Annotated in this window: 95 protein-coding genes, 1 tRNA gene and 4 pseudogenes (1 of these 100 cut by a window edge); 70 read left to right on the top strand and 30 right to left on the bottom strand. The window is 33.6% G+C overall.

Annotation, left to right across the window (positions count from 1 at the left end; translation table 11 throughout):
• The 47 genes and pseudogenes from E0H99_RS08115 to E0H99_RS07885 form a co-directional block, all read left to right on the top strand.
• Positions 1 to 901 (top strand): annotated as a pseudogene (locus tag E0H99_RS08115) (hypothetical protein); the annotation flags it as partial.
• A gap of 164 nt (positions 902 to 1,065) precedes the next feature.
• On the top strand, positions 1,066 to 1,428 hold the full coding sequence (locus tag E0H99_RS08110) for a hypothetical protein (RefSeq protein WP_131993565.1): 363 nt from the start codon (positions 1,066 to 1,068) through the stop codon (positions 1,426 to 1,428).
• 37 nt (positions 1,429 to 1,465) lie between these two features.
• Positions 1,466 to 1,813 (top strand): DUF4160 domain-containing protein, encoded by a 348-nt coding sequence (locus tag E0H99_RS08105; RefSeq protein ID WP_131993562.1) that lies wholly within the window; start codon positions 1,466 to 1,468, stop codon positions 1,811 to 1,813.
• A 10-nt stretch (positions 1,814 to 1,823) separates the two neighbouring features.
• A complete protein-coding gene (locus E0H99_RS08100; RefSeq protein WP_240723459.1) occupies positions 1,824 to 2,006 on the top strand; it encodes a hypothetical protein in 183 nt (60 codons plus the stop codon).
• Positions 2,007 to 2,266: 260 nt separating this feature from the next.
• Positions 2,267 to 3,232: an NAD(P)-dependent alcohol dehydrogenase gene (locus tag E0H99_RS08095; protein WP_131993559.1), complete on the top strand. Its 966-nt coding sequence runs from the start codon at positions 2,267 to 2,269 to the stop codon at positions 3,230 to 3,232.
• Positions 3,229 to 3,678 (top strand): DUF1801 domain-containing protein, encoded by a 450-nt coding sequence (locus E0H99_RS08090; protein ID WP_131993556.1) that lies wholly within the window; start codon positions 3,229 to 3,231, stop codon positions 3,676 to 3,678. The genes E0H99_RS08095 and E0H99_RS08090 overlap by 4 nt, the downstream gene beginning before the upstream one ends.
• Before the next feature lie 134 nt (positions 3,679 to 3,812).
• Entirely contained in the window at positions 3,813 to 4,406 is a 594-nt protein-coding gene (locus E0H99_RS08085; RefSeq protein ID WP_131993553.1) for a Crp/Fnr family transcriptional regulator, read from the top strand.
• 52 nt (positions 4,407 to 4,458) lie between these two features.
• Positions 4,459 to 4,878: a hypothetical protein gene (locus tag E0H99_RS08080; RefSeq protein ID WP_205728675.1), complete on the top strand. Its 420-nt coding sequence runs from the start codon at positions 4,459 to 4,461 to the stop codon at positions 4,876 to 4,878.
• On the top strand, positions 4,871 to 5,290 hold the full coding sequence (locus E0H99_RS08075) for a hypothetical protein (protein ID WP_131993550.1): 420 nt from the start codon (positions 4,871 to 4,873) through the stop codon (positions 5,288 to 5,290). The genes E0H99_RS08080 and E0H99_RS08075 overlap by 8 nt, the downstream gene beginning before the upstream one ends.
• Positions 5,291 to 5,809: 519 nt before the next feature.
• Positions 5,810 to 6,472, top strand: a complete 663-nt coding sequence (locus E0H99_RS08070; RefSeq protein ID WP_205728674.1) for a DUF2461 domain-containing protein — start codon at positions 5,810 to 5,812, stop codon at positions 6,470 to 6,472.
• A 456-nt stretch (positions 6,473 to 6,928) separates the two neighbouring features.
• Positions 6,929 to 7,132 carry a YqaE/Pmp3 family membrane protein gene (locus E0H99_RS08065; protein WP_131993547.1) on the top strand — a complete coding sequence of 68 codons (204 nt, stop codon included), beginning with the start codon at positions 6,929 to 6,931 and terminating at the stop codon, positions 7,130 to 7,132.
• A 288-nt stretch (positions 7,133 to 7,420) separates the two neighbouring features.
• Positions 7,421 to 7,930, top strand: a complete 510-nt coding sequence (locus E0H99_RS08060) for a hypothetical protein (protein WP_131993544.1) — start codon at positions 7,421 to 7,423, stop codon at positions 7,928 to 7,930.
• A gap of 399 nt (positions 7,931 to 8,329) precedes the next feature.
• Positions 8,330 to 8,722, top strand: coding sequence for a hypothetical protein (locus tag E0H99_RS08055; RefSeq protein WP_131993541.1), 393 nt, complete (start codon positions 8,330 to 8,332; stop codon positions 8,720 to 8,722).
• Positions 8,723 to 9,767: 1,045 nt separating this feature from the next.
• Complete coding sequence (locus E0H99_RS08050; protein WP_131993538.1) at positions 9,768 to 10,637, top strand: ABC transporter permease; 870 nt, start codon at positions 9,768 to 9,770, stop codon at positions 10,635 to 10,637.
• Positions 10,638 to 10,809: 172 nt separating this feature from the next.
• Positions 10,810 to 11,157: a four helix bundle protein gene (locus E0H99_RS08045; RefSeq protein ID WP_131993535.1), complete on the top strand. Its 348-nt coding sequence runs from the start codon at positions 10,810 to 10,812 to the stop codon at positions 11,155 to 11,157.
• A 122-nt stretch (positions 11,158 to 11,279) separates the two neighbouring features.
• Positions 11,280 to 12,542, top strand: a complete 1,263-nt coding sequence (locus E0H99_RS08040; protein ID WP_131993532.1) for an ABC transporter ATP-binding protein — start codon at positions 11,280 to 11,282, stop codon at positions 12,540 to 12,542.
• 84 nt (positions 12,543 to 12,626) lie between these two features.
• The gene (locus E0H99_RS08035; protein ID WP_131993528.1) at positions 12,627 to 13,226 is read left to right on the top strand and encodes a TylF/MycF/NovP-related O-methyltransferase; all 600 of its coding nucleotides are present in this window, start codon (positions 12,627 to 12,629) and stop codon (positions 13,224 to 13,226) included.
• Positions 13,227 to 13,230: 4 nt separating this feature from the next.
• Complete coding sequence (locus E0H99_RS08030; protein ID WP_131993525.1) at positions 13,231 to 13,971, top strand: class I SAM-dependent methyltransferase; 741 nt, start codon at positions 13,231 to 13,233, stop codon at positions 13,969 to 13,971.
• The gene (locus E0H99_RS08025) at positions 13,972 to 14,688 is read left to right on the top strand and encodes a class I SAM-dependent methyltransferase (RefSeq protein ID WP_131993522.1); all 717 of its coding nucleotides are present in this window, start codon (positions 13,972 to 13,974) and stop codon (positions 14,686 to 14,688) included. It abuts the gene before it with no gap.
• 3 nt (positions 14,689 to 14,691) lie between these two features.
• Complete coding sequence (locus E0H99_RS08020; RefSeq protein ID WP_131993520.1) at positions 14,692 to 15,504, top strand: glycosyltransferase family 2 protein; 813 nt, start codon at positions 14,692 to 14,694, stop codon at positions 15,502 to 15,504.
• Between the two features lie 102 nt (positions 15,505 to 15,606).
• Positions 15,607 to 16,503 (top strand): glycosyltransferase family 2 protein, encoded by an 897-nt coding sequence (locus E0H99_RS08015; RefSeq protein WP_131993517.1) that lies wholly within the window; start codon positions 15,607 to 15,609, stop codon positions 16,501 to 16,503.
• A complete protein-coding gene (locus E0H99_RS08010) occupies positions 16,496 to 17,329 on the top strand; it encodes a glycosyltransferase family 2 protein (RefSeq protein WP_131993514.1) in 834 nt (277 codons plus the stop codon). Before E0H99_RS08015 ends, E0H99_RS08010 begins: the two co-directional genes overlap by 8 nt.
• 136 nt (positions 17,330 to 17,465) lie before the next feature.
• Complete coding sequence (locus tag E0H99_RS08005) at positions 17,466 to 18,599, top strand: glycoside hydrolase family 99-like domain-containing protein (RefSeq protein ID WP_131993511.1); 1,134 nt, start codon at positions 17,466 to 17,468, stop codon at positions 18,597 to 18,599.
• Positions 18,599 to 19,432 (top strand): glycosyltransferase, encoded by an 834-nt coding sequence (locus tag E0H99_RS08000; RefSeq protein ID WP_131993508.1) that lies wholly within the window; start codon positions 18,599 to 18,601, stop codon positions 19,430 to 19,432. Before E0H99_RS08005 ends, E0H99_RS08000 begins: the two co-directional genes overlap by 1 nt.
• Entirely contained in the window at positions 19,429 to 20,370 is a 942-nt protein-coding gene (locus E0H99_RS07995) for a glycosyltransferase family 2 protein (RefSeq protein ID WP_131993505.1), read from the top strand. The genes E0H99_RS08000 and E0H99_RS07995 overlap by 4 nt, the downstream gene beginning before the upstream one ends.
• A gap of 1 nt (position 20,371) precedes the next feature.
• Positions 20,372 to 21,577: a hypothetical protein gene (locus E0H99_RS07990; RefSeq protein WP_131993502.1), complete on the top strand. Its 1,206-nt coding sequence runs from the start codon at positions 20,372 to 20,374 to the stop codon at positions 21,575 to 21,577.
• On the top strand, positions 21,571 to 22,461 hold the full coding sequence (locus E0H99_RS07985; RefSeq protein ID WP_131993499.1) for a glycosyltransferase family A protein: 891 nt from the start codon (positions 21,571 to 21,573) through the stop codon (positions 22,459 to 22,461). Before E0H99_RS07990 ends, E0H99_RS07985 begins: the two co-directional genes overlap by 7 nt.
• Entirely contained in the window at positions 22,461 to 23,486 is a 1,026-nt protein-coding gene (locus E0H99_RS07980) for a glycosyltransferase (RefSeq protein ID WP_131993496.1), read from the top strand. The genes E0H99_RS07985 and E0H99_RS07980 overlap by 1 nt, the downstream gene beginning before the upstream one ends.
• On the top strand, positions 23,483 to 24,370 hold the full coding sequence (locus E0H99_RS07975; RefSeq protein WP_131993493.1) for a glycosyltransferase family 2 protein: 888 nt from the start codon (positions 23,483 to 23,485) through the stop codon (positions 24,368 to 24,370). Before E0H99_RS07980 ends, E0H99_RS07975 begins: the two co-directional genes overlap by 4 nt.
• Before the next feature lie 22 nt (positions 24,371 to 24,392).
• On the top strand, positions 24,393 to 25,085 hold the full coding sequence (locus E0H99_RS07970) for a cytidylyltransferase domain-containing protein (RefSeq protein WP_131993490.1): 693 nt from the start codon (positions 24,393 to 24,395) through the stop codon (positions 25,083 to 25,085).
• Between the two features lie 76 nt (positions 25,086 to 25,161).
• Positions 25,162 to 26,202, top strand: coding sequence for an N-acetylneuraminate synthase family protein (locus tag E0H99_RS07965; RefSeq protein WP_131993487.1), 1,041 nt, complete (start codon positions 25,162 to 25,164; stop codon positions 26,200 to 26,202).
• Entirely contained in the window at positions 26,195 to 26,983 is a 789-nt protein-coding gene (locus E0H99_RS07960) for a glycosyltransferase (RefSeq protein ID WP_131993484.1), read from the top strand. The genes E0H99_RS07965 and E0H99_RS07960 overlap by 8 nt, the downstream gene beginning before the upstream one ends.
• 50 nt (positions 26,984 to 27,033) lie before the next feature.
• On the top strand, positions 27,034 to 28,155 hold the full coding sequence (neuC, locus tag E0H99_RS07955; protein WP_131993481.1) for a UDP-N-acetylglucosamine 2-epimerase: 1,122 nt from the start codon (positions 27,034 to 27,036) through the stop codon (positions 28,153 to 28,155).
• Complete coding sequence (locus E0H99_RS07950) at positions 28,155 to 29,558, top strand: UDP-glycosyltransferase (RefSeq protein WP_131993478.1); 1,404 nt, start codon at positions 28,155 to 28,157, stop codon at positions 29,556 to 29,558. The genes neuC and E0H99_RS07950 overlap by 1 nt, the downstream gene beginning before the upstream one ends.
• A gap of 104 nt (positions 29,559 to 29,662) precedes the next feature.
• Positions 29,663 to 30,115: a serine acetyltransferase gene (locus tag E0H99_RS07945; RefSeq protein ID WP_165930274.1), complete on the top strand. Its 453-nt coding sequence runs from the start codon at positions 29,663 to 29,665 to the stop codon at positions 30,113 to 30,115.
• Position 30,116: 1 nt separating this feature from the next.
• Positions 30,117 to 31,550: pseudogene (locus tag E0H99_RS07940) on the top strand (MBOAT family O-acyltransferase).
• A gap of 377 nt (positions 31,551 to 31,927) precedes the next feature.
• On the top strand, positions 31,928 to 32,803 hold the full coding sequence (locus E0H99_RS07935; protein WP_131993472.1) for a hypothetical protein: 876 nt from the start codon (positions 31,928 to 31,930) through the stop codon (positions 32,801 to 32,803).
• 2 nt (positions 32,804 to 32,805) lie between these two features.
• A complete protein-coding gene (locus tag E0H99_RS07930; protein ID WP_131993469.1) occupies positions 32,806 to 33,948 on the top strand; it encodes a glycosyltransferase family 4 protein in 1,143 nt (380 codons plus the stop codon).
• A gap of 3 nt (positions 33,949 to 33,951) precedes the next feature.
• Positions 33,952 to 35,493: a glycosyltransferase family 2 protein gene (locus tag E0H99_RS07925; protein WP_131993466.1), complete on the top strand. Its 1,542-nt coding sequence runs from the start codon at positions 33,952 to 33,954 to the stop codon at positions 35,491 to 35,493.
• On the top strand, positions 35,490 to 36,488 hold the full coding sequence (locus E0H99_RS07920; protein ID WP_131993463.1) for a glycosyltransferase family 2 protein: 999 nt from the start codon (positions 35,490 to 35,492) through the stop codon (positions 36,486 to 36,488). Before E0H99_RS07925 ends, E0H99_RS07920 begins: the two co-directional genes overlap by 4 nt.
• Positions 36,489 to 36,563: 75 nt before the next feature.
• Entirely contained in the window at positions 36,564 to 37,400 is an 837-nt protein-coding gene (locus E0H99_RS07915; RefSeq protein WP_131993460.1) for a class I SAM-dependent methyltransferase, read from the top strand.
• Between the two features lie 17 nt (positions 37,401 to 37,417).
• Entirely contained in the window at positions 37,418 to 38,515 is a 1,098-nt protein-coding gene (locus E0H99_RS07910; RefSeq protein WP_131993457.1) for a glycosyltransferase family 4 protein, read from the top strand.
• A complete protein-coding gene (locus E0H99_RS07905; protein WP_131993454.1) occupies positions 38,512 to 39,648 on the top strand; it encodes a glycosyltransferase family 4 protein in 1,137 nt (378 codons plus the stop codon). Before E0H99_RS07910 ends, E0H99_RS07905 begins: the two co-directional genes overlap by 4 nt.
• The gene (locus E0H99_RS07900) at positions 39,645 to 40,640 is read left to right on the top strand and encodes a hypothetical protein (protein ID WP_131993451.1); all 996 of its coding nucleotides are present in this window, start codon (positions 39,645 to 39,647) and stop codon (positions 40,638 to 40,640) included. Before E0H99_RS07905 ends, E0H99_RS07900 begins: the two co-directional genes overlap by 4 nt.
• Positions 40,637 to 41,719 (top strand): glycosyltransferase, encoded by a 1,083-nt coding sequence (locus E0H99_RS07895; protein WP_131993448.1) that lies wholly within the window; start codon positions 40,637 to 40,639, stop codon positions 41,717 to 41,719. Before E0H99_RS07900 ends, E0H99_RS07895 begins: the two co-directional genes overlap by 4 nt.
• Positions 41,716 to 43,059 (top strand): O-antigen ligase family protein, encoded by a 1,344-nt coding sequence (locus tag E0H99_RS07890; RefSeq protein ID WP_131993445.1) that lies wholly within the window; start codon positions 41,716 to 41,718, stop codon positions 43,057 to 43,059. The genes E0H99_RS07895 and E0H99_RS07890 overlap by 4 nt, the downstream gene beginning before the upstream one ends.
• 317 nt (positions 43,060 to 43,376) lie before the next feature.
• The gene (locus tag E0H99_RS07885; RefSeq protein WP_131993442.1) at positions 43,377 to 44,771 is read left to right on the top strand and encodes an exopolysaccharide biosynthesis polyprenyl glycosylphosphotransferase; all 1,395 of its coding nucleotides are present in this window, start codon (positions 43,377 to 43,379) and stop codon (positions 44,769 to 44,771) included.
• 59 nt (positions 44,772 to 44,830) lie between these two features.
• Here E0H99_RS07885 and E0H99_RS07880 read toward each other — a convergent pair whose 3' ends face one another.
• Both E0H99_RS07880 and E0H99_RS07875 read right to left on the bottom strand, forming a co-directional pair.
• Positions 44,831 to 45,967 (bottom strand): DUF4105 domain-containing protein, encoded by a 1,137-nt coding sequence (locus E0H99_RS07880; protein WP_131993604.1) that lies wholly within the window; start codon positions 45,965 to 45,967, stop codon positions 44,831 to 44,833.
• A gap of 25 nt (positions 45,968 to 45,992) precedes the next feature.
• Complete coding sequence (locus tag E0H99_RS07875; RefSeq protein WP_131993601.1) at positions 45,993 to 46,979, bottom strand: PorV/PorQ family protein; 987 nt, start codon at positions 46,977 to 46,979, stop codon at positions 45,993 to 45,995.
• 276 nt (positions 46,980 to 47,255) lie between these two features.
• Here E0H99_RS07875 and E0H99_RS07870 point away from each other — a divergent pair, with 276 nt between their 5' ends.
• Positions 47,256 to 47,972, top strand: coding sequence for a CDP-alcohol phosphatidyltransferase family protein (locus tag E0H99_RS07870; RefSeq protein ID WP_131993439.1), 717 nt, complete (start codon positions 47,256 to 47,258; stop codon positions 47,970 to 47,972).
• A gap of 9 nt (positions 47,973 to 47,981) precedes the next feature.
• A complete protein-coding gene (locus tag E0H99_RS07865; protein ID WP_131993436.1) occupies positions 47,982 to 48,845 on the top strand; it encodes a glycoside hydrolase family 25 protein in 864 nt (287 codons plus the stop codon).
• 81 nt (positions 48,846 to 48,926) lie between these two features.
• On the opposite strand, the pseudogene E0H99_RS07860 reads toward E0H99_RS07865, so the two are convergent.
• From E0H99_RS07860 to E0H99_RS07840, 5 genes and pseudogenes are all read right to left on the bottom strand, one after another.
• A pseudogene (locus E0H99_RS07860) lies at positions 48,927 to 49,295 on the bottom strand (four helix bundle protein).
• Positions 49,296 to 49,346: 51 nt separating this feature from the next.
• Positions 49,347 to 50,087 carry an LPS export ABC transporter ATP-binding protein gene (gene lptB / locus E0H99_RS07855; protein WP_131993433.1) on the bottom strand — a complete coding sequence of 247 codons (741 nt, stop codon included), beginning with the start codon at positions 50,085 to 50,087 and terminating at the stop codon, positions 49,347 to 49,349.
• Positions 50,088 to 50,156: 69 nt separating this feature from the next.
• Positions 50,157 to 50,510, bottom strand: a complete 354-nt coding sequence (locus E0H99_RS07850) for a carboxymuconolactone decarboxylase family protein (protein WP_131993430.1) — start codon at positions 50,508 to 50,510, stop codon at positions 50,157 to 50,159.
• Positions 50,503 to 51,318, bottom strand: a complete 816-nt coding sequence (tatC, locus tag E0H99_RS07845) for a twin-arginine translocase subunit TatC (RefSeq protein ID WP_131993427.1) — start codon at positions 51,316 to 51,318, stop codon at positions 50,503 to 50,505. Before tatC ends, E0H99_RS07850 begins: the two co-directional genes overlap by 8 nt.
• Positions 51,318 to 52,283 carry an SIS domain-containing protein gene (locus E0H99_RS07840; RefSeq protein ID WP_165930229.1) on the bottom strand — a complete coding sequence of 322 codons (966 nt, stop codon included), beginning with the start codon at positions 52,281 to 52,283 and terminating at the stop codon, positions 51,318 to 51,320. Before E0H99_RS07840 ends, tatC begins: the two co-directional genes overlap by 1 nt.
• Before the next feature lie 85 nt (positions 52,284 to 52,368).
• Between E0H99_RS07840 and recQ the strand changes: the two genes are divergently transcribed.
• Positions 52,369 to 54,564 carry a DNA helicase RecQ gene (gene recQ / locus E0H99_RS07835; RefSeq protein WP_131993424.1) on the top strand — a complete coding sequence of 732 codons (2,196 nt, stop codon included), beginning with the start codon at positions 52,369 to 52,371 and terminating at the stop codon, positions 54,562 to 54,564.
• Positions 54,565 to 54,639: 75 nt separating this feature from the next.
• Here the strand turns inward: recQ and E0H99_RS07830 are convergent, their stop codons facing one another.
• Positions 54,640 to 54,879 carry a hypothetical protein gene (locus E0H99_RS07830; protein ID WP_131993421.1) on the bottom strand — a complete coding sequence of 80 codons (240 nt, stop codon included), beginning with the start codon at positions 54,877 to 54,879 and terminating at the stop codon, positions 54,640 to 54,642.
• A gap of 198 nt (positions 54,880 to 55,077) precedes the next feature.
• On the opposite strand from E0H99_RS07830, the gene E0H99_RS07825 reads away from it, so the two are divergent.
• A complete protein-coding gene (locus tag E0H99_RS07825) occupies positions 55,078 to 56,640 on the top strand; it encodes an NAD(P)/FAD-dependent oxidoreductase (RefSeq protein ID WP_131993418.1) in 1,563 nt (520 codons plus the stop codon).
• Positions 56,641 to 56,723: 83 nt separating this feature from the next.
• Here E0H99_RS07825 and E0H99_RS07820 read toward each other — a convergent pair whose 3' ends face one another.
• The 6 genes from E0H99_RS07820 to E0H99_RS07795 form a co-directional block, all read right to left on the bottom strand.
• On the bottom strand, positions 56,724 to 57,083 hold the full coding sequence (locus E0H99_RS07820) for a cupin domain-containing protein (protein WP_165930273.1): 360 nt from the start codon (positions 57,081 to 57,083) through the stop codon (positions 56,724 to 56,726).
• Between the two features lie 673 nt (positions 57,084 to 57,756).
• Positions 57,757 to 58,242, bottom strand: coding sequence for a nuclear transport factor 2 family protein (locus E0H99_RS07815; RefSeq protein WP_165930227.1), 486 nt, complete (start codon positions 58,240 to 58,242; stop codon positions 57,757 to 57,759).
• 79 nt (positions 58,243 to 58,321) lie between these two features.
• A complete protein-coding gene (locus tag E0H99_RS07810) occupies positions 58,322 to 59,107 on the bottom strand; it encodes a CHAD domain-containing protein (protein WP_131993409.1) in 786 nt (261 codons plus the stop codon).
• A gap of 232 nt (positions 59,108 to 59,339) precedes the next feature.
• On the bottom strand, positions 59,340 to 59,966 hold the full coding sequence (gene msrA, locus E0H99_RS07805) for a peptide-methionine (S)-S-oxide reductase MsrA (protein ID WP_131993406.1): 627 nt from the start codon (positions 59,964 to 59,966) through the stop codon (positions 59,340 to 59,342).
• A 1-nt stretch (position 59,967) separates the two neighbouring features.
• Positions 59,968 to 60,528, bottom strand: coding sequence for a peptide-methionine (R)-S-oxide reductase MsrB (gene msrB, locus E0H99_RS07800; RefSeq protein WP_131993403.1), 561 nt, complete (start codon positions 60,526 to 60,528; stop codon positions 59,968 to 59,970).
• Between the two features lie 358 nt (positions 60,529 to 60,886).
• Positions 60,887 to 61,348, bottom strand: a complete 462-nt coding sequence (locus E0H99_RS07795) for a GNAT family N-acetyltransferase (RefSeq protein WP_131993400.1) — start codon at positions 61,346 to 61,348, stop codon at positions 60,887 to 60,889.
• 167 nt (positions 61,349 to 61,515) lie between these two features.
• Between E0H99_RS07795 and idi the strand changes: the two genes are divergently transcribed.
• From idi to E0H99_RS07760, 7 genes are all read left to right on the top strand, one after another.
• Entirely contained in the window at positions 61,516 to 62,043 is a 528-nt protein-coding gene (idi, locus tag E0H99_RS07790; RefSeq protein WP_131993397.1) for an isopentenyl-diphosphate Delta-isomerase, read from the top strand.
• A 90-nt stretch (positions 62,044 to 62,133) separates the two neighbouring features.
• The gene (locus E0H99_RS07785; protein ID WP_131993394.1) at positions 62,134 to 62,544 is read left to right on the top strand and encodes a 6-pyruvoyl trahydropterin synthase family protein; all 411 of its coding nucleotides are present in this window, start codon (positions 62,134 to 62,136) and stop codon (positions 62,542 to 62,544) included.
• On the top strand, positions 62,544 to 63,002 hold the full coding sequence (locus E0H99_RS07780; protein ID WP_131993391.1) for a peroxiredoxin: 459 nt from the start codon (positions 62,544 to 62,546) through the stop codon (positions 63,000 to 63,002). Before E0H99_RS07785 ends, E0H99_RS07780 begins: the two co-directional genes overlap by 1 nt.
• 154 nt (positions 63,003 to 63,156) lie before the next feature.
• Positions 63,157 to 64,119 (top strand): type I phosphomannose isomerase catalytic subunit, encoded by a 963-nt coding sequence (locus tag E0H99_RS07775; RefSeq protein WP_131993388.1) that lies wholly within the window; start codon positions 63,157 to 63,159, stop codon positions 64,117 to 64,119.
• Positions 64,120 to 64,187: 68 nt separating this feature from the next.
• Positions 64,188 to 64,454 carry a hypothetical protein gene (locus E0H99_RS07770; protein ID WP_099713324.1) on the top strand — a complete coding sequence of 89 codons (267 nt, stop codon included), beginning with the start codon at positions 64,188 to 64,190 and terminating at the stop codon, positions 64,452 to 64,454.
• Positions 64,455 to 64,532: 78 nt separating this feature from the next.
• A tRNA-Thr gene (locus E0H99_RS07765) sits at positions 64,533 to 64,606 on the top strand.
• 128 nt (positions 64,607 to 64,734) lie between these two features.
• Positions 64,735 to 65,199 carry a DUF5362 family protein gene (locus E0H99_RS07760; RefSeq protein WP_131993385.1) on the top strand — a complete coding sequence of 155 codons (465 nt, stop codon included), beginning with the start codon at positions 64,735 to 64,737 and terminating at the stop codon, positions 65,197 to 65,199.
• A 150-nt stretch (positions 65,200 to 65,349) separates the two neighbouring features.
• On the opposite strand, the gene E0H99_RS07755 is transcribed toward E0H99_RS07760, so the two are convergent.
• From E0H99_RS07755 to E0H99_RS07710, 10 genes are all read right to left on the bottom strand, one after another.
• Positions 65,350 to 66,060 (bottom strand): DUF4369 domain-containing protein, encoded by a 711-nt coding sequence (locus E0H99_RS07755; RefSeq protein ID WP_131993382.1) that lies wholly within the window; start codon positions 66,058 to 66,060, stop codon positions 65,350 to 65,352.
• Positions 66,061 to 66,278: 218 nt separating this feature from the next.
• A complete protein-coding gene (locus E0H99_RS07750; RefSeq protein ID WP_131993379.1) occupies positions 66,279 to 68,147 on the bottom strand; it encodes a peptidase M61 in 1,869 nt (622 codons plus the stop codon).
• Positions 68,148 to 68,202: 55 nt separating this feature from the next.
• Positions 68,203 to 69,150, bottom strand: coding sequence for an alpha/beta hydrolase (locus E0H99_RS07745; protein ID WP_131993376.1), 948 nt, complete (start codon positions 69,148 to 69,150; stop codon positions 68,203 to 68,205).
• A gap of 1 nt (position 69,151) precedes the next feature.
• Positions 69,152 to 69,496, bottom strand: a complete 345-nt coding sequence (locus tag E0H99_RS07740) for a hypothetical protein (protein WP_131993373.1) — start codon at positions 69,494 to 69,496, stop codon at positions 69,152 to 69,154.
• A 64-nt stretch (positions 69,497 to 69,560) separates the two neighbouring features.
• Positions 69,561 to 69,839: a DUF2805 domain-containing protein gene (locus E0H99_RS07735; RefSeq protein ID WP_066081282.1), complete on the bottom strand. Its 279-nt coding sequence runs from the start codon at positions 69,837 to 69,839 to the stop codon at positions 69,561 to 69,563.
• A gap of 119 nt (positions 69,840 to 69,958) precedes the next feature.
• Positions 69,959 to 70,786, bottom strand: coding sequence for a sterol desaturase family protein (locus tag E0H99_RS07730; RefSeq protein ID WP_131993370.1), 828 nt, complete (start codon positions 70,784 to 70,786; stop codon positions 69,959 to 69,961).
• A 45-nt stretch (positions 70,787 to 70,831) separates the two neighbouring features.
• Positions 70,832 to 71,440, bottom strand: a complete 609-nt coding sequence (locus E0H99_RS07725; RefSeq protein WP_131993367.1) for an alpha-ketoglutarate-dependent dioxygenase AlkB family protein — start codon at positions 71,438 to 71,440, stop codon at positions 70,832 to 70,834.
• A gap of 4 nt (positions 71,441 to 71,444) precedes the next feature.
• Positions 71,445 to 71,798 carry a MauE/DoxX family redox-associated membrane protein gene (locus tag E0H99_RS07720; RefSeq protein WP_131993364.1) on the bottom strand — a complete coding sequence of 118 codons (354 nt, stop codon included), beginning with the start codon at positions 71,796 to 71,798 and terminating at the stop codon, positions 71,445 to 71,447.
• 68 nt (positions 71,799 to 71,866) lie between these two features.
• On the bottom strand, positions 71,867 to 72,763 hold the full coding sequence (locus tag E0H99_RS07715) for an EamA family transporter (RefSeq protein ID WP_131993361.1): 897 nt from the start codon (positions 72,761 to 72,763) through the stop codon (positions 71,867 to 71,869).
• Between the two features lie 83 nt (positions 72,764 to 72,846).
• Positions 72,847 to 73,248, bottom strand: coding sequence for a DUF2721 domain-containing protein (locus E0H99_RS07710; protein WP_131993358.1), 402 nt, complete (start codon positions 73,246 to 73,248; stop codon positions 72,847 to 72,849).
• Positions 73,249 to 73,510: 262 nt separating this feature from the next.
• Here E0H99_RS07710 and E0H99_RS07705 point away from each other — a divergent pair, with 262 nt between their 5' ends.
• Positions 73,511 to 73,978 (top strand): hypothetical protein, encoded by a 468-nt coding sequence (locus E0H99_RS07705; RefSeq protein ID WP_131993355.1) that lies wholly within the window; start codon positions 73,511 to 73,513, stop codon positions 73,976 to 73,978.
• Between the two features lie 155 nt (positions 73,979 to 74,133).
• Here the strand turns inward: E0H99_RS07705 and E0H99_RS07700 are convergent, their stop codons facing one another.
• From E0H99_RS07700 to E0H99_RS07685, 4 genes and pseudogenes are all read right to left on the bottom strand, one after another.
• Positions 74,134 to 74,646, bottom strand: coding sequence for a TlpA family protein disulfide reductase (locus E0H99_RS07700; protein WP_131993353.1), 513 nt, complete (start codon positions 74,644 to 74,646; stop codon positions 74,134 to 74,136).
• A gap of 109 nt (positions 74,647 to 74,755) precedes the next feature.
• Positions 74,756 to 75,271: a YybH family protein gene (locus E0H99_RS07695; RefSeq protein WP_131993350.1), complete on the bottom strand. Its 516-nt coding sequence runs from the start codon at positions 75,269 to 75,271 to the stop codon at positions 74,756 to 74,758.
• Between the two features lie 241 nt (positions 75,272 to 75,512).
• Positions 75,513 to 75,803 (bottom strand): annotated as a pseudogene (locus tag E0H99_RS07690) (molecular chaperone HtpG); the annotation flags it as partial.
• Positions 75,802 to 76,719, bottom strand: a complete 918-nt coding sequence (locus tag E0H99_RS07685; RefSeq protein ID WP_131993347.1) for a LysR family transcriptional regulator — start codon at positions 76,717 to 76,719, stop codon at positions 75,802 to 75,804. The pseudogene E0H99_RS07690 and the gene E0H99_RS07685, both read right to left, overlap by 2 nt.
• A gap of 274 nt (positions 76,720 to 76,993) precedes the next feature.
• On the opposite strand from E0H99_RS07685, the gene E0H99_RS07680 reads away from it, so the two are divergent.
• From E0H99_RS07680 to E0H99_RS07660, 5 genes are read left to right on the top strand one after another with little or no spacing between them, the layout of a single operon-like run.
• Positions 76,994 to 77,296 carry a hypothetical protein gene (locus E0H99_RS07680; RefSeq protein ID WP_131993344.1) on the top strand — a complete coding sequence of 101 codons (303 nt, stop codon included), beginning with the start codon at positions 76,994 to 76,996 and terminating at the stop codon, positions 77,294 to 77,296.
• Positions 77,289 to 78,125, top strand: a complete 837-nt coding sequence (locus E0H99_RS07675) for a DUF6671 family protein (RefSeq protein WP_131993341.1) — start codon at positions 77,289 to 77,291, stop codon at positions 78,123 to 78,125. Before E0H99_RS07680 ends, E0H99_RS07675 begins: the two co-directional genes overlap by 8 nt.
• Before the next feature lie 3 nt (positions 78,126 to 78,128).
• Positions 78,129 to 79,088 carry an L-threonylcarbamoyladenylate synthase gene (locus E0H99_RS07670; protein ID WP_131993338.1) on the top strand — a complete coding sequence of 320 codons (960 nt, stop codon included), beginning with the start codon at positions 78,129 to 78,131 and terminating at the stop codon, positions 79,086 to 79,088.
• Positions 79,089 to 79,091: 3 nt separating this feature from the next.
• Positions 79,092 to 80,444, top strand: a complete 1,353-nt coding sequence (locus E0H99_RS07665; protein ID WP_131993335.1) for a dihydroorotase — start codon at positions 79,092 to 79,094, stop codon at positions 80,442 to 80,444.
• 36 nt (positions 80,445 to 80,480) lie between these two features.
• Positions 80,481 to 81,446: a sodium-dependent bicarbonate transport family permease gene (locus E0H99_RS07660; RefSeq protein ID WP_131993332.1), complete on the top strand. Its 966-nt coding sequence runs from the start codon at positions 80,481 to 80,483 to the stop codon at positions 81,444 to 81,446.
• Between the two features lie 173 nt (positions 81,447 to 81,619).
• On the opposite strand, the gene htpG is transcribed toward E0H99_RS07660, so the two are convergent.
• Positions 81,620 to 83,521, bottom strand: coding sequence for a molecular chaperone HtpG (gene htpG, locus E0H99_RS07655; protein WP_131993329.1), 1,902 nt, complete (start codon positions 83,519 to 83,521; stop codon positions 81,620 to 81,622).
• A gap of 179 nt (positions 83,522 to 83,700) precedes the next feature.
• Here htpG and E0H99_RS07650 point away from each other — a divergent pair, with 179 nt between their 5' ends.
• The 3 genes from E0H99_RS07650 (at position 83,701) to E0H99_RS07640 (ending at position 85,942) form a co-directional block, all read left to right on the top strand.
• Positions 83,701 to 84,177 (top strand): lipocalin family protein, encoded by a 477-nt coding sequence (locus E0H99_RS07650; RefSeq protein WP_131993326.1) that lies wholly within the window; start codon positions 83,701 to 83,703, stop codon positions 84,175 to 84,177.
• 18 nt (positions 84,178 to 84,195) lie between these two features.
• The gene (locus tag E0H99_RS07645; protein WP_131993322.1) at positions 84,196 to 84,891 is read left to right on the top strand and encodes an OmpA family protein; all 696 of its coding nucleotides are present in this window, start codon (positions 84,196 to 84,198) and stop codon (positions 84,889 to 84,891) included.
• 103 nt (positions 84,892 to 84,994) lie between these two features.
• Entirely contained in the window at positions 84,995 to 85,942 is a 948-nt protein-coding gene (locus E0H99_RS07640; protein ID WP_131993319.1) for an ABC transporter ATP-binding protein, read from the top strand.
• 61 nt (positions 85,943 to 86,003) lie between these two features.
• Here E0H99_RS07640 and E0H99_RS07635 read toward each other — a convergent pair whose 3' ends face one another.
• Positions 86,004 to 88,415 (bottom strand): prolyl oligopeptidase family serine peptidase, encoded by a 2,412-nt coding sequence (locus E0H99_RS07635; RefSeq protein WP_131993316.1) that lies wholly within the window; start codon positions 88,413 to 88,415, stop codon positions 86,004 to 86,006.
• A 296-nt stretch (positions 88,416 to 88,711) separates the two neighbouring features.
• On the opposite strand from E0H99_RS07635, the gene E0H99_RS07630 reads away from it, so the two are divergent.
• From E0H99_RS07630 to E0H99_RS07620, 3 genes are all read left to right on the top strand, one after another.
• On the top strand, positions 88,712 to 89,719 hold the full coding sequence (locus E0H99_RS07630; protein ID WP_131993313.1) for a 3-oxoacyl-ACP synthase III family protein: 1,008 nt from the start codon (positions 88,712 to 88,714) through the stop codon (positions 89,717 to 89,719).
• A 413-nt stretch (positions 89,720 to 90,132) separates the two neighbouring features.
• Positions 90,133 to 91,143, top strand: a complete 1,011-nt coding sequence (locus tag E0H99_RS07625; RefSeq protein WP_131993310.1) for a LacI family DNA-binding transcriptional regulator — start codon at positions 90,133 to 90,135, stop codon at positions 91,141 to 91,143.
• 606 nt (positions 91,144 to 91,749) lie between these two features.
• Positions 91,750 to 93,892, top strand: partial view of a SusC/RagA family TonB-linked outer membrane protein gene (locus E0H99_RS07620; protein ID WP_240723457.1) — the 5' portion only. It continues 974 nt past the right edge of the window; 2,143 of the gene's 3,117 nt are visible here — the first part of the coding sequence; it begins with the start codon at positions 91,750 to 91,752; the stop codon falls past the right edge of the window.

Below are 93,892 nucleotides of genomic sequence, written 5' to 3'. Positions count from 1 at the left end.
GGCAGTAATTATACGGAATAAAAATGTACTAAAATTAAAAAATAACTTGAGAAATTTTATTTTACTAACATTCCTAGCTTCTTTACTTTTTTCATCGTGTGAAAAGAAAACAGTAATTGAAAGTGAATTAGAAAGTCTAGAAATTAAACCTACAAATTTTAGTTCTGTGGACACTATACTTTATAAAAGCAAAAAAATAAAATCGTTGCGATTAATTGTAACCAAAACAGAATATGTTGATGTTTCCTTTTACGAATCTGGAAAGAAAAAATCTATTGGTCAAGTCAAAAACAATCAATGTAATGGCAAATATATTGACTGGTTTGAAAACGGAAAACTAAAATGGACAAGAGAAAATAATTTTGGAAATCAAATTGGAAAAAGTATTGAATACCAAGAAAATGGTAATTTAAAACAAATGTATAATAATGATAATAAAGAGATAACAGAATATTGGGTAAATGGAAAACCGAAGTTTAAATTTATTGAAAAAGTTTCTCAAAGCTTTCATTATTTAAACGGAAACATAATGGTAAAATATTCTATGAAATTAAATGATGAAAACGATATAGAATATAATAATGAAAACGGAAAATTAGTTTTTAAAGGAGTTTATAAAGGTAAGTTTCTTTTCAAAGACAACTTAAAATATAGCGGGAAAATCATTTGCTATTTTAACAACGGTAAAATTTCATACTATGAAAATTTAGTAAATGGAATTCCTAATGGAAAATCTTTTGGTTTTTATGGCAATGGCAATCCAAAATTTGAAAGTGAAGTTAAAAACGACAAAGAGGTATATTCAAAATATTATTACGAAAATGGAAATATAAAATTAATTCAAGATGGAATTAAAAACACTAATACACAATGGGATATAAACGGAAAATTAATACAATAACTACTGCCAACAGCTGTTTTGATATAGCTGGAATTTAGTGGAATTATCGTTTCGCATCAAGTTTTCGTTAAGCCGAAAATTGAGCGATTACGCACTTCCATCCATCTCAAAGCAGCGACACGTTATAAGCAAGCAATAGAGCAAAAGCTAAAGAAAGAACTTTTATGGAAGAAAAATTTTGTTGGCGTTGCAATATGAAAGTAAAAATGCTTGACGATAACGAATTCAAATTATGCAGAGATGCTTGGTTTGGTGGAAAAAAAATCGTTGAAGAAGAAATAAAAAAAAGGAAAGTAAAAGATTATGTGTGGTTAGAAGAAATTGAAACGTTTGAGCAGTATAGGTATATGCTTGAAATGTATCGTTTAATCACTGGAGAATACGAATCAAATCCGAACGCAATATTACATCATCAAATAAGTCAGTTTGGGAAAGATTGCCCAAATTGTGAAAAACCATTTAGAACTCCAAAAGCAAGATATTGTCCAAATTGTGGTTATGGTAAGGAAAATTTAAGTAAAACTTAAAAGTATCCGCTTATAAACAATTATATTTAAATTACAGATGGAAACAAATAACGAATATGCAATTTTAGAAAAAATCTTGTCTGAAATAATGGGATTTTATTTTAGTAAGGATTCTATAGAAAGTTACCTTGGTTATGAAACTAGGGAACGAATCGGAACTGTACACGGAATGCAAGTAATCATCTATTCAAACGACCATAATCCGCCACATTTTCACGTAAAAACAAATGATAATCGCGTAAATGCGAAATTCAAAATTGAAAATGGCGAGTTTTTAAGCGGAGAAATAAGTTCGAAAGATTTAAAACGTATTGAATTGTTTTATAACGATTTTAAAACAAAGCTTTTGATGGAAAAAATTTGGTCTAAAAAGAATATTCAATAATAGCATTAAAATGAGCGCAGACTTTGAATATGGAATGAAAGTTTCATTGGGTGGAGAATTTGGAGTTGTCGTTAAATCCGAATTAGACAAACCCAATTTTTTTGGTAGAATTTGTTGGGATACGGAAAAGGAATTCGATTTTGAAGATTGGCACGGATTGTTTGGTTCTTTTATAAATAAAGGTGGAAAATAATTGACAAAAATTATCAGTTTAAATATATCATTGACGATGGAAGTAAGAAAGCCTGCTTATAACAGCTACTACAACGGATTTGGGCAATTGGCTTAATGGGAAGTTGGTTTTGTATTTGGGATGATTTGCTTCGCCTGTTCGCTATCGCTCGGGTGGCAAATCAGAAAATAGGGTTTAATTTAGTCCCAAACCCGCTGTAGTAGAGGGATGTTAGTGACAAATATAGGAAACAACCTAAGAAAAAACAGAATATTTAGAAAATGAGAGCAATTGTATATTCCAAATATGGAGCACCGGAAGTTGCCAAATTGTTGGAAGTTCCTAAACCATTACCGAAAGACAACGAAGTATTGGTTAAGGTTTATTCGTCAACGGTAACCCGTACTGATTCCGGTTTCCGTAGTGCTGAATATTTTATTTCACGATTTTGGACTGGACTGTTGCGACCAAAATATCAAATACTGGGTTGTGAATTTTCTGGTATAATTGAAGAAATTGGGCAGCATGTAACAACATTTAAGAAAGATGATAGAGTTTTCGGGTTTAATGATAAAACCTGTGGAGGACATGGAGAGTATTTAACAATTACTGAAACTGATGCCATTACAACTATGCCTGACGGCTTTAGCTTTGACGAAGCTGCTGCCTTTACAGAAGGCGCACATTATGCCTTAGTAGATATAAGAGCAGCAAAAGTTGAACGTGGACAAAATGTTTTAGTTTACGGAGCAACTGGTGCTATTGGTTCTGCGGCTGTGCAATTATTAAAGCATTTTGGAGCAATAGTAACAGCAGTATGTAATACAAAAAATGTAGGTCTGGTAAAATCTCTTGGTGCAGATACTGTAATTGATTATGAAACGCAGGAATTCACAAAGACAAATGATAAGTTTGAATTCATCTTTGATGCAGTTGGAAAAAGTTCATTTGGACAATGCAAGCCTTTATTAACTGCAAAGGGAATTTACATTTCAACCGAATTAGGGAAAAACGGAGAGAATCTGCTTTTTGCTTTGACCACACCGCTTTGGGGTGGCAAAAGACTTTTATTTCCAATTCCATCCATCTCTAAACAAGACGTAGTATTTTTGAAAGAACTTGCTCAAAAAGGTGAATTTAAACCAGTAATTGACAGACAATATAATTTAGACCAAATTGTAGAGGCATATAAATATGTTGAATCTGGACAAAAGACTGGGAATGTAGTAATAAAAATAGCAGAATGAGAATGACAGAAACTGCTATATGTGTGCCCATAACCTACATAGAGCAAATCTTCAAAGTACCTAATACTATGACTGAAATAGAACAATTCATAAGTGCAAAAATCAAACCTGAATTCGAGCCAATTTTCTCAAATTTTAGAGATTTGATAAAGAAAAAGTTCCCCACCTTACAAGAAGAAATGCGAGGTGGGACTGAAAAGTATTATGGTGTTCCTGTTTACAGACAGAACAAAATAGTAATTACAGTTAGCCCAACAAAAAAAGGTATAACATTCTCATTTTCGGAAGGAAAACAATTTGAAGATAAGCACGGGCTATTGGAAGGAGTAGGAAATAAAACTTTAAATCTTAGAATATCAAATATAAGCGATTACTCTGAAGAAGTTCTTGTATATTATATTAGGCAAGGAATTGAAATTGATGATAAGAAAACAACGACCCGCTAACAGCACCTACACGCAAGCAGGGGTTTGGTGCTTCGTAGGACAAAAAAGTGCTAAATTTGAAATGCAGTTCTTCGTAGGAAGTTCAGTGGTAAAAAAAACTGCGTGCGTGTAGCTGCAAACCGTCATACTTCATCATGAAAAACACTATCGACATAGAGAACGTAATCGAAACAATAAGCGAAAATTATTCGCTCTTGACAGACGATTGCAAAAACGACTTAAAGAAGTCTAGTACATTATTTAGTCTTGACAAATTATCATCGCTGGTAAAAGAAGGACAGTTTGCAGACAAAATGTATTTCATTGTTACTGGCAGTTTAAGAGCATTCTACACAAAAGACGGAAAAGAAATAACCGATTGGTTTGCATTTGAAGGAGACTTTGTAAGTTCAATCAACAGTTTTTATCAAGATTGCCCAAGTAAGCATACTATCGAATTGCTCGAACCTACGACTTTTTTAGAAATCACAAGAGAAACCATCTTTGCATTGACAGACAAACATCATTGTTTTGAAAGATTAGGACGAATTGCTGTAACCAAAACAATGCTTCAACTTCAAGAAAGGATTGTATCCATACAATTTGAAACGGCACAACAGAAATATGAGAATCTGATAAATGTCCGTCCAGATATTAATCAAAGAGTACCACTAACACATATTGCATCTCATTTAGGAATTACACTTGAAACTTTAAGCAGAATTCGGAATCCTAAAAACCGAATTTGATTTATATCAAATGGAGTCTGTTTTTTTATAAAGACATTTGCAAAAAAACAAAATGAAAAAGATAAACATTTCAATTTTATTTGCAAATATCCTAACGGGTTTAGCCTTTTTGGCACACACAATTGGTGGCGATATAGAAATAAACAGCATTCAACCTGCCATTAACATAAATAATTGGGCCGAAAAGCAACAAATTTGGACAATGGCAAGATGCGGTTGGCATTGGATTTCATTTGATTTATTATTCGCCTCCATTGCTCTTGCTCTCGTCAATTTTACTAACTTTTTTGATAACAAAAAAACTATTTTGCAATTGTTATCATGCTACTTTTTTGGATATGCCATTGTTTGGTTACTCTTAATTTTAATTTCAAATTCTTTTCCGGACAATTTCCTAAAACTAGGACAATGGATGTTGTTATTAACCATTAGCGGCCTTATTTATTATGGAACAAAAAAACAAAATGCTTAGACTTGCAGGATACATAAACTTAATCATTGGATTTGGACATATAGTTGGACTTTTATGGGCTGACCAAATGTTTCAGGTAACTGGAATTAGTCCCGAAATGAAAGCGCTTTCTCTAATCCATTTTTCTTTGCCTTACGTATTGACAATTTTTGTTGCAGTATGCTTTTTCATATTCGGATTATATGGTCTTTCGGCAGATAATAAATGCAGAAAGCTACCTTTTCAGAAAATTGTAATTTATATGATTGCAGGTGTTTATATTTTTCATGGACTGGGCGAACTCTCTTTTAATTTTGACAAACTCAACACAAACTGGTTTCTTGAAACAAGTTATTCACTCATCGCAGTACTAATTGGATTATTATTTTTAATTGGCGGTCTGAACAAATGGAAATTTGCGACTGAAAAATAACAACCTCATAACAAGTGTTTTGCAAAATTGGGATAGATGTGCTAAATTTGAGTATTAGACTTCTAATTAACATTTGTGCATTCAAAGCCCAAAAACGTTGGTGGTGATTGTAACGAACAACATCACAAGAAATGAAACGAATAATTACATTTTTGACTTTGACATTTTTAACCTTGACTTCATGTAACGAATCTGGTGCTTGATTGCATCGAGTGCCTACTTAAATTGCTTGGTAAATCGTAGCATTTGTAACGCGGTTAATGACAAGAAATTGTATTTTGCACTTGGGCAGCTATTGGTGCTTTGCTCTTGCCGCCCGCAGCTAATCGAAGGTTGCAGGAAAGAGTTTGAATTATAGTTGAAATCCCATATATTTACTTTCGGATTAATAAAATAAAGTTCGTTTGAAGGTTTTTAAACGAACTGATGTTATACCTAAGCTTAAAAAACAACCCGAAAAGACAATTAACATTTGAAACAAATGAGAAAAATATTAAAACTTTTGACCTGTATAGAATTATGAAAAGGGGATTGGAATTTCTTAGACAGATAAAAGAAAATAACAATCGGGAATGGTTTGCTATGCATAAGCCAGAATACGATTCGATTGTGAAAGAAAACAAAATTTTTTTCGATCAGATTTATTCCGAACTTCAAAAACACGATAGTTTAAAAGAAATCCACGTTTTTAGAATTTACAAAGATGTTCGTTTTTCCAAAGATAAATCTCCTTATAAAACTAATTTAGGAGCTGGATATTCTCGTAGAAAACCAATGTTAAGAGGAGGTTATTATATTCATTTAGAGCAAAATAATAGTTTTGTTGGAGGAGGTTTTTGGGCTCCAAATAGTGAAGATTTACTTCGTATCCGTAAAGAATTCGAAATGGATACAACAGAAATCGAAAGGATTACTTCCGACAATACTTTCGTAAAATATTTCGGAGAACTAAAAGGAGAAGATGGAGTGAAAACTGCTCCGAAAGGCTTCGATAAAAATCATCCTGCAATTAATTTGATTAAGAAAAAGCAATTTGTAGTGATGAGAAAATTTACAGACAAGGAAGTTTTATCTGATGATTTTCAGAAAGAAACGATTGCAACATTTTTAGCAATGAGACCTTTTTTCGATTATATGAGTGAATTACTTACTACGGATTTAAATGGAAAACCTTTATTCTGAAAGGATGCAAATAAACCAAATGTAACAGTCCCCCAGCAGGCAGCATTAAGTAACACGGGCGCTAGCGCGATGCGTCCCACTCGTGTCACAAGCTGAGTATTTACAGTACTAAAAACAAAAAAGCAACCTCTTAACTGGGTTGCTTTTGTTGTTACGGGATATCTTTTAGGGTTTTTAGTTCTCAAAAATGGTATTTAAAACTGGTTTAACCTCTTAAAAACCTAAAGATTTAAACACAGCTATTGTAAGCCTAACGGATGACATTGAAATTGTTTTTTAAAACGATACATCACTTTCAGAAATAATAAAAATAGTACCGATATTGTACTCTTGAAAAAAGACATTAAAAACTTTATGGACCTACAGAGAAAGGACCTCCCAAATTATTAATAAGGATGGGTGAGGGTTCAAATCCTCCTGCTTTTAGGAATAAATAAATAAATTAATAAATAAAATATGAGATACGTTTTAGCTTTTTTTCTGCCCTGGTTGTCCTTGTTGTTACAAGGTAAAATTGTATCGGGCATTTGTTGTTTAATTTTACAAATCACAATAATAGGCTGGATTCCTGCTTGTATATGGGCTTTTACGGCTTTGAACAGAATGTATGCCGATAGAAGAACAACAAAAATTATCATGGAAATGAGAAGAGTGAATTGAACCGTAGCTCTTAGGGGTTCGACTCCCCACTGGAGCTCGTTTGTCAGTTCTTTGGTGCTTGATTGCATCGAGCGCCTACTTAAATTGCTTGGTAAATTGTAGCGTTTGTAACGCGGTTAACAACCGCTCATTGCTAATCAAACGTTCCCGGCAGAGTTTGAATTGTAGTTTAAATCCTGTATGTTTACTTTCTAATGCATTAAATTTAGATGCGTTTGAAGGTTTATCCCGAGGCTTCGGGAGAATTGACGTTAGTAATAAACTGCGACCGAAACTTAAAAAAAAATTATGGAAAAATACGTACGACAATTAATTACAATAGAATTTGATGACAAAAAAGAAATCTTCAGCGGTTTTCTGATTGATTGGACTGAAGATTGGATTTTGCTGAAAAATAATCCGGTCGATTTTATAATTGATGGCTACACTATCTTAAAAAACAAAAATGTGAAGGCCATTATTCAAGACAAGGATCATGAATTCACGGAAAGGGTAATTAAATTGAAAGGGTTAAAAACAAGCGCCGAAGAAATAATCCCTCTTAAGGATTTGTCTTCCATTATACATTTTTTAGCAAGTAAATACGAGATTTTTCAAATTGCAACAAAGTCAGATAAAGCAGTTTATCTTGGTAAACTCATAGAACTGAATGAGGAAGAATTACTAATAGATTTTTTGGGTACCGAAGGGGAGTTTGAGGGCGAAATGAGTTTTAAGCAAAACAAAATAAGAGTGATAGAATTTGATACTGATTATATCAATTCATTGAAACTAATTGTTAACGAAGAAAAGTCATGAAGAGAGAAAACATTAATCCTAAAAAAAAGGAGGCCTTTTTAAAGGGCCTCCGATTGTAGATTCTGATTTACCATTTATCAACTCATACCGTTCAGTATGAAATGACTATTTGAATAAGCTTCTCTTTTCAGATGGTTTTACTCAAGTGATTAATCAAAACCACACTTAAAGATACAACTATATAAATAGTAAATAATTAGAAATAAACTCTTTAACTATTAATTAACCTGTTTTTTATTAGCTACAGTAAATTTCACTTCTTTAATTCAACCTTTGAATTGTAAATCATATTAAAATCTGTTTAATTTACTGATACAAAATATCTAACCCCAAATCAAACTCATTTACAATCAGAGAACTTGTAGAAAAGATGGAAGAATTATAATAAAAAATTTAACTATGAAAAGAATTTTATTACTTTTAATTTGTTTTACCGCTTTATCTTTTTCCCATAAAAATATTGAAGAATATAATTTCATTGGAAAATGGGAAGGTATCGACAAAGGTAAAACTGGATGTATTATTTTTGAAAAAGATGGAACTGCATCGATAAAAATTGGTGATGACATTTTAGGCGGTAAAGATTATTATATAAACGGAAAAAAAGCAACTATTACTTATGTTATCGATACTACAAGAAAACCGATCAATATTGATTTTATCATGCATTCAGAAGGTTATGAAGTACCTGGAAAATTATCATTTATTGCAGAAATAATTGATAATAATTCTTTTAAGATAGTAAGTGTTAAAGGAAATAATTCAATGCTATTAACAAGGATTCAAGAATAACTGCGCACAATAGCTAAATCGCAGCACGAACAATGAACTTGTGTTGAACGGAACTGGAGGTAGTTTTAAAAAGACTATTTTTTAGCTGTGGGATTTGAAAACTAGAATTATACTATGTAGGGATAGATGCTGAGAGGCATCTTTTTTTGTTTTTATAGCGATACGGAATACTTGTCAATACGGGATTAATAGTTGTCAAAAACGGAGGAATTGATTTCATGCTAAAGAATGACTTTCTGCACGTTCTCTATTTGAGGTATGGAATGGTATATGATAATAGGAATAGTTGTGGCTTGGTTTTTAGGTCTTTACCTGAAAGGGAAGGTTTATGACCATTTGAGGAATAGGCATTATAATGATAGCTGGAAGAGTAGGGGGAAGGAGTAGGAAGTGATCAGTAATCAGTGGTCAGTGAAAAAGTGAGTAGTAATTAGAGAGTCGTGAAAAGTGAAAATGTCCTTCGGCAAGCTCAGGATGACAGTTAGAAGTGAGAAGTGAAAAGTGAGAAGAAAAAATCAAGTATCAGATTTCAATATCAAACGTTTAAAAGTTCAGGATTCGATTTTCGGGTTTTGGGTTGTGAGGAGTCGGTATTATTTTCGTTCTACCCCGACCCTAAAGGAGCTGAAATTTAGAGCTTATATTCTGTATGAGAGATTGATGGATTAAACCAAAAGTATATGGATAAGCTTTCATCTATTAATATTGTCGATAGATTGTTAATTATTGTTGTTGTTATTTATAAATGAATAGTATATTCGCTGAAAACTACTCTTATTAGCAAATAGGCTTTGCCTTCATACTGTTAGTTAGAGCAGCGAAGCGTGCCCGGAAGTTGTGTTTTTTTAGAGGTTATCATTCTATTCATTAATTGAAAAAAACATAATACCTCAAAATAAATACGATCCATTTTTTAAGAAAAACTAAGTACAAATTATTTATATTTGCTTCGTAATGATACTTTTAATTAATAAAATAGGACATCTCTCGTCTCTCGACTGCGCTCGAGATAATAAAATTAACGTTACGATTTTAGCATAAACCAATGAACCAACCCGAACATACCAATACCACGTGGCTGTTTGAAATAACACCTAAAAATAAATTCTTCTCACTGAATCTTAAAGAAGTTTGGCAGTACCGTGATTTGCTGATGCTTTTTGTGAAAAGGGATGTGGTTACCGTATATAAGCAAACGGTTTTAGGGCCGCTGTGGTACTTAATTCAGCCTTTATTTACTTCAATTACCTTTACCATTATTTTTAATAATTTAGCAGGAATTGATACCGGAACGGTGCCTCCATTTTTGTTCAATTTGGCTGGAATTACCGTTTGGAATTATTTCACGTCATGTCTTACAGGGACCTCAAATACCTTTGGTGCCAATGCGGGAATTTTTGGGAAAGTCTATTTTCCCAGACTGATTGTGCCTATCTCCATAGTAATTTCTAATTTGATTAAATTTGGAATTCAATTTGTAATATTTATAGCATTTTATATTTTCTATTACCTAAAAGGAACTACAGTTGGACTAAATGGTTCTGTGGTATTCTTTCCTTTGTTAATTGTACTGATGGGCGTTTTAGGATTGGGATTGGGCATGTTGATCTCTTCCTTGGTTACTAAATACCGAGATTTCAGTAACCTGATTGGCTTTGGCGTGCAATTGCTGATGTATTTGTCTGCCGTGATGTATCCCATGGCGTTAATCAAAGAAAAATTGCCTACTTACGGATGGTTGGTTCAATATAATCCTTTAGCCTATATAATAGAAACTGCGCGGTATATGTTGCTGAATGTAGGGCAAATTTCCATTTGGGGACTGGGTTATACTTTTGTGGTTACTGTAGCAGTTTTTTTAGTGGGTGTATTGATCTTTAATAAGACAGAGAAGAGTTTTATTGATACTGTTTAGGTGTTAGTGAGAAGTGAAAAGTGAAGAGTAAAAAGTGAAAGAGTAAAAAGTGAAAGAGTGAAAAGTGAAAGAGTAAAAAGTGAAAAGTGAAAAGTGAATGGAAAAATGAGCAGTAAATAGTGAATAGATATACTAACTATTCGCCAATGACTACTCACTAAAAATAAAAAATATGGATCATAAAGATTTGGATGTTTGGAAAAAGAGTATGGATTTGGTAGTTAAAGTCTATCAGATTACACAATTGTTTCCCGATTCTGAAAAATATGGTTTAACGAGTCAAATGAGAAGGGCAGCTGTTTCAATTCCATCTAATATAGCTGAGGGAGCTGCACGAAAAGGAGATAAGGAATTAATGCAGTTTTTGTATATTGCAATTGGTTCGCTTTCAGAACTAGAAACTCAATATTTAATAGCGATCCGATTGGAGTTTATTATAAAAGAAGAGACTTTTGAGAGTCAAATGATTGAAGTCAAAAAACTTTTGATTGGATTTAAGAATTATATAAATAAGAAATAGTGAAAAGTGAGTGGTGAAAAGTTAATAGTAAAAAGTGAAAAATTAGTTTATACTAACTACTCACAACTCACGATTCACAAAAAAACCACTCACCACTCACCACTCACCATTCACTATTCACTATGAAAAACATTATATTAAAAGCCGAGAATATTTCCAAGCAATACCGCTTAGGTCAAGTGGGTACTGGGACTTTGAGCCATGACTTGAACCGTTGGTGGCATCAGGTGCGAGGGAAGGAAGACCCGTATTTGAAAATTGGCGATACCAATGATAGAAGTACTAAAGGTGAGAGTGATTATGTTTGGGCATTGCAAGACATTAATTTTGAAGTGGAACGTGGTGAAATTTTAGGCATTATCGGCAAGAATGGAGCAGGGAAATCTACGTTATTAAAAATATTATCAAGAGTTACAGCACCTACTACAGGTAGTATTAAGTTTGGTGGCCGTGTGGCTTCTTTACTTGAAGTAGGAACAGGATTCAACGGAGAAATGACAGGTCGTGAGAACATATTTCTTAATGGTGCTATTTTGGGTATGACCAAAAAAGAAATCGCCTCTAAGATTGATGAAATTATTGATTTTTCGGGATGTGAACGCTATATAGATACACCTGTAAAGCGTTACAGCAGCGGTATGTATGTGCGTTTGGCTTTTGCTGTTGCCGCATTTCTTGAACCTGATATTTTGATTGTAGATGAGGTATTAGCAGTGGGCGATGCAGAATTCCAGAAGAAAGCAATTGGTAAAATGCAGGATATTTCACAAAATGGCGGAAGAACTATATTGTTTGTAAGTCACGATTTAAGTGCAATAAGTACTCTTACTAATAAAACTATTATACTATCGAATGGAAAAATTGCTGCTTTTGAAGAAACTAATAAAGCAATTGCAATATATTCATCCATGCAAAATACGGGAAATGTTTTTATACAAGAATGTTCAGATAAGCCAACAGTAACTAAAGTTGAGATTTTAACTTCTGAGGGAGGAACTTTGCAAGGAAGTAATAAACTTTTCTCAATTAACTTTGAAATAACAATGCCAGAGGAGAATATAAAAGATATGGCACTCTCTTTTCAGATTTTGAATCATTTACAAATACCTGTTTTATATGATTACATTTTTGATATAAATGTTGCTATTTGTCGATCAGAAGGGGTGAATTATCTATCGTTTACGTATCCTAAACTATCACTTTACAAAGGGAATTATAGTGTCATTGTACACTTAGCAGAAACAAAAACAAAAACAAAATTTCAAGAATTTAATTGTTGTTCATTTGAGGTAGATATGATTGGGATGAAAGAACCTGAATGGGGCTGGCAGAAAAATGTTTGTCAATATATTGGCGAAGGGAAATGGACAACTTTTAAACTATAATAATCTAAATTTTTAAATGTGATAAATTTATTTTCGAAAAAATTTAAAGCTAAACTTGTATATAAAAAATATAAAAGTTTCAGTATGATTCCAATAGAAACCTATGTGGATAATTTATTGTTGTGCGATAGTATTGACTCTATTCATGGTTGTATCGTTGAATGTGGGGTATGGAGAGGCGGTATGATTGCGGGAATTTATAATTATGCAACAAAAAAAAGAAAATGTATTTTATTTGATAGCTTTGAAGGATTGCCAAATGTAAAAGAAAATGATGGTGAAGCAGCAAAAATATGGCAAGAAACTAATAACGGTATAGGTTTGGACAATTGCAAAGCAGAAATTTTGTTTGCAGAAAAGGCAATGAAATTAGCTAATTCGCAAAATCATACTATTGTAAAAGGATGGTTTGATATTACCATACCTAATACTATGATACCCGAACCAATTGCAATTTTGAGATTAGATGGGGATTGGTATGATTCAACTATGGTATGTTTAGAAAATTTATATCCATTAGTTGCCGAAAATGGTTTAATTATAATAGATGATTACTATGCATGGGATGGATGCTCACGGGCAGTACATGATTATTTATCAAAAAATAATTTGCCATTACGAATTTCTCAAACTGCAAATGGAGTTTGTTATATAATAAATACAAAACAAGGAAGAAAACTCTGAGAATATGACTCCAATAGATTATAATGATAATTTTCATGAAGTGCACTTTCAAAACTCTATAGATTCTGCCAATGAGATAGTTCCTCTTTTTTTATCCTATTTTAAACCAAAAACTGTTTTAGACATAGGTTGTGGACTTGGTACCTGGTTAAAAATATTTGAACAAAATCAATGTGAAGTTTTTGGAATAGATGGCGATTATGTGAAAATAAAAGATTTAGTTATTGATCAAAATAAATTTAAATCCTATGATTTAAATTTACCATACAATTTAGAAAGAAAATTTGATTTAGCAATTTCACTGGAAGTTGCCGAACATGTTTATCCAAAAAATGCCAAAGCATTTATTGATTCTATATGTTTGCATAGCGATATTGTGCTGTTTTCAGCAGCACTTCCTGGTCAAGAAGGAACAATGCATTTTAACGAACAATATAATGAATATTGGACGGATCTCTTTTCTCAGAAAGGGTATCAGTGTATAGATTTTTTAAGACACAAAATCTGGAATAATCAAAAAATTAGTTGGTGGTACAGACAAAATATTTTGATATTTATAAAAAAAACAGAAATAGATAAATCTAAATTTAATTTTATAACTCGTGAGAAAATAAATAATTTGAATTCGTATGTTCATCCTGATTTATTTGAATACAAATGTCAAAAAGCAGATAGATTAGAAAGAATATTAAATAATCCTTTAGAGATTTTGAAATATTATCTTAGAGATAAAAAAATATTTTAGATGGAAAGAGCAGAAAATCTTGCAAGACTTCAGGATATTGAAAAAATAAACATTTCAAATACAAATTATTTGGTGTATTTGTCATTTCATCGTGATTTATATAAGGCAATTGAAACTTATGCTACCGGTAAATTACTAGACATAGGCTGTGGTAATAAACCCTATGAATCTTGGATTAAAGGGCGAGTTTCTGAATATATTGGATGTGATATAGTACAATCTAGCTCTAATAGAGTAGATGTTTTATGCCAAGCGAATAATATACCTCTTGAAAGTAATAGTTTCAATACTATTTTATCTACTCAAGTGATAGAACATGTTGAAGATCACCAAGGAGTGGTAAATGAGGCTCATCGATTATTAAAAAGTAATGGATATTTCATATTGTCAGGACCTCTTTATTGGAACTTACATGAAGAGCCCTATGATTTTTTCAGATTTACAAAACATGGGTTTCGATACATTTTAGAAAAGGCAGGGTTTGAAGTATGCGAGATAGTTTCTAATGGAGGTGCTTGGGCAACACTTGGACAAGTTATAAATCACACTTTTGAATTTAAAAACCCTAATGCTAATACGATCGCCAGAGGAATCAAATATTTATTTCGTAAATTGAGATTGTATATCTTAGTGAATAGAATTTTTAACTATTTAGATATTAAAGATTTCAATACGATAAACACAATGAATTATATTGTTGTAGCCAGAAAAAAATAATTTATGAAACCAATTTTATCAATAATTATTCCTTGTTTTAACTCTGAAGCTACTTTGGATACTACTTTGGAATCTGTCTTGAATCAAAAATATCAAAATTGGGAAGCCGTAATTGTAAATGATGGTTCAACAGATGAAACAGAAGACATCGCTTTGCGTTGGGTTAATAGGGATGGCAGATTTAAATATTATAGCAAGCAGAATGAGGGTTTGGGTAAAACTCGGAATTTTGCAATAAATAAATCGTGCGCAACTTTAATACTCCCATTGGATTCAGATAATCAATTAGAAGAGAATTTTGTTCAGGATGCTATTTCTGTTTTTGAAACTAATCCTAATATTGGTGTTGTATATGGTCATGCACAGTTTTTTGGAAAAAAAAGTGGATTTTGGAAAGTAGAGGAGTATAAATTAGAGCAAATCCTAATCGAAAATTACATTGATGCTTGCGCAATCTATAAAAAAGGTTTGTGGGAACAGGTAGGAGGTTATGACGAGAATATGCCATATCAAGGTCTTGAGGATTGGGAGTTATGGATAGCATTTGGGGCTATAAATGTTAATTTTTTTCACCTTAATAAAATTACTTTTAATTACTATGTTTCTGAAAATTCAATGATTAGGTCTTTTACTAATGAAATGGCTTTGTTAAGTAGAGATTATATTATAAAAAAATACAGTAAGCTATACCATTACTATTTAAATAAGTCTATTTCAGAAAACAAATTATTGCATGAGAAAATGAAAAGCGAAAAGTTTGTTGTTAATTTGTTTACAAAAATGGTTTTTGGGTTTAAAATGTTCAGATCTGTTTAATATTTATTATAATATATTCCCGAAACTAAATCATTGTATCAGCTTATCTTGAAACATTAAAATTCAATTACGTTTTTCTAGAAATATAATAAATAGAGAAGAATGCTAGCCATAATCATTCCATACTACAAACTTGCTTTTTTTGAAGAAACATTAAAATCTTTATCTAATCAGACTGATAAGCGATTCAAAGTGTATATTGGAGATGATTCGAGTACTGAAAGTCCATTGGCACTTTTAAGTAGATATCATGATAAATTTGATTTTGTTTATCATCGTTTTGAAAAAAATTTAGGGGGTCTATCGCTTACAAAGCAATGGGAACGTTGCATCAACTTGAGTGAAAATGAAGAATGGCTCATGATTCTTGGAGATGATGATTATTTAGATTCTACAGCTATTGCAACTTGGTATACTAATTACATACTTTTCTATAAAAAATCCGAAGTAATTCGGTTTGCTTCTAAAATGATAGTTGAAGAAACAAATACGGTTACGGATACTTATGTGCATCCTATTTGGGAAATGGCAACCGATTCGTTTTATAGAAAATTGGAACATTTGACCAGAAGTTCTTTATCAGAATATATTTTCTCCAGAGCTTCATTTCTTAAATTTGGATTCTATGATTACCCTTTGGCTTGGAATAGTGATGATCGTGCCTGGCTTGAATTTTCAGATAATAAACCTATTTTTACTATAAATAACAGTTTAGTCTTTGTTAGACTCTCTGCGTTAAATATTTCCGGTAAACTGGATAATGACAATATGAAGAGTTTGTCTGTACTGTCATTTTATAAGTTTGTAATTTTAGAAAAACTAAAATTTTATGCAATACCACATCGGGATAGAATATTGAGACGTTATGAAAAAGAAATCAGAAAGCAAAGAGATTTAAAGTTATCGGAATGGTTTTTTTTACTATACTTTTATTTGAAATATTTTGATTTTGATTCGGTTAAAAAGTTTAATAAAAGGTTTTCAAAAAGACATGTGTAAAAAAATTTCCATAATTGTTCCTTGCTACAATCAAGCCCAATACTTAGGGGAGGCATTACAGTCTGTTTTAGGTCAGACCTGCACAAATTGGGAATGTACTATTGTAAATGATGGAAGTTCAGATAATACCGAAGAAATAGCTAAGATTTGGATGGCTAAAGACTGTCGGTTTAGATATTTATTTCAAGAAAATTCAGGACTCTGTAGTGCACGTAATTTAGGGATAAGTCACGCAACAGGCGAGTTTGTTCTTCCATTAGATGCAGACGATATTATTGCAAAGGATTATGTAGATTTAGCTCTGCAATCTTTTGAGAAGGACGATTGTTTGAAAGTTGTGTATTGTAAAGCAGAAAAATTTGGTGATGAGTTTGGAATATGGCAATTAGCATCGTTTTCACTTTATAACCTAAGCAGAAATAACTTGATTTTTTGTTCCGCTTTTTTTAGAAAAAAAGATTGGGAATTAGTAGGTGGTTATGATACCAATATGGTTTATGGCTGGGAAGATTGGGAATTTTGGATTGCCATTTTAAAAAACGGAGGCAATGTAAAGTGTTTGGATGAGGTTGGGTTCTATTATAGAATAAAATCAAATTCAATGCTTAGGATGATTAATCAGGAGAATGAGAAAAAGATGTTAAATTATTTAAGCGTTAAACATGCTGATTTTTTCGTTAAACATTATGGCTCTTTTACAGCAATTAATCATGCATTAATAGATGAAAAAAAGAATAATGAAATAAATCTAAAAAGCGAAAAATTTGTAATTGATGTTTTCTGCAAGAGATTTTTTGGTTTTACAGTCTTTGGGAAATACAAATAGTATTGAAGTCATGATTCGGTAAATGCTTATCCTAATTAATATTTTTTGACAAATCCTTTTTAACATGTATTTTTACAAAATAGCAATCTATAAATAGCTATATCAATTGGTATTAGTTTATCTATAAAAGTTACAAATGTCTGAAAGCAAAATAAAATTCTTAGCTTATTACCTTCCTCAATATCATCCTATTCCTGAGAATGATGCTTGGTGGGGAAAAGGTTTTACAGAATGGACTAATGTGGCGAAAGCCAAACCGTTATTCAAAGGACATTACCAACCCATTTTGCCAGCAGATTTAGGATTTTATGATTTGCGTTCACCAGAAGTTCAACGACAACAAGCACAATTGGCACAACAATACGGGGTTGATGGTTTTATATATTATCAGTATTGGTTTGGCAACGGAAAAATGCTGTTGGAACAACCATCTGAACAAATGTTGAAAAATAAAGATATTACATTGCCATTTTGTTTCTGTTGGGCAAACGAGACGTGGAAAGGCATTTGGCATGGTTTGGACAATCCAGCTGTCTTGATAGAACAAACTTATCAAGGCAAACAAGGTTTTATAGCCTATTTTAATTATTTACTTCCCTTTTTTAAAGATGAAAGATACATTAAAGTGAACAACAAACCGATGTTTCATATTTATAGAATAGAAGACATTCCGGAACTCGATATGTTTTTAGAAACGTTTAACAATTTGGCCACTCAAGCTGGTTTTAATGGTGTTTGTTTCGTGGCTACAATATTAGGAAATCCTAACGTTGTTGATCTCAATAAATGGATATATGGGCATGTAGGCTTGGATGTATTCTTCAAAATGCGTTACAGTAAAAAATTTTTTTTTGTAGATAAAAGTTTTTTGGGCAAAATTGAAAATAGAATTCGCAGAAAATTAGATGGTTCATACAAAATAGGCGTGCGGACAAAACCATTAGTGTTTGATTATAAAAAAGGAGCTTCTAATTTCAATATACAATTTCCCAACACCAAATACATTTCTTGTGTTTTTCCTAATTGGGACAATTCTGCCCGAAGTGGTAAAAGATCGTTAATTTTTAAAAATTCAACGCCGAGAGCATGGCAAGAACATTTGCAAATTGCTGTAAATGAACTTTTAAAAAATCCAGAAAATCCATCTTTTATAGTGATTAAATCTTGGAACGAATGGGCAGAAGGCAACTATTTGGAACCCGATCAAAAGTTTGGATTGCAATGGTTAGAAGCCATAAAAAATGTAAAAGCAACTATAAAAGATATTTAATGCAAAACAATATTCTTGTATCCATAGTAATTCCGTGTTTTAACGATGCACAATATATTGAGCAAGCAGTGAATTCAGCATTAAATCAAAGTTACCCTTATAAAGAGATTATAGTTGTAGATGATGGTTCTAATATTGAAACGAAAGCTGTTCTGCAAAAGTTACTGCCTATAATAACAAAACTGATTACCCAAGAGAACCAAGGACAAAGTACCGCTCGGAATATGGGTATTCGGGAAGCAAAAGGAGAATACATATTGGTTTTGGATAGTGATGATTATTTTGAACCCTCTTTTTGTGAAAAAGCAGTTTTAGTTTTAAAAGATACTAACATAAAAATAGTAGCTTGTCATATAGTGCGCTTTAACAATGAAAAAAAGATAGACGAGTTCCGCCATAAAGGAGGAGATTTATCGGTATTAATTTTGAATAATCAAGCAACAGGAAGTGTAATGTTTCGTAAAAATGATTTTATTAAAATTGGGGGGTATGATCAGTTAATGCGAACAGGTTTGGAAGATTGGGAATTTTATATTCGAATATTACAAAATGGAGGATTATTTTATATTATAAAAGAGCCGTTGTTTAATTATAGAATGAGATCAGATTCTACAACATCGAAAGCTAATTTACTTAAATATGAATTATTGAATTATATTTATACCAAGCATCGAGATTTAAATATTGCATATTTTGATTTATTTGTGGGACATTTGTTGTATAGAATAGAAAGAGAGGAAATAGAAAAGATTAAAAATACGCAACGATTAGAATTTAAAATTGGTAAAGCAATTTTAAAGCCTTTCCGATGGATTAAATCATTAATTAAATGAAGCCTATACCCAAAGTAAGTATAATAATGGCTACTTATAACAGGTCAGAATATATTTTAGAATCTATACAATCAATTCAATACCAGACATTCAAGGATTGGGAGTGTATTATTATTGATGATGGAGGAACCGATAATACTCAGCAGATTTTAGAGCCTGTTTTAAAACAAGATTCTAGATTTCAATATTTTATGCGAACCCCAAATTATCAAAAAGGATTGCCGGGAAGCAGGAATTACGGTTTAGATCTTGCTAAAGGGGATTATATTATATTTTTTGATGATGATGATATTGCACATCCGCAAAACTTAGAATTATGTGTTTTGGAATTATCTAATAATGATATTTCTTTTTGTAGGTACATAAGAGATATCTTTAGAGGAGATTTTATTTATAATTATGATTATTCAAAAGAGTATACTTTTTTTTATATTGATAGTCAGGATATCAATAAAATATTAAGGAATGAACTGCAATTCAATTCTTGTGCCGTCATGTGGACAAAAGAATGTTATAGCAATCATCGGTATACAGAGCATTTAAAGTACGCAGAAGAATGGGAGGTCTATGCACGAATCCTTACTTCAGTAAATAGAGGGATATCTATTAACAAAACCCTTTATTATGGGAGAAAACATAGTGTGTCCATCACAGGCGATTTTGGAAATAAAAATTTAAGCAGTTTAGCATCTTACACCGATGCCATTCAGTTGGTAATTGCCAATTTAAAAAATAAAAAAATGTTATCTAATGAGATAATACGCTATTTTATTCAAGTTTCTTTAGAATACAAAGAATATAGCTTGTTTGGAAGGATTATAAATACCTTAGATTTACCAAAATATGAAGAGCTGAAATGGAGATTATTTTATGCTCATTTGCCGTTGCGATTGTATTTTTACGGAATTTGGAAGAGGGTTAAAAATAATATTCATTAAAATGAAATTTCTAGTAATAGCACAAAATCTTAAAGTTTCAGGGGCAAGTGAAGGGATTGTTTCTCGTTCTTTCCTTGCTAAGTTGCGAATGGCTTTTCCGGAGTCTATTATTGATGTGCTGTATTTAAAAAACCACCCGAGCGAAGATCAATTGCATTTATTGCCAGTTGATTCCATTCAATCCCATGTCATTAATTTAAAACCTGCCTTTGTAACCAAATGGCTGAATCGAATTTCATTGAGGCTTTTTCATATTTCTTTGTATGATCGGTTTGTGCATAAATCCTACGGCGCTCCTATTTCAAAAATAGACCATGAGCAATATGATCATGTTTTTATTCGAAGTTCAGGTTTGAATCATGAAACGCTATTGGGTGCGCGTGATTTACCTGTTCTTAAAAAAGCAATTATTAATTTTCATGATCCCTATCCTTTTTTTTGGTACCAAGGTTCGCATCATGCGCTATCCGGGGTAGAGTTATTTCGCTTAAAAACCATGTACAAAGTCATTCTACAGGCAAAAGGGTGTATGAGTACCGCACAATTAATGTCTAATGATTTAGAATTTCTATATGGTTCGCGTAAAAAATTCTACACTTTACCGCATCAATTTTCAAATACTGTTTTTGATTTAACGGATATCCAAAAGGTGCGGCCTAAGACTAAAAAACTTACTATCGCGTATCATGGGTCCATACAATTTGGACGAAAAACAGAAGCTCTTTTGGATGCTTATCTTGCATTAGTAAATGAGAATGCGACTATCAAAGAAGAAACGGAATTTGTATTACGTTTAGGCGGTGGCGATGTAAACGCATTGCGGGATAACTATAAGGAATGTAGTAATATTGTTATTTTAGCCACCTTAAATTTTTCAAATTCGGCTTACGAACAGACCCATCTTGCAGATATAAACGTGATATTAGAGAATGGTCCCCTGTATTGTAATATTTTAGTTGGCAAAGCTGCTTTTTTGGCGTCACTGAATAAACCTGTATTTTGTGTTTCACCAGAGCGGAGTGAATTAAGGCAAATCATCAAAGACCCTAAACTCATAGCAAATGGTGGGGATATAACAGACATTAAAATGAAACTAGAAGCGCTTATTGAGAAAAGATTGGGTTTTAATGAGGCTTTGTATTCTTTTGGAGATTACTTTAGTGATGAGAATTTTAAAGCAAGACTTAATAAAATTTTAGAATGTTAGCAATAGTAATCCCCTACTATAAAATCACTTTTTTTGAAGCAACGCTTGCTTCACTAGCTCACCAAACTGACAAAAGATTTAAAGTCTATATTGGTAATGATGCCAGTCCTGAAAGTCCAAGTAATTTGTTAGAAAAGTATAAAGGGCAATTTTATTCTGTGTATCATTATTTTGATACTAATTTAGGAGGTATTTCATTGGTGAAACAGTGGAATCGCTGTTTGGAAATGATAGATAGTGAAGAATGGGTTATGTTTTTGGGAGATGATGATTTATTAGAAGAAAATGTTGTTTCAGAATTTTACAGTAATTTGAATGAAATAGATTCTATAGCTAATGTTGTACGCTATTCGACTTGTAAAATAAATGCATTAGGCTTGTTGATTTCATCTCAATATACACACCCGAAAATTGAGCATTCAATAGATTTTTTTTTTAGAAATGTAAGATCCTCATTAAGTGAATATATTTTCAGAAAAACTAAAATGAGAGAAATAGGATTTAAAGATTTTCCTCTAGCTTGGCAATCAGATGTTTTAGCAGTTTTGGAATTTTCAGATTTTAAAAATGTATATTCAATTAATGATGCGAAGGTATATATACGCATAACAGATTTGAGTATTTCGGGTAAACAGGATAATTTAAAGTTAAAATATAAAGCAGTTTTTGATTTTTATTATTATTTGATAACTTACAGGTTAAATCATTTTAACTCAATTCAAAAGGATAAGCTATATGCACAGGTAAATAAAAGTTATCTCAACGATAAAAAAAACATTACATATTTTTTAAAATTATCTAATTTTTATTTGAGTAAATTTTTATTTGGTGATTACATTAACTTTTTAAAATCAATTATTATAAACGTACTTAAGATTAAATAATGCGAATAGGTCATAACCCTCATAAAGATGAAGTGATACTCCAGTCAAACTACCTGCATCAGGTGGTTATTCCGGTTTATATACCCCATCAAGAAGGTTATTTTAAAGACAGTCTAAGGATTCTTCAGCTATGCTTGCAATCGCTCTTGAAAACGGTTCATAATAAAACCTATATTACCGTTGTCAACAATGGAAGTTGTAAACTTGTAATAGAATATTTAGATAAAGTTTATCAGGATGGTCAAATACAGGAACTCATCCATACTGAAAACATTGGAAAAGTCAATGCAATATTAAAAGGTTTAACAGGCAATAACATAGAATTAGTAACAATTGCCGATGCCGATGTGTTATTTTTAGATTCTTGGCAAGTAGCCACTACAGATGTGTTTAGGGCATTGCCAAAAGCTGGCGTAGTGGGTATCGTTCCCCAATTTAATATGTTTAAGAATAAATCGGGTAATGTTATTTTTGATAATTTATTTAATAAAAAATTAAAATTTATTCCCATACAATCATCTGGAGGATTGATTCGTTTTTATGACAGTATCGGTTGGGACAGGAGTTATAATATAGATTATCTAGAATATGGGTTAGGGTTAGAATATAATGATGTTAAAGTATTTGTAGGTTCAGGGCACTTTGTAGCGACCTATAAAAAGCAAATGTTTCAAGAAATGAAATCGTACTTAAATTATAAATTAGGAGGGGATTCAGAAAATTACTTAGACACTTTGCCTTTGCACTATGATTATTGGAGAGTAACCACTTATGATAATTATGGGTATCACATGGGTAATGTTTTCGAAGATTGGATGTCAGAAATAGAACATGATAAAAACAGCAGGACTGAAATGGATTCTGATTTTGTCCAATATAAACAAGCTAGCTCGTTTATATTTTCATTAAAGAATGGAATATTTCCTAAGTTTTTATTTAACGACTTAATTTCAAAGTTTTTCTATAATTGGAAAAAATTACCAAAATCAATGGTGAATAATTACAATAATATTATTCCAAAATGAGAGTTTCTATACTGATTATATCAAAAAATAGAAAGGAAGAGTTGTTTTTTACTTTGAGGAAATTAAAAAGTATAGTTGATCTTTCAGTACATGAAATTTTGGTTTTACTTGATGGGTGTACCGATAGTTCAGAGGAGTTAGTACAACAATTCGATTGGATTAATTGGACAGTCTTAAACGAAAGTATTGGAGCATCTAGAGCGAGAAATTTTCTTTATAAGAAAGCTACAGGTGATATTTTTATTGGATTTGATGACGATGCACACCCATTGCAAGATGATTTTATTAAAATCGTTGAATCTATATTTGAAGAAAATAACAATTTAGGAATTATTGCTTTCCAAGAAATTAAAGGTGTTTTTAAAAATGATGGAGAGGCATTATCTCAAAAACCAAATCAAAGAGAAGAATATTTATGTAATGAATTCGTAGGTTGTGGTTTTGCTATTACTAAAGGTGTTTATTTAGCAACAAATGGATTTCCTGTATGGATAGATATTTATGGAGAAGAATCATGTGTTGCAGTTGAAGTTTTGGCAAACAAAAAAGATATACTTTATACGAATAGAGTCTCAGTAAATCATCGTGTAAACAAACAAGCCAGATTAAACAGTGGTATGAATTATTTTAGATTCGAAAAGCAATTAAAAAACACCGCTTTTTATTTTATAGTTTATCATGAAAATCCAAGTTTAGAAATAATTAAATTGCTTTGGCATAATTTTAAAAAATATGCTTTAAAAGATATTACATTTTTTAAAAGTTATTTTAAAGTAATCGGAATAGTAATAGTACAAGTGCCAAGGGTTTTAAAATACAGAAAGCCAGTTTCAAAATCAATCATTAAAGAAAAGAAGGAATTAGCATCTCCTATTTTTTATTAAAAACATGTAAATCGAGTTGTAAATGAAAAATATAGTCATAATTCCAGCGCGCGGAGGTTCGAAACGTATTCCTGAAAAAAATATACAGCTTTTTGGAGGCATTCCTTTGTTAGTCCATTCCATTCAGTATGCACAAGCAAACGCTCATTTGATAGAAGATATATTTGTTTCTACTGACGATGAAACTATAAAAAAAATAGCATTATACTATGGGGTTCAGGTGATTGACCGGCCAGGACATTTGTCAGGTGATTTAGAACCTACAATAACTGCTGTTCAACATGCTTTAGATGTTATTCCGTATGCTGTTGATACGGTGGTTTTGTTGCAGGCAACTAATCCGTTGCGGCCAGAAAATTTACTAAGGGAAGCTTTTGAAAGTTATAAAATGAGCGATTCAGATAGCTTGTTCACTGTTACAAGAAACCATCAGAAATTAGGTAAGATAACTAACAATTGTTTTGAACCTTATAATTATACCATTGGGCAACGCAGTCAGGATTTAGAACCGCTTTATTTTGAAAATGGTTTGTTGTATATTACTCAAGCAAAATTGATAAGAGAGGGCAAAATATTTTCTGAAAATAGCATCCCTTATGAAGTAAATCATATTTTTGCCAGTATTGATATTGATACTCAGGATGATTTTGATTACGCAGAATATTTATTTAAAAAAAATGTCTCGACTGGGCTTGACATGACAAAACACAAGTAAACTTTAAGCTCGAGCCCTTCGCCAAAGCTCAGTCAGGGTTGGCTAAAGTCTAGAAGGAAAATTAATAATTTTAATTATGAGCCCATACATAGAAATAGCAGGAAGAAAAATAGGTCTCGATTATCCGCCATTAGTAATCGCAGAAATAGGAATTAATCATGAAGGATCTTTGCAAGTAGCAAAAGAAATGGTTGATGCTGCCCATCGAGCTGGTGTTGAGGTAGTCAAACATCAAACGCATATCGTTGCAGATGAAATGTGCGGAGCAGCCAAAAAAGTGATTCCTGGTAATGCAGATGTGTCTATCTATGAAATTATGGAGCGTTGTTCTTTGAACGAAGCCGATGAATTAGAACTAAAAAACTATGTGGAAAGTAAAGGAATGATCTTTATTTCCACCCCGTTTTCTCGTGCAGCCGCTGATCGATTGCAACAATTTGATGTTCCTGCCTATAAAATAGGTTCGGGGGAATGCAATAATTATCCGCTTCTGGAGCATATTGCTTCTTTTGGCAAGCCGGTAATCTTAAGTACCGGGATGAATACCATTGACAGTATCACCAAAGCTGTGGCGATATTTGACAAACATAAAGTTCCTGTAGCCTTATTACATACTACGAATTTGTATCCTACACCGATACATTTAGTTCGATTTGGAGCCATGATGGAAATGCATGTTGCTTTTCCTGATAAAGTTTTTGGTTTGTCTGACCATACCTTGAATAATAATGCCTGTTTGGGTGCCGTAGCTTTGGGTGGATCCATTCTAGAACGTCATTTTACAGACCATAAGCAGCGAATGGGGCCAGATATTATATGCAGCATGGATGAGCAGGCCTGCAAAGAATTAATAATAAACAGTGCCGAAATTGCGCTTATGCGAGGTGGAATTAAGCAAGCAGCAAAAGAGGAACAAGTTACCATCGATTTTGCTTTTGCAACTGTTTGTACTATTAAGCCAATAAAAAAAGGCGAATTGTTTACTAAAGACAATATTTGGGTTAAACGGCCAGGAACCGGAGCTATATTGGCTGATAAATTCGAATTTATTATTGGTAAGATTGCAGCAAGAGATATTTGTGATGATGAACAATTAAAAGTTAATGACTATGAATGATAAAATATCAGTAGTCATTCGAAATAGAAATCAAGCTGAATCACTAGATTTCTTACTAAATAACCTAAAAAAAAGATATTTAGAAGATATTAATGAAATTATTGTATTGGATAATTTATCTACTGATAATAGTTTGTCTGTAATACAAAAACACGGCGTAAAAAAAGTTAGGATTGATAAGTTCTCTTATGGGGGAAGTGCGAATCTAGCAGCAGAAAGCGCAACCAATGATATTGTAGTCATTTTTAGCGCACATGCATTTCCCGTAAGCCATGATTTCTTTAAGCTGATACAATTAAGTTTTCAAAAAAACAGCAATTTAGCTGGTTTAAGATGTTTGCATAACAGTAATGATTATGCGCTCTTTATAAATGATGTAACAGCTAATGAAAATCCAAATGGCGCGGGTGTTATTTTTTGTGGATCTGCATTCAATAAAAAGGTGTGGAGAGAGCTGAGATTCAAGGAAGATATCCAGACCATGGAAGATAAAGAATGGACCAAAAGAGTTTTGGATAAAGGGTATGATATTGAATTTACCCCATCTATTTTTTGTTACAGCATAAAGCGGAGCAACAAAGAACTTTTTTTTAGATATAAAAATGAAGTTATAGGAGGATATCAATTATGGCATACAGAACATAATTTCATAACCGCTTTAAAAATGTTAGTAGGTTCCAAAATAAATACTTTTCGAGTTTTTAGCAGTAGCTTTTATTATGCTTTTAGAAGGTTCTTTTTTCTTTTAAAATTTATAAACAATAAACCAGAAAAATTTTAAAGTTGGGTATATTACTCCGCTCTATAATTTTAATCCATTAATTATTTTTAATGAAAAAGATCCTTTTTCTTACCGGAACACGAGCTGATTTTGGTAAAATTAAATCACTAATTTCTGTTCTTGATGATCATCAAGATTTTGAAGTTTTTGTTTTTGTCACAGGAATGCATTTGCAAAAAGAATATGGATACACCCTTTTAGAAATTGAACGATGTAATTTTGTAAATGTACACACGTTCGAAAATCATACCCATGAAACTACAATGGATTTAACACTAGCTAAAACCATAGAAGGTTTGTCAAGCTATTGCAAAAAAGTAAATCCTGATTTAATTGTAGTTCATGGGGATCGAGTAGAGACTTTGGCTGGCGCAATTGTTGGTTCTTTGAATAATATTTTGGTTGCCCATATTGAAGGAGGAGAGTTGTCCGGTACTGTGGATGAATTAATTCGGCACAGCGTCAGTAAATTAAGTCATATTCATTTTGTTTCTAATGATGATGCGGCAAAACGATTGCTGCAAATGGGAGAAATGGAGACCTCTATTTTTACTATAGGTTCGCCAGATATTGATATTATGTTTTCAGATTCGCTCCCTAGTTTAGCAATTGTAAAGCACTATTATGAGATAAATTTTGATGAATTTGCTATTGTAATGTTTCATCCTGTGACAACTGAAATTGTTGAAATGCAGCAATATGCGAAGGATTTTGTAGATAGTTTATTAAACGATTTTCACAATTATATTGTAATTTATCCTAATAATGATTTGGGTAGCCAATGTATAATAAAAGAATACGAAAGAGTAAGGAATAATCCTCGTTTCAGAGTTTTTCCTTCTCTGCGGTTTGAATATTTTTTGACATTATTAAAAAACTCCCAATTTATTATTGGTAATAGCAGTGCCGGAATTAGGGAGGCTCCCTATTATGGAATTCCAATTGTCAATATTGGAACACGTCAACAAAATAGAGTTGTCCATGCTGATATTTTAAATGTAGATTATAATGTCGAAAGTATCAACAAAGCATTACAAGTTATAGATTCCCATAAAGTACAAATAACTGCTACTGATTTTGGTCAAGGAAATAGCACGGCTTTATTTCTCAACTCCATTCAAAATAACGATATTTGGAAAATAAATCATCAGAAACAGTTTAGAGATAATTAATGTCAAATAATAAAATTTTTATTTTACTACCCGATGGTGTGGGACTGCGCAATTTTGCTTTTACAGACTTTTATAAGACAGGAATGGCGAAGGGGATGGATTTGGTTTTTTGGAATACGACACTATTTGATTTAGAAAAAATTGGTTTTGAAGAAATTAAACTTAAACAAAATCGATCTAGTCTTTTATTGGAAGTATTAAAAAATGCTCGAAAAGAAATTGAACTCAATTGCAATATAAGAAAATCTAGAGACTACGTTTATGATTCATATCGATTTCCATTTTCTTATGCTACTTTTAAATCTTCAACAAAAAGTTATATAATACGCTCTATAATTCAATTGTTTGATTCAGAAAAAGGATTGAAAATAGTTAGGGATCTCATAAAAAAAACAGAACAAAGAAGCAATTTTTATTCTGAGTCTTATGAACTTTTAAAAGTTCAAAAACCAGCTCTCGTTTTTTGTACCAATCAAAGAATCAGTTTAGTCATAGCGCCTTTATTAGCCGCTCAGGATTTAAAAATACCAACGGCAACTTTTATTTTCTCTTGGGATAATCTGCCAAAAGGCACTATGGTTGTAGAAACAGATTATTATTTTGTTTGGAGCTCTCATATGAAAAAAGAGCTTTTATACTATTATCCGTATATCAAAGAAAATCAAATCGTAGTAACAGGAACACCCCAATTTGAAAATCATTTTCAAATTGATAATATAATTGCGAAAGAAATATTTTTCAAACAAAATGGGTTGGATATTGGAAAGAAGTATATTTGTTATTCTGGAGACGACGTGACAACATCACCTTATGATCCAAATTATTTATTAGATTTAATTAAAGCTGTTAGAATTTTAAACGAAAGAGGGAATCAATTGGGGATTATTTTCCGAAGGTGTCCAGTAGATTTTTCAGCCAGATTTAATACAATATTAGAAGAGAATAAAGATATAGTTATAGCAATCATTCCTAAATGGGATAAAGTTGGAGAAGGCTGGAATACCATTCTGCCTACTAAAGAAGATTCTATTTTGCAGTTGAACATTGTTGCACACACTGAACTTGTTGTAAATTTAGGCTCTTCCATGGTTTTTGATTATGTTTCTCATAAAAAACCGTGTGCCTTTATGAACTATAATCCTGAAAAACAAAATGGTAATTGGTCCGTTGAAAAAATTTATAATTATGTTCATTTTCGTTGTATGCCTAATAATGCAGTTGTTTGGTTAAATTCCCCAGATGAAATTTCAGATAAAATTGAAATGATGTTGAGTGATGAAGCTCAAAAAGTGGTTGCCAATGCTCAAAAATGGTTTGAAAAAATTAATCAGTATCCTGCGGAAGATGCTTCTAAACGCATTTGGGAGGCCATAGATCAAATTTGTAAAAAGGGAATATGCTAAAAGAAACTATTTTATCGGATTATAAAAGATGTGGCATCAATAAGATAAGTTTTTGGATACTTGTTAAGACCTTTATTCTCATGCCTAATCCTGGGCTAAAATTTATGACTATTTTTCGTTTGACACAGTATTTTAGAAAAAGAAGCAAGTCATTATTCTATTTTTTCTTTCTTTGGTTGCGCCACTTAAAAGTGAAGTACGGATTTGATATCTCTTATAGAACTCAAATAGGAAAGGGGTTCTATATCGGACATTTTGGAAATGTAGTGATACATGGAGATACTGTTATTGGGGATAATTGTAATATTTCTCAAGGAATAACTTTTGGAGTAAGTAATGCAGGTGCTACTATTGGAGTACCGAAAATAGGAAATAATGTTTTTATAGGACCCGGAGCTTGTGTTTTTGGAAGTATAACAATTGGTAATCATGTAACTATTGGTGCCAATGCTGTGGTTACCAATGATATTCCAGATTTTCATACCGTTTTGAGTCCTAAAGTCAGCATAATAAATAAAGACTTGTCTTCTTTTTACATTCACAATAGCGATACCTAATATGTTTTTTAATTCCTTATCCTTTGCCATTTTCCTTCCCATAGTATTTGTGCTGTATTGGTTTGTTTTTAATAAAACAAAAAGTAGTCAAAATCTTTTGTTGATTATTGCCAGTTATTATTTTTATTCCTGTTGGGATTGGCGTTTTTTGTTTCTATTGGTTTTCTCCACTTTTTTGGATTATTATACCGGAATTCGAATTGAAAAAGCCAAGACTGTAATAGGCCGAAAATTTTGGTTTTGGTTGAGTATCGGTATCAATCTTGGTTTTCTGGGGATTTTTAAATATTATAATTTTTTTGCTGATTCTTTCTCTCAGTTATTGAATGGGTTTGGATTGCAAACCAGCCCCTTATTACTAAACGTGGTTTTGCCAGTAGGGATATCCTTCTATACCTTTCACGGATTATCGTATGTTATCGATATTTATTTAAAAAGAATCAAAGCTGAATATAACTTCGTGGATTATTCCTTGTTTGTCAGTTATTTTCCATTGCTGGTCGCTGGTCCTATTGAAAGAGCCACCCACTTATTGCCACAAGTAAAAGTGAAACGCAGTTTTGATTTTGAAAAAGGCAAGGAAGGAATCTATCAATTTGTATGGGGATTGGTCAAAAAAGTGGTAATAGCCGATACTTGTGCGACCTATGCCAATGCTATTTTTGATAATTATGAATCCATGAATTCACTGTCGTTGTTGCTGGGAGCCGTTTATTTTGCCTTTCAGATCTATGGAGATTTTTCCGGGTATTCGGACATGGCATTGGGAATGTCTAAATTATTTGGAATCGATTTGTTACGTAATTTTAATTATCCTTATTTCTCTCGTGATATAGCCGAGTTTTGGCGTCGTTGGCACATTTCGCTGTCGTCCTGGTTTCGGGATTATTTGTACATCCCTTTGGGAGGAAGCAGTGGTGGGATGGCGATGAAAATCCGCAATACCTTTGTGATTTTTTTGGTCAGTGGTTTTTGACATGGCGCCAATTGGACTTTTATAGCTTGGGGTTTTATCAATGCGTTGTATTTTTTACCGTTGTTGCTTCTCAAAAAAAACAGGTCTAATATGGAAACGGTTTCTTTGTATTGGAATTGGAGCTCCTTGAAAGTGATTTTAAGCATGATTAGTACGTTTGCATTAACCTGTTTGGCCTGGGTATTTTTCAGAGCAAAATCGATAGGTGAAGCTTTTGATTATATTGAACGTATTTTTACCAATCAAAGTTTTTTACCGCAGTATTTGGAAAATGAACGGTACAGTTATGAAATCATAATTCTGATAGTGGCTTTTATCTTGGTCGAATGGAATAGCCGAACGCAAGTGGAGCCAATTTCAGGAAGAAACAGTACCTTAAAATTAGCATTGTGCATTGCCGCAATTATAGCGCTGGGAACCTATTCGGATTATAAAGAATTTATTTATTTTCAGTTTTAAGGAGCAATTTTCGTTTTACCCCAGCCCTAAAAGGCAATGTCATTAAGTTGAGAGATTTTAGATTGAAGATTAACGATTGCAGATTTTTGATTCGATGTTGGTAAATATAAGATTGTCGATTTTATGGGGTCTATAATATCTGAAATCAAAAATCATTTTATCTATTTTTTCTTAACTTGATGGCATTGTCCTAAAAGGAATCGAAAATTAGGGGTAGAGTAGAAATGTTGTAACGTTGTCTTTCTTTTTCCCACCCTTTAGGGTTGGTGAAGTATAAATTTTCGTTTTCCCCAGACCCTAAAGGGAGCCGAAAATTAGGGTGAAGTATAAATAATAATTAGAATGAATTCATAAATATAAAAGAGAATAATATAACAATGAAACGTTTTTTAATTTTTACAGTCAAAACTCTCTTGCTGCTGTTTTTACTGTTATTCGTATTAGATTTTCTTTATACGACTGTTTATTTGCAGTCTTCGGATAGAGGAAAAATAGAGTATGTTTACAACTCAGAAGTCCGAAATTACGATGTAGTAATTTTAGGTTCTTCCAGAGCGAATAATCATTTTGTTGCGCCACTATTTGAAGAGAAGGGATTGAAAACCTTTAATTACGGCATGAGCGGAGGTCATTTATTTGAAGCGGCTCTCCTGTTAAAATTAATGGTAGCACATAAATACAACATAAAAAATGTAATACTCGAAGCTGATTTAAATTTGTCTAATGCCCATAGGGATGATGGTGTTTCTGCCAAATTTATGCCATTTATTCATGATTCGAAAATAATAAAAGATCATTTTTCCGGAGAAGGAGACTTTAAACCCTTGTATTATATTCCTTTTTATCGGTATGTGGCATTTGACTCTAAAATAGGGTTCAGGGAACTGTATAAAACAGCAATAAGTCAGCCTACAACCTATTTAGAGCATTTAGGCTATTATCCTTTAAAGAAGAAAAAAGGAAACATGAAAAATGATATACGTGCTTTGAAGCCACTTCAAAACAGGTATTATGAAGAAATTAAGCAAATTTGTGCAACCAATAATATCCATTTTATTGCAGTGATGACGCCCATGTGCACCAACACAAAAGGATTGAATTATTTTGAAAAAGTAAATCAAATCTATCCCGAAATTCATAATTATGAAAATGCGGTTGAAGGAGATCACTATTTCTCTTCCTGTGGGCACATGAATGATGCTGGAGCGAGACTGTTTACAGCCAGAATTTTAAAAGATTTTTTTAATAAATAAATATGAAAATAGCTTTTCTTACTCCTGAATATCCGCACCCGAAAACCGGAACCTCCGGAGGTATTGGAACGAGTATCAAAAACTTGGCTACAGGACTTTTAGCAGAAGGCTGTTCGGTTCGGGTTTTGGTGTATGGTCAGAGAGAAGAGGGTGTTTTTGATGATAACGGTATTTGTATTCAACAAATACGGAATGTGAAACTCAAAGGATTGTCATGGTATCTTACCCGAAAAAAACTCCAAAAAATAATTAATACCTTACACCAGCAAAAAGAAATTGATTTGGTTGAAGCACCGGATTGGACTGGAATTACTTCTTTTATTTGTCCAAAAAAATGCCCTGTTGTCATTCGATTGAACGGTTCGGATACTTATTTTTGTCACTTGGATCAGCGTTCTGTAAAGTGGAACAATAAATTTCATGAAAAACGAGCCTTAAAAAAAGCTGACGCATTGCTTTCTGTAAGTCAGTTTACGGCTGATAAAACGAATGAAGTGTTTGGTTTAGATAAGAAATTCACAGTAATTCCGAATTCAATTGATTTGAGCTTGTTTAGTCAAAACATCGATGACAATAATAATGGCGTTATTCTATATTTTGGAAGTTTAATCCGTAAAAAAGGATTGTTAGAATTGCCCTTCATTTTTAATGAGGTAATCAATAAATATCCTAAAGCAAAGCTTGTTCTAGTGGGAAGGGATGTTCCTGATATTATCTCAGGAAATTCATCCACTTGGCAGATGATGCGGGAACTGTTTACGGAGCAAGCATTTATCAATGTGGATTATTTAGGAGCTGTACCCTATCAGGATATAAAAAAGCAAATCAACGAAGCCACTGTTTGTGTATTTCCTACATTTGCTGAAGCTTTACCTGTTTCATGGATAGAAGCTATGGCCATGCGAAAACCAATTGTAGCTTCTAATATCGGTTGGGCCACTGAAGTGATAGATGACGGTATCGATGGTTTTTTAGTGCATCCAACCCATCATTTGGAATATGCCAATAAAATTATTCAGTTACTAGAAAATGTCAAATTGCAAAAAGAATTTGGTGTTGAAGCAAGAAAAAAGATAACCGAAAAATTTAGTATAGCAATCGTTGCACAAGAAAGTTTATCATTTTATAACTCTTTAATAGGCTAAGTTTTGATTATTGTATACCATATAAATACTAAAATTACAGCCGTAGTGGCTCTTGATAATCAGAAAATTGAATTTGATTACCAAGGGACTATCGCAGGTGGTTTACAGCAGATAGCAAAAGAATTTCCAGAAAAAAAAATACTTTGGTGTCATTCAGCTGTTAAAGAACGGTTGAATTTAGAGGCCATAAAAATGCTGTTTCATCATGATAAAATGATGTTGTCTTTTTCTTCATCACAACATAATTTTTTTGATCGGAAAATAGGTTATGTTGATGAGTCTTTATTTATTAATGTTAATAAAGAAGTATCGTATCCAACCTGGCAAATGAGCAGTATTGCAGGCGTTATTCATGCCTCTGTTTTAAATGCACTAAAGGATAAAATAGTTTGCGATGCTAATTTTGATTATTATTTGAGTTCTATAGCAAAAATAGGAATGCCTTTAGGTTTACTTTGCTATTCTGAACCTAGACTCTTAAAATCAGGAGAATTAAAAAGCAGATCCAAAGCTGGAATTTATACTCTCTTTCGATTTGTTAAGCAGCACTATAAGAAACGATGGGTGTTTTTGTTGCTGCTAAATTTTATGTTGTACGAAAGAAAATTTCCTGTATTGCCCTTTCTATTTTCTTTTTTTTACAAGTATAGAAGTAATACTAATATAAATCTGGATAATATAAAAGTTGAATCATCACTGAATGTCATTGATAAAGGCACTGTGGATGTCATTATTCCAACCATTGGAAGAAAAGACTATTTGTTTGATGTATTGAAAGATTTTTCTAAACAAACCTTATTGCCGAAAAAAATTATTGTTGTAGAGCAAAATGCTCAACAAGGAAGTGTAACAGAATTGGATTATATCCTAAATGGAAAATGGCCCTTTGTAATCAAGCACATTTTTATTCACCAAGCGGGGGTATGTAATGCAAGAAATTTAGCATTGAATTATGCAGAGAGTGAATGGGTGTTTTTGGCTGATGATGATAATCGTTTTGAACCTAATTTAATTCAGGATGTTCTTCAAAATATCAAACAATATGGGAATGAAGCAATGACAACTTCCTATCCTCAAAAAAATGAATCTAAAAAATATAGAAAAGTAATCCAATGGCCAACTTTTGGAGCGGGTAATAGTTTTGTTAAAAGAAATCTTTTAAATGGAGTTAGATTCAATACGGCTTTGGAGTTTGGTTATGGTGAAGATGCTGATTTTGGGATGCAAATACGAAATCAAAGTCATGATGTGTTGTACTTCCCTGAACCTGAAATTTTACATTTAAAAGCACCTATTGGGGGGTTTAGGACAAAGCCAATATTGTTATGGCAAAAGGACCCTATTCAACCCAAGCCATCGCCAACAGTCATGTTATACATCATTTTGCATAATTCTAAAGAACAATTTAGGGGGTATAAAACCACTTTATTTTTCAAGTTTTATAAACATCAGAATATTAAAAATCCATATAGCTATTTTAAAATGTTTCAAAAACAATGGGGTCAAAGTATATTTTGGGCTAATCAATTAAAAAAGGCATCATGAGATTTTCGTTGATTATTTGTACGTATATGCGTCCCAAACCCTTGATCCAATTGTTGCAATCAGTTCAGAAACAGACTGCATATCCTAATGAAATTTTAATCATAGATGGCTCTACAAATGAGGAAACGAAAATTATTTTAAAAGAAAATTGGTTTGAAGATTTAAACTATTTTTTGGCTCCACAGGACCACCGTGGGCTGACCAAACAAAGGAATTATGGAATAGAGCGAGTAGGAAACGAGATGGATATAGTTTGTTTCCTAGATGACGATACCGTTTTGGAAAATGATTATTTCGAGCAACTCTTACAAACCTACCAAATTTATCCAGAAGCTTTAGGTGTGGGAGGTTATATCAAAAATGAGTCTGAATGTGAATTTGTAGGCTATGATTTTATACCTAAAATGGATGAGTATTTTTTTGACGGCTGGAAGCGAAAGGATGGCAGCCGATTTGTTTTGAGAAAGAAGTTGGGATTGGATAGTGATTGTCCTCCAGGTTTTTCGTCCTTATTTTCCCACGGCAGAAGCGTTGGTTTTTTGCCCCCCAGCGGTAAAATATATGAGGTCGAGATGCTAATGGGAGGCGTTTCTTCTTTTAGAAAAAAAATTTTTGAAACCATCCGGTTTTCCACCTATTTTGAGGGCTATGGTTTATACGAAGATGCCGACTTTACGTTGCAAGTAGCCAAAACAGGAAAATTGTATTTGAACACTGCAGCCCAACTAAATCATTACCATGATGCCTCTGGAAGACCAAACCAATATCAATACGGTAAAATGGTCGTCAGAAATGGCTGGTATGTTTGGCGAACAAAGAATCCAAAACCACTTCTTGACGCAAAACTGAAGTGGCATTCCATTACGATACTTTTGACTATTATAAGATATGGTAATGCTTTTAACACGACTAAAAAAAAGGAAGCCTTTGTAGAAGCGTTAGGAAGAACAATAGGATGGTGGAGTCTGTTCTTGAATAAACCAAAGAATATATAAATAGATTTCTATATATTCTGATAATTGTGAATTCATGAAAAGATGATGATTTGAAATGAAAAACTATATTTAAAGATGAATAAATATATAACATGTAAAATTTGTGAAGGAGAAGTGAAATTAATAAACAAGAAATATAATTTGGTACAATGTAGTAATTGTGAATTTATTTTTTGTTCAATAATTTATTCACAAAGAGAGTTTATAACTGTTTATGATGGATTATATAATAAGGAGAATGCTGTTTACAGCAATCACTCTATCGTAGAGTATGAAATGCTTTTAAAAAATAAAAGCATTAATGTTGGATTTCATCGGTCAAGGCTTTTAAAAAAACATGTTCTAAATGGGAAATGTGAATCTGTTCTAGAAATAGGAAGTGGAATAGGTTTAATAGGTTGCTACATTCGTAAAGAGAATAATACGATTAAATATACAGGTATAGAAATTGATAAAGAATCGTTTGATAAATCACAATTTTTAAAACTAAATACAATACATGCTGATTTTACAGCTATAAATAAAATAGAAGAATCTTTTGACGTTATTATGTTGTGGGAAGTAATTGAGCACTTACAGGATTTAAAATTATTTTTGGAGTTGGCTTATGAAAAATTAAATGATAATGGAAAAATTATTCTATCTACTCCAAATTATAATAAAATTTATAATCATCCAAAAAGAGAGGAAGATGCTATATTTCAAGATAAACCACCCGTTCATTTGAATTTTTTTACAAAAGAAAATATCGCCACTATTTTTGAAATTAATAAGTTTGTTAAATGTATGGCTACAGTAAAGAAATTTCCCTATCTTGAAATTAAAAGCAAAAAATTTTATATTGATTTTTTAAAATCTTTATTTAATAATTATCATGGTTCAACTATTTATTTTGAAGCAACAAAAGCATAAAAAACAGATGTAAATTAATGAAAACAATACTTATAGCACATAATTACAGTGAAGTCTCGTTTTCAGCAATGAGTTATCATTTAGCGCATCATTTGGCTAACTTAGGTCATGAAGTTGTTTTTGTTTCTCATCAACCCTATTTTTTTGAAGAGCAGGTTGTAAAAAAGAAAAAAGGTAAAATCAGTATTTGTTCCTGGCCTACAACGGAAAGACCGACTTTAATAAGAGATTTTATTTGGTATGTTTTCCTTTATTTTAAGTATAAACCGGATGTTATTATTGGCCATTTTGTAGGCAGTAATATTTCAGTTAGTGTTTCAAAATTATTGTCTTTCGGGAAAGTAAAAACATTCGAATACTATCATACCTTGACCGATCAGCTTTTGGCTGACGTAAAAAAGACTTCGATACAGCAAAAGATGTTGTTTTTTAGAAAAAAAAATTTTTATAATTTATTTTGTGATGTGATTATTTGTCCCTCCGCATTAGCAAAAAAAGATTTAAAAGATTTTTATTTAATTGATAAGGGATTAGTCATGCTTAATCCTATTAAAGATAGATTTAAAAATAAAATTGCGATCGATCCAGCTACAATTACTATTTCTTACCTTGGTCGATTGGATCCTTCAAAAGGGGTGATTGATTTAATTGTCGCTTTTACAGCTTATAAAAATAAAGTTCGGAATTCAAAAATCATTTTAAATATTGCAGGGACCGGGAGTCAAGAATTAGAAATAAAAGAAATAATAAAGGATAATTTGGCTATATGTTATCTTGGAGGATTACCTTATGAAACTATTGATGCTTATTTGAATAAAAGTCATTTTGTAATAATTCCATCCAAATTTGACAACCTCCCAACTGTTGGTTTAGAATCAATGATGAATCAGACCCCTTTGTTGATTTCTAATACAATTGGTTTGGCGTCTTATTTAACTGATGGAAAGGAATGTTTTAAATTTGAACCAAATGTAGATTCAATGGTATCATTATTTGATAAAATTGAAAATAATTTTAATCTTTATGAACAGATGAGCTTAGATGCGAGAGCTACTTTTTTAGATAAATTTGGTATGGATACCTATTGTAATTCTATTTCTAATTTGATACTATGAAATTTGCAATTATTACCCATGTTCCTCATATTATTGAGTGTAATAAGTATTTCGCATATGCTCCCTATGTTAGTGAAATGAATGTTTGGGCAAAGTATGTGGAAGAATTGATACTGGTGGCTCCAATAGAAACTTCAGAGATAACTCTTGTAGATAAAGCTTATCAACATCAAAACATTCAATTTATACCTATTGAGCGCTTTGATGTTTTGAGTTTAAAAGGTGTTTTTAGTTCCGTTTTAAAAATACCAAGAATTAGCTGGAAGATTTTTAAAGCGATGAAAAATGCGGATCATATCCATTTGCGCTGCCCCGGAAACATAGGATTGTTAGGTTGTTTTATTCAAGTGCTTTTTCCTAATACTCTGAAAACTGCTAAATATGCCGGTAATTGGGATCCCAAGTCTAAACAGCCCTGGACTTACAAATTGCAAAAATGGATTCTAAGCAATACATTCCTGACCCGAAATATGCAGGTATTGGTTTATGGCCATTGGAAAAATTCCAGTACAAACATACGGTCTTTTTTTACTGCCACATACCAAGAAATTGATAAATTGGCCATTTCTAAAAAAGAAGTGAAAGGACGTATTGATTTTGTCTTTGTGGGGGCTTTAGTAAAAGGCAAATGTCCCCTATATGCGATTCAGTTAGTTGAATTCATATACAAAAAAGGATATGATGTGCGCCTTAGTTTATATGGGGAAGGAATAGAACGCACTGCATTAGAACAGTATATTATAGCCAATCAATTAGAAGCGGTAATTGAATTAGAAGGGAATCAATCCAAGGATACCGTTCAAAAAGCTTATCAAAATAGTCATTTTGTGGTCTTGCCTTCCGATAGTGAAGGCTGGCCAAAAGCGATTGCTGAGGGAATGTTTTGGGGCTGTGTTCCATTGGCAACACCTGTATCCTGCGTGCCTTTTATGCTCGATCAAGGAAAAAGAGGTGTTTTGCTAGCAATGGATTTGGAAAAAGATGTTAGAAAGACAGAAACGCTTTTAAATAATCAAACCGATTTTAATACTAAAAGTGAAAACGCTTCGAATTGGTCCAGGAACTATACTTTGGATGTTTTTGAACGAGAAATTATGGGTTTATTAAAACCCGATTCAGAAAGAATTAAATGAAAAAGCAATACTTATTTTGGGTTCTTCTTTTTGTAGTTGCATTGCTTGCTATAATCAACTATAGAACTCCTTTTTTTCAACAAGAAGGCGGTGGGTGGTCTATAGGCTATGGCCAATCAGTCCGTTATCCGGAACATATTGCTGTAGGTAAAAACTCCATTTATTCTATCGAAACGTTGAAAGCTCAAAATGACAGTACGGTATTTCTCGCGGATCCCTTTTTTGTCAAAGAAAAAGACACTTTTTACCTGTTTTTTGAACATAAAAAAAATAAACCCAATGCGGATGTTGGTTTATTAACCTCAACAGATGGAAAAAAGTATCAGTATCGGGGAACTGTTTTAACCCAAAAATTTCATTTGTCTTATCCTCAGGTTTTTAAATATAAGAATGATTTTTATATGGTACCGGAGTCCAAACAGGCAAATATGGTGTTGTTGTATAAAGCACATCGTTTTCCTTTTGACTGGAGGATTTGTGATACTTTGATTGCCAATGTTGCGCTCGTGGATCCTTCCATCTATTTGTCGGACTCTTTAAATATTTTAGTTGCCACAGATTATAATAAAAATATGTACCTCTATGAGGCAGACTCCCTGTTTGGGAAATGGAAATTGCATAAAAAACCAATCGCCTTAATAGGAACTGAGGCACGAGCGGGTGGCCGTTTTTTTGCGGATAAAAAAGGATTGGTTTTACCGGTACAAAATTGTACCAAAGGCTATGGGTATGGGCTATCTTTGTACCGTTTTTCCTTTCATGACGGAGGTTATGATGTGAAAAGAGAAAGCCCTTTTTATTTAATGGCAAATAAAAATATAGCAGCATTTAATGCGGGAATGCATCAGTTGGATATGCAGCGTTTAGACGCTACTCATTTTTATTATGTTTATGATGGGAATCGATTGGTAAGTAATTCTAAACATCTAAATATTAGAGGACCGCTGAAATGGAGTTATTTGGATTTAAAAAATTGGATATTACAAAAATGAGGATACTTCAATTAGTTGATAGTTTAGAAGCGGGTGGTGCAGAACGTATGGCGGTCAATTATGCGAATGCATTGGCTAAACAAATTGAGTTTTCCGGATTAGTGGTTAGTCGTAAAGAAGGGCCCCTTGTGAAGCAGATTGATGCGGGTGTTTCGTATTTGTTTTTGAATAGAAATAGGGTCATTGATTTTAAAGCTCTTTTTAAGTTGAGAAACTATGTAGCAATACATAAAGTTGAAGTTATTCATACGCATAGTACTTCTTTCTTTCTTGCTTTTCTTCTAAAGCTACTTTGCCCTTCTATTAAAATAATTTGGCACGACCACTATGGGGATAGTGAGTTTTTAAATAAAAGGCCCTTACTGGCTTTACGACTGATTACTCCTTTTTTTAGTGGGATTATTGCGGTCAATCAAAAGCTAAAAGTTTGGGCGAATGGAAATTTGCATTTTGAGAACTCTATTTATTTACCCAATTTTCCATCGGAAGAAAAAAATGGTAGAGCCCAAACTGTATTGAAAGGGACTAGTGGAAAACGGATTGTGTCCTTGGCCAATCTAAGGGTACAAAAAGATCATTTTTTATTGTTGGAAGTAGCTAAGAAATTAAAAGTATCTTATCCAGATTGGACTTTTCATTTGGTTGGAAAAGATTTTGAAGATGCCTATTCGAAAAAGATTAAAAATCTAATTGTTGAATTTAATTTAGGAAGAACCGTTTTTTTTTACGGAACAAAACAAGATGTAAGTAACATTCTTAACCAATCGACAATTGCAATCTTGACATCGAAGTCAGAAGGATTACCTGTGGCCTTGCTGGAATATGGAAAGCACAAAATGCCGGTAGTAGTAACCAATGTGGGAGAAATTTCTTCTTTGGTTCGGGATAGAGAAAATGGTTTTATTGTAGTTCCACAGAATGAAGAATTGTTTTACAACTCCTTGGTTCTATTAATGGAAAATGATTTTATAAGGATAAATTTCGGGGAGACATTGTATAAAACTGTACTAGAGAATAATTCTGAAGAAGTCATAATAAAGCAATATTTAAGTTGGTTACAAAATAATAAAAGAAAATGAAAAAAGAGGAACTGTCCTATCTTTATTTAATACTATTCCATGTTTTTATAGGTGTATTGGTGTATGTTGTTCCCTTTACTTCTAAAATATACGGGTATTCTATTTTTATTTTTGGCGTGTATTACATCATTAAAAAGCAAAATAGGAACAATGAAGCCCTTATGGCTGCCGCTTATGTCGTGGGTAGTGAGGTTTTCTTGAGAATGACAGGAGGGAACCCCCTTTATGAAATTTCTAAATATGGGGTAATCGTTTTTCTTTTTATGGGCATGTATTTTAGCGGATTTTCCAAAGGTGCCACACCGTATTGGTTGTTTTTATTGTTGTTGGTTCCCAGTATAGTACTTACCACTTTTGTATTGGATTTTGATACCAATATCAGAAAAGCTATCGTTTTTAATATTTCGGGTCCTGTCTGTTTAGGGATCGCGTCGCTGTATACGTACAGGCGGAAAATAGCATTGGATCAGATCAATGACATCATACTCAGTATGGGGCTGCCTATTATTGCGTGTATGGTGTACTTAACCTTATATACGCCCAATGTTCGTGATGTGATAATGAGTACCCAATCGAATTTTGAAACTTCAGGAGGCTATGGTCCTAATCAGGTGGCAACAATTTTAGGTCTGGGGATGTTTATTTTTTTTTCCAGAGTTATATTAGAGTCTCCAACTAAATTGATGTTAACAATCAATTTAATTGTTGCTCTTAATATTACTTATCGCGGCATGCTTACCTTTTCTAGAGGTGGGATGGTAACAGGGTTTTTAATGATTGTTTTATTGTTGTTGTTCCTGTATTTCAAATCCAATTACAAAGGAAGGGTAAAGCTAAATTATATTATTGTATTTATTGCTCTGGCAATGCTAGCGAGTTGGAGCTATACTTCGTTCCAGACAGGAGGGCTTATCGATAAACGCTATGCGAATCAGGATGCACAAGGGAGGGTAAAAGAAAGTCAATTAACAGGGAGAGAAGATATAGCGCGTGACGAAATTGACATGTTCTTAAAGAATCCCATTTTTGGAGTTGGTGTAGGAAAAGGAGTTGAAGTAAGAAAATCACAAACAGGTACATTTGTTTTATCTCACGATGAGATTACCCGGATGCTGGCGGAACATGGTTCATTGGGTATTATGGCCTTGCTGATTCTATTCTTTACACCGCTCGTTTTGTATTTAGAAAACAAGTTCAATATGTTCATGTTGTGTTTTGTTACTTTTTGGTTTTTTACCATCAATCATGCCGCCATGCGTACCGCTGCGCCCGCCTTTGTGTACTCTCTGTCTTTGCTGAATGTGCAGTTCGGTTTTGCTAAAAGAAAGAAAGAGGATTAATTTGTTATTCTTTATTTTATTAATGAAGTGTGTTCCTAATCTATTTTGAGTGTATTTTAGTATTTGAAAAAACACTGCCAATGACGTTTTACTATATAGGGCTTCGATCCTTCGATAAAAACTCAGGACAGGCTCTGCTCAGCCTGACATTTTGAATGTTATTTTGTATTGCTTTTTTTGTTTCATTATATTAATTAGATCTGAGTTGGTCACAGATTAATACGTTAAAAAGAAAATTTTGTTAAAAAAATTAACATATCTTAAATTTACTTCGACTCAAAAGCATTAAATTGCACCCCTAAACGTAAATGCCACTCATGTTTTCAGTAGACAAGATTCATTTTGAAATATCAGAACGAAAGATGATTCTTCGCATTTTTGATGTGTTTTTTGTTTTGGGTTCGTTATTTTTTGTTGGAAAAATATTTGATTTTGACTATTTTACTATGTCAACCAATAATTTATATTGGATGATTATCTTGGGAGTTTATGTCAATCTTTTCGGAACTATTTTCGAAATGTATAATCTTCAGGTTGCCAGCAACCAATTTCAAGTGCTAAAGAGTACGATTCTGACCGTTTCAACGACCGTTTTGGTGTATTTATTAACGCCGTTTTATTCTCCAGTATTGCCTTCTAAAAGAATTCAGATTCTATTGTTTTATCTAGTTGTGTTTTTGGCTTTGTTTTTATGGCGGATGTTTTACGTTACGTTTTTAGCCTCTAATCGGTTTCTTCAAAATGCAGTTTTAATATGTGATAAAGAACAAGTAGAAGAGTTGATTTCCGGATTAGAGCATATAGATCCCCATTATAGAATAATTGCGTTTGTCAATGCCGATGCTGCCGAAGATGCAATAGCCGAATATCCTTATGTTAAAAATATAAAAAGGGAAGAGCTGTTCTCTTTTGTAAAAGAAAATTCTATATCCGAAATTGTGATTGCTTCTCAAAAAACAGATGGAATTACTGCCGAGTTGTATCAGCAGCTGCTTCGTTTACTGGAGTCTGGGAGTATAATTAGAGAGTATACCCAAGTGTATGAAAGTAAAACGGAGCGTATTCCGGTACATTATATGTCCAGAGATTTTTACCGATTTTTTCCTTTTAGCAGAATCAATCACAATAAATTGTATCTATTAAGTGTCAGAATTTTTGAAATTGGTATTTCGATACTTGGATTATTCATAGGTCTGGTATTAATCCCATTGCTGCTAATAGGAAATGCAATAGGAAACCGAGGAAAGTTATTTTATACCCAAGAGCGTGTTGGCAAAGATGGTGTGGTCTTTGAAATTTTAAAATTCAGGACTATGGTCAGCAATGCTGAGTCTAACGGAGCTGTTTTTACCGCTACAAATGATTCGCGTGTAACAGTTTTCGGTAAATTTTTAAGAAAAACAAGAATTGATGAGTTTCCCCAATTTATAAATATTTTAAAAGGCGATATGGCCGTTATTGGTCCTCGTCCGGAACGTCCTTTTTTCGTAAAAGAAATTGCTGAAATAATGCCTTTCTACGAAACAAGACATATTATAAAACCGGGCCTTACGGGTTGGGCACAAGTAAATTATGCTTATGGAGCGACAATTGATGAAAGTTTGATAAAACTGCAATATGATTTGTATTATATCAAACACAGAAGTGTTTTTCTGGATTTGAGTATTGCTTTTAAAACAATTACCACCGTTTTGTTTTATAGGGGGCAATAGTTATTATCATCAATCTATTATTATTATTATCAATATTAATATTTCAAAAAATATATATTTTAAATGATAATTGGAATGCGTTTTTTATTTTGAATTGCCAATCTGACCAAAATAATTCCGCTTGTAATTACCAATGGCAGTACCAATACCAAATGAATTTTGTTGATTATAAAAAAGAAATAGATTCCTAACGACAGGATATTAAATAACGCCAGATTGTAAATTCCTTTTTTGTTTTTTGTCCAATAAAAATAAAGCAGCCCTAATAAGGTTGGATTAAACAGTAAAATATTATAGTTGTATCCTAATTCCAGATGTGACGAATAAAAGCTGACAAACGTAAAGAACATGCCTATTACTGCCATTATGGTGAGGTAAAATAAATCGATGCTTTTCTTTCTCAAAAAGATAATAAAGCAAAGAAACAATATATACGTGTAGGGATTATTCCACCAAGAGGTGGGAACTTCTTTTTCGAATTCTATGATAGTTTTGTTTTCCTGCGCTAGAGGTTGATTCTGAAAAGAAACTTTCTTCAGGCTTTTTTGTAATTCAAAAGGTAAAAATATTTGTGTCCCCAAACCATCTACTTTTTTACCAAAAATGATACTGGTTCCTAATTTTTCGTAAAAGTGATTGTCAAAATACGGATAAAGGATGGTTCTGTAGGTGATATCGGTATCGGTGTTTTTTACAATTGCAGTGGTGTCTACTGTTTTATTAATGATATCAACAACCATCGATGTACAGTTTTTATCAATAAATTTATACGTATAATGACTATCGCCCGAGGCCAAAGAAGTGTTGAGGTTGTCAAATAGTTTTTGTTTCAACGTAAAAGGAATATTCAATTCCTGCTCATAAACCGATCTTTTTTCATACTGGTATTGATTGATGAAATCAGGATAGGAGTGCGCTACGGCAAAATATTGCAAGTCCCCTTTTATGAATTTCATGACAAAATTAGGCGTGTTAAAATCAAAAGCGCCATAATTGTATACCACATCAATTGCGTTGACTGTATCGCGTACCCGAAGTGCAGTATGTCCAAAAAGAGAATAGGATTCGTTGCCTGTTCCGCAAGTAAGTACACTGACTTGTGTGTTTTTTGATAATTCGATGCTTTGACTAAAGCTATATAGGGATGAGAATAGTAGTGTGAAAAGAACTATTTTTTTTAAAGAAGCTATATTCATTTGCTGTGGCATTGCTGTTTTTAAATTAATTTCTAAACATCCCCAAATCTACTTTAACCGAAAAAATGTTGGAATACAAAGCGGTACTTTGGTCGCCCAAATCAGTTAGTGCATAATCAATCTGGATGCCTTTGTATTTAAAACCTAATCCGATATTAGGCTGAAAGCCCACTTTTTCGGAGTTGTCTAATTGTTGTACATTTTGAAAATTACCCACTCCGGCACGTACAAATACCAAATCAGTATAGCCAAATTCTAATCCCATAGCGGGATCGATACTGACAAAATCTGTCGAGATAAGGTCATTCGTTTTGGCAAATCGCATATTCATATTGGCCGCAGCCAAAATACTGTAATCGTATCGTATGATGAATTTTTTAGCGATTCCCAGTTGTGCTTTTGGAGCCGTAATCTCAGTACTCTCCGGTAATTCTTGATTTTCTCCGGGTATGGCGTTGGCAATTTTCTTGTATTCTTCTTCATCAATATTCCACACATTGTAGGTTGTGGTTATATCTCGAAGCATTAGCCCAAATTGCCAGTTGTTCTTTTCGAACTGCAATCCGACATCAAAACCAAAACCCCAGGAATTGGCAAATTTGCCAATAATTCGTCGGATAACTTTGGCGTTTACGCCATATTGAAACCCGCGAACAGGAAGTTTTCGAGCATAAGAAAAAGTGAAGCCATAATCAGCAGTCGAAAAAAGACTGATTCTGTTGTAATCAATATTACCTTGGCTGTCGATTAATTCCGTAGTATTTAAAATGTCATCCACACCAAAACGGATTAATGAAATTCCCCAAGCACTCCTGTCATCTATAGGGCTTGCGTAGGCCAAGTAATCGTATTGGGCAATATTGGCGAAATAATTTGCATGCATTACTGATACCTGATGATCCTCCAGATGAATCAGTCCTGCTGGGTTCCAATACCCGGAATTCACATCACCGGTAGCAGCTATAACAGTATTTGACATGCCCAATGCAGCCGCATCCACGCCGATATTCATAAACTCATTCGAGTATTTTCTAACAGCCTGACTGTAGTTTAGAGTACTAACCAAAACCGTTGCTAATAGGAAGCTTTTTTTCAATGGGGTCATTTTTACAAACGAAAAGTCTGTTTAATTTTTATCAAAAATATAATTTTTTATTGAGCTTATTTCTTCCTTTGAGTAAATATATGCAAACAAGAAACCGCTATTGAAAAAACTCTATTAAAAACGTACTTCTCCTGGACTTATTATGCTAAATTTGCCAACTGTGGTTCACTAAATTTTACAACTATGATTATTAAAAAGCATATCCCCAATATCATTACTTTATTAAATCTTTTTTGCGGTTGTATCGCTTTGGTTTTTGCTTTTAACCAAGATTTTGAAATGGCATTTTATTTTGTTTGCTTAGGTATATTCTTGGATTTTTTTGATGGTTTTTTTGCCCGCTTATTCAAAGTTTCGAGTCCGCTTGGATTGCAGTTGGATTCTTTGGCAGACATGGTTACCAGCGGTGTTGTGCCGGGTTTAGTGATGTTTCAAATGATGATCGATCATTCATCAATTGCGCCAGTTGGTCATTTACAACTGTTTCCTTATTTAGGATTTTTGATTGCCTTAGGTTCTTGTTACCGATTGGCAAATTTTAATATTGATACCCGTCAAACAGATTCTTTTATTGGTTTGCCAACGCCTGCCAATGCACTGTTTATTTTAAGTCTTCCCTTGGTTTTAAAATACACCGATTCTTTATTTATTGTCGAAATTTTGACGAATCAATGGGTTTTATTGGTAATAGCGTTATTAAGCGCTTACATCTTGAACGCTGAAATTCCTTTGTTCTCCTTAAAAATAAAAAAGTTCAATTTCAAGGATAATGTACTTCAAATTGTGTTTTTGATTTGTTCTCTTTTGTTGTTGATTTTCCTCCAGTATTTAGGAATTCCTTTAGTCATTCTCTTTTATGTTTTGCTGTCCGTGGTGCATAATAAAATGCTGAAAAAGTAGTTTTTTTGAATGAAAAGAAAAACGGTCAGAAGAAAAACTACGGTAGTCCGTAAACCTAAAAAGAAAGCAACTGTTTTCTCCGGAAAGGTTTTGCGCTATTCTATTGTTGCTATTTTTGTTGTACTGATAATTGCTGTTGGTTATCATTATCGAGATGGTTTAGCGTATTATTTTAGTTTTAAATCGGATAAGATTCTAAGAGAAGAAACAGAAGCCAAGCGCATTTCTGATGTTCGAAATTATCAGGTTTTAGAAAAACACGAGGGAAAAAGCATTGGTCTTGACGTTTCGGAATACCAAGGAAAAATCCGATGGACTTATGTAGATACTTTAGAAAAGAAATATCCCTTAGATTTTGTGTTTATTCGTGCTACTGTTGGAAAAGACAGAAAAGACCGTCAGTTTAATAAGAATTGGCTTGGCGCCAAAGAAAATAAAATGATTCGCGGGGCCTATCATTACTATCGTCCTAACGAAAATTCAATTGAGCAAGCCGAATTTTTTATTAAAACAGTAACGCTTCAAAAAGGAGATTTACCCCCGGTTTTGGATATTGAAAAACTTCCTAAAAATCAGTCGATTGAAAATCTTAAATTAGGTTTGAAAAGATGGTTAAATGCTGTGGAATCCCATTACGGTGTAAAGCCTATTATCTATACCGGCGAGCGGTATTATGACGATTTTTTGAAAGTAGAATTCAGCGATTATCTTTTTTGGATTGCCAATTATAATTTTTACAGGGAGGAAATAGACGAAGATTGGTTGTTCTGGCAATTCACAGAAAAAGCATCAGTTCCGGGGATAAAAGGGAATGTAGATGTTAATATTTATAATGGAGATTTGCAACAGTTGCGGTATATTACTGTAGAGTAGTTTTTTAGTATTCAGTGTTCAGTGAACAGTAATTTAGTGAACAGTGATTAGAGGTTTGGAAATAGATTTAATCGATATTTTTTAAATGGTTACTCCGAACTTTTGAGGATTTAAAATCATGTAATTGATTAGTTTTCCAACTTCATTGCTTTCATTTAATAATTCGTTGTAAATACTTTCGCTTATATAGTTGCATTTAAGTGAAAATTCCATCCAAACTTAAGTTTCTGAGTTTTCAGCATCGGAATCAGTTAATTTACTATGAAAATGTTTAGGATAAACTCTTTTTCTATATGCTTCCGCGATATTAGCGGGTACGCTTCTAGAAGAACGCCTAATTTGATCCGTCAAAGAATACATTTCTTCTTTTGGGAACGATTTTGTTATTTCAAAGATTTTCATGGCTAATGAAAATGATTTCTGATGCAATAATAAGTCTTGGAATTTCATATCGTCTGTTTTTTTAGAACTGATCACTGCTACTGATCACTGACCACTTTTTTAAAACTCTAATTTCTTCTTTCTCAACTCAAAATTTTGTCCAAGATAGACGCGACGTACCATCTCATCTTCTACTAATTCTTCCGGAATTCCCGCTTTTAGGATTCCACCTTCAAACATAAGATAGGTTTTATCCGTAATAGCCAAGGTTTCCTGTACGTTGTGATCCGTAATAAGAATTCCTATGTTTTTATTTTTTAACTGCGCCACAATTCTCTGAATGTCTTCAACGGCAACAGGATCGACACCGGCAAATGGTTCGTCCAATAAAATAAATTTTGGATCGGTAGCCAAGCATCTTGCAATTTCGGTACGACGGCGTTCTCCACCCGAAAGTAAATCGCCACGATTGGTACGAATATGTTCTAAGCTGAATTCTTCGATTAAACTTTCCATTTTAGCTTCTTGTTCAGCTTTGGTAAGTTTTGTCAATTGCAATACGCTTAATATGTTGTCTTCGATGCTTAATTTTCTAAAAACAGATGCTTCCTGCGCTAAATAACCAATTCCCTGCTGTGCTCTTTTGTACATAGGATAATCGGTAATATTCAAATCGTCCAGAAATATATTGCCTGAATTCGGTTTAACTAATCCCACAATCATATAAAAAGAAGTTGTTTTTCCAGCACCGTTTGGTCCCAAAAGCCCTACGATTTCGCCTTGATTCACTTCTACCGAAATGCCTTTTACAACACTACGACCTTTATAGGTTTTGATTAAATTTTCGGCTCTTAATTTCATTTTTTTAGTTTGATTGTTTAACCGTTCAAATAAACGGATAAAGAATTAAAGGATTTTGCTTCTTAACAATTATTTCACAGCGGTTTGTTCCAGTGCTTCCCAGAATTCATAGGCTCTACGTAAATGAGGAACGACAATAGTTCCGCCAACAAGTGTTGCGATTCCCATAGTTTCCATCATTTCCTCTTTGGTAACACCTTCTTTAAAGCTGGTTTCCAAATGGTATTTTACACAATCGTCACAACGTAAAACTGCCGAAGCTACTAATCCCAGTAATTCTTTGGTTTTTACATCCAGCGCTCCCGCTGCATAGGCATTGGTATCCAGATTAAAAATTCGCTTTACAATTTTATTATTGTCTGCCAATAATTTTTCGTTCATTTTAGAACGGTATTCGTTGAATTCTTGAATGATATCAGCCATTTTGTTCTTTTTTATTTTTTACTACTATTTTTGAAATTAAGATACTTGCTTCATAAATTAACAACATCGGAATCGTTACAATTATTTGACTTACCACATCAGGCGGAGTAACTATTGCGGCAACTATCAGAATGATAATTACGGCATATTTCCAGTATTTTCTTAAGAAAACTGGAGTTACTAATCCTAATTTTGTTAAGAAATAGATGATAATCGGCAATTCAAAAAACAATCCACAAGCGATAACACTCGTCTTTACTAATCCAATATACGAATCAATACTAAATTGGTTTTTTACGACATCACTGATGGTAAACGAGGCAAAAAAGTTGACTGACATGGGCACAATTACAAAGTAGCCAAACAATACGCCCAAGAAGAAAAGCAAGGAAGACGAAAAAATAAAAAGTTTGGCATGCTTTTTTTCTGTATCATACAATGCAGGACTGATAAATTTCCAGACTTCCCATAAAATAAAAGGAAACCCTAAGATAAATCCGGCTGTTATACACGTCCAAATCAAAACGTTAATTTGACCCTCCATATTCGTATTTTGAATGATGAAAGGCATTTCGGTTACGCAAATACTCTCAGCAAAACCCAAAGTGTGAGACAAATCACAAAAAAAACGGTAGGTAATAAAATTAGCATCTGTGGGGCCAAAAATGATAACATCAAAAATATAATCACTTATGAAAAAAGTGACGGTAGCCAAAATTAATATTGCAATTGTGCTTCGAACTAATAACCATCTTAATTCTTCAAGATGATCTAAAAACGACATTTCGTTTAGGTTTTTTTTTGCCATTATACTATTCCTTCTTTTAAAATATCGTGTAAATGTAATACCCCTTTGTATTCACCATTATCCACAACTACTAATTGTGTGATGGAGAAGTCTTCTAAGGTGTTCAAGGCATCTACAACCATAGCGGTAGATGATACTAATTTTGGATTTTTTGTCATAATATCTTTAGCGGTCAAATCAGCGAAAGAATCTCTGTCGTTTAACATTCTTCGAATATCACCATCGGTAATAATACCGATAACTTTATCCTGATCGACAACCGCGGTTACGCCAAGACGCTTCTCCGAGATTTCGAAAATCACCTTTTTTATCGATGCATCTGGAGCAACCATAGGTTTCAAGGTGTGTTCCAACATGTCTTTTACACGCAACAATAATTTTTTGCCCAATGCACCGCCGGGATGATAAACAGCAAAATCTTCGGCTTTGAAATCACGCATTTCCATAAGGCAAACAGCTATAGCATCGCCCATCACCAATTGTGCGGTTGTGCTGTTTGTTGGAGCAAGATTATTAGGACAAGCTTCAGCATCTACTGTGGTGTTCAAAACAAAATCAGAGCCTTTAGCAAGAAAAGAAGTTGTATTTCCGGTTATTGCAATCAAAGTATTGCCAAATCGTTTTAAGAGCGGTACTAAAACTTTTATTTCAGGACTGTTGCCGCTTTTTGAAATGCAAATGACAATATCTTCATTTTGAACCATCCCTAAATCACCGTGAATAGCCTCTGAGGCATGGAGAAACAGCGATGGTGTTCCCGTAGAATTAAAGGAAGCTACCATTTTCTGGGCAATAATTGCACTTTTTCCTATCCCTGTAACCACAAGTCTCCCTTTGGAATTATAGATATTTTGTGTTGCTTCAATGAAGTTTTCATCAAGAAAATCAGTTAGTTTGGCAATTGATTGGCTTTCCGATAAAATAGTTTTTTTGGCACTAGCCAATATATTTTCTTTAGATATCAAAACAGAATAATTAAAATTTGTATGTGTAAAAGAAATTTGTACCTTTAGGTGTTGCAAATTTATACAAAATACCACATAATAAAGAATGAATTCAAACGAAATTGACATACACAAAGAATTAAAAAAATATTTTGGCTTTAGCCAATTTAAGGGGTTGCAGGAACAAGTCATAAAAAGTATCCTAAACCAAGAGAATACATTTGTGATAATGCCCACAGGAGGAGGAAAATCACTTTGTTATCAATTACCTGCTTTGATTCAAGAGGGAACTGCTATCGTAGTTTCGCCCCTTATTGCTTTAATGAAAAATCAAGTGGATGCCATCAGAAGTTTGTCTTCTGAAAATGGTGTTGCCCATGTTTTAAACTCCTCTCTTACTAAAACGGAAATTGCTCAGGTAAAAAAAGATATTACTTCAGGATTGACAAAGTTGCTGTATGTAGCACCAGAGTCTTTGACAAAGGAAGAATATGTAAACTTTTTGAAAAATGTTACCATATCTTTTGTGGCTATCGATGAAGCGCATTGTATTTCGGAGTGGGGTCATGATTTCAGACCGGAATATAGGAATTTGAAACACATCATCAAGCAATTGGGTGATGTAGCTATTATAGGTTTGACTGCTACGGCTACGCCAAAAGTACAGGAAGATATCCTGAAAAACTTAGATATGTCTGATGCGACCACTTTTAAAGCATCATTCAACAGACCTAATCTGTATTACGAAGTACGTACTAAAACTAAAAATATAGAATCGGATATTATTCGTTTCATAAAACAACATAAAGGGAAATCAGGAATTATTTATTGCTTAAGCCGCAAAAAAGTAGAGGCTATTGCCGAAGTTTTGCAGGTTAATGGAATAAGTGCCGTTCCGTATCATGCGGGATTGGATGCTAAAACCCGTGCCAAACATCAAGATATGTTCCTTATGGAAGATGTAGATGTGGTGGTGGCTACCATCGCTTTTGGGATGGGAATTGACAAACCGGATGTGCGTTTTGTGATTCACCATGATATTCCAAAATCATTAGAAAGTTACTATCAGGAAACGGGTCGTGCCGGTCGTGATGGAGGTGAAGGACACTGTTTAGCCTATTATTCTTATAAAGATGTCGAGAAATTAGAAAAATTCATGTCGGGAAAACCCGTTGCTGAACAAGAAATCGGATTTGCTTTGTTGCAGGAAGTTGTGGCTTACGCTGAAACTTCGATGTCCAGAAGGAGATTCCTGCTTCATTATTTTGGAGAAGAATTTGACGATGTTAATGGTGAAGGCGCTGATATGGATGACAATATTCGAAATCCAAAAACAAAAGTCGAAGCCATAGATCAAGTGGTGCAACTACTGGAAGTGGTTCGCGATACGAAGCATTTATACAAATCAAAAGAAGTTGTTTTTACATTGATTGGCCGTGTCAATGCTGTCATTAAAGCACATAGAACAGATACACAGTCTTTTTTTGGATGTGGTTCAGATCATGATGAAAAATACTGGATGGCCTTATTACGACAAGTTCTTGTTGCTGGATTTTTATCGAAAGATATTGAAACCTATGGCATTGTAAAAATCACCAAGAAGGGGTTGGATTTTATTAAAAACCGAGAATCCTTTATGATGTCTGAAGATCATGAATACAACGAATCTGAGGACGAAGCCATTGTAACCGCTTCCAAATCTACTGGAACTGCCGATGAATTATTGATGGGTATGTTGCGTGATTTGCGTAAAAAAGTGGCTAAGAAATTAGGCGTTCCTCCATTTGTGGTTTTTCAAGATCCATCATTGGAAGACATGGCTTTGAAATATCCTGTTTCCCAAGAAGAATTGAATAATATTCATGGGGTTGGGGAAGGAAAAGCTAAAAAATACGGTGCGGCATTCTTAGAATTAATCAGCCGATATGTAGAAGATAACGATATCATCCGTCCGGAAGATTTAGTAGTGAAATCTACGGGAGTAAACTCTGTAAATAAACTGTATATTATCCAAAATATCGACAGGAAATTATCCCTTGATGATATTGCTTCCGCCAAAGGAATCAACATGGATGCTCTGATTAAAGAAATGGAGCAAATTGTGTATTCAGGAACTAAACTGAATATAAAATATTGGATTGATGATATGCTTGACGATGATCAGCAGGAAGAAATTCACGATTATTTTATGGAATCAGAATCGGATAATATTGAAAACGCACTCAAAGAATTTGATGGGGATTATGATATTGATGAATTGCGCTTGATGCGAATTAAATTCATCAGCGAGGTTGCTAACTAGTCATAAAGTCGAAGGTCATAAAATCATAAAGTTTTAGAAGGTTTGGTGTTTTTTGGACATTTCGACTTTATGACTTTAGACTATATATAACTCTCCACGATGCGGTTTCAAAGCATCTCGAACCTGAATCATGTTTTCATCCGTAACTACCATAAATGCGATGGCTTGCATTTCGCCATGAATTTCAAACCCGGTTATATTCAACGGTAATTTTTCAATAGCAATGTATTCTTTCAAATGAATTTCATGGTGTTCGGCAGTTTTTGCGGAAGCTGGTCCACGGAAATCCCATATTAGTTTTATTTGTCTAGACATTTTTTATGAGGTACAAAGGTTCATAGAGTTAAAGCACCAAAGTTACAAAGTCTAATTCGAAAATAAACCAATTTGTAAATTTGAAAAGGGATTTTCCATTCAATAACAAGAAGTCAGTACAAAATACTACTTTTGTACCTGGGTTATTTTAGACATTTTTAAAAGTCAAATAATCTAAAAATCGAATAACCTAAAAAAATGCCTCAAGAACTCTTATTACAAGTATCTCCAGAAATTGCAGCAAACGATTTGTTGTTGAAAAATTATTTATCGAAACAAATTAAGGTTTCTGTAAATGAAATTCAGCATGTTTCTATTTTAAAAAGATCTGTAGATGCACGTCAAAAAGCTATAAAAATCAATCTTAAGGTTGTGATTTATTTTAAAGGAGAACCTTTTCAAGAGCAAAAAATCCAACTTCCAGATTATGGTAATGTGGCTACAGCCCAAGAAGTAATCGTTGTTGGCGCAGGACCTGCCGGACTTTTTGCTGCTTTGCAATTGATAGAATTGGGTTTGAAGCCCATAGTTATCGAGCGTGGAAAAGACGTTAGAGGCAGAAGAAGAGATTTGAAAGCCATCAATGTAGATCATCTTGTGAATGAAGATTCCAATTATTGTTTTGGCGAAGGCGGAGCAGGAACCTATTCGGATGGGAAGTTGTATACACGTTCTAAAAAAAGAGGTGATGTAACGCGAGTTTTGGAATTATTTGTCGCTTTTGGAGCTTCAGCCGATATTCTGATTGAGGCGCATCCACATATTGGAACCAATAAATTACCTCAAATCATTCAGGACATCCGGGGAAAAATCATCGAATGTGGCGGACAAGTTTTGTTTGAAACCCGATTGACTGATATTTTAATAAAAAATAATGAAGTGCAAGGTATCGTTACTCAAAAAGGGGATACAATTCTTGCTAATAAGCTTATTTTGGCCACCGGGCATTCGGCTCGTGATATTTTCGAATTATTGGATAGGAAAAAGATTTTTATCGAGGCCAAACCTTTTGCCTTGGGCGTAAGGGCAGAACATCCACAATCTTTGATTGACAGTATTCAATACAGTTGTGATTATCGTGGGGATTATTTACCTCCGGCTCCATATTCTATTGTGAAGCAAGTAGGAGGAAGGGGAATGTATTCCTTTTGTATGTGTCCTGGCGGCGTGATTGCGCCTTGTGCCACTAGCCCCGGTGAAGTGGTAACGAATGGTTGGTCACCCTCCAAAAGGGATCAGGCTACTGCCAATTCAGGAATTGTAATCGAACTGCAACTGGAAGATTTTAAACCTTTTGCTAAATTTGGTGCTTTGGCTGGAATGGAATTCCAAAAAAGTATCGAGCAACGCGCCTGGCATTTGGCAGGCGAAAGTCAAAAAGTTCCTGCACAACGGATGATTGATTTTACGCAAAACAGAGTTTCTTCGGACATTCCGAAAACCTCTTATGTTCCCGGAACAACTTCAGTAGAAATGGGACAGGTTTTTCCTGGATTTTTAACGCAAATATTAAGAGAAGGCTTCACTGAATTCGGAAAATCCATGCGTGGTTATTTGACAAATGAAGCGATACTTCATGCGCCAGAATCCAGAACTTCTTCGCCTGTGCGTATTCCCAGAGATCCTTTGACTTACGAGCACGTTCAAATAAAAGGCTTGTATCCTTGTGGAGAAGGCGCGGGTTATGCCGGCGGAATTATATCTGCCGCTATTGATGGTGAGAAATGCGCGTTGATGATAAAAGAATGTATAGGAAATTAATTTTTTCAGCGATACAGTCGTCTTTTAAAGAAAGCAGCCTTATTTAGGCTGCTTCTGTAGTATTATTTTAAAATAGGATTGGATTATTTTTTCTTGGCAGGTTTTATTTCTGTCACAACAATCTTGAATGTAGTAGTTCCTGTGTTTTTTGCCATGTGCGTTACGGGTGGGAAATACAGTACGTCTCCTGCTTTGATGTTAGATTCGGTTGCCGGCATGCCTTTTTCTGTGATCTGAATTTTACCACCGGTCAAAGCATACACGGTGTGATGAGGATGGCTATGCCATGGCATAGTTGCGCCTGGGACAAATTCAGCTGACATGACCCTCACTTTATCATTGTCGAGGAGGATTTTTTTATACACTTTCGGACCCGCTTTCATAGGATCTTGTGCATAGACACTTGAGCTCAATAGTAGGAATAATCCAATGAGCAACGACATCGAAATCATTTTAATTGCTTTCATTTTATTTCATTTTTATTGATTAGACATAAGATGGACAATGTTTTATTATCCATTTAAAAAAATATTTCAGTTTCATTCCTAATGTATATTGACTTCTGCCAACATACATTTTTAATTAGTATTAAGAAATTTGGTGACACTTGTAACTAATACTTTTTTAATTTATTAGCAAGTTCTATGCGGTTTCATAGGTACAGTTCTATTAAAAAGGAAATATCAATTCTTTGGACGGTGCAAACTTTTGCATAGCAATTTATTTGAACTATCGAAGCGCAATAAATGGCTTTTGGGGAACCACTAATTTACAAAAAAAACTGGTAGAATATTAAATAGAGGGTCTTTTTTTTGAATTTAAATAGCTGACAATTAGCTATTTACTTGAGTTTTGAATTGATGGAGTAAAAATCCATTTCTAAAATTTAAAAAACGAATTTTGTATATGAATCAAAGCTAGGTAAGATGTTTTTATTTTGTTCCTGTTGGAGTAGGAATAGCTTCGGTTTGATTGCATTTCAGATTGTAAAATTCTGTTATTTCTTCAATATTATTTTTTTCATAGGTTTTGTTTTGAAATACAAACAAAGAAAATAAATGGATGAAATAAAATCTTTAATATTATAAAAAGTAAAACAAAACTTACTATTTATATTTAATGGTCGTAACTGATTACTCTAGATATTTTCCATTGATTGTCTTTTTTCTTCCAAATCATAAGAAATTTAAATGTTCCAATTTCTTCTTTTCCGTTTTCCATATGTCGAAATTCGTGTACGCCAATTTCAATTGCTCCATAGTCTTTAATAGGATGGACTTCCAGAGTTTCTTTGATCAGTTTTCGGGTTAGTTTGTTTTCGTTTTTAAACATATTCGAAAAATTGGTAAAAACGGTTTCATAGCTAAGTAATCCTCCATTGTCTTGAAACCATTCTAAATCTTCGGTAAATAAAGATTTGAATTTTTCGAAATCTTTCTTGTTGAACGCTTCAAACATAATCTCATCCATTTGTTCGATTTCCTTATATAATTCAGCGGAGGCTGGTGCTACTTTTTTTTCTTGTGCAGTTGCAGTATTAAAAAAAACTAAAGCAAGAATTAGATTTAATAAGTAATGAAATTTGAATGTGTTTTGTTTCATAATGTTCAAAATATTTTGGTGGAGTACATGATTTCTGCAATCCTTTACCATGGTCTTTATCTTTATTTTGTTCAAATATTTATAAAAGAGTCTGATAGGGTAAAGTTGCATTTATTTTGTTGAATAATACTTCTCTTTTTGAAGTTAATATTGCTTTAGTTATTTGAAGTTGTTTCGTTTCGCTTGGAATCGTTTTATTCGAATTAATTCCTTTTTTCAAATGATTGATGACAACCTCATAATCATGCCATTTCCCAAGTAAATCAGATAAAATATTTTTGTCTGGCAATGATTGGTTTTGTGATTTACAATTCATGATTTTTTCATTGTATTGGTATGTTTTTAATCGTTTGCGAAAAGTGTGCATTTGTGTTTTTTTAAAGTTGGTTTTGCATATTAATTTTTTAATAGCTCTTCTCCTTTCATCCATATAGCGAATCCTCTTTTTTTTACTTGTTTTAGCTAGCATGGGAATAATTTTACGATACTTTTTTTTTAATTTTCGAACGAAGCTTTTATTAACAATAGAGAAGAAACGTAGCAGTTCTTTGGTTTCGAGTTTTTGTAAACGATTTCTGTATGCTTTTACCAAATGGGAATTGGGTTGTTCTGCAAGCAAGCATTCTTCTATTTGAAGTTCTCTTACTTTTCCTGCTTGTTTAAAAATAAGTCTAAAAGGTTTGTAAATTCTTTTATGTTTAAATTTTTTGGAACAATAGTTTAGCAAATCAAATAAAGCGTTCATTTTCTTGATTTCTACTCGAAGGGTATGAAAAGTTTCCGGAGTAAAGGATTTTGGAGATTTTTCTAAAATAAGATTTACGGCACTTTTTCGTATTTTAAAATATGTTCTAAGTGCTTTCATCTTTTATAAAATAGTTATTTTAGAATAAAAAAAGGATGATGATTTAAAAAATCTATCAAAAAAACATTCCGCGAAAATGATGTTCGTTGTACAAAGTGTACTTTTTAAATGGGTAAAAAGAAGTATAAATATATGAATTTTAGAGTAGTAAATCTACTTATTGCATTGCGTTTTTCATGTGGATATAAAAAAAAACGCCTTGTTTGTTGTGGCAAGGCGATAGCTTAATAATTTATTTTTTCGTTTTCAATCGGCTTTTAAAAAGCTTTTCGAATTTTTCCATTTTGGGTTGAATTACCATTTGACAATAGGGTTGACTTTTATTGTTTGCATAGTAATTCTGATGGTAGTCTTCGGCTTTGTAAAATTTAGTCAACGGCTCTAATGTTGTAACTATTGGACTGTCATAAATCCTAGCTTTTTTCATTGCAGTGATAATCGTTTGCGCTGATTTTTTTTGTGCTTCATTTTTATAAAAAATAGCGGAACGATATTGTGTTCCTACATCGGCACCTTGTCGGTTTAGTGTAGTTGGGTCATGGACTGTAAAGAAAACTTTAAAAATCTCATCCAGATTTGTTGCGTTTTTGTCGTAGGTAATCTGAACTACTTCGGCATAACCGGATCTTCCGGTAGAAACATCCTCATAAGTAGGATTAGCGATTTTTCCGCCTGCGTATCCTGATACTGCCGATTTTACTCCAATTAGATTCTCATAAACGGCCTCAACGCACCAGTAACAACCGCCGGCCAATGTAATGGTTTCAAAATTGGATTGTTTTTTAGTTTTATCAGTTGTGCTGTTTTGTCCAAACATGCCCAATGAAGCCAATAGTGCAATTAAAAATATATTTTTCATCTTATTTAGTGTCAGGGATAAAGTCAAGTGCGATAGAATTCATACAGTATCTTTTTCCGGTTGGTGCAGGGCCATCATCAAAAAGATGCCCTAAATGACCGTTGCATCTTCCGCAAAGGGCTTCAATTCTTTCCATTCCAAGAGAATTGTCGGTTTTGTAAATAACACTGTTTTTGTTGTCTTGTTCGAAAAAGCTTGGCCAGCCACAGTTGCTTGAAAATTTGGCGCCAGAACGAAATAGTTTGTTGCCACAAGCTGCACAATAATAGGTTCCTTTTTCATCCGTGTCCCAATACTTTCCTGTAAAAGGTCTCTCCGTGTCAGCATTACGGGTTACTTCATAAACGTCTTCGGGTAAAACCTTTTTCCATTCGGCATTACTAACATTAAGTTTTGTCGTGTCTGTATTTGAGTAATACGGATTTCCGGGTTTATTGATGGAATTTTTCATTGTGATAGATTTTTTTGCACTGTCTTTTTTGTTTGTAGTTTGACCACAGGCAGTGAACATGAATAAAGGAAGCAAAAATAATACGTTTAAAAAACGGGTTGTTGTTTTCATGATTTTCTTTTTTATAGTACAAATGTAAAGTGCTTTTGAATCAAAAAATGTCACCTACTTTGCAAATGAATAGTTATTTAAGAACGTTTTAACTATTGTTATTTACGGGTAAAAGACATATCTGGATTTAGAATTAACAAAACCTTATTATTATAAAATAGGTCTATCCGCAATCGTAACCAATACCAGCAATAATTTTGCCACAGATTTCACAGATTTTTGTTTGTGTAAATTGGTATAATCTGTGTTTCACTTCATCAATGCGTCTGGAACTCTGCCTCGAGGTGGTTTGTTCTGTGGAAATCTTTTAAATCTGTGGCAGAAAAATAAAGTTTATCTACAAAGCGGACCGTCATATTTATAGAATCATTCGCATGTTGACGAGGTGTTTTTCGAACCCTGCTTTCTCATATGCCTTAATTGCCGAAGTATTGTCATTGTATACGTCCAGTCGAAGTTCAAATACATCCTGCAGGTTGCACCAATCTTTGAGCGCTTCAATAATTTTAGCGTTTACTCCTTTTCCTCTGTGATTTGGATCGGTGTACATGAATCCTAAATAAGCATAGTTCAGATGATTCAAATAAGGCTTAGCGGTCTCTATTCGCGCATATCCTGAGCCTATAAGCTGCGAATCAATTTCGGCTACCAATACTTCAATATGTGGTGTTGAAATCATTTTCTCTATATCATAATAATGTATTTTTGTTGCTTTTAAAGTAGGGTCAAAAGGGCGTTCGGCAGTAATAATTCCCTGTTCGAATTCAAGGAGTTTTTCTAAATCGTTACGATCTGCTTTTCGGATGGTTATCGTGTGCATGGTGCTTTTTATAATTTGTTATAAAAATACAAAAGAATCTTTGAAAGTATGATGTCACTTTTATTTGGACTGCCCTGAAAAAATTCCGCTTCAACAAATCGAAACAGAACGTTAAAGCCCCCGACCCTAATTATCTTTTTTGTATTTTTGACCTGTAATAGTTTTATATGTTAGAAGAGAACGTAATATTAGTTAATGAAAATGATGAGCAAATAGGATTGATGCCTAAGCTAGAAGCACATGAAAAAGCGGTTTTGCACCGTGCTTTTTCAGTTTTTGTTTTAAACAGTCAAAATGAAATCATGTTGCAGCAGCGAGCACATCAAAAATACCATTCTCCTTTGCTTTGGACCAATACCTGCTGCAGCCATCAGCGGGAAGGAGAAACAAATATTCAAGCAGGAAGCCGAAGGTTGTTTGAAGAAATGGGTTTTAAAACAGAACTCAAAGAGCTTTTCCATTTTATATATAAAGCTCCTTTTGATAATGGTTTGACGGAGCACGAACTCGATCATGTCATGATTGGTTATTATGATGAAGCGCCTGAAATAAACACTGAGGAAGTAGAGGACTGGAAGTGGATGAAAATTGAGGATGTGAAAAATGATATGGAAGTTCATCCTGAGCTGTATACCGTTTGGTTCAAAATTATCTTCGATGAGTTTTATCATTTCCTTGAGGAACATAAAATATAAGATTGCAAATAGCAGTTCAAAAATGTATTAACATAAAAAAGATTTTAGATTTCACAACTTTGAGAAATCTGAAATCTGAAATCTGAAATTATGAAAGTTACTATTTCACGAAAAGCCCATTTTAATGCGGCACACAGATTATACCGGAAAGATTGGACTTTCGAACAAAACGATGCTATTTTCGGGAAGTGTAACAATCCTAATTTTCACGGGCATAACTATGAATTGACAGTGAGTGTAACCGGTGAAATTGACCCGGAAACAGGTTATGTAATGGATGTGAAATTCCTCAGTGATATCATTAAAGAGGATGTTGAGGATCAGTTTGATCATAAAAATTTGAATATTGACGTGCCTGAATTTCAGGATTTGAATCCAACAGCCGAAAATATTGTTGTGGTCATTTGGAATAAAATCAGAAAAAGAATCAAACCTGAATTTGAATTAGAAGTTGTTCTTTACGAAACACCACGAAATTTTGTAACCTACAAAGGCGAGTAATGAAACTAAAAGTAGGCGATATCATCCCCGATTTTAAAGCGAAAGATGCGAACGGCAATGATTTTGACAGTCAAAAGATTGTGGGACACAAGCCTCTCGTTATTTATTTTTATCCAAAAGACAATACTCCGGGTTGTACCACTGAGGCATGCAGTTTTAGAGATCAATATGAAGACTTTACGGCCTTAGGCGCTGAAGTAATAGGGATCAGCAGTGATAGCGTCAGTTCACATCAACAGTTCAGTAAACAGTTTAAATTGCCTTTTATTCTTTTGTCAGATAATGACAATAAAATTAGAAAACTTTTTGGGGTTCCCTCCGGATTGTTTGGATTACTTCCTGGACGAGTAACGTATGTTACGGATAAAAATGGAGTCATTCAAATGATATTTGATAGTATGCGGGCTGCCAAACACATTCCTAAAGCACTTCAAGCCATCATGAAATTAGTATCATAGATTTAAAATTGTATTGTACATTTGTTTTCTATTAATTTGCATTCAGTTGCTATTTACTGCCAGAAATCTTCTCAAAGGTTTAAACAGTATAGTAGTTTGGCAAAAAAAAGAATATTGATTTTATACATTTGCAATCCGAAAAAAACATACTTAAATGAAACTTTATCCATTACAATTTGAGCCCATTTTAAAAGATAGAATTTGGGGAGGTGAAAAACTAAAAACACTACTTAATAAACCAATTACATCTACAATTACAGGAGAAAGTTGGGAGTTGTCTACCGTCGAAGGTGATGTAAGTGTTGTTGCAAACGGAGAATGGAAAGGGAAATCATTAACAGCTATTATTAATGATTCTCCGGATGAAATATTAGGCACGGAAGTTCATGCCAGATTCGGAAAACAATTTCCGTTGCTTTTCAAATATTTAGATGCTCGCGAAGACTTGTCCATACAAGTGCATCCAAATGATGAGTTAGCTAAAAAACGACATAATTCTTTTGGAAAAACCGAAATGTGGTACATCATGCAAGCTGATGATAACGCCAGAATTATTGTGGGTTTCAAAGAAAAATCGAATGCTAACGAATATTTAGAGAATCTAAAAAACAAGACTTTACTTTCTATTCTTGATACTGTAAAAGTAAAATCAGGTGATGTTTTCTTTTTAGAAACTGGAACGGTTCATGCGATTGGTGCAGGATTGGTGGTTGCCGAGATTCAACAAACTTCGGATATTACCTACCGTCTCTATGATTTTGATAGAGTAGATGCTAATGGGAACACAAGAGAATTACATGTTGATTTGGCTTTGGATGCCATTAATTATAATAAGGTAGAAACTAAGAAAGCGTATACTAAGAACATAAACGATTCAAACAAAATTGTTGACTGTCCTTATTTTACAACGAATTTTATTCCGTTAGATGGAGAAATTTCAGTTTCTAAATCTGGAAAAACCTTTACGGTATATATGTGTACAGAAGGAACATTTGAACTGGAATACAACAATTCAAAATTACAATATAAAAAAGGAGATACTGTTTTGATTCCTGCGGCAATGAATGCATTCATTCTCAATGGAAAAGCTTCAATTTTAGAAATTTACATTTCATAGTCGGTAATAGAAAGATTATGTGTACTTTTGCAGACGCAAATTAAAATTCAAATTTTAAAAAAATAAAAATGGCAAACGTTAAGAATTTAAAAAAAGACATCAACTACGTTTTAGGAGATATTATTGAAGCAGTTTACTTGTTCGAAATTTCTACAACAGGAAAACCAACAACTGAAACTAATGATTTAATTGATGAAGCTATTGCTGCTTTTGACGCTTTAATCACTAAAGTGAATGCAAAAAAAGTAGAAAATAAAAAAGCACACTTCAAACAAATCAATGTTGAATTGGAACAAACTGCAAATCAATTGATTGCTAAAATCAACGAATTGTAGTCAAAAAAAAAGCGAAAAAAGTTTGAATTTGTTTTGGAAAATAGAAATTCAGACTTATATTTGCACCCGTAATGAGTCGCCAGCGTAGCTCAGTTGGCTAGAGCAGCTGATTTGTAATCAGCAGGTCGTGGGTTCGAGTCCCTCCGCCGGCTCTTTAATAAAACCACTTAACTTTTGTTAAGTGGTTTTTTGTTTTTGGTAAAAATCAGAATTGAATTCCGTTTTAATTGAATGTCATAATTTTTTTGTTAAATTTGGTATCTAACCTAAAAATTAAATTATGGAAGAGCATTCAGTTATTGAGAATTTTGAAATGAAACTAAATGAGTCTGCGAAAGACTTTTTGAAAGAAACAGCAAAGTGGGCCTATTTTTTATCAATTCTGGGTTACATAGGAATTGGTTTTATTGTTTTTGCAGCTTTATTTGCCGGTACATTATTCTCAGCGATGGGGAAAATGAATCCAGCAATGGGAATGATGGGTTCCTCTTTTGGAATAGTGATGGCTGTCGTTTATTTGCTTATTGCGGCACTTTATTTCTTTCCGGTATATTACTTGAACAAATTTGCATCTAATGCCAAAGCAGCGTTTAATAACAACGATCCCGAAACACTGACTACTTCTTTTAGATATCTAAAATCACATTACAAATTTATTGGAATTATGACTCTGGTTATTTTCTCTCTGTACCTTTTAATGTTTGTAGGGATGATCGTTGGCGGAATGGCTTTTAATAACGCTTAGACAGTTTTTATATATAGTTACGATGAGGTTTTGTTCAGTCAGGCTTCAGCGTTACTATACTTCTTCATAAAACAAAAAAATCATCTTGTTATAAAGCAAGATGATTTTTTTTATTCTAATTATGGAATAGAATGTAGCTTTTAGAACTGTTTACTTTTGGTTCTTGATGCTGGTAATATATTCCGTTAATTTTTTACCATAAAGCGATTGCGCTACTTTAGGTGACATTGATTTTTGAATTGTATCTAAATATTTGATATTGATATCATAGATTTCAGATAATGCTATATAAGGTGCAACTTCGAATTTTCTGTTGTTAAGTGCAAAATTAGTGGCAAATAAGTATTTTCTTTTTATGTTTGAATCTTGTTTTGCGCTTAAACTATCTGCTTTTTGTATGTTTTGACTTTTGATAGCATTAAACTTTTGTTCAATCAAAGTAAGATTCTCATCTGTAAAACGGGTGTTAATCTTTTTATACTCTTCAAATATTTCCTGATTTTTTGATCCTTTAATTTTGGCGTCAGACAAATAGTGATCTAAACTTGTTTCAATAGTTATGTTTCCTGGTTCAGCAAAGAATGATAAATTATTGTCTAAGGAATTGCTCACGCCTCTGTCTAAAAATAAATAAAGCATTTCAGGCGATTTTAGGTCCAGATTGCTTTCAAATGAGGAACTTCCATCGATGTTTATAGTGTCAATGGCTACCAGCGTGGTATCGACAATTCGCTGGATATACAAAGTTCCTTTTTTTAATCCTTTAATATTTCCAGTAATATGTAAATTAGTTTTTGATTCATTCTTGTTACAAGATGCTAATAGGATAAGCGTAACGAATGCAATAATAGATTTTTTCATGTGAAGTTAAAATTTGTTTTTTTGAAACATAGTATCGCCATTCTTTATCCTGATTTGTCTCGAGACTTCGGGATTGAATCAAGGCGATTTGATTGGTGTTTATATTTTGGCGCAAAATAAAGAAAATTGTTGGAATGATTTTACTAACGCATTCAAATTTCACAAAAAAAATCCCAATCTATATTTCTAAATTGGGATTTTCTGAATTATTTTTGGGATTATGATTTTAACCAAGCTTCTTTCAAAGTTGTTTTGGTTGCATCTGTAGCCTTAAGACCTCCTTTTTCTTCATAAGGAAATTTTACCTTTCCTTTGATTACTTGTTCCTTACCGTCACGTTTTATTTTTACGGTAATGGCGTCATTTTCTTTCCAGTTTTGACTCTCCGTAATCATATCATAAATATTGTCTAATGAATACGGTTTTTCATTAATAGACACCAAAATGTCTCCTCCTTTAAGCCCTAAATTTGTATAAAAAACGTTCAATTCCATGTTTGGAATCACGATGATTTCTTTAGTTTGTTGGTTCACGGTAATATATGGCGATTGTCCTTTTAAGAACACATTTCCGGGTACTTTTTCCATGGATTTAGTAACGCCAACTTTAGCCAAATAAGTCTCATAAGGAATTGGAGTTGGACCAGAAACATAAGTAGTCAAAAAAGCTCCTACTTCAGGATAGGTAAATGAAGTTATTTTGGCAAAAAGCTCATTATCATTAAATGGTTTTGAAACTCCATATTCATTAGATAATTTTTGCATTAAATCAAGAATTCCTCTTTCGCCATTACTTTTTTCTCTAATGATGATATCCAAACACATTCCAATAAGAGCTCCTTTTTCATATACGTTCAAGTATTGGGCTTTGTAAGGTTCTGCCAATACATTGGCACTCATCATAGTGAAAGGCATCGTGTCATTCATAGCATTTGCATGCTCAATTTTTTCTGCCATACGCGTATAAAACTCCTCTTCAGTAATTAACCCTTGGTTGATCTGAAAAAGATTCGCAAAATATTCTGTCACCCCTTCATACATCCATAAATGTTCTGACATTTTAGGCGTGTTGTAATCAAAATAATGAATCTCTTTAGAATGAATCGTTAAGGGTGTTACAATATGAAAAAATTCATGCGAAACCACATCTTTCATCGATTTAACCAATTCTTTCTTTGGCATCATTTCAGGTAAAACAACGGTGGTTGCAGTAGGGTGTTCTAATGCTCCGAATCCTTTAGCATCAGTAGGTGTCATACTTGATAAATACAACAATACGCTGTATTTTTTTGTAGCATTGATTTTTCCTAAAAATGTTTTTTGAGCAGTCATCATCGTTTTCATCTCAGGAGTGATGCTTTCTGCAGTCACTTTTCCAGTAGGAGAATAAACGCCAATCAGTATTTCCATGCCGTCTACCGTAAAAGTAGTATAGTCCGGTTTTGCATACATAATAGGATTTTCAACTAATTCAGCATATCGAGGTGTTGTAAACACATCGTTAGTTGCGCTTGCATCTTGATCTGTCATTGAGGTTGCTCCCCAAAGCGTTTCCGGATGTGATATACTTACATTATACGGAAGGTCTTTTTTGTCTTGAAAATAACCTGCAAAACCGTGCATGTTCAGCATAAAGTTTTTTCCTGCATCAATGTTTGTCCCGGCTGGTGAAAAAATATCATTTTGACCAAAACCGCCACCTTTTTCAGTATCAAATGTGTCGTTTACCAAATAAGTTATTTTAACTAACGTTTTTGCATTTTTAATATTCCAGGTGTTGTCATCTGTTTTAGTAACGGGCAATACACTTCCTTTGCTGTCAAATGCTTTAAAATCCTCGATGTATTTTCCGTAATCATCTACAGAATAGGTTCCGGGAACAATTTTAGGAATGCTGTAGGTTACTTCATCCGTGCTAATTTTTGGGGAAGTAATGGTGACAAGTACTTTGTCATCCTTTATGTCATTCAAATTAACAGCGACTTTTACTACATCAATAATAGATTTCGAGTCATTAGCTGAAGTACTGGCAGTTTTACAGCTCCAAAGAACAGAAGCAAATGCTAGTGCAAAAAATATTCTTTTCATTTTCGTTGATTTTTATTTTAAATATTAGTCTCTATAGTTGCACAATTGTTACATCTTAAAGTGATTTTACAAACGTTGTTATTGTGCTTGTTAATTTTGAAGTTATTGGTAAATCAGGATTGGTATAGGATTTCATGTTTTCTGAGTTATCCCCTTTGATTTCTTTAAAAACATGATTCATATTTTCAATCAAAACGAGTTCATTCCCTGGTTTTGCTTTTTTCAGTAGTTCTGCTTCTTGAACTGACACTTGTAAATCCTTGGTTCCGTTTACAATCAATACAGGCATTTGTAATTTAGTGATTTCAATTTGTGGATTGTATTTTATCCATGAAATCATATACGGTTGAACGCTTTCTCTAAAAATCGATGCCAACATGGGATTTTTTAATTCGAAAGTTTTCCCGGTTTTAAGAATGCCAAAATTCTTTTCCACTTCCTCTTTTAAAGAAGGGGCTTGTTTTGTTATCTGTTCTACAATAACGTCATCAATAGTTCTTCCGGCTCCAGCTAATGAAATGAAAGCATCTGCTTTGTCACTTGCGGCTATCATTCCTATTAATGAACCTTCGCTGTGTCCGGCAATTATTATTTTGTTGTATTTTTTTTGATTTTTAAAAAATGATAAAACTGATTTTGCATCGGTAATGAAATCATCAAAAGTTAGCGTTGCCTCATTTACAGTTCCAGTCTTCATTTGAGCAATGATTCTTTTATCATAGCTAAAAACGGCAATGTCATTTTTAGTTAATTCTTCTGATAGGTATTTTAAGGAATTATTGGTTAAACCTTTTTGATTTCCATCTCTATCTGTAGGTCCTGAACCTGCAATGAGAATAACAAGATTTGTCTTTTTGGTTTGTTTTAAAGGAGAATACAACGAACCATTTATCAATGGATTTATAGAAATTTCTTCTTTGTTAAAAGATTTAATTGCTGTTTCTGCTTGAGAATAACAAAGTGTTGAAAACAGTGTAAGAAATACAAGTAGTAGTTTTTTCATTTTATTTAGTGTTTAATAAGCTCATTGTCTCTTCCGGATTTTCAACTTCGATAATTAGTTTATTATAATAGGAATCTTTGAGTTCGACAATAACTGCATTTTTTTTATTGCAAACATCCCAAAAATTGCGTTTTCCCTTTTTTATATAAGTTCCAGCAGTAATAACCCATGTTAATTGGGTGCCTGGCATTTTCCAACCAATCCAAAAGGTAAATTCATCGTTGCTTTGATACGCTCGGATTATTTTATCTTTCGGTACTCTAATCTTATTTTCGAAAGCCCAAAATTTATGACTTCTGAGAATGTCAAAAATAAATTCGTTTTCGTTTGATGTTACTGAAACCATTATTGAGTTTGTAAAAGTGACATGGTATAAAAACAAAAACTCCTGAATATCAGGAGTTTTATTTTTAGTCTAATTTGTTTTTTATATAATATTTTCCATCCAAATCTTCATCAAAATCATCTATTTTAACGGGTTTTGGTTTTGGTTTATTTGCTGTCGCTTTCTTTTTCCACATTTCAAATTTCTCTGCTGGCATCTTCTTTTTCATGATTTCAAGAATCTCTTTTTCTGCCAGACCAAATTCTTTTTTTATGATTTCAAAAGGATTTTTTTCTTCTAAAGCCATTGTAACAAGTTTTTCTGTTTGCTCCCAGTTCAATTCTTTTCGGTTACTCTTTTTCATCACGTGAAAATTAATTCAAATAAGTTGTTAATGATTAATAAATTACATTTCTAATTTGATACCAATATTAAGAAAAAAAATAATTAGATTTTCTCAAAAGATCATTTTTTTTATACTTTTCACTTATTTTCTTTTATTGGCGGTTTTTGAAAGGGTATTTTCAATAAGTTTTTTAATTCATTGTGTTCTTCAGGCCTCGGATGTGTGTCGATTCCGTAAATGATTTCTTCTTTTGGAAGCGTCATAAAGGTTCCAAAAAGCCGGTCCCAAATAGAAAATATATTGCCGTAATTACTATCCGTATACGGTAAAACATAGTGATGATGCACTTTATGCATATCCGGAGAAACAATAAAATAACTCAAAATAGTATCTACTTTTTTTGGAAGAGAAATGTTAGCATGATTGAATTGTGTTGCCACAACAGATAACGTTTGGTAAAGGAAAACCATCCACATGGGACTTCCAATAATTAAAACTCCGATTGCCGTAAATGTAAAACGGATGACACTTTCTCCAGGATGATGTCTGTTTGCAGTTGTAGTGTCAATCCAAGTATCCGTATGATGAATCAAATGGAAACGCCATAAAAATTTAGTTTTATGTTCTACTAAATGTACCAGATAAGCGCCAATTAAATCCAGTAAAAGCAATCCGATAAGCGCGTAAAGCCATAATGGCATTTCAGGCAGCCATTGTAAAATTCCAAAATTATTGGCAATTGTCCAATCGGCTGATTTTAGCAATATAAACGCCAAACAAAAATTGATCACAATAGTAGTAAAAGTCATAAAGATATTAATACCTGCATGATGCCATTTTTTGTACGTGAAGTTAAAAAGCGGAAAAGCATTTTCTATCAGCCAAAAAAAAGTGATTCCCCCAACAAGAATTAAGCTTCTGTGTGAAGATGGAATGGTAGAAAAATAAGCAATAATATCATTCATAATTGGAGTGTTTACTTCAAATTTAATAATTTTTATTGAAAATAATTATTTGATTACTCGAAAGGTACCATTTATTCTGGGGCCAATGGGTTTTGCGGTTTTTGGAATCTGGTGTTTCCAGTAATGCTGCGTTGTTCCTTTCATCAGTAATAAACTGCCGTGTTCCAAAACGATATTTTTTTTCTGGTTATTGTCAAAATTATGTTTCAGTTGAAACGTACGTTCCGCACCAAAACTCAACGATGCAATTACAGGATTTATTCCTAATTCTTTTTCGTTGTCGGCATGCCAGCCGTTGCTGTCTTTTCCGTTGCGATAATAATTGAGTAAAACGGTTGTAAAATTGGCATCAGCAACCTTTTCGACTTTCGTTTTTAACTTTTGCAAAAGCAAATTCCAAGGATGTGGTTGCATGGTTATATTCGAATACGAATAGGGTTTCCCTTCGTTTCCAAACAAAGCTGTCAAACGAGGTTGCGGATGAGTTTTTCCATACACCCGAATTTCATCTTGCTGCCAAGGGATTTCTTGTATCAATTCGGCAAAAATAATATCAGCTGTCGGCTTGTCAAAAAACTGAGGATAATAGATAATCTCAGCATCGGGCAAGTCAAGGAATAATGGATCTGATGAGGATTCGAAGAGTGATTTCAATGGATTATGTGTATTGATAAGCCCAGTAAATTAATAGTAATTGAAAAGGCATTCGAAGCAGTAAAACCCAATTTGGCAAACCCATTCTTGCTTTTTTATCAAAATACATATAGAGATGCACAGGGAAAATAGCAATCAATAAGGCAATAACTCCCCAAGCGGCATAGTTTGAAAGTAGCGGAATACAGAGTGCAATACCCAAAAATATTTCAGATAGACCGCTGATGTAGTTTAATAATTTTGGATTCGGAAAATAAGTAGGAATGATTTTTAGGTACAGTCTCGGGTTTCTGAAATGGTTTAATCCTGCTAAAAAGTAAACAAAAGCCATCACATATAAATGCCAAGGTAGATTCATAATAAAGTTATTTATCACGAATTTATAAAAATTTTAATGAAATCAGCTTAAATGTTTTTAAATTGAAATTAAGTAGTTTTCTTAAAGTTTACATTCATAATCACAATCGCTAAGATGATTAAAACGATTCCAATCCATTGGATTAAACTCACTTTTTCACTCAAAAGAAAATACGCCATTAGTACTGATACGGGAAGTTCCAGTGCAGAAACGATGCTTCCTAACCCAATTCCTGTGAGCGGAAAACCGGCATTAAACAATAAAGGCGGAATTATAGTTCCAAATAGCGCCAGTATTATTCCCCATTTCATGAAAATCTCAAAATTAAAAGGAGTTGTTTGTGTTGCAATTGCAAATCCGGTTACAATAACAGCACCACCAAGAAGCATAAACAGACTGCGTTGCGCTGAGGAAATATGTGTTGCCACACGATTAGCAGTAAACATGGTTGTGGTAAAGGAAGCTGCCGCCAAAAGCCCTAAAACAATTCCGCGCCAGTCTAATTCTACTTTACTTTCAATAAGATTAGTAGCAAGTGCGGTTCCAATTAATACAATAACTACGGAAACTATTTTTTGAGTTGAAGGTCTTTTCTTTTCTAAAATCATTTCGAATAAAACGCCCATCCAAACCGTTTGCATCAATAAAACGATAGCAATGGAAACAGGAATGTATTTTACCGCCAAATAATAAAAAATACTCGTCATTCCCAGAGAAGTTCCTGCAAGCATTAATTGACCAATGTTTTTCTTGGAAGCTTTTACAACGTCATTTCCCTTTTTAGCTTTTTGAAACAGATTAATAAGCAACATTCCCGTAATTCCATATACAAATTGAGCAATGGTAACTTCAGGTGTGGTGAAACCTTCGCCGTAGGCTATTTTTACAAAAGTAGCCAGCATTCCGTAACTCGTTGCACCAAGACCTACTAAGAAAACTCCTTTTAATACATTATTCTTTATCATTTTTTTTAATTTTAAAAAGCGGGCAAAGGTAGGGTTTAGATATTAGTTATGAGTTAGAGTTAAGAATGTAAATTCTATTTCTTTTAATTCACCTCTTTATCCGCCAAATCACTCAAATGCAATCGTAAGGCATTCACGGAAATGCTGATTTCCCAAAACGATACTCCCAATGAAATAAGTAAACTGAGTAAACTCAATCCGAAAATATAAATACCGAATAATTGTTGTTCTATAAATAATAGCATCATGGCTAAAACCGATAGAAACAAGCTCATCACGCCAAACATTTGCATATAGCGAATAAGTGTCAAGCGCAAGTTGAGATTTTTTATTTCGAGTAAAATACTTTTGTTTTCTTTTTCGTCATAGTTTTTCTTTAAGCTTCTGACGATCTGTGCAATGGTAAGAAATCGATTGGTATAGGCCAATAAAATCAATGAGGTTGCAGAAAAAAGCAGGGCTGGAGTTTCTATGTTTAAAGTCATAATTGTGGTTGTGTTTTTATAATGAAAAATCTAAAGTACGCAATTCGATTCTTTTTTAAATAAAAAAATGGCAAGAGTGAATTTGCAGCTTAATGTATTTTCGTTGTAAGTGTTTTTTGATGCGAAGTTGGATGAATTGCCAATTTGCAGTTTCTCGGTACGTTTTTAAAATAATACAACTCTTAGTAGGGTAAAGTGCTTTACAGTTGTCTTACTATTGAAGTTAGTCAAACGATAGTAACTGTAATTAAAATTTATAATCATGAAAACAATTAAAATCCTACTTGTCCTATTTTTTTTGGGAGCAATAGCGACAGTAAATGCACAAGAAGCCAGTTTAGAAAGTGAAACAAGCATAAATACCAATGCAGATAAAATTACTTATTATCAACAAAGGGGTAGTGAAGATGCCAATTATGAGTTAACATTTAAGGCTAAAACTAAAGCCGAAGAGAAAGCTTTTTGGAAGGAGCAAAAAGAGTACGAAAAGGGGTTAAAGAAAAAGAATAGAAAAGCGTATCAGGCATATATTGCCAGCAAGCAAGATGTTTATACAATGCATCATTCTCATTGTGATGCCCATTGTCATCACAGCGATTCCTTTTATGGACACGCAGGATTTTATTATTATGAATATGATCAAAGAAATTATCAAAGAAGGCCAAGCAATACTTCGGTAAATACACAAATAGGCGTGCGCACCCCCAGCGTACGACTAGGTATTTTTTAATATATTGAAGTTTGCAAAAAGCCGTTTTTTCTTGTTTAGAAAAAACGGCTTTATTTTATTTTTATAGCAGTAATCAGATCAATTATTAAATGAATTACAAAAAATGTTTTTTTGTTTGTGGGTATGAGTGAGACGCTTGCGCTAGCTGATGGCTTTTACTTAATTATTTCGTTGATTTTTTCTTTCATTTTTTCAAATTCTTCGGGAGAGTATCCAATAGAACTATATACAATAATTCCGTTTTTATCAATAAGATAATTCCTCGGGATATATTGTGTAGCAAATAGATTATAAACGGATTTGTCTTTATCGGCATAAATAGGAAAATCAAATTTCTTTTTATCTCGAAATAGGTTTACCTCCTCCGCTGAATGTCCTCTTCCGAAACTCATTAAAACAAAATTTTTATTTTCTTTATATTTCGCCCAAACTTCCTGTTGCAAAATTGGCATTTCAACCATACAAGGACCGCACCAAGTTGCGAAAAAATTTAGTAAAACGACTTTTCCTTTTAAGCTAGAGAGATTAATTGTTTTTCCTTTTTCTAATTTTATGGTAAAGTTTGGTGCTTGCTGCCCTTCTAATACTACATTGCTTTTTTGATAATCTTGTCCATAAGTATTGGATAAACTTATAAATAAACAAACTAAAATAATTCTTTTTTTCATGTTTTTTAATTTTCATTGTAGCTAATCTACAAAAAAACCTGCAACTGTATGCTTGCAGGTTGTTTGTAACCGATCCGATTCATAGCTAATAATCCAAATACCGAAGTATCTATTTGGATGGAGGAGGAGCCATACAAGGCAAATCAGAATTAAAAATGTCACGGAAAAGTTTCCATTTTCCATCCTCCATTTTCCACAATTCCAGTGCTTTTCCACGGTCTACCTCTTTTCCGTCTTTATCGGTCATAGACCATTCTTCTTCCACGGTCAGCATATTTTCATCACCCCAAACTTCTACAGGTTTTATACTTAAACCACCTGCTCCGGCTTTAATGAATCCAGCTAATGTGGATTGAATATCTTTTCTTCCCGAAGCTGCTTTCTGATTGGGAGGCATAAATTTGGCATCAGCGGCATAACCGTTGACAGCATTTATAGTGTCGCCTTTGTTGAATGCGTCAGTAAAAATCTTGTTTTCTTTTTCTATCGCTTGCATGGCTGCGACTTTGTCAAATGTTGCTTCTTTCTCTTTTTTGGAAGAATTACAACTAACCAATACCAATAATAGCGTTGTTGCTGTGACAGACACAATTGTGGATTTAATAAAATTTAGACTTTTTCTCATGGTTGCATTTTTTTAGATTAAAAATTAATATTTCATAAAAAGCACCATAAAGATATTGATTATTTTAGCATACTTAACATGAGTATATTTATAATTATTTGAATAGCAATTCGTTAGGTTTTAAATTGACAATGTTTAATCTTAGGTTATAAGAAAATCTCAATTTTGGCAAACAAAAAACCTGCAAACTTTCGCTTGCAGGTTTAGTCTAATAATCTAACGATCTAAAAGTCTAATAATCTTATTTGATCATCTCAAAACTTCTTTTTACGAACGCCGTTAAAGCTTCGCCTTTTAATAGGTTTTGTGATAATTTTGCTAAGTCAAGCGCTTGTTTTACTAAACTTTCCTGAGCTGATTTGTCTTTGTTGTTTAGAATGCTTGTCGCCAATTCAGAATTAGTATTTACCACTAGATTGTACATTTCCGGCATATTTCCCATTCTAAACATTCCACCACCGCCAGACTGACTCATTTCTTTCATTCTACGCATGAATTCCGGTTGCGTGATGATAAATGGTGATGCATTACTATTTAATCCAGTTAAATTTTTGTTCGATAATTCTGGTTTTTTCTTCTTGAATGAATTTCAAATAAGCACTGGCTACTGGTGAAAATTTCTTGCCTTTTAACCAGATTAAATTCCAGTTGGATTGAATTGGCAGGCCTTGTACAGCAATGATTTGCAAGTCACCGTTATTGAGCTCGTTTTTTATACCGATTAATGGCATAATGGAACATCCAAGTCCAGCGAGTACAGCTTGTTTTACGGCTTCATTGCTAGTGAGTACCATTTTTTTCAGAACCGTTAGTTGATTGTTTTCTATAAATTTTTCCATTATATATCTCGTTCCTGATCCTTGTTCGCGATAAATCATCGGTAAGGTTTCTATAATTTTTTTATCTTGAATACCGTTTTCTATTTTTAGATCAATGTTAGCGACAAGGAAAAGTGCATTAGGCATAAGCTCCACCTTTTCAATTTGCAGGGTTTCTGGCAGCACGGAAACCAAGGAAAAATCAACTTCGTTCCTTTCTAGACTTTTCAACACTTTAGTCTTATTGGTCACATCCAGAATTAATTCGACACCTTGATTTTGTTTCAAAAAATCAGATAAAAAATAGGGAATGACATATTTCCCTGTGGAGACTACGGAGATCTTTAATCTTCCCGCTAGCTGCCCTTTGAATGCCATTGTTTTATAGTTAATAGCATGCACTTCATTTAAAATTTTCTCGGCAGCTAGAGAAATTTCTTTACCAAAATCGGTTACATATAGTTTTCTGCCAATAACTTCTGTTAGGGGAACATCAAATTGGTCCTGAAAATTTTTTAATTGAATGGATACTGCTGGTTGAGTAAGATGCAGTTCCATCGCCGCCTTTGTGATGCTGTTATTTTGAGTGATTTTTAAAAATACGTGCAGCTGGTGGAGTGTGTAATTCATAAATATTTTTTATGTAAATCATTACAAATATAAATAAAAACATATGAATATGCAGTTTTACCTTTGTGAAAACTAAATCAGTTGTCATGAAAAAAGAAAATAAGAACAAAAATATCAGTTTATTGTTTGCCATGGTTTGGCTAATTTGTGGGATACTATTGTCATTAATGGATCATAAAAACATGTTTTTTACAATTTTATTAGGTACAGGGATCTTTTTTAGTACCTACACGCTCCTGAAAAATAAAAAATCAAATCTATTATAAAAAGCGTCATGAAAAAAGAATATCAATTTAAGTTAATTGAAGGTCAATTTGCACCATCTGAAGCCGGGAAAGTTATCTTTTCTCTAATAAATAGTAAAATCAACTTTCATAATTTGGAAGCATTTAGCAGCCGGATACGATATAATGAAGAGGATCCTCACTCAAAAAATAGACTTGAATCTCTTTTAGATGCTTCTGAATACATCAAACAACTCATTGGTGAAGCTTCGTCAAAGGGAATGGGGCTGAGAATTGACAGTGTCATTCAAATTGTTCTAACTTCCAAAGTGAAAACAGAGCTGGATGTTTGAAGGTAGAAAATTACTCATTGCAACAAAGCATCATAAAGAAAAAGTGATTGCGCCAATACTTGAAAAAGGTTTGGGTGTTCACTGTTTTGTGCCTCAAAATTATGATTCAGATGTTTTTGGAACTTTTTCAGGAGAAGTGGAACGTGTGGCTAACGCTGTGGAAACCGTAAGAGCTAAATGTTTGTTGGCGATGGAGCAATTTGACTGTGACTTGGGTATTGCCAGTGAAGGTTCGTTTGGTTCGCATCCCACCCTTTTTTTTGCTCAGGCAGACGATGAATTTTTACTTTTTATAGATAAAAAAAATGATTTGGAAATCATTGTCAGAGAACTCAGTCTGGATACTAATTTTTACGGAGCAGCAATCAGTACTAAAGAAATGCTCCTTGATTTTGCGGATAGGATTAAATTCCCGTCTCATGCAATAATTTTGAGAACCAAGCCAGATGATCTCACTCAAATAATTAAAGGCATTACCACTAGGAGTCAGTTAGAGGAGTCTTTTGAACATTTAAGAAGTGTTTTTGGGAGTGTTTATGCCGAAACCGATATGCGAGCCCTGTATAATCCCACCCGGATGGGAGTGATAAAAATAGCAGCACAAAAATTATTGGAAACTATTAAAATGGAATGTCCGAGTTGTATGACGCCTGGTTTTAGTATTACAGAAGTAAAGACTGGCTTGCCTTGTTCTTGGTGTTCGGCACCCACTCGTTCTACGTTGAGTTTTATTTACACCTGCCAGAAGTGCGCTTTTAATTCCGAAAAAATGCATCCTCATCAAAAAACAACTGAAGAATCAGGATATTGTGATGCCTGTAATCCTTAAATTATGACTTTAATAAGTAATTCGATTCACAATGCTATAACGATTTTAAATAAGGAGCAAGTTATAGGTATTCCTACCGAAACGGTTTATGGTTTAGCCGGAAATATTTACAGCCAAAAAGCCATTCAAAGTATTTTTACAATAAAGCAAAGGCCTACTTTTAATCCCTTAATTGTTCATATTAAGTCGATTCAGGATTTGTCGCAAATCGCAAGAGATATTCCTGAAAAAGCATTGGAACTGGCAGCTGCGTTTTGGCCTGGACCTTTAACTTTGGTATTAAAAAAACAAAGTTCCATCCCTGATTTAGTCACTGGAGGTAAAGATACTGTAGCCGTGAGGGTTCCGAATCACCCGTTGACTTTAGCTCTTTTAGAGCAATTAGCGTATCCTTTGGCCGCACCCAGTGCCAATCCCTTCGGTTCCATTAGCCCGACAAAGGCAGAACATGTTGCCGCTTATTTCCACGATACTGTACCAATGGTTTTAGATGGCGGTGCATGCGAAAGGGGAATTGAATCCACCATCATAGGTTTTGAAAACGGGGAGCCTGTTGTATACCGTTTGGGATCTCTTGCAATTGAAGATATAGTAGCAATTGTGGGCACAGTTAAAATGATGACTCGTGACGATACTACACCTATAGCACCCGGGATGCTTTCCAGACATTATGCGCCATTGACTTCGACCCTTTTAACAGCAAATGTCTTTGAGTTGCTTGAAACCTTTTCAATGCAAAAAATAGGTGTGCTAGTATTCCAAAATGAGATTTACAATCAAAAAATTACAGCACAGGAAATTCTATCTCCCACGGGTGATTTAACAGAAGCCGCTTCGCAATTGTATGCCGCTTTGCACCGATTGGATAAACTAAACCTGGACCTAATTATTGCAGAACGATTTCCAGATGATGGTTTAGGAAAAACGATAAACGATCGATTGCAAAGAGCCACTAAAAAATAATATATGGATACTGTTATTAGAAATGCAAGTGTAGTTAACGAAGGTCAAATACTTATTTTAGATGTGTTGCTATCAGGGGAAAGGATTGAAAAGATAGCCCCTACTATTGTATTAAACCCAGCTAAAAAAAGCATCGAAATTGATGCTACAGGACTATATCTGCTTCCAGGAATAATTGATGATCAGGTTCATTTTAGAGAGCCCGGGCTTACCCATAAAGGTACTGTTTTTTCAGAATCAGTCGCTGCTGTGGCGGGAGGAATCACCTCCTTTATGGATATGCCCAACACGATTCCCAACACGCTAACTCAAGTCTTATTAGAAGAAAAGTACACCATGGCAACTGAGAAATCAATTGCTAATTATTCTTTTTTTATGGGAATTTCGAAGAATAACTTAGAAGAAGCTTTAAAAACAGACACCGAAAATGTATGTGGGATAACTGATGACGGGCTTTATTTTAACAATGACGAAGGTATTTTGGCTAATTATCCGGACTTTTTAGAGCAATTTTTTTCGAGAACGAATACCCTTATTGCCTTGCACAGCGAGGATGACGCAATTATAAAAAAGAATACCCAAAAATTCCGACTCCAATATGGAGACGATATTCCTTTTTTTTGCCATTCCCTGATCCGTGATGAACTCGCTTGTGTAAAAGCTACAAACAGAGTGCTGTCTATTGCTAAAAAACACAATACTCGCTTGCATCTGTTTCATATTTCAACTTTGGCGGAAGCTGAATTATTTGATAATACGGTACCCATTCGAGATAAACGAATCACCGCCGAAGCTTGTATACACCATCTTTGGTTTTCGGATGCTGATTACGGAAGATTGGGTTCAAAGATTAAATGGAATCCCTCTATTAAAACGGATCAGGATCGGAAAGGTTTAATGCAGTCACTGCTAAACAATAGGATAGATATAATTGCTACGGATCATGCTCCCCATACTATTGCGGAAAAGGCAGGGAATTATTTTCAGGCACATTCAGGCGGACCTTTAGTGCAACACGCGCTTTTGGCAATGTTAGAATTATTTCATCTTGGTGAAATTTCCCTAGTGAAAGTAGTGGAAAAAATGAGCCATAATGTGGCCGAAATATATAGAATCAAAGAAAGAGGCTATATACGAGAGGGCTATTTTGCCGATTTAGTTTTAGTCGATTTAAATAAACAACAGGAAGTAACCACAAATTCTATTTTATATAAATGCAAGTGGTCTCCTTTTTTAGGACAGGTTTTTAAAAGCAGCATCAATTCTACTTTTGTAAATGGAAATGTAGTATATGAAAAAGGACTTGTCCAAACGGATATTAAGGGGAAAAGATTAAAGTTTGAAAAAATAAGATAATCAAAATGTATAATATAATTTAAAAATAAATAGAATATGAATCTTAGTTTATTATTGGATAATTTGACTAATCCGGCTTTATTGTTTTTTGTATTGGGAATTATAGCGGTATATGTAAAAAGTGATTTAGAAATTCCAGAGAACACCTCTAAATTTATATCGCTGTACCTTCTTTTTTCAATTGGTTTTAAAGGCGGGCAGGAATTGGCTCACAGTCATTTTACTGTTGACATACTTTGGTCTATTGTTTTTGGGGTATTGATTGCGGTGTTAATTCCATTCTATACATTTTTTATTTTAAAGAAAAAGTTTAGCATTGAGAATTCGGGCGCTATTGCTGCCGCATATGGATCGGTGAGTGCAGTTACCTTTGTAACAGCCGTCTCTTTTTTAGAAATTCAAAACTACAATTTCAGCGGTCACATGGTGGCTGTAATGGCGCTAATGGAAGCTCCAGCGATTATTATTGGTGTAATCTTAATACGATTATTTAGTAAAGAACACGTTCAGAAAACCAAAATAAGTACAATTGTTAAGCACTCTTTTACCAACGGAAGCGTACTCTTGATTCTTGGAAGTTTGGTTATTGGGTTTTTGGCCAGTGAGCAACAGGCTTTAGGAATTAAGCCTTTTACCACTGATATTTTCAAAGGGTTCTTGGCTTTATTTTTATTGGATATGGGAATTGTTAGTGGCCGAAAATTAAATGATTTTTTCAAAAGTGGCTGGTTTAGCGTCTTTTTTGCTATTGTTTTTCCATTGATCAACGGATGTATTGTTGCTTTCTTAAGTCAATTCGTTACCGAAGATGTTGGGAATCGCTTTATTTTTGCTGTCCTGGCGGCGAGCGCTTCTTACATTGCCGTTCCGGCCGCAATGAAAATAGCAGTGCCAAAGGCGAATCCAGGGATCTTTTTACCAATGGCATTAGCTGTAACGTTTCCTTTTAACATTACTTTTGGGATGCCGATTTATTTTTCAATTGTATTGTGCCACTTTTAATTAGGGGCTTAATTTGAGGTAGTAATGCTTATTAATGAACCTGAAAAAGGTGTTGTAAACCAATGTTGATGTCATGAATTAGAACGAATGATAAATTGTAAAAACAAAAAAACCTGCAAACTTTCGCTTGCAGGTTTAGTCTAATAATCTAACGATCTAAAAGTCTAATAATCTTATTTAATCATCTCAAAACTTCTTTTTACGAACGCCGTTAACGCTTCGCCTTTTAATAGGTTTTGTGATAATTTTGCTAAGTCAAGCGCTTGTTTTACCAAGCTTTCCTGAGCTGATTTGTCTTTGTTGTTTAGAATGCTTGTTGCCAATTCAGAATTAGTATTTACCACTAGATTGTACATTTCCGGCATATTTCCCATTCCGAACATTCCGCCACCGCCAGACTGACTCATTTCTTTCATTCTACGCATAAATTCTGGTTGCGTGATGATAAATGGTGATGCATTACTATCTAAAGCTTCCAGTTGTACAGAATAGGTTTGTTTAGGAACGATAGCTTCTAAAACTGTTTTCAAGTTCGTTTGTTCTTCCTCAGATAATTTAGAAATAGTAGTTTCCTCTTTCTTGATTAAATTATCAATATGGTCTGAATCGACACGTACAAAAGTCATGTTGCTATTATCGCCTTCAATTTTTTGAATTAAATGCGAGATAATCGGTGAATCAAGTAATAAAACTTCATATCCTTTGTCTTTTGCAATTTCGATATAAGAGTGTTGCGCTTCTTTATTTCCAGCGTATAAAACAACTAATTTTCCGTCTTTATCCGTTTGATTAGCGGCTAAGTTTTCTTTTAATTCTTCCAGTGTGTAAAATTTACTATCAACTGTTGGATACAAAACAAACGCACCAGCTTTTTCGTAGAATTTATCTTCAGAAAGCATTCCGTATTCCAAAACGATTTTGATGTCATTCCATTTTTGTTCAAAATCTTCACGATTTTCAGTGAACAGAGATTTTAATTTATCGGCTACTTTACGAGTGATATAATTCGAGATTTTCTTCACCGCAGCGTCAGCTTGTAATCCAGAACGAGAGACGTTCAATGGAATGTCCGGTGAATCAACAACACCTTTTAACATCATTAAAAATTCAGGAACAATTCCTTCCACATTATCCGTTACGTACACTTGATTTTGGTACAATTGGATTTTGTCTTTCTGAATTTGTAAATCTGAACCTAATTTTGGGAAATACAAAATACCGGTTAAGTTGAACGGATAATCTACATTCAAATGGATGTGGAATAACGGTTCTTCAAATTGCATCGGATACAATTCATGGTAGAAATTCTTGTAATCCTCAGCAGATAATTCAGTTGGTTGTTTTGTCCAAGCCGGATTTGGATTGTTGATGATGTTATCCACTTCAACTTCTGTAAAGGTTTCTTCTTTGTTTTCGGATTCAACAAGCTCTCCCTTTTTTTGCTCTATTTTTTCTTTTTTGGTTCCAAATTTAATTGGAATCGGCATGAACTTATTGTACTTATTCAACAGCTCTTTGATTTTGTATTCTTCCAAGAATTCCAAAGAATCTTCGGCAATATGCAAAATGATTTCTGTTCCACGAGAAGTTTTGTCAGCAGGTTCTAATGTAAATTCTGGGCTTCCATCGCAAGTCCAGTGTGCAGCAGGTTCATCTTTGAAAGATTTAGTGATGATTTCCACTTTTTCGGCAACCATAAAAGCAGAATAGAAACCAAGGCCAAAATGGCCGATAATCCCAGAATCTTTAGCAGAATCTTTGTATTTATCCAAAAATTCTTCTGCACCAGAAAATGCCACTTGGTTGATGTACTTTTCTACTTCATCCGCAGTCATTCCTAAACCTTGATCGATGATGTGTAATTTTTTACCTTCCTTATCGATTTTCACTTCGATAATTGGGTTTCCGTATTCTACTTTGGCTTCGCCAATGCTTGTTAAATGTTTTAATTTTAAAGTAGCATCAGTACCATTAGAAATCAATTCACGCAAGAAAATTTCGTGATCACTGTATAAGAATTTCTTGATTAAGGGAAAGATGTTCTCTACCGAAACATTAATTTTACCTGTTGTCATATTTTGAATTTTTAAGTTTATTTTAATGGATATGATTCTTTCAAATAGAATACCAATTACAATTGGGGTGACAAATTGTCGTAAGCGTTAATTTTGATATAAATTAATTTAATTTTGAAACAATTTTTTTTCATTGCATTGTATCTTTGTGTAAGTATTAATTCATTAAATTTAAGAAAATGAAAAAAGTAATTTTAGTGTGCGCGTTAGCTGTTTTGATGTTTGCATGTAAGTCAACATCAGTGACAAGTACGAATACAGATAGAAAAGCTCAAGTTGATATGAAAGGAAATTGGGTAATCAGTTCTGTAACGTATCCAGGTTCGCAATATATCAAAGTGAATAGTTTTCAACTTGCGGATTCAGAATGTTTTGTAGGGAGTACATGGAAATTTGTTTCCAACAACAATAAAGGAAACATGGCTTTGACAAAAGCAAATTGTGTGTCATTTAGCTCACCAATTACTTGGTTTGTAAATAATGATGGTCAGTTTGTACTAAAAGTACTTGATGCAGGTGAAAAAGCAAGAAAAGTTAGAGATGGATATATTTTATATCTAGCCAATCAAACAGAGTCTTCTTTTCAATTGATTGATAAAATCAATGTTGGAGGAAAAATGACTGATGTAGTGTACCAATTTCAAAAAGTTAATTAATTAATAAAAAATATAGATATGAAAAAGATTTCAATAGTTGCAATGGCAACAATAATGATTATAGGTTCAATATTCACCAGTTGTGAAGCTGTAAAAAACACAAATAAAACACAAAGAGGTGCCGGAATAGGTGCTGTTGCCGGAGCTGTATTAGGAGGCGTTTTAGGAAACAATCTTGGTAAAGGTGGTAAAGGTGCAATGGGAGCTGTATTAGGTGGTGTTATTGGTGGAGTTGCCGGTGGAGTTATCGGTAACAAAATGGATAAACAAGCAAGAGAAATAGATGCAGTTCTTCCAGGAGCTGAAGTAGTTCGTGTAGGAGAAGGAATCAAATTAGTTTTGAATGAAAATGCAGTGCGTTTTGATACTAATAAATCTTCTTTGACTGCTGGCGCTAAAGCAAATTTGGATAAATTGGTTCCTGTTTTTGCAGAATATCCAGATACTAATATTACTATTTATGGATACACAGACAGTACTGGTCCAGCTGATTATAACTTAAAACTTTCAGGAGAAAGAGCAGCGTCAGTTAGAAATTATTTAACTAGCAAAGGAGTATCTTCCAGTAGATTTCAAGTAACTGGTTTAGGAATTGCTGATCCAATAGCATCAAACGAAACAGTTGAGGGCAGAACTCAAAACCGTCGTGTTGAATTTGCTATTACTGCAAATGAAAAAATGATTAAAGATGCCGAAGCGGAAGTGAAAAACTAAGCAAAAATACTATATAAACAAAGGCTGTTTCGTCAAGAAGCAGCCTTTTTTTGTGCCTAAATTTGAATTAAACATTGTAAATTTGCACTCTTAAATACAGATGATGCTCGAGATAAAAGATATTTCCTTCACTTACATTGATACTCCCGTTATTGAAAATGTTAGTTTTACTATTGCCAAAGGTCAAAACACCGCTATTATTGGCGAAAGTGGTTGCGGTAAAAGTACTTTGCTAAAACTCATATACGGATTATATGATTTGGATAACGGAGAAATAACCTATAATGAAAAACCCATTTTGGGTCCCAAATACAATCTTGTCCCAGGAGAAGATTACATTAAATATTTAGCACAGGATTTCGATTTGATGCCTTACATAACTGTTGAAGAAAATGTGGGCAAGTTCTTGTCGAATATGTATCCTGATGAGAATAAAGCCCGTGTTCAAGAGTTATTAGAAATGGTAGAAATGACTGCTTTCGCAAAAGTAAAAGCGAAATTCCTAAGTGGTGGACAGCAACAACGAGTGGCCTTGGCAAGAGTTTTGGCTTTGGAGCCGGAAATTATTTTGCTCGACGAACCTTTCAGCCAAATTGATTCTTTTAGAAAGAATTCTTTGCGTCGCAATTTATTCCGCTACTTAAAAGACAAAGGCGTTACCTGTATTATTGCCACGCATGACAGTACCGATGCTTTGTCTTTCTCAGATGAAACAATTGTGGTTCAAAACGGAAAAGTAGTGGCAAAAGGAGACTCAAAAACCTTGTATGAAAACCCCGCTAATAAATACATTGCATCTCTTTTTGGGGAAGTAAATGAGTTAAAATTGTCTCAATTAATAGCTCTTGAGGATGACGAAGACGCAGTACTTTTGTTGTATCCGCATCAATTAAAAGTGGTGGACAACGCAATTATGAAAGCAGTTGTGAAACAATGTTATTTTAAAGGGAGCCATTATTTGGTTAAAGCAGCTTTTGAAAGAAGAGCTATTTTCTTTGAACATGATTCCCCATTAGAATTCAATCAGGAAGTATACTTGATGTTATCTTAAGAATAGAAAAACCCCGAAATCATATTGATTTCGGGGTTTTGTTTTTTATGTGAAGTTTGAATTAATTCTTCAAATATTTTTCTAAGAACTGATCTTGTTCCCAAAGCAAATGCAAAATATTCTCTTTGGCTGCATAACCATGACTTTCTTTTGGAAGGATCACCATTCTTGCCGGAGCTCCTAAACCTTTCAAAGCCTGAAAATAACGTTCGGTTTGCAAGGTGAACGTCCCCGGATTATTATCGGCTTCACCGTGTACTAAAAGCATTGGTGTTTTCATTTTGTCAGCATTCATGAATGGCGACATCGTGTTATAAACCTCAGGAGTTTCCCAGTAGTTGCGTTGCTCACTTTGGAAACCAAAAGGAGTTAACGTTCTGTTGTACGCACCACTTCTGGCGATTCCACATGCAAAAAGATTAGAATGGGTCAATAAATTAGCCGTCATAAAAGCGCCGTATGAATGTCCTCCAACCGCTACTTTTTTTCTGTTGATGTATCCCAAAGCATCTACCGCATTAATCGCCGCTTCTGCATTGTCTACTAATTGCGTCATGAAATTATCATTTGGTTCCGTTTTTCCTTCCCCTATTATAGGAAAAGCAGCATCATCAAGAACTACATACCCTTTGGTTACCCAATATACGAAGGATCCATAATTAGGAAATGTAAATTCGTTCGGGTTTTGTGTGCTTTGCCCCGCTGAATTTTTGTCTTTGTATTCTGCTGGATAAGCCCAAATCAATAATGGCATTTTCTCTTTTTTTACCTTATCATACCCTACCGGTAAATATAACGTTCCAGATAATTCAACACCATCTTTACGTTTGTATTTAATCACTTCTTTGCTCACGTTTTTGATGCTTTCAAAAGGATTTTTGAATGCTGTGATTGGTGTCAGTTTGTTTTTTTGTTTGATGTTTCTAAGGTAATAATTTGGATACTCATTTTTAGACTGGATTTGTACTAACACAGTTCCTTTCTTGAAGTCTTCAATCTCCAATAAATCCTCTTTTTTATCCGTGTAAGCTGAGGTATACAGACGATTTGATTGTAATGTTTTCAAATTATACTCCGCAATAAAAGGAAATTGCCCGTTTTTAGTAAATCCGTCCCCAATAAGAAATGCATTGTCATTTTCGATAGCCAAAACATATCTGTTGTATTGGTTTTTTCTGGTTTCAAAATTCCCTGGATCCGAATAAACATCTTGAGAGTTTCTGTCGAAAATTACTTTTGGAGCCTGACTTGGATTTGATGGATTGATTAAATAGGTTTTGGTATTACGCGTGTCATACCATTCATCTGAAACAACGGCAACGTTTTCATTCCCCCAAATCATTCGGCTGTAGCGTTGCGGCGTTTTTACCAATGGAGTGGCTGCTGCGTCAAATGGTGCGTTCCAAAGAAAAACTTCGTCTCTGAATTCCACTTTATTTGCCGGGTCTCCAGCGTCTAAAGCTTCAGCGTAAACTAATGTTGCCGGTTTGTCCGCTCTCCAGCTCATGTTTCTTTTTCCTTTACGAACCGCCATGAAGCCTTTAGGAATAATTTCGGTTAGCGGTACTTCATTCACAACTTTTACTTCGTTTCCAGCTTTGTCGTACACTACTGATTTTGACGGAAAACGGTTCAACGGAACGATGTATGAAAATGGTTTTTGAATGGTAGTCAGCATGATATAATTTCCATCAGGAGAGAAACTTTCTCCGGCATACATACCTGCATTTTTGAATAAAGTTGCCGTTCCGTTCAGGTTTATTTTATACAATTCAGACGTGATAATGTTCTCAAAATTGATTTCATCATTCTTGTTTTTCAACATGTCCGGATAGGTTCTGTTTTGAGATTTAGCACCATCGGCATTCGAAATTATTGGGCCGGTTGGTAAATCTTTTTTGGCATCCAGAAGTGCTGCTCTGTTTTTTGGCAACATTTTCACCAAAATAGTCTCGTTATCATTCATCCAACTGAATGGATTACCAAGATTAGCGTTTACAGTAGCCTCTGTTAATCTGGTGGCTTTTGCCGAAGCTACATCGATAAACCAAAGTTCAACCCCAGAAGCAGTAGTATGTGAAAACAAGATTTTTGTATCATTTGGTGACCAAGAGATATTACTGACACGAGGATTTGTTGGTAAACCTGCAACCTGTACCTCCTCTTTTTCTTTTATTTTACGTAATTTAAGATTGTTAATGTACGTAACAGTACTCGAAATATTAGTGATTGGATTAATTCTCAATCCTCCTAAACGCAATTCGTCTTGGTTTAAATCGTCCAGTGATTTATACGTATTTCTATACGTAAGTAGCATGTATTCTTTTTTGGTATCCATTGATACTGAAGGTGCTCTTTCATAATCAGCCAAATCAGCGATCGATTTGGAAGGTTTTTGATAGGTTAAATTTTCTTGGGCAAAAGTGGTTAAACTCAAGCCCAGAAACAGGAAAAACGGAATCTTTAATTTCATAGTTTGAATGATTTTAAATTATTTAGTATTCTGAATTATTGGTCTAAAATAATTCAATGTTGTTACATTTGGAAGCAAATATTTCTTTTTAACGTTTATGCCTAGCCCAGATAAAAGTGAAAATCCTTTTCTTGTATCGTTTTTTAACGATACAAGAGAAGATTGTAGCGGATAGCTGGAAAAAGCTCCTAAAAAACAGATATAAATGATAAGTTGCCAAAAAAAGAGTAATTTGTGGACTCATATTTTTAAGTATGTTTAAATTTGCAACTTTATTTTAATAAAATAACATTAATATGTATCATTCAAAAATAGCAGGATTGGGTTATTATGTTCCCGAAAACGTAGTCACTAATGACGATTTATCAAAAATCATTGACACCAATGACGAATGGATTCAGGAGCGAACAGGAATTCAGGAAAGACGACACATCATAAGAGGGGAAGATACAACGACTTCTATGGGCGTGAAAGCTGCCAAAATTGCGATAGAACGTTCTGGAGTTGCAAAAGAGGATATTGATTTTGTGGTTTTTGCCACATTGAGTCCGGATTATTATTTTCCTGGCCCAGGAGTTTTAGTACAACGAGATTTGGGTTTAAGAACCGTTGGCGCATTAGATGTAAGAAATCAATGTTCCGGATTTATTTACGCGTTGTCGGTTGCGGATCAATATATCAAGACCGGAATGTATAAAAACATATTGGTTATTGGATCTGAGGTACATTCTACAGGATTGGATATGACCACTCGTGGACGTAGCGTTTCGGTAATTTTTGGAGATGGGGCAGGCGCGGCTGTTTTGAGCAGAGAAGAAGATTTGACCAAAGGTATTTTATCCACACATTTACACTCCGAAGGGCAACATGCGGAGGAATTAATTGTAAAAGCTCCAGGAATGGGAGGCCGTTGGGTAACTGATATTTTGGCAGACAATAATCCGGATGACGAAAGTTATTTCCCGTATATGAATGGACAATTTGTATTTAAAAATGCCGTGGTTCGTTTCAGTGAGGTAATTAATGAAGGACTACAAGCGAATAATTTGCAGGTTTCGGATATTGATATGTTGATACCACATCAGGCTAATTTGAGAATCTCTCAGTTTATTCAAAAGAAATTCAATTTGACGGATGACCAGGTCTATAATAATATTCAAAAATACGGAAATACAACTGCAGCCTCTATTCCGATTGCTTTAACCGAAGCATGGGAAAAAGGAAAAATAAAATCAGGAGACACTGTTGTATTAGCAGCATTTGGTAGTGGATTCACTTGGGGAAGCGCTATTATTAAATGGTAATTATACTTGTTTAGGCAGCCGATTTGTCTACCGTTTTATATAAGAAACCCTGGAGTTGAATTACTCCGGGGTTTTGTTTTTGTTGTCTAATTCTTAATGAAATAAAAGGATACTTAAATGGATTTACTTTTGAAGGAATACTAAAACTTTAAATCTAATTTCTTTGAATTATTTGTTTTAAATTAGAGCGTTATGTAACCTTTTTAGGCGTTATTGATGCTATTTTTGTCGAATTTGGACTTTTTTATGATTAGGAATATCTTTGATTAGATCCTGTAATTGTGTGGTTTTATCTATTTATTAGCATAAAAAAAATGATTCATTTAAAAAAATATTTACTAAAACGATTTTGTAATTATTTTTATATATATTTGTCAAGTAAACATTAAATTTTTCTTAAAGTTAGTTTTCTGATGAAAAAAATCACCATTAAAGACATTGCTATAGAGTCCGGAGTTTCAATCTCTACGGTATCTTTTGTCCTTAATGGGAAAGGTGAGAAAATGGGAATCAGCAAGGCAGTTATTAAAAAAGTGCAAGATATAGCTGAGAAGTTGCATTACAAACCTAATATGATTGCGAGCAGTCTTCGAACAGGAAAAACCAGATCTATTGGGCTTATTGTTGAAGATATTTCGAATCAGTTCTTTTCTGATCTAGCCAGAGTAATAGAGGATGAAGCTAAGAAGTTAGGATATAGAGTTTTTTATTGTAGTACAGGTGATGATAATGAAAGATCAGCTGAATTAATTCAAAGTTTGCTTCAGGCAAATGTGGATGGTTTTATCATAACTCCAACCGAAAAATTAGAAAAAAGTATTGATCATCTTATGAATTTAAAAAAACCTGTGGTATTAATTGACAGGTATTTTCCAAATCAAAATGTTAGTCATGTTGTTATGGATAATTATAATGGAGCTTATGTCGCAACAGAATTTTTCATAAAAAAAGGATGTAAAAATATTGCTGTGGTTAATACTACTTCAGAAATGATTCAGATGAAATTGCGAGAGAAAGGATACTCTGATGCCATTAAAGAGGCGGGTCTATATGATGAATCCCTTACACTTCATTTGGATTATCGCAGTGATGAAGAAAGTAAAATTGACGCTATTATTGACTTTTTCAAAAAGAAACCGGGTATAGATGCAGTACTCTTTTTAGCGAATTATATGGGATTAGCCGGATTACAAGCTTTTAAGAGAATGGGTTTAAGGATTCCTGAGGATATTTCGATCATTAGTTATGACGACCATTATAGTTTTAAATTGCATTCTCCCTCTATTTCAGTTATTGAACAACCAATTGACGGTATTGCAGTAAAAGCAGTTCAATTACTGATGGATCAAATGACAAATGAAAATGATCTTGCGGTAGAAAAAGTACTTGAAAAAGGAAAACTGATTATTAGAGAATCTGTATAACATAAAATAGGATTAATCATTTTAAAAATTATAAAATGAAGAATCTGTTTTTTTTATTAATTTACTAAATCGATTTAGGTAATCTAGCCGCTGTTAATTGATAATTAAGAATTAAACAAAGATAATATTGAATTAATAAGTATGTTTTAGTCATTATATCTTTCGGTCTTTGTAAAAGCTAAAAAATTAACAAAATTATCGATTAGATTTAACTCTTCAGTCGAATGTGTAAAATAGAATTATTTCTAAAAGAGTAAAATTTGCTTTGGACCTAGACTCTGAAATAGTTTATAATATTAGGATGAGCAGCTGCTAAATTAATGCTTTTATTAATTCCTGAATCGATGTCCTTAATGGACGAAGATTTATAGCTGGAAAAAGGAAAGCTGATAATTAGAGAATCTGTATAATATAAAATAGGATTAATCATTTTAAAAAATTATAAAATGAAGAATCTGTTTTTTTTATCAATTTACTAAATCGATTTAGTGAATTGTTTTAATTAGAAATTGTGTGATGCTTTTTTGATCATACATTGAAATTGAGTTCTTATTTTTTTATTAATATTTTAAATCAAAACCAAAACCAAAAAACAAACAAATGCTTATGAAACAAATTTTAGCAGTGTTAGGATTGGTGATGCTCAGCTGCTTTGGCGCTGTTGCACAAAACCGATCGATAACAGGCGTAGTCGCAGATGCAGAAAACAAGGGTATTGTTTCTGCTACCGTAAAGGTAAAAGGGAAAACCATCAGTACAATAACAGATTCCGAAGGAAACTTTGCGGTCATGGTTCCTTCAGGTAAAGTAACACTGACAGTATCATCTATCGGGTTTACTTCAAAATCAGTAGATGTTACTGAAAGTGAAAATAATATTACTGTTGTGTTAGCCGAAAATACACAAGAGTTAGGGGAAGTTGTTGTAACAGCATTAGGGATTAAAAAGCAAAAAAAATCATTAGGTTATGCTGTTCAGGAAATAAAAGGAAGTAGTCTGGTAGAAGCCAGAGAACCCAATTTAGCTAATGCGCTTACCGGAAAAGTAGCGGGTTTGCAAGTGGTGCGTTCCAGTGCCGGTCCTGGGGGATCTTCAAAACTGGTTTTGAGAGGTTTTAACTCTTTAACGGGTGATAATCAGCCGCTTATTGTTGTGGATGGAGTGCCTATGGACAATTTCACAGGTGCCTCTAATAATGATTATTGGAATCCAAGTATTGATATGGGGAATGGTATTTCGGATTTAAATTCGGAAGATATTGAAAGCCTTTCGGTATTAAAAGGACCTTCGGCAGCAGCTCTTTATGGATCAAGAGCGGGTAATGGAGTGATTTTGATTACTACCAAAACCGGTAAAAAGCAAAAAGGATTGGGAATTACTTTTACTTCATCTGTTGGGTTTGAAAGTATTTTTACCAGACCTAAACAGCAAAATGATTTTGGTCAAGGTTTGGATAATGTTTCCGATGCACGTTCTAATTCAAGTTGGGGGCCTAAAATTGCAGGACAAAATTTGGTAAATTGGAATGGGATAAGTGAGCCTTTGGCTGCTTATGATAACGTGGGCAATTATTTTAGTGCAAGTGGTATTACTAAAAATAACAGTGTTTCGTTTCAGCAATCCATTCAAAAAACATCCATTTATACCTCTGTCAACCGTATGGAAGATCTTAGTATGATTCCTGGTGCTAAATTGGGCAGAACCAACTTATTGGCTAGAGCGGTAACTAAATTTGGTGAGGGTGATCGTTGGACTGCAGATACTAAATTTCAATATACCAATGCAAAAGCAAACAATAGAACTGTAGGCGGGCCTAATGGTACCAATCCCTTTTATTTGTTGAACCTTTTTCCAAGATCAGTTGATATTACTCAATTTAAGGAAGGGGCTGATGCCAATGGTAATATGATTTGGTTTGGTGGCGGAAGCGGAATCAATCCGTATTGGGCTAATAAATATAACCTAAATGAAGATGTGAGAGATCGCTTTATGATGAATGCTTCGTTAAAATATGATATTACAAGTTGGTTGAATGCCGAAATTAAAGCAGGAGCTGATATGTATACCAATAATTCTAATGCAAGAACATACAGTGGTAGTCCTATGACTCCTACAGGTAGATACAGTATAGGAAAAAGCACCTTTACCGAAACGAATTACCAAGCTTTATTGATTGCCAAAAAGGATGACCTTTTTGGGAAATTTGGAGGAATGGCTACTCTTGGTGGTAACTTGATGGATCGTGAGTCATCTTCGATAGGTGCCAGTGCAGGTCAATTGGTAGTGCCTAATTTATTTGCAATAAATAATGCTGAAGGAAATCCAGGTGTTAGTGAAGGATTTAGCAAAAAATCAATCAATTCTGTTTTCGGATCGGCTCAGGTTAGTTATGATGGCTATTTGTACTTGGATGCCACTTTTAGAAATGACTGGTCTTCTGCACTGAGCAAGAAAAACCGTTCTTTCTTTTATCCGTCACTAAGTCTCTCGTATGTGTTTACAGATATGTTTGCAGCGATGAATACAGATTTGCCGAATTGGTTTAGCTATGGTAAATTAAGAGCCAGTTACGCGTCAGTAGGTAATGACCTTGATCCGTATCAATTGGAAAATGTTTATGGAATAGGGAAGGATCCAAATGGAAATACGACCGCTACAAGAGGGCGCGTTTTGTATGATGAAAATGTAGTAAGCGAGTTGATTAAATCAACTGAGTTTGGAGCTGAGTTGCGTTTCTTTAACAGTAGAT

This window comes from Flavobacterium sp. GT3P67 (assembly GCF_004349155.1).
GTDB lineage: Bacteria > Bacteroidota > Bacteroidia > Flavobacteriales > Flavobacteriaceae > Flavobacterium > Flavobacterium ranwuense.
The sequence above is the reverse complement of the archived record's forward strand: the minus strand, read 5'-3'. Positions and strand labels throughout refer to the sequence as shown.

Coding starts and splice junctions, on each gene's coding strand:
- E0H99_RS08110 (WP_131993565.1), top strand. CDS start 1,066: ATGGAAGAAAAATTTTGTTGGCGTTGCAATATGAAAGTAAAAATGCTT.
- E0H99_RS08105 (WP_131993562.1), top strand. CDS start 1,466: ATGGAAACAAATAACGAATATGCAATTTTAGAAAAAATCTTGTCTGAA.
- E0H99_RS08100 (WP_240723459.1), top strand. CDS start 1,824: ATGAGCGCAGACTTTGAATATGGAATGAAAGTTTCATTGGGTGGAGAA.
- E0H99_RS08095 (WP_131993559.1), top strand. CDS start 2,267: ATGAGAGCAATTGTATATTCCAAATATGGAGCACCGGAAGTTGCCAAA.
- E0H99_RS08090 (WP_131993556.1), top strand. CDS start 3,229: ATGAGAATGACAGAAACTGCTATATGTGTGCCCATAACCTACATAGAG.
- E0H99_RS08085 (WP_131993553.1), top strand. CDS start 3,813: ATGAAAAACACTATCGACATAGAGAACGTAATCGAAACAATAAGCGAA.
- E0H99_RS08080 (WP_205728675.1), top strand. CDS start 4,459: ATGAAAAAGATAAACATTTCAATTTTATTTGCAAATATCCTAACGGGT.
- E0H99_RS08075 (WP_131993550.1), top strand. CDS start 4,871: ATGCTTAGACTTGCAGGATACATAAACTTAATCATTGGATTTGGACAT.
- E0H99_RS08070 (WP_205728674.1), top strand. CDS start 5,810: ATGAAAAGGGGATTGGAATTTCTTAGACAGATAAAAGAAAATAACAAT.
- E0H99_RS08065 (WP_131993547.1), top strand. CDS start 6,929: ATGAGATACGTTTTAGCTTTTTTTCTGCCCTGGTTGTCCTTGTTGTTA.
- E0H99_RS08060 (WP_131993544.1), top strand. CDS start 7,421: ATGGAAAAATACGTACGACAATTAATTACAATAGAATTTGATGACAAA.
- E0H99_RS08055 (WP_131993541.1), top strand. CDS start 8,330: ATGAAAAGAATTTTATTACTTTTAATTTGTTTTACCGCTTTATCTTTT.
- E0H99_RS08050 (WP_131993538.1), top strand. CDS start 9,768: ATGAACCAACCCGAACATACCAATACCACGTGGCTGTTTGAAATAACA.
- E0H99_RS08045 (WP_131993535.1), top strand. CDS start 10,810: ATGGATCATAAAGATTTGGATGTTTGGAAAAAGAGTATGGATTTGGTA.
- E0H99_RS08040 (WP_131993532.1), top strand. CDS start 11,280: ATGAAAAACATTATATTAAAAGCCGAGAATATTTCCAAGCAATACCGC.
- E0H99_RS08035 (WP_131993528.1), top strand. CDS start 12,627: ATGATTCCAATAGAAACCTATGTGGATAATTTATTGTTGTGCGATAGT.
- E0H99_RS08030 (WP_131993525.1), top strand. CDS start 13,231: ATGACTCCAATAGATTATAATGATAATTTTCATGAAGTGCACTTTCAA.
- E0H99_RS08025 (WP_131993522.1), top strand. CDS start 13,972: ATGGAAAGAGCAGAAAATCTTGCAAGACTTCAGGATATTGAAAAAATA.
- E0H99_RS08020 (WP_131993520.1), top strand. CDS start 14,692: ATGAAACCAATTTTATCAATAATTATTCCTTGTTTTAACTCTGAAGCT.
- E0H99_RS08015 (WP_131993517.1), top strand. CDS start 15,607: ATGCTAGCCATAATCATTCCATACTACAAACTTGCTTTTTTTGAAGAA.
- E0H99_RS08010 (WP_131993514.1), top strand. CDS start 16,496: ATGTGTAAAAAAATTTCCATAATTGTTCCTTGCTACAATCAAGCCCAA.
- E0H99_RS08005 (WP_131993511.1), top strand. CDS start 17,466: ATGTCTGAAAGCAAAATAAAATTCTTAGCTTATTACCTTCCTCAATAT.
- E0H99_RS08000 (WP_131993508.1), top strand. CDS start 18,599: ATGCAAAACAATATTCTTGTATCCATAGTAATTCCGTGTTTTAACGAT.
- E0H99_RS07995 (WP_131993505.1), top strand. CDS start 19,429: ATGAAGCCTATACCCAAAGTAAGTATAATAATGGCTACTTATAACAGG.
- E0H99_RS07990 (WP_131993502.1), top strand. CDS start 20,372: ATGAAATTTCTAGTAATAGCACAAAATCTTAAAGTTTCAGGGGCAAGT.
- E0H99_RS07985 (WP_131993499.1), top strand. CDS start 21,571: ATGTTAGCAATAGTAATCCCCTACTATAAAATCACTTTTTTTGAAGCA.
- E0H99_RS07980 (WP_131993496.1), top strand. CDS start 22,461: ATGCGAATAGGTCATAACCCTCATAAAGATGAAGTGATACTCCAGTCA.
- E0H99_RS07975 (WP_131993493.1), top strand. CDS start 23,483: ATGAGAGTTTCTATACTGATTATATCAAAAAATAGAAAGGAAGAGTTG.
- E0H99_RS07970 (WP_131993490.1), top strand. CDS start 24,393: ATGAAAAATATAGTCATAATTCCAGCGCGCGGAGGTTCGAAACGTATT.
- E0H99_RS07965 (WP_131993487.1), top strand. CDS start 25,162: ATGAGCCCATACATAGAAATAGCAGGAAGAAAAATAGGTCTCGATTAT.
- E0H99_RS07960 (WP_131993484.1), top strand. CDS start 26,195: ATGAATGATAAAATATCAGTAGTCATTCGAAATAGAAATCAAGCTGAA.
- neuC (WP_131993481.1), top strand. CDS start 27,034: ATGAAAAAGATCCTTTTTCTTACCGGAACACGAGCTGATTTTGGTAAA.
- E0H99_RS07950 (WP_131993478.1), top strand. CDS start 28,155: ATGTCAAATAATAAAATTTTTATTTTACTACCCGATGGTGTGGGACTG.
- E0H99_RS07945 (WP_165930274.1), top strand. CDS start 29,663: ATGACTATTTTTCGTTTGACACAGTATTTTAGAAAAAGAAGCAAGTCA.
- E0H99_RS07935 (WP_131993472.1), top strand. CDS start 31,928: ATGAAACGTTTTTTAATTTTTACAGTCAAAACTCTCTTGCTGCTGTTT.
- E0H99_RS07930 (WP_131993469.1), top strand. CDS start 32,806: ATGAAAATAGCTTTTCTTACTCCTGAATATCCGCACCCGAAAACCGGA.
- E0H99_RS07920 (WP_131993463.1), top strand. CDS start 35,490: ATGAGATTTTCGTTGATTATTTGTACGTATATGCGTCCCAAACCCTTG.
- E0H99_RS07915 (WP_131993460.1), top strand. CDS start 36,564: ATGAATAAATATATAACATGTAAAATTTGTGAAGGAGAAGTGAAATTA.
- E0H99_RS07910 (WP_131993457.1), top strand. CDS start 37,418: ATGAAAACAATACTTATAGCACATAATTACAGTGAAGTCTCGTTTTCA.
- E0H99_RS07905 (WP_131993454.1), top strand. CDS start 38,512: ATGAAATTTGCAATTATTACCCATGTTCCTCATATTATTGAGTGTAAT.
- E0H99_RS07900 (WP_131993451.1), top strand. CDS start 39,645: ATGAAAAAGCAATACTTATTTTGGGTTCTTCTTTTTGTAGTTGCATTG.
- E0H99_RS07895 (WP_131993448.1), top strand. CDS start 40,637: ATGAGGATACTTCAATTAGTTGATAGTTTAGAAGCGGGTGGTGCAGAA.
- E0H99_RS07890 (WP_131993445.1), top strand. CDS start 41,716: ATGAAAAAAGAGGAACTGTCCTATCTTTATTTAATACTATTCCATGTT.
- E0H99_RS07885 (WP_131993442.1), top strand. CDS start 43,377: ATGTTTTCAGTAGACAAGATTCATTTTGAAATATCAGAACGAAAGATG.
- E0H99_RS07880 (WP_131993604.1), bottom strand. CDS start 45,967: ATGAATATAGCTTCTTTAAAAAAAATAGTTCTTTTCACACTACTATTC.
- E0H99_RS07875 (WP_131993601.1), bottom strand. CDS start 46,979: ATGAATATCGGCGTGGATGCGGCTGCATTGGGCATGTCAAATACTGTT.
- E0H99_RS07870 (WP_131993439.1), top strand. CDS start 47,256: ATGATTATTAAAAAGCATATCCCCAATATCATTACTTTATTAAATCTT.
- E0H99_RS07865 (WP_131993436.1), top strand. CDS start 47,982: ATGAAAAGAAAAACGGTCAGAAGAAAAACTACGGTAGTCCGTAAACCT.
- lptB (WP_131993433.1), bottom strand. CDS start 50,087: ATGAAATTAAGAGCCGAAAATTTAATCAAAACCTATAAAGGTCGTAGT.
- E0H99_RS07850 (WP_131993430.1), bottom strand. CDS start 50,510: ATGGCTGATATCATTCAAGAATTCAACGAATACCGTTCTAAAATGAAC.
- tatC (WP_131993427.1), bottom strand. CDS start 51,318: ATGGCAAAAAAAAACCTAAACGAAATGTCGTTTTTAGATCATCTTGAA.
- recQ (WP_131993424.1), top strand. CDS start 52,369: ATGAATTCAAACGAAATTGACATACACAAAGAATTAAAAAAATATTTT.
- E0H99_RS07830 (WP_131993421.1), bottom strand. CDS start 54,879: ATGTCTAGACAAATAAAACTAATATGGGATTTCCGTGGACCAGCTTCC.
- E0H99_RS07825 (WP_131993418.1), top strand. CDS start 55,078: ATGCCTCAAGAACTCTTATTACAAGTATCTCCAGAAATTGCAGCAAAC.
- E0H99_RS07820 (WP_165930273.1), bottom strand. CDS start 57,083: ATGTCGTTGCTCATTGGATTATTCCTACTATTGAGCTCAAGTGTCTAT.
- E0H99_RS07815 (WP_165930227.1), bottom strand. CDS start 58,242: ATGAAACAAAACACATTCAAATTTCATTACTTATTAAATCTAATTCTT.
- E0H99_RS07810 (WP_131993409.1), bottom strand. CDS start 59,107: ATGAAAGCACTTAGAACATATTTTAAAATACGAAAAAGTGCCGTAAAT.
- msrA (WP_131993406.1), bottom strand. CDS start 59,966: ATGAAAAATATATTTTTAATTGCACTATTGGCTTCATTGGGCATGTTT.
- msrB (WP_131993403.1), bottom strand. CDS start 60,528: ATGAAAACAACAACCCGTTTTTTAAACGTATTATTTTTGCTTCCTTTA.
- E0H99_RS07795 (WP_131993400.1), bottom strand. CDS start 61,348: ATGCACACGATAACCATCCGAAAAGCAGATCGTAACGATTTAGAAAAA.
- idi (WP_131993397.1), top strand. CDS start 61,516: ATGTTAGAAGAGAACGTAATATTAGTTAATGAAAATGATGAGCAAATA.
- E0H99_RS07785 (WP_131993394.1), top strand. CDS start 62,134: ATGAAAGTTACTATTTCACGAAAAGCCCATTTTAATGCGGCACACAGA.
- E0H99_RS07780 (WP_131993391.1), top strand. CDS start 62,544: ATGAAACTAAAAGTAGGCGATATCATCCCCGATTTTAAAGCGAAAGAT.
- E0H99_RS07775 (WP_131993388.1), top strand. CDS start 63,157: ATGAAACTTTATCCATTACAATTTGAGCCCATTTTAAAAGATAGAATT.
- E0H99_RS07770 (WP_099713324.1), top strand. CDS start 64,188: ATGGCAAACGTTAAGAATTTAAAAAAAGACATCAACTACGTTTTAGGA.
- E0H99_RS07760 (WP_131993385.1), top strand. CDS start 64,735: ATGGAAGAGCATTCAGTTATTGAGAATTTTGAAATGAAACTAAATGAG.
- E0H99_RS07755 (WP_131993382.1), bottom strand. CDS start 66,060: ATGAAAAAATCTATTATTGCATTCGTTACGCTTATCCTATTAGCATCT.
- E0H99_RS07750 (WP_131993379.1), bottom strand. CDS start 68,147: ATGAAAAGAATATTTTTTGCACTAGCATTTGCTTCTGTTCTTTGGAGC.
- E0H99_RS07745 (WP_131993376.1), bottom strand. CDS start 69,150: ATGAAAAAACTACTACTTGTATTTCTTACACTGTTTTCAACACTTTGT.
- E0H99_RS07740 (WP_131993373.1), bottom strand. CDS start 69,496: ATGGTTTCAGTAACATCAAACGAAAACGAATTTATTTTTGACATTCTC.
- E0H99_RS07735 (WP_066081282.1), bottom strand. CDS start 69,839: ATGAAAAAGAGTAACCGAAAAGAATTGAACTGGGAGCAAACAGAAAAA.
- E0H99_RS07730 (WP_131993370.1), bottom strand. CDS start 70,786: ATGAATGATATTATTGCTTATTTTTCTACCATTCCATCTTCACACAGA.
- E0H99_RS07720 (WP_131993364.1), bottom strand. CDS start 71,798: ATGAATCTACCTTGGCATTTATATGTGATGGCTTTTGTTTACTTTTTA.
- E0H99_RS07715 (WP_131993361.1), bottom strand. CDS start 72,763: ATGATAAAGAATAATGTATTAAAAGGAGTTTTCTTAGTAGGTCTTGGT.
- E0H99_RS07710 (WP_131993358.1), bottom strand. CDS start 73,248: ATGACTTTAAACATAGAAACTCCAGCCCTGCTTTTTTCTGCAACCTCA.
- E0H99_RS07705 (WP_131993355.1), top strand. CDS start 73,511: ATGAAAACAATTAAAATCCTACTTGTCCTATTTTTTTTGGGAGCAATA.
- E0H99_RS07700 (WP_131993353.1), bottom strand. CDS start 74,646: ATGAAAAAAAGAATTATTTTAGTTTGTTTATTTATAAGTTTATCCAAT.
- E0H99_RS07695 (WP_131993350.1), bottom strand. CDS start 75,271: ATGAGAAAAAGTCTAAATTTTATTAAATCCACAATTGTGTCTGTCACA.
- E0H99_RS07685 (WP_131993347.1), bottom strand. CDS start 76,719: ATGAATTACACACTCCACCAGCTGCACGTATTTTTAAAAATCACTCAA.
- E0H99_RS07680 (WP_131993344.1), top strand. CDS start 76,994: ATGAAAAAAGAATATCAATTTAAGTTAATTGAAGGTCAATTTGCACCA.
- E0H99_RS07675 (WP_131993341.1), top strand. CDS start 77,289: ATGTTTGAAGGTAGAAAATTACTCATTGCAACAAAGCATCATAAAGAA.
- E0H99_RS07670 (WP_131993338.1), top strand. CDS start 78,129: ATGACTTTAATAAGTAATTCGATTCACAATGCTATAACGATTTTAAAT.
- E0H99_RS07665 (WP_131993335.1), top strand. CDS start 79,092: ATGGATACTGTTATTAGAAATGCAAGTGTAGTTAACGAAGGTCAAATA.
- E0H99_RS07660 (WP_131993332.1), top strand. CDS start 80,481: ATGAATCTTAGTTTATTATTGGATAATTTGACTAATCCGGCTTTATTG.
- htpG (WP_131993329.1), bottom strand. CDS start 83,521: ATGACAACAGGTAAAATTAATGTTTCGGTAGAGAACATCTTTCCCTTA.
- E0H99_RS07650 (WP_131993326.1), top strand. CDS start 83,701: ATGAAAAAAGTAATTTTAGTGTGCGCGTTAGCTGTTTTGATGTTTGCA.
- E0H99_RS07645 (WP_131993322.1), top strand. CDS start 84,196: ATGAAAAAGATTTCAATAGTTGCAATGGCAACAATAATGATTATAGGT.
- E0H99_RS07640 (WP_131993319.1), top strand. CDS start 84,995: ATGCTCGAGATAAAAGATATTTCCTTCACTTACATTGATACTCCCGTT.
- E0H99_RS07635 (WP_131993316.1), bottom strand. CDS start 88,415: ATGAAATTAAAGATTCCGTTTTTCCTGTTTCTGGGCTTGAGTTTAACC.
- E0H99_RS07630 (WP_131993313.1), top strand. CDS start 88,712: ATGTATCATTCAAAAATAGCAGGATTGGGTTATTATGTTCCCGAAAAC.
- E0H99_RS07625 (WP_131993310.1), top strand. CDS start 90,133: ATGAAAAAAATCACCATTAAAGACATTGCTATAGAGTCCGGAGTTTCA.